Here is a 113,442-nt window from a genome sequence, read left to right as displayed (position 1 = left end):
GGAACGCGGATGCCGCGCCCGCCGTATCGGCGACGGCGTCGGGATCGTCGGCCAGGGTCCCCGAGAGATCGGCGAGCGATCCGACGAGCTGACGCGTCGTCGAGGTGAGTTCGATCGGCCACCCGGTGCGCCCGAGTGCGGCGACCGCCTCGGCGAGACGCGTCACGGCGTTGTCGGGGTGGTGGCGGCTGCCGTGTCCGGCCTGCCCCGTGGCGTGGAGCCGGATCCAGATGAGCGCCTTCTCGCCCACCTGCAGCAGGTAGGCGCGCTCGTCACCCACGGCGATCGAGTAGCCGCCGACCTCGCTGATCGCCTCGGTCGCGCCGGCGAACCATTCGGCGCGGTCGCGGACGACTAGCTGGGAGCCTTCGACGCCGCCGTTCTCCTCATCTGCGAAGAAAGCGAGGACGAGGTCCCGCTCGGGCCTCTCCCCCGCCCTCAGCAGCTCGGCGACCGAGGTGAGGATCATGGCGTCCATGTCCTTCATGTCGACAGCGCCGCGGCCCCACAGCATCCCGTCCTTCACGACACCCTCGAAGGGATCGACGCTCCAGTCGGCCGCGACGGCGGGAACGACGTCGAGGTGTCCGTGCAGGACCAGCGCAGGCTTGTCGGGATCGCGTCCCGGCACCCGTGCGACGACATTCGTGCGCCGCGGGATCGGCTCGTAGTACTCGGGGACCAGCCCCAACGACTCGAGGTACGCGCCGACGTACTCGGCGGCCTCGCGCTCGCCGTTCGCGCGTCCTTCGCCGTAGTTCGTCGTGTCGAAGCGGATCAGATCGCGGGCGACGCGCGCGACCTCGGGCAGATCGTCGGGAGCGGACATGCGCCCCACGCTACCCGCGGCGCACCGCGCGCCGCGTCATGCTCACCGCTCGCGGTCGTCCCAGATGAACAGCCGAGCCGCCAGGATGCCGGCGGCGAGCGGCGTCACGAGCATCAGCCCCCAGTAGAGGAACAGGAGCCCTGCGCTGGTCGTGTCACCCGCGAGGTCGGCTGCGGCGGCGCGCATGTACCAGGTGGTGGGCAGACAGTTGAGCACCCACGTCACCGGCTCGGGTATGAGGTGGGAGGGCAGAACGGACCCCGAAGCGAAGATCGCCATCACCGGCAGCACGGCGGCGAGATTGTTCACCGTCTCCGCGCGCCGCGTCCGAGACGCGAGCAGATAGGCGAGCGCGAAGAACATGGCGACGCCGAGCAGCATCGTGAACAGGAGGCGGAAGAGCTGCCAGAGCTGCGAGTATCCCAGGATCATCGAGGTCGCGTGGATCGTCACGATGACGAACAGCGCGAAGATCAGGCGCGAGGGGGTGAGGGCGGCGATGAAGGTGAACTTGCTGGCGGGCGTGGTTCCGAGGAGACGGAGGGTGCCGTTCTCGCGCATCCTCGTGAGCGGAACGGACGTTCCGATGAAGGTGATGGCCAGCAGCCCGATGCACGACAACGCAGCGAGGTTCGCCCGGAGCAGGTCGATCCACACCTCACCGTCGGTGTCCGTGACCGAGTAGGCAGTCCCGGTGCGCTCCACGGCCGCCGCCACCGCCAGCCATTGCGGGTCCGCCTCGGCGTCCAGGACGATGGCGACACCGGTGCGCGCCGCGGCGATCGTGACGGTGGCCGAGGCTTCCTCCTCTTCGGCCACCATGATGCCGGCCGACTCCAGTTCGCGGGCGATCGGAGCACTCTGCGGCACGGCGCTGTCGATCACGACCACCGGATCCGCTCGGCCGCCGACGTTGACCACGAAGTTGAGCCCGATGATCAGCAGGAAGAAGAAGAAGAAGGTGAACAGGATCGAGAACGCGCCTTTTCGGTCCCGATAGAGGTCCTTGGCGCTCGCCGTCGCCAGCTCCACGAACGCAGAGCGCGGCTCATATCTCGCGGTGTCAGGCATCGCCGTCGCGCCCTTCGTCGATCTCACGGGCATCCCGGACGATCGACAGGTAGAGATCTTCCAGCGTGGGACTCACGACGCGATAGGACCGGCCGCGAATCTGACGATCCCGCGTCAACAACTCCAACGCCCCATCCGGGTCGGCTGTCGCGTGGCTGACGTGGAATCCTCGAGCATCCTGGGACCACGTCACGGTGTCGGCAGGGAGCACCGATCGTGTGCGACTCAGAGCTTCCTCGCTCACGACGTCGAAGGTCAGCGTCGATTTCCCGCCGTCGATGAGTTCTGCGGGCGGCCCATCTGCCCGGATCCGTCCGGCGACGACGATGACGACTCGATCGCAGATCTGGGCGGCCTCGGCCATGTCGTGCGTGGAGAAGATGATGGTGGTGCCGTCCCGGGCGAGCGATCGGATGAGCTCCAGCAGGTGCTTCCTCGCCTCGGGATCGAGCCCGGCGGACGGCTCATCGAGGATGACGATCTCGGGAATGCCGATGATGGCGACCGCGAGCAGCAGGCGTCGCAGCTGACCACCCGAGAGGTCGCGTGCGCGGACATCGACCTGCTCAGAGAGGCCCAGGTCGGCGATCACCTGCGCAACGTCCCGATGGGACGAGTGGAACGAGGCGTACAACCTGACCGTCTCTCGGACGGACAGGTATCCGAACACGCTGGCTGACTGCGGTTGCACCGACACCCGCCGGGTGGTCTGACGTCGCTCCCGTCGAGGATCCACGCCGAGGACGGAGACCTCCCCCGATGTCGATGCCCGCAAGCCGGCGACGGTCTCCAGCAGAGTCGACTTGCCGGCACCATTGGGCCCGAGTATGCCGACGACCGTTCCTCGGGAGATCTCGAGGTCGACGTCGTCGAGCGCCGTGCGTCGTCCGTACCGCTTCGTCAGCCGCCTCACCGACACCACCGACGCACGTTCGCGGTCGATGGTCGTGAGAGCGGGCTGGGCGGGATCGCGGTCCATGTCCACAGTCCAGGGCACGGCGCTCGAGAACGCCTCCCCCACGGGGATGACGCCTCTCCCCCTCACAGGGGAGAGGTGCCTCGTCAGCAACACCGCACCGATCCGAAACGAGAAATGGGCCCCTTTCGGGACCCATTTCTTCCTCTGTGCGCGAGGGGGGACTTGAACCCCCACGCCCTATTCGGGCACTAGCACCTCAAGCTAGCGCGTCTACCTATTCCGCCACCCGCGCAGAGTTTTCTCCCTTTGTTTCCTCCGGGATTTCGGTTTCGCAACCGAGGATCGACAGTAGCACGTTCTCGGCGGTGCGGATAATCGGGCCGACTGTCCGGTCCGCCTACGCCGCGGACACACCGAACAGGAGACCCAGCAGGTACGTGATCGCCGCCGCACCGAAACCGATCGCCAGCTGACGCAGTCCCCGACGAAGGGGCGGTGCACCCGAGAGCAGACCGACCGTCGCCCCGGTCAGGAGCAGCGCCAGGCCCACCAGGCCGAGTGCCAGGGTCACGGCCGCGAGGCCGGAGAGCCCGAAGATCCACGGCAGGACCGGAATGACCGCGCCCGAGGCGAAGAACGCGAAGCTGGAGGCCGCTGCCCCGAAGGCGGAGCCGACGGACTCGAGGTCGGCAGGCGGCTCGGCGGCGCGGCGGTAGGGGACGGCACGGTCGCTCGCCTGTGCCGTGGCGACGACCTGTCGCGCCCGCTCCAGCGCCTGCTCCTCGTCGAGTCCTCGCGTCCGGTAGACGAGAGCGAGTTCGTTCGCGTCGAGGTCGAGATCGGGGAGGACGTGGTCGGTGTCGTTGTTCGGATGCGTCGCCTCGATGAGCTCCCGCTGCGACCGGACCGAGACGAACTCCCCCGCGGCCATCGACAGCGCGCCGGCCAGCAGACCCGCGATGCCGCTGAAGAGGACGAACTGCGGCGCGACGCCCGTCGCCCCGATGCCCATCACGAGGGCGAGGTTGGAGACGAGACCGTCGTTGGCGCCGAAGACGGCGGCGCGGAAGGTGCCCGACAGTCGCATGCGGCCCCGCGCGGCGAGTCCACGGACGACTTCGCCGTGGATCTTCTCATCTGCGCGCATGGCCGGGGTGGCGTGGGGGTCGTCGTCGTACGGCGAGCGGTTCTCGGCGTTCTGGGCGAGCGCCAGGACGAAGATCGACCCGAACCGGCGGGCCATCGTCGCCAGCAGTCGCGTCCGGATGGACGCCCGCGGGAGCCGCTCGGGCTCCCCGCCGAGGAGGCCCAACCAGTGGGCTTCGTGGCGCCCCTCCGCGTCGGCGAGCGCGTCGAGGATCTCGCGCTCCTCCCCCGACTTCCGAGCCGCGAGCTCGCGGTACACGCGCGCTTCGGCACGTTCGTCCGAGAGGTAGGCGGCCCACCGCCGGCGATCTCGCGGGGTGGCGTCGGGCAGGGGCGTCGCGTTCATCGTGCTCATGTCTCTTTCACGGTAGCCACGGCGAACCGCGGGAACCGCCCGAAAGCCGGAACTGCCAGCATTTCGGGGATCCGAAGGGGTCAGGAGTGGACGCGCTTGCGCAGGACCTCGATGCGCGCCTGCAGCTGTGCGACCGTCGCGCGGGCGACCTCGGGGCCGCCGCAGATCCGTCGGAGCTCGGCGTGCACGGCGCCGTGCGGCTCGCCGCTCTGCCGGGCGTAGAGCCCGACGAGACTGTTGAGCAGCTGCCGCTGTTCGCGGAGCGTGCGATGGAGGGCCGGGGGCAGCGTGTTCTCCGGCTCGCCGGTCGCGTCGGCCGTCGTCTTCTCCTGCGCCTCCCGCGCGTGGCGGTGACGGGTCTGCCGCGACTGCCGCTGCATCAGCAGCTCGTGCACGTGCTCGGGCTCGAGGAGCCCGGGGATCCCGAGGAACTCCTCCTCCTCGAGCGTCCCCGGAACAGCCAGCTGACCGAACTCCTTGCCGTCGTAAAGCACCCGATCGAAGTGCGCCGTCGATCCGAGCGCCTGGTAGCTGCCCTCCTCGATGAGAGAGTCTGACGCCTTGTCCTCGCGCTCCGCCTCTTCGAGCAGCGAGTCCTCGAGGCCGTCGTCGTCGCTCTCCTCGCGATCGAGCGCGTGGTCGCGCTCGCGCTCCATCTCGTTCGCGAGGGCGAGCAGCTGAGGGACGTTGGGGAGGAACACGGATGCCGCTTCGCCGCGACGTCGTGCGCGGACGAAGCGCCCGATGGCCTGCGCGAAGAAGAGCGGTGTCGACGCACTGGTCGCGTAGACGCCGACTGCGAGCCGCGGCACGTCGACGCCCTCGGACACCATGCGGACCGCGACCATCCACCGCGTCGTCGACTGCCCGAAGGTCTCGATGCGCCCCGACGCGGCCTTGTCGTCCGAGAGGACGACCGTGGTCGGCTCCCCCGTGATGTCGCGGAGGATCGCGGCGTAGGCGCGCGCGGCCGTCTGATCGGTCGCGATGACCAGGCCCCCGGCATCCGGGACGTCCTGTCTCACCTCGGTGAGGCGGCGGTCGGCCGAACGCAGGACGGCCGAGATCCACTCCCCCTCGGGGTTGAGCGCCGTCCGCCACGCCTGGGAGTTGATGTCCTTCGTGTTGTCCTGGCCGAGGTGGGCTTCGTATTCGTCGCCCGCCTTCGTCCGCCACTTCATCTGCCCGGCGTAGACGTGGAAGAGCACGGGACGCACGACGCCGTCGGCCAGCGCCCGGCCGTAGCCGTAGTTGTAGTCCGTCCGCGACAGACGGATGCCCTTGTCGTTCGGGTGGTACTCGACGAACGGGATGGGCGCGGTGTCGCTGCGGAACGGGGTCCCCGACAGCAGCAGGCGGCGCGTCGCCCTGCCGTACGCCTCGCGGAGCGCGTCGCCCCAGCTGAGCGCGTCGCCGCCGTGGTGGACCTCGTCGAGGATCACCAGGGCGCGGGAGTCGAGGACGAGTCGCTCGTGGACGGATGCCTTCACCGCGACCTGCGCGTAGGTGACGGCGACCCCGTGGTAGTGCCGCGCCGGCGAGAAGTGTTTGTTGCTGAACCGCGGGTCGAGGCGGATGGAAACCCGAGCCGCGGCATCCGCCCACTGGGTCTTCAGGTGTTCGGTCGGGGCGACGACGATGATGCGGTCGATGATCCGCCGCCGCAACAGCTCGCTCGCGAGGCGGAGGGCGAAGGTCGTCTTGCCGGCGCCGGGGGTCGCGGCGGCGAGGAAGTCGCGCGGGCCCCCGCCGATCCCGTCGGGTCCGTCCATCTCGAAGTAACGCTCGAGGGCCTCGGCCTGCCAGGCACGGAGGTTCTGCGCGGTGCCCCACGGCGCGCGCTGCGGGAAGGCGGGAGAGAGGTGCTCGGCGGCGAAACTCCCGAAGTGGGGCTCGTCCGGGGCCGCCCCCTCTTCGCTCGTCATCTCGCTCGTCACGTCGATCCACCCTAATCGCGCCCAGGGACACCGGTCGTCGATCGGGACCGGCGGCATCCGGCGGGTAGCCTCGATGCGGAGGTGCCATGCGCGAGAACGACCAGGCCCCGGATGAGAACCGGTCGCCGTACATACCGAACGCGACCGCCCACCCCTGGCGGCGCATGGTCTCGATCGGAGACTCCTTCACCGAAGGCATCGGCGATCCCTACCCGGATCGCCCCGGTGAGCACCGCGGTTGGGCCGACCGCGTCGCGGCCGTGCTGGCCTCACAGGTCGACGATTTCGCCTACGCGAACCTCGCGATCCGCGGCAAGCTCATCCGCCAGATCGTCGACGCTCAGATCGAGCCCGCCCTCGCGCTGAAGCCCGACCTCATCACCCTCTCGGCCGGCGGCAACGACGTGATCCGTCCGCAGGGCGATCCGGATGCCGTCGCGGAGCTGTTCGAGGATGCCGTCGCCCGCCTCTCATCGCAGGGCGCGACACTGCTGGTCTTCACCGCGATCGACACCGAGTTCACGCCGGTCTTCCGCGGCATCCGCGGTCGCGTCGCGATCTACAACGAGAACATCCGGGCGATCGCCGATCGCTACGACTGCATCGTGGCCGACCAGTGGGCGTTGAAAGAGGTGCAGGACATGCGCTTCTTCGACGACGACCGCCTGCACTACAACTCCCTCGGACATCACGAGGTCGCACGCATGGTGCTCCGCGCGCTCAACGTGCCGAACGACCTGCAGCCGATGTCGCCCGAGGCCCTGCCACCGACCACGTGGCGGGCGGCCCGGGCGAACGATCTCGTGTGGGCGCGGGCGCACTTCGTCCCGTGGGTGCTGCGACGCCTGCGCCACCAGTCTTCGGGAGACAACGTCACGGCCAAGCGCCCCGACGCGCTGCCGTTCTCGTCGACGCACTCCGGCGACTGAGCTCAGCGCAGTGCCCACAGCGCGACCGCAGCCGCCGACGCGACGTTGAGCGAATCGACACCGCCCCCCATCGGGATGGTGACGATCGAATCGGACACCGCGAGCGCTGAGGCGGACAAACCCTCCCCCTCGGACCCCATGAGGATCGCGAGCTTGTCGGGCCGGGCTGCGGCGAACTCGTCGAGCGACAGGGCGTCGTCGGCCAGCGCCATCGCCGCCAGGTGCACTCCCGCGGCCGCGAACAGGGGCGTGGCGGCATCCCACTCGGGAAGGCGCGCCCACGGCACCTGGAAGACCGTTCCCATGCTGACCCGGACGCTACGGCGGTAGAGCGGGTCTCCGCACCGAGGCGAGACGAGGACGGCATCGGCGCCCAGCGCCGCGGCGGCCCGGAAGGCGGCCCCGACGTTGGTGTGGTCGACGATGTCCTCGAGGACGACGACCGTCCGGGAGTGCTCGAGGAGCTGCGCGGGATCGGGCTGCACCGGCCGATGCATGGCGGCGAGCGCTCCTCTGTGGACCGCGAACCCGGTCACCTGCTCCGCAACGGTGTCGGGGACGACGTAGACGGGCGCGTCACCGGCGAGAACCGCGACGTCGTCGATCCATTTCTCCTGCACGAGCACGGACCGTGGCCGGTGCCCGGCACCCACCGCGCGGGAGATCACCTTCGCCGATTCGGCGATGTAGAGGCCGCCCTCGGGCTCGGCGATCCGGCGCAGCGCCGTGTCGGTGAGTCCCCGGTAGTCCGACAGACGCGGATCCGACGGATCGTCGATGCGGATCGTCGTCATGGCCCCATGCTGTCATGGGCGGGCTGTCATGGGCGGGCTGTCACGGATGGTGGTGACCTCCGCGAAACGACGACGGCGTAGGCTCGATCCCCTGAGGAGGGCCATGAGCGTGCTGGACCTGGATGCCGAGACGACGGCTGCCGTGGAACGCGCGGCCGACGCGCTCGCCGGGCACCGCGTCGCCGTTCTCACGGGCGCCGGTGTCTCGACGGATTCGGGCATCCCGGACTACCGCGGCAAGGGCGCTCCTGTCCGGACCCCCATGACTGCTCAGCAGTTCCTCGCCGACGACTCGTCGCGGCGGCGCTACTGGGTCGGCAGCCACCTCGGGTGGCGGACGTTCGCCGCCGCAGCCCCCAACGAGGGACACCGGGCCCTGGCGGCGCTCGAGCACGCCGGCATCGCGTCGGGCGTCATCACGCAGAACGTCGACGGCCTGCACGTGCGCGCCGGCAGCCGGCGCGTGGTCGAACTCCACGGCACGATGCGGCGCGTGTCGTGCCTGCACTGCGGCCAGGTCTTCGACCGCCGCGACCTGGCCGTGCGGATCGAGCGCGACAACCCCTGGATCACGGTGCCCGAGAACGTCGAGCTCGGTCCCGACGGCGACGTCCTGCCCGCTGCGAGCGACGGCTTCGTCGTCCCCGACTGCTCCGTCTGCGGCGGGATGCTGAAGCCCGAGGTCGTCTTCTTCGGCGAGTACATCCCGCTCGAGAAGTTCCGCGAAGCCGAGCAGCTCGTCCGCTCGAGTACCGCGTTGCTGATCGCCGGATCCTCCCTGGTCGTGAACTCCGGCATCCGACTCCTCGACCGCGCCCGCCGCCGGCGGCTGCCCATCGTGATCGTCAACCGCGGCGAGACGCGCGGCGACACCCGCGCCACCGTAAAGATCGACGCCGGGACCTCCGAGGTGCTCACGGTCCTCGGGCGCGAGCTTGCCGGCCGGTGAGGCTGCCGCCTCGTCGTAGGCTCGTCCGGTGACCCTTCTCACCCTCGTGCGCCACGGCGAGACCGACTGGAACCGCGCCCGCCGGATCCAGGGGTCGACCGACATCCCCCTGAACGACACCGGACGGCAGCAGGCCCGCGCCGCGGGGGTCGCCCTCGCTGATGCACTCGACCGGTCCACACCGACCGTCATCGTCTCGAGCGACCTGTCACGGGCGAACGAGACCGCGCGCATCATCGCCGGCATCCTCGACCTGCCCGAGCCGCGCACGTACCCCGCACTTCAGGAGCGCGGCTACGGGGATGCCGAAGGACTCACCGACACCGAGTTCTTCGACCGCTGGGGGCCCTGGGCGACCGCGGAGGTCCCGGGCGCCGAGCCATGGCCGGAGGTCACGACCCGAGCACTGCGCGGGATCCAGGAAGCGGTCGCCGATGCCCGCGCGCTGGTCGAGCCCGACGAGCCGCACGTCATCGCGGTGGCCCACGGCGCGCTCATCCGCACCGTGATCTCCCACGCGACCTCGGGCGAGTACCCCGAGCCGGGCCACAAGCTCGCCAACGGCTCCGCGCACACCTTCCGGGTGGAGGACGACTGGCTGTCGCTCCTGACCTCGTCAGCACTACCCGTCTGACACGTTCGCCGGGCTCAGGCGAGGCCGAGCGATCGGGCGATGAGGAGCAGCTGCACCTCGGTCGTCCCCTCCCCCACCTCCAGGATCTTCGAGTCACGGAAGTGCCGCGCGACGGGGTACTCGTTGATGAACCCGTTGCCGCCGAAGATCTGCGTCGCGTCGCGGGCGTTGTCCATCGCCGCATCGCTCGAGGTGAGCTTCGCGATGGCCGCCTCGGTCTTGAACGGGCGCCCCGCGTCGCGCAGGCGTGCCGCGTGCAGCCAGGCGAGACGTGACACGTGGACGCGCTGCTGCATGCGCGCGAGCATGAACTGGATGCTCTGGCGCGTTCCCAGCGTCTCGCCGAACACGACACGGCTCTTCGCGTAGTCGACGGCGGCCTCGAGGCATCCCTCCGCCGCCCCGGTGGCGAGTGCCGCGATCGCGATGCGGCCCTCGTCGAGGATGTGGAGGAAGTTCGCGAACCCGCGCCCGCGCTGCCCGAGGAGGTTCTCCTCGGGCACCCGCGCGCCCGTGAAGACGAGCGGATGCGTGTCGCTGGCGTGCCAGCCGACCTTGTCGTACGCGGGACCGACGGTGAACCCCGGCGTGCCGTGCGGGACGATGATCGTCGAGATCTCGCGCGCCGCGGCGCCCGGCTCGCTCGTCACGGCGGTGACCGTCACGAAGCGGGTGATGGGGGTGCCCGAGTTGGTGATGAACTGCTTCGCCCCGTCGATCACCCAGTCGCCGCCGTCGAGGCGCGCCGTCGTGCGGGTGGCCCCGGCATCCGATCCCGCCTCCGGCTCGGTCAGCCCGAAGCCGGCGAGCGCGCGCCCGGCCAGCAGGTCGGGCAGGTACTCCTCGCGCTGCGCGTCGGTCCCGAAGCGGAAGATCGGCATGGCGCCGAGACTCACCCCCGCTTCGAGCGTGATCGCGATCGACTGGTCCACGCGGGCGAGCGCCTCGATCGCGAGCCCCAAGGTGACGTAGTCGCCGCCCTGGCCGCCGACCTCGTCGGGGAACGGCAACCCGAACAATCCCATGTCGCCCATCTGCGCGACGACGTCCATCGGCAGCGTCTTGGTGCGGTCGGCCTCGTATGAGACCGGCGCGACCACCTCGTCGGCGAACGAGCGGACGAGCCCGGCCAGCTCGACCTGCTCCTCCGTGAGGTCGTATCCCGTCATCGGCAGACTCATGCGAACACCATCGCCCTTCCCGGCGCATGCAACACGTCGGCCACATCGGTGAGGAACCGGGCCGCTTCGGCCCCGTCCACCAGCCGGTGGTCGAACGACAGACTCAGTGTCATGACGTCGCGCAGGGCGACGCCTCCCTCGTACTCCCACGGGCGGCGCTGCACGGCGCCGAGGCCGAGGATGCCGGCCTCCCCCGGGACGAGAATGGGCGTCCCGGCATCCACGCCGAACACCCCGTAGTTCGTGATCGAGAAGGTCCCGCCCGACAGATCGGCGGGCGTCGCCTTGCCCGCCCGCGCCGTGTCGGCGAGGGTGCGGATCGACTGGGCGAGGTCGACGAGCGACAGCGCACCGGCATCCTTCACCGACGGCACGACGAGCCCGCGGTCGGTCGCTGCGGCGATCCCGAGGTTCACCCGCCCGTATCGGACGATCTCGCCCGCCGCTTCGTCCCAGGTCGCGTTGAGCTCGGGGGTCCGGCGGAGGGCGAGGCACACGGCCTTCGCGGCGACCGCCATGATCCCGATGCGGGCGTCGGCGTAGCGCCGGTCGGCGCGCAGTCCCGCCACGAAATCGACGGATGCCGTCACGTCGACCGTCAGGAACGTCGCCGCGTGCGGGGCCGTGAACGCGGAGCGCACCATCGCGTCGGCGGTGTGCTTGCGGACGCCGCGGATCGGGATCCGCTCATCCACGGGCGAGGTCGCCATCGGCGCGACAGGGGCGGCGGATGCCGGGGCCACCGCCGCAGACTCCGCGGGATTCCGTGCCGCATAGGACTCCACGTCCTCGCGCGTGATGATGCCGTCGACTCCCTGCGCCGCCACGAGATCGAGATCGACCCCGAGGTCGCGGGCGAGTTTGCGCACCGGCGGGGTGGACCGGGGACGCTCGCGCGGCTCGCGCTCGGCAGGGGCGGTCTCGATCGCGTCGTGCGGGGCCGCTTCGCGGACGGCCAGGTCGACGGCCTCTCCGCCGGCCCCTGCCCGCGCCCGCCGCTGCGGACGCGCGTCGCTACGCGGCGCGGCCCCGTAGCCGACGAGGTTCGGCTCGCGCTTCGGCTCAGGTGCATCGACTGCCCCGGCGATGTCGAACGCGATCAGCACCTCGCCGACCGGGACGACATCCCCCTCGGCGTGGTGGAGGGCGGAGACCGTGCCGGCGAACGGCGACGGCAACTCGACGACCGCCTTGGCGGTCTCGACCTCGGCGATCGTCTGATTGAGAGCGACCTCGTCGCCGGGGGCGACGTGCCACTGCACGATCTCTGCTTCGCGCAGTCCCTCGCCGAGGTCGGGAAGACGGAACTCGGTGATCACGCGGTCACCTCCGGAACGCCCGAGGGGCGGCCCAGCACCCGGTCGACGGCATCCAGGATGCGGTCGAGGTCGGGCAGGTGATGCTGCTCGAGCTTCGCCGGCGGATAGGGGATGTCGTGGCCCGTCACCCGCAGCGGCGGCGCTTCGAGGTAGTGGAAGCACTTCTCGGTGATGCTCGCGATCACCTCCGCGCCGACGCCCGCCTCACGGGCCGCCTCGTGCGTGACCACGACCCGCCCGGTCCGCCGGACGGATGCCGCGACCGTGCCGTAGTCCACGGGCGACAGCGACCGGAGGTCGATGACCTCGAGGGAGATCCCCTCGTCCTCGGCGGCGAGCGCGGCATCCAGCGCCGTCGTCACCTGGGCGCCGTAGGTCACGACGGTGACGTCCGTGCCTTCGCGGACCACCCGCGCGAGGCCCATCGGGGCGGCGTCGGCGATGTCGGCGTCGAGGTCGACCTCGCCCTTGGCGTGGTACAGCCGCTTCGGTTCGAAGAAGACGACGGGGTCGTCGCTCGCGATCGCCTGACGGAGCATCGTGTACGCGTCCTGCGGGTTCGACACCGCGACGACACGGAGGCCGGCCGTGTGCACGAAGTACGCCTCGGGCGACTCGGAGTGGTGCTCGGCCGCGCCGACCCCGCCCGCCCACGGGATGCGGATCGTGATCGGCATCTTCACGCGGCCCTGCGTCCGGTAGTGGAGCTTCGCGACCTGACTGACGATCTGGTCGAAAGCGGGGTAGACGAAGCCATCGAACTGGATCTCCACGATCGGGCGGAACCCCCGGAACGCGAGCCCCACGGCGGTCCCGACGATCCCCGACTCGGCGAGCGGGGTGTCGACGACCCGGCGCGGACCGAATTCGGACTGCAGACCGTCCGTGATGCGGAACACACCACCGAGGCGGCCGATGTCCTCCCCCATGACGAGGGTCTTGTCGTCCTCGGCGAGCGCACGGCGCATGGCGGCGGTGAGGGCCTTGCCCATCGTCATCTCGGTCATCGTGCGCCTCCGCCCGAGAAGCCGTCGAGGTACACGGCGAAGCGGGCGCGCTGCTCGTCGAGCCCGCTGTGCGGTTCGGCGTACACCTGGTCGAACACCCGCAGGGGCTCGGGAGCCCCGGCACCCACGACGGCGCTGCGCATCGCCGCGGTGAAACGGTCGGCATCCGCGGTCAACGTCTGGGCGAAGGCGTCGTCGAACGCACCGAGCGAGCGCAGGTACGACTCGACGCGGGCCAGCGGATCGCGGGCCTTCCAGTGCGCTACCTCGTCGGCGTCGCGGTAGCGGGTCGGATCGTCCGAGGTCGTGTGGGGGCCGACGCGGTAGGTGACGGCCTCGAGGTAGGCGGGACCGCGGCCGCTGCGGGCGTGGTCGGCGGCCCAGCGCATCGCGGCGATGCAGGCGAGGACGTCGTTGCCGTCGACACGCAGGCTCGGGATGCCGAAGCCCGGCGCGCGGTGGGAGATCGGCGTCCGCGACTGCAACTGCACGGGCTCGGAGATCGCCCACTGGTTGTTGGAGCAGACGAAGACGACGGGGACGCCGTACGAGGCCGCGAAGATCATCGCCTCGTTGACATCGCCCTGACTCGTCGCCCCGTCCCCGAAGTAGGCCACCGCGACCTGGTCGCCGCCGTCGCGCTGGATGCCCATGGCGTAGCCGACGGCGTGCAGGCTCTGCGCCCCGATGATGATCTGCGGGTTCGCGACGTGCACGTCGAACGGGTTCCAGCTCGCGTGCTGCGCACCGTGCCAGACCATCACGAAGTCCTTCGGCTGCACGCCGCGGACGACCTCGATGCCGATCTCGCGGTAGCTCGGGAAGAGGAAGTCGTCGTCGTGGCACGCCCACGCGGTACCGACCTGGACGGCCTCCTGACCCTGCGCCGGCGCCCACAGGCCCAGATGCCCTTGCCTCTGAAGGGCGACGCCCTCGGCGTCGAGCCGGCGTGAGAGGAACATGTCGCGGTACACCTGGCGGAGCATGGGGGCATCGACGTCGGCGGCCCACGGGTCCAGCCGCTCGTCGCGCACGCGGCACCCCTCGTGGTCGAGCAGGCGGGCCACATCCTCGGTATCGCTCGCCAGTGCGGCGGCGGGGGTCAGAGTGTCGGTCATCATCGTCCCTCTCTGATCGCGGACGCGCGTCTTGTGGACGGGCGACCGGCGCAGAACACCGGCTTCGTCGCCGGATGATGCGACACTAAGCCGACATCGCACCTCGCTCAAGCATCGAGCGGAACATTGAGCAGGATGCGTAAGCAGCCGACGTGGCCCCTGCTATGGTGTGGCACTATGAGCGCCCTCGACCACGTGGATCTCGAGCTGTTGAACGCCCTCGCGGAAGATCACCGGGCCACTGTGGTCGCGCTCGCGGAGCGCTTGGGGCTCTCGCGGAACACCGTTCAGGCGCGCATGGCGAAGCTCGAACGCTCCGGTGTCTTCCTCTCCTACGAACGGGCCATGTCCCCCGCCGCGCTCGGATACGCGATCGACGCGATCCTTCACGTGCAGGTGCGTCAGGCGGATCTGCCGCGCATCACGGCGGAGTTGCAGGAGATTCCCGAGGTCGTGCAGTGCCACGGCATGAGCGGACCGGTCGACCTCCTGGTCCGCGTCGCAGCGCGTGACACGCAGCACCTCTTCGACATCGACGCTCGCATCCTCGCGATCGACGGCGTCGAACGCACCGAGACGTCGCTCGCGATGGGCGAGGTCATCGGATACCGGGTGCGACCTCTCCTGGCAGCGGCTCGGCGGGGGAACTGACATCCGCGGGCGCGCGCTCCTCGAGGCGGACGAGGATCACGCCCGCGAGGATGAGCGCACCGCCCGCGAACTGCACGCCTGCCGGCGCCTCCCCCAGCAGCAGCCAAGCGAAGCTCAGCGCGAACAGCACCTCCGAGAGCCCGACGAACGACGCCAACCGCGACCCGATACGGGGAACGGCCATGATGCCGAGCGCGTACCCGGTCGCGGTGCACAGTCCCACGAGCACGAGCGGGACGAGCGGCGAGACGGTCGCCCCCAGCACGTCCACGGCAGCGGCCGACGCCGAGAGGGGCAGGATGCCGACGGCCGCGAGCAGCAGGATCGTCACCGTGCCGATGAGCAGCCCGCCCGCGGCGAGCGACAGCGGCGGCAGATCGTCGCCGGTCCGCTCGCTCATCACGAAGTAGACGCAGGCGCACACCGCTGCGAGGAGCGCGAACACGGTGCCCAGCAGGTCGAAACGCGCGCCGGCGATGTCCACCACGAGGACGAGGCCGGTCATCGCGACGACGGAACCCACGATCACGACGCGCGAGGGAGCACGGCGGGTCCGCGCCCACACGAAGAGGACGAGCATGACGGGCGCGAGGTACTGGATCAGCAGGGCGATGCCCACCGGCATCCGCTGCAGGGCGGAGAAGTAGAAGATCTGGCAGCCGACCACGGGGATCAGCCCGAAGGCGACGAGCGAGAGCCAGTGCACGCGGAGGAAGTCGCGCCGTCGGACGAGCGTCCGGATGAGCGCGGGCGAGAGCACGAGGCCGGCCACCCCCATCCGGATGGCGAGCACGGCCGCGAGCGACCACCCGCCCTCGAGCAGCGGCTTGGCGATGGGACCGCTGACCGAGAACGTCAGCGCGCTGACGACGGCCAGGACCAGCCCGCTCGGCGGCACCGTGCCGCGCGCCGGAAGCGCGGAAGGCCGGACGGACATCGTGCGAGTCATCTGCTGTCCTCAGGGGCGAGATCGATTCGTCATGACCTAAGTGTCATTACACTGGTGACACTAGCGATGGCACGCGTCAGGAGTCAACACCATGTTCATCCATGACACGGAAAATGCGTTGCGCGCGGCGACCGCGCTCGTGAACTCCCTCCCCGAGATCGACGGCGAGGGGGTCGACAGACTCGCGAACCTCGACGACATGACCGAGTTCCTGCAGGAGTATCCGTACACGGGAGCGATCCGCCGCGACGATGTCGAGCTGGACCAACTCCGCTCCGCTCGGTCGCAACTGCGTCAGCTCTGGACCGGCGACCGCGTCGCCGCGGTGCCGATCGTCAATGCCATGCTCCGTGACGGCCGGGCGCTCCCCCAGCTCGTCATCCACGACGGCTACGACTGGCACATCCACGCCACCGACGACGCCGCACCGCTCGCCACCCGCATCACCGTCGAGGTGGCCATGGCCTTCGTCGACGTCATCCGTTCCGACGAGTTCGACCGCGTGCGCGTCTGCTCAGCCGACGACTGCGAGGCCGTCTACATCGATTACTCGAAGAACGGCTCGAAGCGCTACTGCGACACCGGCAACTGCGGCAACCGCATGAACGTCAACGCGTACCGTCGGCGTAAGGCCGAAGAAAGCGCGTGATGGCGGATGCCGCGGCCCGCGGCGTCTCGTAGTGGATCAGGTGCCCCACCTGGGGGATGACGACGAGGTCGGCATCCCGGAACATCTGCTGCAGCTCGAACTGGGCCGACAGCGGCGTGATGTCGTCGTTCTCGGCCGCGATGAGGAGCGTCGGGACGTCGATGCGCCCGGCGGCTTCGCGCACGTCGTGCGACACCGAGGTGACGAACGCCTCGTGCAGGGTGTCGCGGTCGGCGAACCGCGAGAAGTAGGTGTCGTGCTGGTCGTGGATGAAGGCGCGGAGGCCACGGTCCCGCGTCTTGGCCATCGCGACGCTCGTCACCCGCACGATGACACGGTTGCGCAGCAGCGCGTCGCCGAGCGGCCGGGGCAGCCGCGCGCCGGCCCAGTAGTAGAAGATCGCGAGGCGCGTGAGGATGCCGCGGGGCCCCTCGAGCGCGGGCGCCCCGATGGGGTTCACGAGGATCAGTCGCGGCGTCGCGAGCCCGCGTGCGACGGCCGCCGACGAGACGATCGAGCCGAAGGAGTGGCCGAGGACGACCGCCCCGGGTGCGACCTCGTCGGCGAAGGCGGTCAGCCACGACGCGTAGGCGTCGAGATCGTGCCGGCCCGGGAATGCCGGGGTCTCACCGAAGCCGGGGAGGTCCGGCGAGATCACGCGAATGCCGTCGAGCTGCGCCACGATCGGTTCGAGACCGTGGTGGTCGCCGCGGAAGCCGTGGACCGCGAGGATCGTGGTCTCGGCATCCGCCGGTCCGTAGACCCAGTACGCCGTCGGAGTACCCGCGACGGTCACCTCGTGTCGCTCGACGGGGACGGCCGCGAGGCGCTCGGCGTACGGATTCACGGCAGTCACCCGTTGAGTCTACGAGGGGGCGATCCGCCTCCTGCCCGGCGGCGCGTCGTCCGACCCGATGTCCGCGGTCGACCGTAGCGTCGGAGCATGGGCGCTTGGCACGAACTTCCGCTGTGGGATGACGACACGTGGGACGAGGCCGCTCCTGCTGAGGTCGCCTCCGCGATCGCCCGCCCCGAGCCCGCCACGGTCGAGTCCGTCGTGGTCGCCGAGGTCCCCACCGAATCCGTCTCGCCGGGTCCCTGTGCGGGCCCGCTGGGCGTCTTCGACCTCGAGACGACCGGTATCGACGTCCGCTCCGACCGGATCGTCAGCGCCCACGTCGGCGTGCTCGACGCTTCCGGCGCCGTGATCGACGCGCGCACCTGGCTCGCAGACCCCGGGGTCGAGATCCCCGCAGGGGCGACGGCGGTCCACGGCATCACGACCGAGCGGGCCCGCACCGAGGGCCGCCCTGCCGCGGAGGTCGTCGCCGAGGTGACCGCCACGCTGCGCGACCTGTTCGCCGCCGGCATCCCGGTCGTCGCCTACAACGCGCCCTTCGACTTCTCGCTGCTCAAATACGAGGGCATCCGTCACGGTGTCGCGCCGATCGAGTCACCGTCGCCGGTCATCGACCCGCTCGTCGTCGACAAGACCTACGACCGGTACCGCCGCGGCAAGCGCACGCTCGAGGTCGTCGCCGCGCACTACTCCGTCGCCCTCGAAGGGGCGCACGACGCCGCGGCCGATGCGATCGCCGCGGGCCGCGTCGCGCAGGCGATCGCCGCGCGCTTCGACCTCGATGTCTCGGCTCACGACCTCCACACGCAGCAGGTGGCCTGGGCGCGTGCGCAGGCCGAGAGCCTCACCGAGTACTTCGTCCGCATCGGCCGACTCGACGCCGACGTGGACGGCAGCTGGCCGATCCGCTGACCGGAACGCATCCGGAAACGACGAAGGCCCCGCCGGAGCGAGGCCTTCGAGGACGGCTGCTTACTTGCTGCCGAAGTTCTTGAAGCGCTGGTTGAACTTCTCGACGCGACCGGCCGAGTCCATGATGCGCTGCTTGCCCGTGTAGAACGGGTGCGAAGCGGACGAGATCTCGACGTCGATGACCGGGTAGGTCTCGCCGTCCAGCTCGATCGTCTTGTCGCTCGAGACCGTCGAACGGGTCAGGAAGGTCTCGCCGGAGCCGAGGTCGCGGAAAACGACGGCGCGGTACTCGGGGTGGATGTCAGTCTTCATTGGGTTCCTCACGAAGTGCCCTGGATTTTGCCAGGAGCGGGTGAAAGTCTGCAGCGCGAACGCGCCAACGCAAGATTCTATCAGGATGCCGCGCGCGCGGCGAACCGGCCGTCCTCCGACGTCAGCGTGATCGGCATCCCGAAGGTCGCCGTCAGGTTCTCCGCCGTCAGGGTCTCCGCGATCGGTCCCTGGGCGACCGCGGCGCCGTCGCGCAGCAGGAGGACGTGCGTGAAGCCGACGGGGATCTCCTCGACGTGGTGCGTGACCATGATCATCGCGGGCGTCGACTCCTCCTTCGCATACCCGCTCAGCAGGCTCAGGAGCTCTTCGCGGGCGCCGAGGTCGAGGCTCGCCGTGGGCTCGTCGAGCAGGAGGAGCTCCGGGTCGGTCATGACGGCGCGCGCGATCTGGACGCGCTTCTGCTCCCCGTCCGAGAGGGTGCCGAAGGTGCGGTCGGCCAGGTCGGCGAGCCCCCACTCCCCGAGGACCCGTCGCGCACGACGCTCGTCGATCGCCTCGTAGTCCTCGCGCCAGCGTCCGACCACGGCGTAGGCAGCGGTCAGGACGACGTCGAGGACCGTCTCGTCCTGCGGCACCCGCTTGGCCATGGCCGACGAGGCGAACCCGATCCGGGGGCGGAGGTCGAACACGTCGGTGCGCCCGAGGACCTCGTCGAGGACGGTGACCGTGCCCGAACTCGGGTGGGCGAGGGTCGCGGCGAGCTGGAGCACCGTGGTCTTGCCGGCACCGTTGGGGCCGAGGACGACCCACCGCTGATCCGCGTCGACGGTCCAGTCGATCCCGTCGACGATGTTGCGGGCATTGCGGCGGACGACGACGTCGGCGAGTTCGAGCACCTGAGGCATGCTCCCAGCCTATCGACCGGCTGAGCCCCGGCCGGCAGGCTACCGGCCGGTCGTGGCGACCTCTCGGTACAGTTCCGCCGTGGCATCCGCGATCGCTTCCCAGCTGAAGTCGGATGCCGCCCGCTCGCGACCGGCCCGGCCGTAGGCGCGGGCCTTCTCGGGGTCGGACACGACCTCGGTCAGCGTCGCTGCCAGGTCGGCGACGAAACGATCGGGATCGACCGGTGTTCCCGTGCCGTCCTCGACCTGGTCGATCGGGACGAGGCGCCCCGTGACGCCGTCGATGACGACCTCCGGGATGCCGCCGGTCGCCGTCCCGACGACTGCGGCGCCGCACGCCATCGCCTCGAGGTTGACGATGCCGAGGGGCTCGTAGATCGACGGGCAGACGAACGTGGTGGCCGAGGTCAGGATGGCGCAGAGATCCGGCCGCGGCAGGAACTCCTCGATCCACACGACACCGTCGCGCGTCTCCTGGAGCTTCCGGACCAGACCCTGGACCTCCGCCATGATCTCCGGGGTGTCGGGAGCGCCGGCGCAGAGGACGAGCTGCACATCCGGCGGCAGGAGCTCCGCCGCCCGCAGGAAGTACGGCAGGCCCTTCTGACGCGTGATGCGGCCGACGAACACGACCGACGGCCGCGACGGGTCGATTCCCCAGCGCGACAGGAGCTCCGGATCCTCGCGGGGCTGCCATGCCTCGACGTCGATCCCGTTGTAGATGACCCGCACCTTGGCCGGGTCGAGGGCGGGGTAGCTCCGCAGGATGTCGCGCCGCATCCCGTCGCTCACGGCGACCACGGCGGCGGCGTTCTCGTAGGCGGTGCGCTCCACGAAGCTCGAGACGGCGTACCCGCCGCCGAGCTGCTCGGCCTTCCACGGACGCAGGGGCTCGAGCGAGTGGGCGGTGACGATGTGAGGGATGCCATGCAGCTTCGAGGCCAGGAATCCGGCGAAGTTGGCGTACCAGGTGTGACTGTGCACGACGTCGGCGCCGGCGACGTCGCCGACGATCTCGAGATCGGTGCCGAGCGTCTGCACCGCCGCGTTCGCCTCGGCGAGCCCCTCCGGGACCGCGTACGAGGTGGTGTCCGGCTCGTCGCGCTGAGCGCCGAACGCGCGGACCTGGACCTCCATGCGTGAGCGCAGCGCCGAGACGAGTTCGGTGACGTGGACCCCCGCACCGCCGTAGATCTCCGGCGGGTACTCCTTCGTGACGATGTCGACGCGCATGGACCGAACTCTAGGCCACGCGGAACACGCGCCAAAGTCCTCGCTTGCCCGTTGCAAATCGCCTTAGTGTGAGCACATGCCAGCATCACCCAAGGTCCTCGGTATCGTCCTCGCCGGTGGCGAGGGCAAGCGCCTCATGCCGCTCACCCAGGATCGCGCGAAACCCGCCGTCCCCTTCGGCGGGCAGTACCGTCTCATCGACTTCGCGATCTCCAACCTCATCAACTCGGAGCTTCGTCAGATCGTCGTCCTGACGCAGTACAAGTCGCACAGCCTCGACCGCCACGTCTCGCAGACGTGGCGCATGTCGGCACTCCTCGGGGCTTACGTCACGTCCGTGCCCGCGCAGCAGCGTCTCGGCAAGCGGTGGTTCTCCGGCTCGGCCGACGCGATCCTGCAGTCGTTGAACCTCATCCACGACGAGAAGCCCGACATCGTCGCGGTCATCGGCGCCGACCACGTCTATCGCATGGACTTCCAGCAGATGATCGACGCGCACATCGCGTCGGGCGCACGTGCCTCGGTCGCCGGCATCCGTCAACCGATCGGCCTCGCGAACCAGTTCGGCGTCATCGACGTCGATCCCGCAGACGGCATCACGATCCGCGACTTCCTCGAGAAGCCCCAGAACCCCACCGGTCTTCCCGACAGCCCGGGCGAGGTGCTCGCCTCGATGGGCAACTACGTCTTCGACACCGACGCCCTCATCGAGGCGGTCGAAGCGGACGGCGAACTGCCCACGTCGAACCACGACATGGGCGGCGACATCATCCCCTACTTCGTCTCACGCGGCGAGGCGGCGGTCTACGACTTCAAGCGCAACGACGTGCCGGGGTCCACCGACCGCGACCGCGACTACTGGCGCGACGTGGGCACGATCGATTCCTTCTTCGACGCGCACATGGATCTGATCTCCGCGCTGCCGATCTTCAACCTCTACAACATGGATTGGCCCATCCGCTCGCAGTCGGTCAACTCCCCGCCCGCGAAGTTCGTCCGAGACGGCGTGGGCCGCATCGGGAACGCGATTGACTCGATCGTGTCGCTCGGATGCGTCCTGTCGGGGACGCACCTCGAGCGGAGCGTCCTCGGTCCCTGGACCCTGTCGGGCGGCGGATCGACCATCACCGACTCGGTCCTCTTCGACCACGTGAGTGTCGGCGCCGGCGCCCGCGTGCACCGCGCGATCCTCGACAAGAACGTCGTCCTCGAGCCGGGTGCGACGGTGGGCGTGGACCGGGAGCTCGACCTCTCCCGCGGGTTCACCGTCACCGACAGCGGACTCACCGTCGTCGGCAAGAACATCCGCATCCCGTCCTGACGGACGTCGCGACGGCGTCGGAGCCGATAGCGTGGTCGGGTGCCTGACGCCCGGTTCCTCGTCGTGTTCGACGCCGACTCCACGATCATCCGCAACGAGGTCATCGAGCTCATCGCCGATGAAGCCGGCCGCGGCGCCGAGGTCGCCGCGGCGACCGAAGCGGCGATGCGGGGCGAGGTCGACTTCGCGACGAGCCTGCGCTCGCGCGTGGGCGAACTCGCGGGCGTCCCGATCGCGTCGTTCGAGCGAGTGCTCTCCCGTATCGAGCCCACCCCGGGCGTCCGCGAGCTGATCGCGGCGATCCATGAGCGCGGCGGCGTCGCCGCGGTCGTCTCGGGCGGTTTCCACGAGATCCTCGACACGGTCGCTCCTGACCTCGGTGTCGACGTGTGGCGGGCGAACCGCCTCGCGGTGGGCGACGGCATCCTCACCGGCTCCGTCGACGGCGACATCGTCGACGCCGCGGCGAAGGCCTCGGCGCTGCGCGAATGGGCGGGCGCCTACGGTGTGCACCCGTCCGCGACGATCGCGGTGGGTGACGGGGCGAACGACCTCATGATGATGGATGCCGCCGGCCTCGGCATCGCCTTCAACGCGAAGCCCGCCGTACGGCTGCGCGCCGACCTCGTCGCCGGGCGGGTCGATCTGGCGGAACTCATCCCCCTGCTCCCCTGACCCCGTGCGGGATGTCGGGGGCGCGGCTTACCCTGCCGACATGGACATCATCCTGATCCCCGGCCTCTGGCTGACAGCCTCCTCCTGGGACGACGTCGTCCCCGCCCTCCGCGACGCGGGGCACACGCCGCATCCGCTGACCCTCCCGGGCGTGGGCGCCCCCGAGTCCGACATCGGCCTCGCCGACTGGGTCGACGCGGTCGTCGCCGAGGTCGACAGCATCGACGGACCCTTGGTCCTCGTGGGCCACAGCGGAGGCGGCAACGTCGCGTGGGCCGCCGCCGAGCAGCGCGCCGACCGCATCCGGCGGGTCGTCCTGGTCGACACGACGCCTCCCCCACCCGGAGCCGAGATTTCGGAGTTCCCCGTCGTGGACGGGGTGATCCCCTTTCCGGGGTGGGACTTCTTCGACGCCGAGGACACCGCGGACCTCGACGAGCAGACACGCGCCCGCACGGCGCCGATGGCGGCATCCGTCCCCCGACGCGTGCCGACCGACCCCGTCGTGATGGAGGGCACCGAGCGTCACCGGGTCCCGGTGACGATGCTCATGGGATCCATGGACGACGAGACGTTCCGTCGGGTCGTCACGGCGTGGGGTGACTTCGCCGCAGAGTTCGCCGCGATCGAGGACGCCGAGATCGTCCGGCTCGGCACCGGACACTGGCCGCAGTTCTCGGCGCCGGCCGAACTGTCGCGGCGGATCGTCGACGCGGTGCGCTGACGGGGGTCAGTGCCCCATGCCGAGACCACCGTCGACGGGGATGACGGCGCCGGAGATGTACGCCGCGTCGTCCGACGCGAGCCACACGACCGCCGCAGCGACCTCATCGGCGGCACCGAATCGGCCCGCCGGGATGCTCTTCTTGTAGTCGGCCTGCGTCTCGTCGGGGAGCGCCGCCGTCATGTCCGTCTCGATGAACCCGGGGGCGACGACGTTCGCGGTGATGCCCCGCGAACCCAGCTCGCGGGTGAGCGAACGGGCGAAGCCGACGAGGGCGCTCTTCGAAGACGAGTAGTTGATCTGCCCGGCGGAGCCGTAGAGGCCGACGACCGAGGAGATGAGGATGACGCGACCCCACTTGGCCCGCAGCATGCCCTTCGCGGCACGCTTGACGACGCGGAAGGCGCCGCCCAGGTTGGTCGAGACGACCGAGTCGAAGTCGTCCTCGGTCATGCGGAGCAGCAGGGTGTCCCTCGTGATGCCGGCATTCGCGACGACCACCTCGACAGGCCCCAGCTTCTGCTCGACCTCGGTGTAGGCGGCATCCAGCGAGGCGGCGTCGGTGACGTCCGCACGGACCGTCAGTGTGCCTTCGGGCCCCTCTCCGGAACGCGCGGTGACCGCGACGGCGAACCCCTCCGCGACGAACCGCTCGGCGATCGCGCGGCCGATGCCGCGGTTGCCTCCAGTGACCAGGACGACGCGCTCGCGGGTCATGCTTCTCCTTGCTCCAGACCGGGTGAACCGCACCAGCCTAGCGGCGCGGCCGAGCGGTAGGCTGGGGGCAACTCGCCTGAAGGAGACGGCCGTGACCGACGCCACGAACACCTCGCCGCAGCACCCGGACGTGCCGCCGACCCCGCCCGCACCGGACGCCTCCTCGCCCGCGGCGCCGCCGTACGCACCGCCCGCATATCCGCAGGCGCCCCCCTACGGCCACCCGCAGCCCACGGCCGCCCCGGCCTACGGTCAGCCGCAGTACCAGGGTCAGCAGTACCAGGGACAGCCTTATGGCCAGCCCGCGTACGGGCAGCCGGGTTACGGCTACGCGGTCGCGCCCGCCCGTCCGACGAACGTGCTGGCGATCATCTCGCTCGTGGCATCGATCGTCGGCCTGACGATCATCCCGTTCCTCGCCTCGATCCCCGGCATCATCACCGGCCACATGGCACTCAAGCAACTCAAGACGTCCGGTGAGAACGGGCGCGGCATGGCGCTGTGGGGCACCATCCTGGGCTGGATCGGCGCCGGCTTCTGGCTGCTGCTGCTCGTGATCTGGCTGGTCGTCGTGATCGGGCTCGCTGCGACGGCATCCAGCGTCGGCCAGTATTCCTGAGGAGCCCTCCCACGTCCCGCCGCACCAAGCACGACCACACGCCCTCTGCGACATCGCTCGCCACGGCGCCCGAGGTCGATGCCCGCTCCCGCACCCGTCGCTACGTCATCATGATGACGGTCCGCGTGGCGTGCTTCATCCTGATGGTCACCGTCACGCCCTACGGCTGGCAGACCTGGATCTTCGCCGCTGGCGCCGCTGTCCTTCCGTACCTGGCTGTCGTCGTAGCGAACGTCGGGACGGGCGAGGAGGTCATCATCGCCGAACGCCCCTCTCGCGAGATCGAATCGACGCCCACCCGGCCCGCAACCCCGGAAGAACCGACGGACGGCGTGATCCGCATCCAGGAGAGCCCGCCTCGGGAGGACCGATGACGTCCGCGCAGTGCTCGCGCGCCGGATGCCGGGCGGATGCCGAGTGGCAGGTCATCTGGCGCAATCCCCGCATCCACTCCCCTGATCGCCGCAAGATCTGGGTCGCCTGTCCCGACCACGTGGAGTTCCTGCGCGACTACCTCGCGTCACGGAACTTCCCCGTCGAAGTGGCCTCGCTGACCCCCTCCCCGACGTCGTGAACCGCGAGACTGCGCTCCGCTGGAGCGGATACCTGGCGATGGCGATCGTGTTCGCCGTCGCCTGCGCGTTCCTGTCCAACTGGCAGTTCTCCCGGAACGCCGAGCGCGACGCAGAACTCAGGCTCGTGGCGCAGAACTATTCGCGCGAACCGGTCCCCGTCGGAGAACTGATCCCTGACGGGAGTTCGCTCGCCCCGGACGACGAGTGGCGACCCGTCGAGATGACCGGCCAATACCTCACCGATCAGACTCTCCTCGCCCGCAACCGCCCGCACGGCGGGACGAGCGCCTTCGAGGTCCTGGTGCCGTTCCGCACCGATTCGGGACGCGTCGTCGTGGTCGACCGCGGCTGGGTGCCGCCCGGCGACGACCAGCCTGAGCCCGACAGCATCCCGGCGCCGCCGACGGGTGAGGTGACGGTCGTCGGCCGCCTGCAACCGGGCGAACGTCCCGCTCGCGAGGGACGTTCCGCTCCCGAGGGACAAGTCCCCACGATCGATCTGCAGCTGATCGGTACCGAGACCGGACAGTCCTCCGCCCTCCTCGACTCGGCCTACGTGCTCATGACGACCGAGTCGCCCGCCCCCGCGGACCGCCCGAACCCGCTCGAGGACCCGTCGGCCGATCCGGGACCGTACCTGTCCTATGCGATCCAGTGGATCCTGTTCGCCGTGATGGGGTTCGCCTTCATCGGGTACATCATCCGCACCGAGATCCGTCACCGACGCGAGGACGAGGAGGCCGGACCGGATGCCCCGCCGCGCCGACCGACGCAGCGACGTCGCGACCGCGACATGGAAGCCGAGGACGAACTCCTCGACGCCCGCTGACCCGCGTCGGGCCCGTCGGTAGGCGTCAGGCCAGGGTGATGAGGTCGATGTAGTCGCGGCCCCAGATGTCCTCGACCCCGTCGGGCAGGATGAGCACGCGCTCGGGGTTCAGCGCCTCGACGGCGCCCTCGTCGTGCGAGACGAGCACGACCGCACCCTCGTAGTGCGCGAGCGCCCCGAGGATCTCCTCACGGGATGCCGGATCGAGGTTGTTCGTGGGCTCGTCGAGCAGCAGCATGTTGGCCGACGAGACGACGAGCGTCGCCAGCGACAGTCGCGTCTTCTCGCCGCCGGAGAGGACGCCCGCGGGCTTGAGGACGTCGTCGCCGGTGAACAGGAACGATCCGAGTACCTTGCGAGCCTCGGTCGCGGTGATGTCCGGCGCGGCCGACATCATGTTCTCGAGGACCGACCGCCCGACGTCGAGGTTCTCGTGCTCCTGCGCGTAGTACCCGATCTTCAGGCCGTGGCCGGGTTCGATGATGCCGGTGTCCGCCTTGTCGACGCCCGCGAGGATTCTCAGGAGGGTCGTCTTGCCGGCACCGTTCAGCCCCAGCACGACGACGCGGGACCCGCGGTCGATCGCGAGGTCGACCCCGGCGAAGATCTCCAGCGAGCCGTACGACTTCGACAGGTTCTTGGCCATGAGCGGCGTCTTGCCGCACGGTGCGGGCTTGGGGAACCGCAGCTTGGCGACGCGGTCGTCCTGACGGACGTCGTCGAGGCCGGCCAGGAGCTTCTCGGCGCGGGCGACCATCTGGTGGGCGGCCGCGGCCTTGCTCGCCTTGGCGCCGAACCGGGCGGCCTGCTGCTGGAGAGCAGTGGCCTTCTTCTCGGCGTTGGCGCGCTCTTTGCGACGCCGTTCCTCATCAGCGGCGCGCTGACGGAGGTAGTTCTTCCAGTTCATGTTGTAGACGTCGATGACCTGGCGCATCGCGTCGAGGTAGAACACGCGGTTGACCGTCTCGCCCACGAGTTCGATGTCGTGGCTGATCACGATCAGCCCGCCCTTGTACCCCTTGAGGAACTCGCGGAGCCACACGACACTGTCGGCATCGAGGTGGTTCGTCGGCTCGTCGAGGATCATCGTCTGCGCGTCGGAGAACAGGATGCGGGCGAGTTCGATGCGGCGCCGCTGACCGCCGGATAGCGTCTTGAGGGGCTGGTCGAGGATGCGGTCCGGGAGCGAGAGGTTGTGCGCGATCGACGCCGCCTCGGCTTCCGCCGCGTATCCGCCGAGGGCTTCGAACCGCTCGGTGAGCGAACCGTACTTCCGCATGGCGCGGTCGGCGACAGCGGCATCCGTCGACGCCATGCCTTCGGCGGCCTCGCGCATACCGATCACGAGGGAACCCAGCCCTCGGGCGTCGAGGATGCGGGTGCGGGCGAGCATCTCGGGGTCCCCGGTGCGCGGATCCTGCGGCAGGTAGCCGAGTTCACCGGTGCGGTCCACTCTGCCGTCGGCCGGCATGAGGTCACCCGCGAGCACCTTGGTCAGCGTCGTCTTCCCTGCACCGTTGCGACCGACGAGACCGATCTTGTCGCCGGGCGACACGCGGAACGACACGTCCGACATGAGCGTGCGTGCACCGACGCGGATCTCGAGATCGTGCACGGCGAGCACAGCGGACATCCGTTCTTCGGGGGAAAGCGGCCGAGTGGCCAAACCCCCAGTATACGACCGCCACCCTCCCCCGACGCTCGTCCTCTCGGGACTCCGTTCCTATGGCGCAGCTATGAACTCCCCGCGATGTGCCCGGTCCGTGACGGGTTGGGCGGACGTCAGAACCAGACTGGGCGGGTAAGGAGCTCCATGAACGTTCTGCTGGACGTCGACATCACCGACGGTCCCGTCGTGGTCCTCGTCTACCTCCTGGCGGCTGCCTCCTTCGTCACGTTGGTGGCACGAAGGCCCTCGGCCCGCTGGCGGCGGCGGCCCTGGCTCGCGACGGCAGCCATCTCGGCGCTCCTCGGCGGGATGATCGGGTGGGGTCTCACGTGGCTGCTGTCCGATCGCCTCGATCTCTTCGACGCAGACCTGACGCCGGTCGTCCGCGGGTGGGTCATCGCGTGCTCCGGCGCCCTCGGCGTCGCCCTCGCATCGCTCTGGCGCCCGACCTGGCCGCGGGCGATCTCGAGCGCCGCCGCCGCGGCTCTGTTCGTGGGGACGGCTGCGATGGGTGTGAACATCGACTTCGGCCAGTATCCGACGATCGGCAGCGCCCTCGGTATCACCTCGATCGACGAGGGGTTGCCTCCCCTGGCCACCGCCGGCGAGGACGCACCGTCGATCGCGTCCTGGCAGGAGCCGGAAGGGATGCCGGAGCGCGGCCGGCTCGCCTCCGTCGAGATCCCCGCCACGGTGTCCGGGTTCGTCGCCCGCCCGGCGGTGGTCTACCTGCCCCCCGCGGCACTGGTGCGGCATCCCCCGCGCCTGCCTGTCCTCATCGTGATGTCGGGTCAGCCCGGCTCCCCCTCCGACCCTCTCCTCACCGATCACCTCCGCGACCATCTCGATGCCTACTCGGCTGCCCATCGCGGGCTGGCGCCGATCGTCGTGTCGCCGGACCAGCTCGGCTCGCCGGGCACCAATCCCCTGTGCATCGACTCCGCGCGCGCCGGCAACTCGGCGACCTATCTGACGGTGGACGTGCCCCGCTGGATCCGCGCGCACCTGCCGGTCACGCTCGCCGCCGGCTCGTGGGGCGTGGGCGGTCTCTCGCAGGGCGGGACGTGCGCGAGCCAGCTCGGCGCGGAGCACCCCGAGCTCTTCGACGCGATCCTCGACGCCTCCGGCCAGCTGCATCCGTCCCTCGGACCCGACGAGAAGACCATCGCGGAGGGCTTCGGCGGAGACGCCGGCGCGTTCGCGGCCGCCGCCCCATCGGCCATCATGGCTGCGCACGCTCCCTACGCCGACACGATCGCCGTCTTCGGCGTCGGCGCACAGGACAACCGCTTCCGCCCGGGCATCCGGACCCTGGTCTCGGACGCGCGGGCCGCGGGCATGGAGACCCACTACATCGAGGTGCCGGACACGGCGCACGACTCCCATGCCTGGAGCGCGATCCTCTCGCGCGGTCTGGTCCTGATCGCCGACCACTGGGGACTCGACCGATGACGACGGCAGAGCCCGCGGCATCCGCGTTCACCGACCGGTGCCGCACCGCGGGTCGCAGCGCAGCGCGCCTGGCCCGATCCGTCCCCGTCACCTGGGCGATCGCCGCGGTCGTCACCCTCGCCAGCGTCTACCGCTTCACACGGCCGGCGGGCGACTTCCGCCGCACGCTCGATGCGATCGCGTCGACCGGGTTCGACACCGTCCTGCTCAACCACGACTGGCTCTCGGTGTTCACCGCCGTCTTCTTCGTCCCGAAGCCCGGCGGCCTGTTCCTCACCCTTCTCGCGGTGATCGTCGGGATCGGGTGGAGCGAACGCCGGATGGGGCATGTCCGCACCCTCGCGGTGTTCGCCGCGGTCACGGTGCTCGGGATAGCCCTTGGCCTGTCCGCGCAGGCGCTCGGGCTCGCATCCAACCTGTACGGCGCGCAGGCGACCCGCGGGCATCACGTGTTCGACCCGACCATCGCGGTGGCCGGCACCATGATGGCGGCGAGCGCCTTCGCCCGTCCTCTCCTGCGCCGACGGGTGCGGATCATCGGGTTCGCCGTCCTGTCGGTGCTGGTCCTGTACGCGGGCGCGCCGGCCGACCAGTACCGGCTGGGCGCCGGCGTCGCCGGCGTCCTCGCCGGTCTCCTGCTGACTCACCGTCGCCCCGAGATCAAACGGCCTCGCGCGACCCGCCGCGAGGCGCGCACGCTCCTCTCGGCGGTCGTCTCCGTGACGGCGCTCGGTCCGCTGGTATCGATCCTCGCGCCGCACAGCATCGGCGTCCTGAACCCGCTGGGCTCGCTGTTCCGCGACCCGCTCCGCGATCCAACATTCGTGGCGGCGCGCTGCGAGACGGGCGATGTCACCCGTCAGTGCCTGGATGCCGTCGCGCTGACCCGCCTGGACGGACCGGGTGCTGTGCTCGTCACCCTGCTTCCGTTGGTCGCCCTGCTGCTCGCCGCGCGCGGCATCCATCGCGGCCGCCGCGTCGGGCTGTACCTCGCGATCGGCCTCAACATCCTGATGGCCGTCATCGCGGCGGTCTACTACGGATTCCTCCCTCTCGTCGCGTCCGGCCAGTACACGCGGTTCCAGTCGACGGCCGCCGAGCAGTTCGGCGCCTTCGATCTGGTCGCCACCCTGGTTCCGGCGGGCATCGCGATCATGCTGATGGTCGCTCGGCCGCTCTTCCCCACGAGGGACGCCGGACGCGTGGCCGTGAAGTTCGTCGGGCTGGCATTGCTCGCGTTCGTCGGAACCGCTACCGCCTACCTCGTCGTCGCGTGGATCGTCCGCGATCAGTTCTCCCCGACTGCGTCGGTGAGCGCCCTCATCCTCGATCTTCCGGAGCACTTCATCCCGGTCGGTTTCCTGGCCTTCGAGCCGGTGGACATGGTCGCGACCGGTCCTGTGGCGATCGCCGCGTCGCAGTGGGTCGGTCCGCTCTTCTGGATCGTCCTCATCGTCATCGCGCACCGCGGGATGCAGAGCGGGTCCCCGCTCGACACGGCTCGAGGTCCTGCTCTCGCCCGCATCTCGACGCTGCTGCGAGCGGGGTCGCCGAGCACACTGTCGTGGATGACGACGTGGGCGGGGAACGAGTACTGGTTCGCACCCGGCGGCGGCGCAGTCGCGTACCGCGTGATCAACGACGTGGCCATCACCACCGGCGACCCGATCGCTCCGACGGGCGAGGGCGCCGCCGTCGCGGAAGCCTTCGCACGGCACTGCGCCCACCACGGGTGGACTGTCGCCTTCTATTCGGTCACGGACGAGCTCCGCGCAGGGCTGAGCGGGCGGGGGTACAACTCGATCGCCGTCGCGGAGGAGACGGTCATCCATCCCGCGGGCTGGTCGTTGCAGGGCGGAAAGATGAAGGACATCCGTACCGCCATCAATCGTGCGGAGAAAGAGGGACTGTCTGCGTCGTGGGTGCGCTTCGGCGATCTGGCACCGCGCCAGGCCGCGCAGGTCCGGGATATCTCAGAGATGTGGGTCGCTGAACGGGAACTCCCCGAGATGGGGTTCACGCTCGGCGGCATCGACGAACTGCTGGACGACGCCGTCATGCTCATGGTCGCCGTCGACGCTGAGGGACGCGTCCACGCCGTGACGAGCTGGCTGCCCAGCTTCAGCGACGGGCGGGTGCGCGGGTGGACGCTCGATTTCATGCGCCGGGCACCGGACAGCATGAACGGCGTCATGGAGTTCCTCATCGCGCGGACGATCCTCCGGGCCGGCGACGACGGACTCGACTTCGTCAGCCTGTCGGGAGCTCCCCTCGCGGTGGATGTGGATCCGGACGGCCAGTCGGCCTCCTTGCGCGCCATCCTGGCGGTTCTCAGCCGATCGCTGGAACCTGTCTACGGTTTCCGATCGCTCCTCCGGTTCAAGACGAAGTTCCGGCCGGAGTTCCGCCGACTGCACCTGGTGTACGCGGACTCGCTCGCACTTCCCGCCATCGGACTGGCACTGGCCCGCGCGTACCTGCCCACCCTCACGGCCCGGCAAGCGGTGCGAGCGTTCGGTCGGCGGACGACGCCGAGAGTCGCCTCTGACAGGTGACCTCTGGTTTCCGGAGCCGTCCGGCTCGGGGTAAGGTTAGGCGACCCTAATCATTCCCCTCAGGAGACCTCCGTGCCTCGCATCCGCACTGCCCTCGCCCTCGCCGCAGCATCCGTCCTCGTTCTGACCGGGTGCGCGACCAACGCCGCGCCGGCCGCGGGTGGTGGCTCATCGTCTGCAGCTGCCGGCGACGCATTCCCCGTCACCATCGAGAACGCGTTCGGTAAGACCACCATCGCGAAGAAGCCCGAGCGCGTCGCCACGGTGGCGTGGGGCAACCAGGAAGCAGCCCTCGCTCTGGGCGTCGTTCCGGTGGGAATGCCCAAGGTGACGTGGGGCGATGACGACGGCGACGGTGTGCTGCCCTGGGTGGAGGACAAGCTCACGGAGCTCGGTGCCAAGACGCCCATTCTGTTCGACGAGGCGCAGGGCATCGATTTCGAGGGAGTCGCGGACTCGCGACCCGACGTCATCCTCGCCGCGTACTCGGGGCTGACCCAGGAGGACTACGACAAGCTCAGCAAGATCGCGCCCGTTGTCGCCTACCCGGAGGTCGCGTGGGGCACCACGTGGCAGGACATGACGATCACCAACGGCACCGCGCTGGGGCTGAAGACGCAGGCGGAAGATCTCGTGTCGACGCTGACGAAGACCCTCGACGACGAGGTTGCGAAGTACCCGGAGATCGCCGGCAAGAAGGCGATGTTCAGCTCCTTCGACCCGAGCAACCTCAGCCAGATCGGCTTCTACACGCTGGAAGACCCCCGCGCGAAGTTCTTGAAGGATCTCGGCACCGTGCCCCCGAAGACCGTCGAGGAGCAGTCGAAGACCTCGAAGGAGTTCTGGATCGTCAACAGCACGGAGGACATCGAGCGGTTCAGCGACCTGCAGGTGCTCGTGACGTACGGGGATGACTCGACGCTGGCCGCCATGCAGGCGGACCCGCTGCTGTCCCGCATCCCCGCCGTGAAGAACGGGGCCGTCGTCGTCCTGCCGTCGGTGAACGACCCGCTCGCGGCAGCAGCCAACCCGACCCCGCTCTCGATCACCGACCCCCACACCGCGGAGTTCGTCGAGATGCTCGGTGAGGCGGCGAAGAAGGCTTCCTGAGCCCTTCGGATCGATCCACGTGTCCACTACTCTCGCTCCCGCCGCCACCGCGGTCCCGTCCCTGCGACGGCGACCGCGGCGTCGGCGTGTGATCTGGCTGGTCGCACTCATCGCCTTCGTGGCTGTGGCTGCAGTCCTGTCCGTGACGCTGGGGGCGAGATCCGTGGAAATCAACGACATCTGGGCAGGGTTGTCCGGGGACGTCGACACGGCATCCGCCGCCGCCGTCGCGAAGCGCGTGCCGCGGACGATCCTCGCCCTGCTCATCGGGGCGGCGCTCGCCGTGGCAGGGACCGTCATGCAGGGTGTGACGCGAAACCCCCTCGCGGACCCGCAGATCCTCGGGATCAACGGCGGCGCCTCTCTCGCCGTCGTCGTCGGGCTCGCCTTCTTCGGGATCACGGATGCCTTCGGTTACATCTGGCTCGCCATGCTCGGCGCTGCCGTCGCCGCCGTGTTCGTCTACACGGTGGGTTCGCTCGGCCGGGGCGGCGCCAGCCCGCTGAAACTCGCGCTGGCGGGCGCCGCGACCGCGGTCGCCTTCACCTCGCTGATCAGCGCGATCCTGCTCCCCCGCATCGACGTCATGAGCGTCTTCCGTTTCTGGCAGATCGGCGGAGTCGGCGGAGCATCCCCCGACAAGATCCTCCTCGTCCTCCCGTTCCTCATCGTCGGCGCAGCGATCTGCTTCGCTTCCGCCGGCGGCCTCAACTCCCTGGCACTCGGCGACGACCTCGCCGCGGGCCTCGGCGAGCGGGTGCAGACGGCGCGGCTCCTGGCCGCGCTCGGAGCCGTCATCCTCTGCGGAGCGGCGACCGCCGTCGCCGGCCCCATCGGGTTCGTCGGCCTCATCGTCCCGCACGTCTGCCGGCTTCTCGTCGGCCCCGATCACCGGTGGCTCCTGCCTATCTCGGCGCTCGTCGGTGGCGGCCTCCTCACCGTCGCGGACGTCGTCGGTCGTGTGATCGCCCCGCCGCAGGAAGTCGAGGTCGGTGTGGTCACCGCGCTCATCGGCGCCCCGTTCTTCATCGCCATCGTGCGTCGACAGAAGATGCGTGCACTGTGACCGCGGCATCCGTTCAGCAGTCGACGCTCGACCTCGTCACGCGAGGTCGAGCACGCAGAGCGCGTCGACGTGTGCTCGTCACGAGCATTCTCGTGATCGCCGTCGCGGCCACCTACCTCGTTTCGCTGATGGTGGGTCAGAGCTTCTACTCCCCCGCCGAGGTCTGGGGCGTCATCACCGGGCAGCTCGTTCCCGGCGCCTCGTTCACGGTCGGCGAGCTCCGACTGCCCCGTTCGACGGTCGGCCTGCTCGCGGGAGCCTGCTTCGGCATCGGCGGCGCGGTGTTCCAGACCATGCTCCGCAACCCGCTCGCCAGCCCCGACATCATCGGAATCAACGCGGGGGCCAGCGCCGCGGCCGTCGTCGGAATCGTGTTCCTCTCGCTCGACCAGACCCCGGTCGCGATCCTCGCCACGGTGGGTGCTCTGGTCACCGCCCTATCCATCTACCTCCTGGCGTTCAAGGACGGCGGGGCGGGCGCCAGGTTCATCCTCATCGGGATCGGCGTCGCCGCGATCTTCAACAGCGTCGTGGCGTACGTCCTGTCGCGGGCCGCGGAGTGGGACCTCCAGGCCGCGATGCGCTGGATCACGGGCAACCTCAACGGCGCATCCTGGAACGAGGCCGTCCCTCTCGCCGTCGCCGTGGTGATCGGAGTCCCCGTCATCCTCTGGCTCTCGCGCGACCTCGAGCTGATGCGACTCGGCGACGACACCGCCGCAGCGCTCGGAGTCCCCGTCGAGCGTCGGCGCGTCATGCTCATCATCGCCGCCGTGACCCTGCTGGCGTTCGCGACCGCGGCGGCAGGACCCATCTCGTTCGTCGCCTTCCTGGCAGGCCCCATCGCGGCACGGATGCTGGGACCCGTCGGATCCCCCGTCCTCGTCGCCGGCTTGTTCGGCGCCCTCCTGGTGCTCGTCGCGGACTTCGTCGGACAGTATCTCCTCGGTCTCCGACTGCCCGTCGGCGTGGTCACGGGCGTGCTCGGCGCGCCGTACCTCATCTTCCTTCTCATCCGCAGCAGCCGCTCGGGAGGCACCCTATGACCGCCCACCGCACCCTCACCGCGGCGGGGATCTCGCTCGCCTACGGTGACCGGACGATCGTCGACACGCTGGATCTCACCGTTCCCGCAGGCAAAGTCACAGCGATCGTCGGCGCGAACGCCTGCGGCAAGTCGACCCTGCTCAAGGCGATGGCGCGCCTCCTCCCCCCCAGAGCAGGTCAGGTCCTCCTCGACGGCAAGGACATCCACCGGATGCCGACCAAGCAGGTCGCCCGCGATCTCGGATTGCTGCCGCAGTCGCCGATCGCTCCCGAGGGGATCGCCGTCTCCGACCTCGTCAGTCGCGGACGTACTCCCCACCACGGGCCGCTCGCGCGCTGGACGCCGGCAGACGACAACGCCGTGGCAGAAGCCCTCGAAGCGACCGACATCGTCGCGATCGCGGACCGTCCCGTCGATGAGCTCTCCGGCGGCCAGCGCCAGCGCGTCTGGATCGCGATGGCCCTCGCCCAGCAGACGGATGTCCTCCTGCTCGACGAGCCGACGACGTTCCTCGACGTGAGCCATCAGATCGACGTGCTCGACCTGCTGACCGACCTCAACCGGTCGCGCGGAACCACCATCGTCATGGTGCTCCACGATCTCAACCTGGCCGCACGCTACGCCGACCACCTGGTCGCGATGTCCGCCGGACGGATCTTCGCTTCCGGCGCTCCTGAGCAGGTCCTGACTTCGGAGACGGTCCACGAGGTCTTCGGTCTCGACAGCCGCGTCATCCCCGACCCGCTCACCGGTCGACCGCTGGTTCTTCCCATCGGTCGACACCACGTCCCCGCGCGCCTCGACGGCGCCGTCAGCTGATACCCGGAGTGACCGATGTCCCTCAACACCATGGCCTTCTTCCGTGCACCGGTGGCGTCCGTCGCAGACGTGACCCCCAGTTTCCGCCGCTTCACCTTCAAGGACTCCGCGCTCTCCGCCTACGGCGACCCGGGGTTCGACCAGCGGGTGAAGATCCTCTTCCCCACTCCGACCGCGCCGATCGACTCGATGCCCACCGGTGAGGACTGGTACGACCAGTGGCGCGCACTGCCCGACGACGCCCGTCCCGTGATGCGGACGTACACGACTCGCGCCGTGCGGAACGAGGCCAACGAGGTCGACATCGACATGGTGGCGCACGATGTCATGGGCCCCGCTTCGGCCTGGATCGCCGAGGCGAAGGCGGGCGACGAGGTGCTGATCCTCGCGCCGACGACCTCCCACACGGGCGTCAATTACGGCATCGACTTCGTCCCGCCCGCCAAGACGGAGAACATCCTCCTCGCGGGAGACGAGACCGCGGCGCCCGCGATCGCCCGCATTCTGGAGCAGCTCCCCGCCGACGCTCGCGGCGTCGTCGTCCTCGAGGTGCCGCATGCCGATGACATAGCGTATCTGCCCACTCATCCGGGATTCGAGCTCATCACCGCGGCCCGGGCGGGCGAGAACCGCCGACACGATCACCTCATCGCCGCCGTCAGCGAGGTCGCCCACCGTCTCGCACCCCGCGGTATCGGAGCCGAGGTCGAGGAGATCGACGTCGATCACGACATCCTGTGGGAGGTCCCCCGCACGGCGAAGGGTGGCGCGGCGCTCAAGCGCGCTCCCCTGTACGCATGGCTGGCTGGCGAGGCATCAGCCATCAAGGCACTGCGTCGTCACCTGGTGAGCGAGGTCGGCGTCGACCGCCGTGCCGTCGCCTTCATGGGCTACTGGCGACTCGGCCGGTCGGAGAACTGAAGAAGCGGTGCGGCACAGTCGCACCGCTTCTTCCATCGGCCGGGTGGCCGCGGTCTTCGGGTCAGATCGAGAATCCGAGCGCGCGCATCATGTCGCGACCGTCATCGGTGATCTTCTCCGGTCCCCACGGCGGCATCCAGACCCAGTTGATACGGAATCGGTCCACGACGCCGTCGAGCGCCTGGCCGGTCTGTTCCTCGAGGACGTCCGTCAGGGGGCAGCCGGCCGACGTCAGGGTCATGTGGATGACGAGTGCGTCGTTCTCGTCGTCCCATCCCAGGTCGTAGATCAAGCCGAGGTCGACGATATTGACCCCCAACTCGGGGTCCATGACGTCCTTGAGCGCCTCGGTGACCTCGTCGTACTTCTCGGGTGCGAGCGTCTCGGTCATGCGACGATCCTAGGCCTGCTCGCCGCCGACCGGGGCGAGGAAACGGTCGTAACCCTCGTCCTCCAGCCGCGCTGCGAGCTCCGGGCCGCCTTCCTCAGCGACGCGACCGTTCACGAGGACGTGGACGAAGTCGGGCTGGATGTAGCGGAGGATGCGGGTGTAGTGGGTGATGAGCAGGACGCCCATGTCGCTCTCCTCCTTGGCGCGGTTGACGCCCTCGGAGACGATCTTGAGCGCGTCGACGTCGAGGCCGGAGTCCGTCTCGTCGAGGATGGCGAGCTTGGGCTTCAGGAGCTCGAGCTGCAGAATCTCGTGGCGCTTCTTCTCGCCGCCGGAGAAGCCCTCATTGACGTTGCGGGCGGCGAACTTCGGGTCCATGCGCAGGTTCTGCATGGCGCCCTTCACGTCCTTCGTCCACGAGCGGATCGACGGCGCTTCGCCGTCGATGGCGGTCTTGGCGGTACGCAGGAAGTTCGTGACCGTCACACCGGGGATCTCGACCGGGTACTGCATCGCCAGGAAGAGACCGGCGCGCGCACGCTCGTCGACCGACATCGCGAGGACGTCCTCGCCGTCGAGGGTGATGGTGCCACCCGTGACGGTGTACTTGGGGTGGCCGGCGATCGTGTACGCGAGCGTCGACTTGCCGGAGCCATTCGGGCCCATGATGGCGTGGGTCTCGCCCGTGCGGACGGTGAGGGTGACGCCGTTGAGGATCGGGGTCTCGCCGGCTTCCGTCTCGACGGTCACATGGAGGTCGCGGATCTCGAGGACAGACATGTCAGCTTCTTTCTTCAGTTCACGGCTTTGGTCACGGCGGGATCGATGAGGATGTCGTCCCCGTCGATCGTGACCTCGTAGACGGGCACCGGCTCGTAGGCCGGGAGATTCAGGGGGCGGCCGGTGCGGAGCGAGAACGCGGACCCGTGCGCCCAGCATTCGAGCGTCTCGCCCTCGACGAAGCCGTCCGCCAGCGAGATGTCACCGTGCGTGCAGGTGTCGCCGATCGCGTGGACCTCGCCCTGACCGTCGAGCACCACGGAGATGGCGACACCGCCCACCTCGACGCGCACAGCGGTGTCCTGCTCGAGCTCGCTCAGCTGGAGCACCTTCTCGGCGGTCATCGCGTGCCCTCCCCGACGAGCTCCGCCTCGATGGCGGCGATGAACTCGTCCTCGAGGGACGGGATGCCGATCTTCTGGACGATCTCGGCGAGGAAGCCGAGGACGACCAGACGTCGTGCCTGCTCCTCGTCGATCCCGCGGGCCTGCAGGTAGAAGAGTTGCTCGTCGTCGAACCGGCCCGTCGCGCTCGCGTGCCCGGCACCGACGATGTCGCCGGTCTCGATCTCGAGGTTCGGGATGGAGTCTGCGCGAGCTCCGTCGGTGAGGACGAGGTTGCGGTTCGCTTCGTAGGAGTCGGTGCCGACGGCATCCGGTCCGATGAGGACGTCGCCGATCCAGACGGTCCGCGCCGAGGCACCCTGCAGCGCACTCTTGTACAGGACGTCGCCGTTCGTGTGGTCGCCCTTGTGGTGGAGGTAGACCTGGCTCTCGAGATGCTGGCCCGCGTCGGCGAACGAGAGGCCGTACAGGCGTCCCTGCGCGCCGGAACCGGCGAGCTCTACCGACGGGTTCACCCGCACGAGGCCGCCGCCGAGGCTGACGACGATGTGGGTGAGGGTCGCATCGCGGTCCACACGGGCCTGGTGCGCCGCGAGGTGCACGGCGTCGTCGTCCCATCGCTGGACCGACACGACCGTGAGGGCGGCGCCGTCACGGACGATGATCTCGACGTTCTGCGCCTGAGCGGCGGTTCCCTCGTGGCGCAGCACGACGGTACCGCGCGAATTCGCCTGCGCCTCGATGACGACGTGCGCATGAGCGACGCCCCCGCGACCGGTGAGGGTCACGACGACGGGCTCGTCGATCTCGGTGTTCGCGGGGATCCGGATGAGCGGCGCCTCGGGCTCCTGAGCCCAGGCGATCGCGCTGACGACATCCTCGGGGCGGAAGACCTCGCCACGGGGCGCCTCGTCCTTCTGCAGACGGCGGTGCTCGACGGCATCCGGTCCGGTCACCTCGACGCCGATGACGTCGTGCGGAGCGGGCTCGTCGGCCAGCAGCGCGGCGACGCGGTCGAGCGGCGTGTGCTTCCAGTTGACCTCGCGGCCGGTCGGCGTGCCGAAGTCGGCCGGGTCGAACGACCACGGACGCTCCGAGCGGGTCTGCACGGGAACGTTCCGGTCGGTCACTTTCGCCGCAGGGTCGATGTGGCCCTTCGCATCGGATGCGGGGGCCTGAGTCGCTGTCGTCATCAGCCGACGGATCCTTCCATGCCCATCTCGATGAGCTTGTTCAGCTCGAGGGCGTACTCCATGGGCAGTTCGCGGGCGATCGGCTCGATGAAGCCGCGCACGATCATCGCCATCGCCTCGTCCTCGGGCATGCCGCGGCTCATGAGGTAGAACAGCTGCTCCTCGCTGACCTTCGAGACGGTCGCCTCGTGGCCGAGCTGGACGTCGTCGACGCGGATGTCGATCGCCGGGTACGTGTCGGAGCGCGAGATCGTGTCGACCAGCAGCGCGTCGCAGCGGACCGTGTTGGCCGAGTGGTGCGCGTTGGCGTCCACCCGCACCTCCCCGCGGTAGCCGGCGCGGCCGCCGCCGCGCGCGATCGACTTCGAGACGATCGACGACTGGGTGTACGGCGCCATGTGGATCATCTTCGCGCCGGCGTCCTGGTGCTGGCCGGGACCGGCGAAGGCGACGGACAGGGTCTCGCCCTTGGCGTGCTCGCCCATCAGGTAGATCGACGGGTACTTCATCGTCACCTTGGAGCCGATGTTGCCGTCGACCCATTCCATGGTCGCGCCCTCATGGGCGACGGCGCGCTTGGTGACGAGGTTGTAGACGTTGTTCGACCAGTTCTGGATCGTCGTGTACCGAACGCGGGCGTTCTTCTTCACGATGATCTCGACGACGGCCGAGTGCAGCGAGTCGCTCTTGTAGATGGGAGCGGTGCAACCCTCGATGTAGTGGACGTAGCTGTCCTCGTCGGCGATGATCAGCGTCCGCTCGAACTGGCCCATGTTCTCGGTGTTGATGCGGAAGTAGGCCTGGAGCGGGATCTCGACGTGCACGCCCTTGGGGACGTAGACGAACGAGCCACCCGACCACACAGCGGTGTTCAGCGCGGCGAACTTGTTGTCGCCCGCGGGGATGACCGTGCCGAAGTACTCCTCGAAGAACTCGGGGTGCTCGCGCAGTGCCGTGTCGGTGTCCATGAAGATGACACCCTGCTGCTCCAGGTCCTCGCGGATCTGGTGGTAGACGACCTCGGACTCGTACTGAGCGGCGACGCCGGCGACGAGGCGCTGACGCTCCGCCTCGGGGATGCCGAGCTTCTCGTACGTGTTGCGGATCTCCTCGGGGAGGTCCTCCCACGTCTGCGCCTGCTTCTCGGTCGAGCGCACGAAGTACTTGATGTTGTCGAAGTCGATGCCCGAGAGGTCGGCGCCCCACGTCGGCATGGGCTTGCGCCCGAAGAGCTGGTACCCCTTGAGGCGGGTCTTCAGCATCCATTCGGGTTCGCTCTTGAGAGCCGAGATCCCGCGGACCACGTCCTCGTTGATACCTCGCTGGGCGATGGCACCGGCGGCATCCGCGTCGTGCCAGCCGAACTCGTACACCCCCAGGCCTTCGAGTTCGGGACGGTCGATGAGCACATCCGACATGAATTTCCTCCTCACGGGCGGCAACGGTGTCATCCGTTCCGGCATTCCCTCCCGTGAGAGGAGTGCACGAGGGGGATGCCGCTGCTGGCCGCTCTGACGACGCGATACCGCGCCTAGAATCGTTGTGCGGGCTGCGATGGGGATCGCGCTCGCCGACTGCTTCATTCTACAGGCACGGCCGTCCCCCGCGGCGTGCCGGCCCTCGCCCGGAGGCGACCCCATGCTCATCACCGCGTCGACACCGACCGCCCCGCCCGTCACGCGGATGCCGCGTCTGCTGCCCCTCGTGGCCTGGCTCTCGTTCATCGCCGAGACGCTCATCATCGGCACCGGCGGCGCCGTCCGGCTCACCGGCTCCGGCCTCGGCTGCCCTACGTGGCCCACCTGCACGCCGGAATCGCTCGTGGCGACTCCCGAGATGGGCATCCACGGCGTCATCGAGTTCGGCAACCGGACGCTGACGGGGCTCGTCGGCATCCTCGCGCTGATCGTCGTCATCCTCGTGTGGCGGATGCGGCGTGCCCGCCGGGACCTGTTCGTCATGGCGCTCATCGTCCTCGCCGGCGTCGTCGCGCAGGCCATCGTCGGCGGCATCACGGTCCTGACGGGCCTGAACCCGTTCATCGTCGGCTTCCACTACGTCGTGTCGCTGGTCCTCGTCTGCGTCTGCGCCGCATTCCTCGTGCGCATGAAGGAGCCGGCCGCCCCCCGCCTCCGCGTGGTACCGACGTGGTACGCCGGGCTCGCGCACGCCACGACCGCCGTCCTCGCGGTGACGATCGCTTTCGGAGTCCTCACCACCGGCGCTGGCCCCCACTCGGGCGACGCGGCGGCCGGCCGGAACGGCTTCAACGCCGAGATCCTCGAGCACGTCCACGCCTGGCCGGGATACACGCTTCTCGCACTGACACTCGTGCTGGTCGGCGTCGCCTGGGCGAAGCGCCTGCGGCCCCGCACGTGGATCTCCGTCCTCCTGCTCGCCGAAGCGGTCCAGATCGCGGTGGGTCTCTACCAGGCGCGCAACGGTCTCCCCGAGATCGCGGTCGGCGTCCACATGGTGCTCGCTGCACTGACGGCGGCCACCATGACCGTGGTCATCCTGCGCCTCAAGGCGCCCGTACCGGCTGAAGACGTCGCCACCTCTCACTGAAAGTTCATAGGTTCCGCATCACCTCCCGCAGGGTCCATCGACCACAGTGGCCCGGGCCGTTCGAATCCGGACGGCTTCGACCCGGAGGAGATTCGATGAACACCCGCCCCCGCCTGACCCGCAGCATCCCGTTCTGGCTGCTCGTGGCAGGCTCCCTCGCATCCAGCGCCGCCGGCGCCGTCGTCCTGATCGACAAGCTCGGGACGATGGAGACCGCGCTGACCGCCGGTACCGCGACCGGCGTGGAGGTCTATGTCGGGCAGATCTGGGCCGTCCTGGGCGCGATCCTGATCGGCGTCGGCGCGATCGGCCTCCTGTTGGCCTTCACGCTGGGCGCCCTGCGCGCCTTCGCCGTCACCCCTCAGGCGCAGACCGCACCCGAGGCGGACGACGCCATCGAGCCCGTCGACCAGCCGGAAGACCACGACACGACCGAGCCCGTCCTCGACGGCGCGGCACGCTGACCGAGTGATCGGCCCGCTGCGGTCAGAACGGCAGCAGCGGGTCGATCGCGATGGCGACGAACAGCAGCGTCAAGTACGTGATGGAGGCGTGGAACACGCGCATCGGCTGGATCTTGTCGCCGCGCACAGCACGTGCGTACAGGACATGGGACTCGTAGATGAACCAGCCGCCGAACACGAGCGCGGACACGGTGTAGACGATGCCCATGCCGGCGACCGGGATCAGCAGGAGTGAACTCGCGATGGTCGCCCACGCGTAGAGGATGACCTGCAGGCCGACCTGTGCACCGTCGCGGGTCGCGCCGAGCATCGGCACATCGACCTCCGCGTAGTCCCCCTTGTACTTCATGGACAGCGGCCAGTAGTGCGGCGGCGTCCAGAGGAACACGAGCAGGAACAGGATGAAGGGCGTCCAGGTGAGAGAACCCGTGACGGCCGACCACCCGATGATGACCGGGAAGCACCCGGCGATCCCGCCCCACACGATGTTCTGCTCGGTGCGGCGCTTGAGAAGGATCGTGTAGATCACGACGTAGAAGAAGATGGCTGCGGCGCTGAGGGCTGCGGCGACCCAGTTCGTGAACACCCAGAGCCACACCGTGGACACGATGGCGAGCGTCCACGAGAAGACGAGCGCGCCGCGGGGTGAGACCTCACCCGTGACGAGCGGTCGGTTCTCGGTGCGCTTCATGTGCGCATCGATGTCGCGATCGAGGTACATGTTGAAGGATGCCGCCGAGCCCGCGCTCATGGCGCCGCCCAGAACCGTCGCGAGGATCAGCCAGAGATCAGGGAGACCGTTCGCGGCCAGGAACATGACCGGGATCGTCGTGACGAGCAGCAGTTCGAGAACCCGCGGCTTCGTCAGCTGAACGTACGCGCGGAGGGTTCGGCCGAACGACTGTCGAGCGGGCGCGGATACGCGCGCGCCGGTGTCCGTGAGTGCCATCGCCCCTGCCGTGTAGATCGTCCCCCGAGTCTACGGCATCCTCCGCGGGCGGTACTTCTCGACCGGATCGGACGCTTCGCTGACAGCGCACGTCACAGAGCGCCGCCCCGGCCTCGGCGGGTGCCCCGGGTCGATATGCTGAAAATCCCGACGCGGGACGTCCCTCTTCTTTCATGATCAGCAGTCGTCCGCGCCGACTCACCGACGAAAGGCTTCCAGGTGTCAGAGCTGGTTTGGGACGAGATCGATCGACGCGCGGTGGACACCGCGCGGGTGCTGGCGGCGGATGCCGTCGAGAAGGTCGGCAACGGCCACCCGGGGACCGCGATGAGCCTCGCGCCCGCGGCGTACCTGCTCTACCAGCGCGTGCTGCGCCACGATCCCGCCGACACCCACTGGCTCGGTCGCGACAGGTTCATCCTGTCCGCCGGTCACTCGTCGCTGACGCAGTACGTGCAGCTCTACCTGGGCGGCTTCGGTCTCGAGCTCGATGACCTGAAGGCGCTCCGCACCTGGGGCTCGCTGACCCCCGGCCACCCCGAGTACGGCCACACGAAGGGTGTGGAGATCACGACGGGTCCGCTCGGCCAGGGGCTCGCCTCGGCCGTCGGCTTCGCCTACGCCGCACGATACGAGCGCGGTCTCTTCGACCCCGAGGCCGAAGCTGGCACCTCGCCGTTCGACCACCACATCTTCGTCATCGCCGGTGACGGCGACCTCCAGGAGGGTGTCACCTCCGAGGCCGGTTCGCTCGCGGGCCACCAGCAGCTCGGCAACCTGATCGCGATCTACGACTCGAACCAGATCTCGATCGAGGACGACACCAACGTCGCCTTCACCGAGGACGTGCAGGCCCGATACGAGGCCTACGGCTGGCAGGTGCAGACGGTCGACTGGAAGAAGACCGGCGAGTACGTCGAGGATGTCGCTGCCCTCCACGCCGCGATCGAGGCCGCCAAGGCCGAGACGTCCAAGCCCTCCCTCATCGTCCTCAAGACGATCATCGGCTGGCCCTCGCCCGGCAAGCAGAACTCGGGCAAGATCCACGGTTCCGCCCTCGGCGCCGACGAACTCGCTGCCACGAAGAAGGTCCTCGGCTTCGACCCCGAAGAGAATTTCGCCGTCGCGGACGAGGTCCTCGCCCACACCCGTTCGCTCGCCCAGCGCGCAGCGACCGACCGCGCCGCCTGGCAGGAGTCCTTCGACGCCTGGGCCGCCGCGAACCCCGAGCGGAAGGCGCTGCTCGACCGCCTCGAGGCGGCAGCCCTGCCCGACGGAATCGCCGACGCCCTCCCCTCCTTCGAGGCCGGCAAGGACGTCTCGACCCGTGCCGCTTCGGGCCTCGTCCTCAACGCCCTCGCCGCCGAGCTCCCCGAGCTCTGGGGCGGTTCGGCCGACCTCGCCGAGTCGAACCTGACGACGATCAAGGACGCGAAGAGCTTCATCCCGGCCGAGTGGTCCACGCACGAGTGGTCGGGCGACCCCTATGGACGCGTGCTGCACTTCGGCATCCGCGAACACGCCATGGGCGCGATCGTCAACGGCATCAAGCTGCACGGTCCGACCCGTCCGTTCGGCGGGACGTTCCTGATCTTCAGCGACTACATGCGCCCGGCGGTGCGACTGGCCGCCCTCATGAACATCCCCTCGGTGTTCGTGTGGACCCACGACTCCGTTGCCCTCGGCGAGGACGGCCCGACGCACCAGCCGATCGAGCAGCTCGCGACGCTGCGGCTCATCCCGAACTTCACGGTCGTCCGTCCCGCCGATGCGAACGAGACGGCCGCGGCCTGGCTCGAGATCCTCCGCCGCCAGGACGGCCCGACGGGTATCGCTCTCACCCGCCAGAACATCGCCGTGTTCCCGCGCGGAGAGAACGGCTACGCCACGACCGATGGTGTCGCTAAGGGTGCGTACACGCTCCTCGACGCTCCCGAGGGAGAGCCCGACGTGATCCTCATCGCCACCGGCTCCGAGGTCCAGCTGGCCGTGGCGGCACGCGAGACGCTCGCCGCCGAGGGCATCGGCGCACGCGTCGTGTCCGCACCCAGCCTCGAATGGTTCGCCGAACAGGATGCGGACTACCGCGAGTCGGTCCTGCCCGCCGCGGTCACGGCGCGCGTCTCGGTCGAGGCGGGAGCCACGGGCCTGTGGCGCGCGGTCGTCGGCGACAGCGGACGCACCGTCGGCATCGACCACTTCGGCGCCTCCGCCGATTACAAGACCCTGTTCGAGAAGTTCGGCGTCACCGCCGATGCGGTCGTCGAAGCGGCCCGCGCAACCGTCAAGGAGAACGCATGAGCACCCCCACCGAGGACCTGTCCGCCGCCGGCGTCAGCATCTGGCTCGACGACCTCTCGCGATCGCGGATCGACACCGGCAACCTCGCCCAGCTGATCGAGACGCGCGACGTCGTCGGCGTCACCACCAACCCGTCGATCTTCCAGGCCGCAATCGGCAACAAGGACGACGACTCGTACGACGCTCCGTTGCAGGCTCTTGCGGCCCAGGGCGCGGATGTCGACACGGCGATCTTCGAGATCACGACCACCGACGTGCGTGACGCGGCCGACATCTTCCGTCCCGTGTTCGACCGCACGGACGGCGTCGACGGACGCGTGTCGATCGAGGTCTCCCCCGACCTCGCACACGACACCGACGCGACCGTCGCCCAGGCGAAGGAACTGTGGGCGAAGGTCGACCGCCCGAACACGCTGATCAAGATCCCCGCGACCCTCGCGGGCCTTCCGGCCATCAGCGCCGTCCTCGCCGAAGGCATCTCGGTGAACGTGACCCTCATCTTCAGCCTCGAGCGCTACGCGGCGGTCATCGACGCGTACCTCGAGGGTGTGCGCCGGGCGAAGGAGAACGGTCACGACATCGCGACGATCCACTCGGTTGCCTCGTTCTTCGTTTCGCGCGTGGACACCGAGGTCGACAAGCGCCTCGAGGCGATCGACACGAGCGAAGCCGCAACGCTGAAGGGCAAGGCGGGCGTCGCCAACGCGCGCCTGGCGTACGAGCTGTTCGAGAAGCGATTCGCTCAGTCGGATGCCGCCGAGCTGATCGCCGCGGGCGCGACGGTGCAGCGTCCCCTCTGGGCCTCGACCGGCGTCAAGGACCCTGCCCTTCCCGACACCCTCTACGTGACCGAGCTCGTCGCGCCGGGCACCGTGAACACGATGCCCGAGAAGACGCTCGAGGCCACGTTCGACCACGCGAAGGTCACCGGGGACACCGTCACCGGCGCCTACGAGGACGCTCACCGCGTCTTCGACCAGCTGGCGGAGGCCGGGGTCGACCTCGTCGACGTCACCCAGGTGCTCGAGGATGAGGGCGTCGAGAAGTTCATCGTCTCGTGGCACGATCTGCAGGGCACGGTGCGCCAGGCCCTCGACGGCGCGAACTGACCGATGGTTGCTGAGATCTCGCGGGGGATCAACCCCCTCCGCGATCCCGACGATCGTCGCCTCAACCGCATCGCGGGGCCGAGCGCGCTCGTGATCTTCGGCGTGACGGGCGATCTGTCGCGCAAGAAGCTCATGCCTGCCGTGTACGACCTCGCCAACCGCGGACTTCTGCCCCCCGGGTTCGCCCTCGTAGGGTTCGCGCGTCGCGACTGGGAGGACCAGGACTTCGCGAAAGTCGTGTACGAGGCCGTGCGACAGCATGCCCGCACCCCCTTCCGTGAGGAGACCTGGAACCAGCTCCTCCAGGGGATCCGTTTCGTCCAGGGCGAGTTCGACGACCCGTCATCCTTCGCTCGTCTCCGAGAGACGGTCGAGAAGCTCGACACCGAGCGCGGCACCATGGGCAATCACGCCTACTACCTGTCGATCCCGCCCAAGGACTTCCCGGTCGTGGCACGGCAGCTGCGCGACTCCGGACTGGTCGATGAGTCCGCGAGCGGCGACACCTGGCGCCGCGTCGTGATCGAGAAGCCGTTCGGCAGCGACCTGCAGACGGCCCGCGAGCTGAACGAGGCTCTCGAAGTCGCCTTCCCCGCCGACGCGATCTTCCGCATCGACCACTACCTCGGCAAGGAGACGGTCCAGAACATCCTGGCGCTCCGGTTCGCCAACGAGCTGTACGAGCCGCTGTGGAACGCGAACTACGTGGACCACGTCCAGATCACCATGGCCGAGGACATCGGCGTGGGCGGTCGAGCCGGGTACTACGACGGCATCGGCGCGGCACGCGACGTCATCCAGAACCACCTCCTCCAGCTCCTCGCTCTCACCGCGATGGAGGAGCCCATCTCCCTCGACGCGGAGCACCTGCGCGCCGAGAAGGAGAAGGTCCTCGCGGCGGTCACGCTGCCCGAGGATCTCGCGACCGCCACCGCGCGCGGTCAGTACGCCGGCGGATGGCAGGGCGGCGAGCACGTCACCGGGTTCCTCGACGAGGACGGCATGGATCCGCAGTCGAAGACGGAGACGTACGCCGCCATCAAGCTCGAGATCGCGACGCGCCGGTGGAACGGCGTCCCGTTCTACCTGCGCACCGGAAAGCGGCTCGGACGCCGCGTCACGGAGATCGCCGTCGTGTTCAAGCACACGCCCCCGCTTCTGTTCCTGCGCTCGCAGGCACTGCAGCTCGGCCAGAACGCGCTCGTCATCCGCATCCAGCCCGACGAGGGCGTGACGCTCCGCTTCGGGTCGAAGGTCCCCGGCGCCGGCAACGAGGTGCGCGACGTCACGATGGACTTCGGCTACGGCCACGCGTTCACCGAGTCGAGCCCCGAGGCCTACGAACGACTCATCCTCGACGTCCTCCTGGGCGATCCTCCCCTGTTCCCCCGGCACGAAGAGGTGGAGCTCTCGTGGCGCATCCTGGACCCGGTCGAACGCTTCTGGGCCGAGCAGGACGAGCCGCTCGAGCAGTACTCCCCCGGTTCCTGGGGTCCCCCGTCCGCCGATGAACTCTTGGCCCGTGACGGCCGCGTCTGGAGGCGTCCATGATCGTCGATCTGCCCGACACCACGGTGTCCACGATCGCGAAGAAGCTCGTCAGCGTCCGCGAAGAGGGCGGCGCCGTCGCCCTCGGACGCGTCCTGACCCTCGTGATCGTCTCGACCGGAGGGTTCGACGAGGAAGCCATCGACGCCGCCAACGCGGCATCGCGTGAGCACCCGATGCGCGTCATCGTCCTCGTCGTCGAGCCGGACGCTCCGACCGGCCTCGACGCGCAGATCCGCGTCGGCGGCGACGCCGGTGCGAGCGAGGTCGTCGTCCTCCGGGCACGCGGCGAGGCCGCCGACAACCAGGAGAGCCTCGTCAACGGCCTCCTCCTCCCCGACGCGCCGGTCGTGGCCTGGTGGCCCGATGACCCGCCCACCGACCCGGCTCAGTCGCCGATCGGCCACATGGCTCAGCGACGCATCACGGATGCCTCGACCGAGCCGTTCGCACCGGACCGTCTCGCGCAGCTCGGCTCCGCGTACGCCCCCGGCGACACGGATCTCGCGTGGACCCGCCTGACGCACTGGCGGGAACAGCTCGCCGCTGTCCTGGACCAGCCGCCGTTCGAGCAGGTCTCCGCTGTCACGGTTGTGGGCGCGGGGAGTTCGCCGTCCACGGGGCTCCTCGCCGCATGGCTGCGCCTCAAGCTGGACGTCGCCGTCGAGTGGCACTACACCGACGAGGAGGAGTGGACGCACGGCATCCGATCGGTCACGCTCTCCCGCGAGTCGGGCGACATCGTCCTGGAGCGCACCAGCGCGACGGATGCGACGCTCACCCAGCCCGGTCAGCCCACGCACGACATCGTCCTGCCGCGCCGGTCGCTGCGGGAGTGCCTCGCGGAGGAGCTGCGCCGTCTCGATCCCGACCTCTTGTATGGTCGAGTCATCACCGAAGGGTGGGAGCTCCTCGACCCTCCCACGAGGTAGGAGTCGCATGTCGGAGTTCCGCGCGGAGAAGCGCGTCGTCGTCAGTCCGGATGCCCGGACCCTGGCCGAAGGTGTCGCGAAGCGCTTCTTCCAACGGATCTCGTCACGCGCAAACGAGGGAAAGACGACGCACGTCCTGCTGACCGGCGGCACGGCGGGTACGTCCGTCCTCCAGGCAGCCGGCGAAAGCTCAGCGCGTCACGACGTGGACTGGTCGAAGGTTCACTTCTGGTGGGGTGACGAGCGCTTCGTCGCGGCCGACGATCCTGCCCGCAACGAGGTGGCGGCCCGTCTCGCGTTCCTGTCGCAGATCGACGTCCCCGAGCAGAACATCCACCCGATCTCGTCAGCGGATGCGGGTCGGAGCCATGACGAGGCCGCGACCGATTACGCTGCCGAGCTCGCGGAGTACGGTGCGGCCGGGCAGGCTTGGCCCCGATTCACCATCGCCTTCCTGGGTGTGGGACCGGACGGGCACATCGCCTCGCTGTTCCCCGACCGGAGCGAGATCGGCGACACCGACCACTCGGTCCTCGCCGTGCGGGACTCCCCCGTGCCACCGTCCGACCGGATCACCCTGACGCGACCGGTCATCAACTCGTCCCGGCGGGTGTGGCTCGTCCTGCCCGGTACGGACAAGGCATCGGCGCTGGGGCTGGCCCTCGCCGGCGCGAGCTACCACTCGGTCCCGGCGGCCGGCGCGAAGGGGCGGAAGCAGACCGTGTTCTTCGTGGATGAGGCTGCCGCGAAGAACGTCCCGGAGGAACTGATAGACCCCGAGTTCTGAACGAACCCGGGGTCTGTCGTGGTGCGTCGAGCGCCGCTCAGTCCTGACCGCGCCGCTCGCGCAGCTGCTGCAGAGCGTCGCCGAGGATCGACTCCGCTTCTTCGTCGGAGCGCCGCTCCTTCACGTACGCGAGGTGCGTCTTGTACGGCTCGGTCTTGGCCAGCGCCGGCGGATTGGCCTTGTCGCGACCTGCCGGAAGACCGGAGTGCGGCGAGTCGATCGTCTCGGGGATCTCGTCCTCGGCGATGCCGGCTGCGAAATAGCGCACCGTCTCGTTTCCGAGGGCATCCCAATACGAGACCGCCACACGGTCGGCGTGGTGACCGTGGTCCTGCTCCCCCATCGGGCCCGCACCCACGCGGGTGCCCCGAATCGCGTTCCCCCCGGTCGCCATCAGATGCTCTGGAACTTCGTGATCAGGCCGAGGGCCACGATCGAGACGAACCACACGAGCGCCAGGACGACCGTGAAGCGGTTGAGGTTGCGCTCAGCGAGGCCCGAAGAGCCCATCGCCGAGCTCATACCGCCGCCGAACATGTCGGAGAGGCCGCCGCCGCGGCCCTTGTGCAGAAGGATCAGGAGCGTGAGCAGGAGGCTGGTGAGTCCCAGCAGCACCTGCAGCACAAGCTGGAGGATGTCCACAGTCGTTGAAAGCCTTTCGGGTCGCCGAATAACTCGGCGTTCGCACGAGTATACCGGCTGAGCGGTGCGACGCCGTGAGACGCCGCACCGCTCGAGGTCATACGCCGACGTGCTTCTGGTATCGGATGATCGCGGCGAACTCGTCCGCCAGCAGGCTCGCACCGCCGACGAGGGCTCCATCGACGTCGGGCTGGCGCATGAAGCTGGCGATGTTGCCCGACTTGACCGATCCGCCGTAGAGGATGCGGGTGCGCTCGGCTGCGGCATCCCCCAGGGAATCCGCGACCACCGATCGCAGCGCCGCGCAGACTTCCTGAGCCTGCTCGGGCGATGCGACCTGACCGGTGCCGATCGCCCAGACGGGCTCGTACGCCACGACGATGTCCGCGTCCGACGCGACACCCTCGAGGGCGGCGCGCAGCTGCGCGACGGACACGGCCGTGGGGCCGGACTCCTCGCGCTGCTCGAGCGTCTCACCGACGCAGATCACGGGCACGAGACCGTGCCGGAGCGCGGCCTGCACCTTTCCGGCGACGATCTCGTCGGACTCCGCGTGGTACTCGCGACGCTCCGAGTGACCGATGATCACGTAGTGCACGTCGAGCTTCTTCAGGAACGCGCCCGAGACCTCGCCCGTGTACGCTCCAGAATCCTTCGCCGACACGTCCTGCGCGCCGAGGGCGAACGGGATCTTGTCGGCGTCCATGAGCGTCTGCACGGTGCGGATGTCGGTGAACGGCGGGAAGACCGCCACCTCGACCGAGTCGGTCTCGTGCGCCGCATCCTTCAGCGTCCAATGCAGCTTCTGGACGAACGCGACCGCCTGCAGGTGGTCGAGGTTCATCTTCCAGTTGCCGGCGATGAGCGGCTTACGGGTCACGCTTCCCATCCGAGGATCTCCAATCCGGGCAGCTTCTTACCCTCGAGGAACTCGAGGCTGGCTCCACCACCGGTGGAGATGTGGCCGAAATCGTCGTCGGCGAAGCCGAGCTGCCGGACGGCAGCGGCCGAATCGCCGCCGCCGACGACCGACAGACCGTCGACCTCGGTGAGCGCCTGTGCGACCGTCTTCGTCCCGGCGGCGAAGGCCTCCATCTCGAAAACGCCCATCGGGCCGTTCCAGAAGACCGTCTTCGCGCCGCGGATCGCCTCGGCGAACTGCTCCGCCGTCTTCGGGCCGATGTCCAGTCCCATGCCGTCGGCACCGAAGTCGGTGTCCTCGAGGGCGTCGGCGGATGCCACGACGTGGTCCGCGTCCGCCGCGAAGCCCGACGCCATCACGGCGTCGACCGGCAGGATCAGCTCGACGCCGCGCTCGCGCGCCGTCTCCATGTAGCCGCGGACGGTGTCGAGCTGGTCGACTTCGAGGAGGCTCTTGCCGACCTTGTGGCCCTGGGCGGCGAGGAAGGTGAAGAGCATGCCGCCGCCGACGAGGATCTTGTCCACGCGCGGCAGGAGGTGCTCGATGACGCCGAGCTTGTCGCTGACCTTGGAACCGCCCAGAACGACCGCGTAGGGACGCTCAGGGCGTTCGGTGAGGCGGTCGAGGACGTCGACCTCCTTCTCGATCAGAAGGCCGGCAGCGGACGGCAGGAGCTCGGCGAGGTCGTAGACCGACGCCTGCTTGCGGTGCACGACACCGAACCCGTCCGAGACGAGCGCGTCGCCGTGGGCGGCGAGCTGCTCGGCGAAGGCGCGGCGGGTCGAGTCATCCTTGGCCGTCTCCCCCGCGTTGAAGCGGAGGTTCTCGAGGACGGCGACCTGACCGTCCGCGAGGGCGGCGACGACGTCACGAGCCGAGTCGCCGACGGTGTCGGTCGCGAACGCGACCTCCTGGCCGAGCAGCTCGGACAGACGCGACGCGACCGGAGCGAGGCTGTACGTCGCGTCCGGTGCGCCGTCGGGGCGGCCGAGGTGGGAGACCGCGATGACGCGCGCCCCCTGCTCGACCAACGCGCGGAGCGTGGGGATGGCCGCACGCACGCGGCCATCGTCCGTGATGACGCCGTCCTTCAGGGGGACGTTGAAGTCGACACGGACGATGACGCGCTTGCCTGCGAGCGAACCCAGCGAATCGAGGGTGCGCAGAGCCATCGTCAGAGCTTGCTGGCGACGAGCTCGGTGAGGTCGACGAGGCGGTTCGAGTAGCCCCACTCGTTGTCGTACCAGGACGAGATCTTGACCAGGTTGCCCGACACGTTGGTCTGGCCGGCGTCGAACACCGACGAGTGCGGGTCGAGCTGGATGTCGCTGGAGACGATCGCGTCGGTGTTGTACTTCATGTACCCGACGAGGTCGCCCTCGGCAGCGGCCTTCTCGAACGCGGCGTTGATGACCTCGGCAGTCAGGCCCTCGGTCGGGGTGACGACCGTGAGGTCGACGATCGAGCCGGTGGGCACGGGCACGCGGTACGACGAGCCGCTGAGCTTGCCGTTCAGCTCGGGCAGAACGAGGCCGATGGCCTTCGCGGCACCGGTCGCGGCGGGGACGATGTTGATCGCCGCGGCGCGGGCGCGGTGCAGGTCGCCGTGAGGGCCGTCCTGGAGGTTCTGGTCGGCGGTGTAGGCGTGGGCCGTCATCATGAAGCCGCGCTCGATGCCGAAGTTGTCGTTGAAGACCTTGGCGATGGGCGCGAGGCAGTTCGTGGTGCAGGACGCGTTCGAGATGACGTGCATCGTCTCGGAGTCGTACGTGCCGTCGTTGACGCCCATGACGAACGTGCCGTCGACGTCGGTGCCGGGAGCCGAGATGATGACCTTCTTGGCGCCGCCGGCGATGTGCTTCTTGGCGTCTGCGGCCTTGGTGAAACGACCGGTCGACTCGATGACGATGTCGACGCCCAGGTCGCCCCAGGGGAGGTTGGCGGGGTCGCGCTCTTCGAAGACCTTGATGGTCTTGCCATTGACCGTGATCGAGTCCTCGGTGTACGAGACCTCGGCGTCGAGGCGACCGCCGACGGAGTCGTACTTGAGGAGGTGAGCGAGGCTCTTGTTGTCGGTGAGGTCGTTCACCGCCACGATCTCCAGGTCAGCTCCCTGCGCGAGCGCCGCGCGAAGGAAGTTGCGTCCGATACGGCCGAAGCCGTTGATGCCGATCTTGACAGACACGTTGTCTCCCGTTTTTCTTCGCGCACGCCCCATGAACGGGGTCGACCCGCGATGTGCTGGAAATGAGAGAGGATGCCGGGGCTCAGCCCCCGTTGCCGGGAGGAGCCCGGCATCCTCACCTGTGAACGACCCTACTACTAGAGCAGGCCCGCCGTCTTCTCACGCGCGGCGTCGAGACGCTGTGCGACGTTCTGCCAGTTCGCGATGTTCCACGCCGCCTTGACGTAGTCCGCCTTGACGTTGAGGTAGTCGAGGTAGAAGGCGTGCTCCCACATGTCGAGCTGGAAGATCGGGACGGTGCCCTGCGCCGTGTTCGACTGCTGGTCGAAGAGCTGCTGGATGATGAGCTGCTCACCGATCGGATCCCAGCTGAGCACGGCCCAGCCCGATCCCTGGATGCCGGTGGCTGCCGCCGTGAAGTGCGCCTGGAACTTGTCGAAACCGCCGAAGAACTCGTCGATCGCCGAACGGAGCTCGCCCTCGGGCTCGCCGCCGCCACCCTGCGACGCAGGAGCGAGGTTGGTCCAGAAGATCGAGTGGTTGACGTGTCCGCCGAGGTTGAACGCGAGGTCCTTCTCGAGCTTGTTGACGTTCGCAAGGTTGCCGGTCTCGCGCGCCTCGGCGAGCTGTTCGAGGGCGGTGTTCGCGCCCGTCACGTAGGCCTGGTGGTGCTTCGAGTGGTGAAGCTCCATGATCTTGCCACTGATGCTCGGCTCGAGAGCGGAGTAGTCGTACGGGAGCTCAGGCAGGGTGTACTTCGCCATGTCCTCTTCCTTCTGTCGGTGCTGCGCACACGGCGCAGCCGGTCGGATTCATCCTATTGAGGGCCAACCCACCGGGCACCCGGTTGCTTCCCGGGAAGAGGGGATGTATCCCGTCAGTCTTCGAGGCCGGCGGGAACGGCGGACTCGGTATCCGGGATGCCGTCCTGCGCGGCCTTCTTGTCGGCCATGGCGAGGAGGCGCCGGATGCGGCCCGCCACGGCATCCTTCGTCATCGGCGGATCGGCGTGGTGGCCGAGCTCGTCGAGACTCGCGTCCCGATGGGCGAGGCGCAGATCTCCGGCCTGCTTCAGGTGGTCCGGCACGGTGTCGCCGAGGATCTCGAGCGCGCGCTCGACGCGGGCGCAGGCGGCGACGGCTGCCTGCGCGGAGCGACGGAGGTTCGCGTCGTCGAAGTTGACGAGGCGGTTCACGCCGGCACGCACCTCCCTGCGCTGGCGCATCTCCTCCCACGCGGCGGCGGTCTTCTGCGCGCCCATCATGAGCAGGGTGGCGCGGATCGCCTCGCCGTCGCGGACGACGACACGGGGCACGCCGCGCACCTCGCGGGCCTTCGCGGCGATCCCGAGGCGGTGAGCGGCGCCCACGAGCGCCATGGCGGCCTCCCCCGAGGGGCAGGCGACTTCGAGGGCGGCGGAGCGCCCGGGGTCCGAGAGGCTGCCCGCTGCGAGGAACGCCCCGCGCCACACGGCGGCCAGGTCGGGACGGGCGCCGGTGGTGAGCTTGTTGGGGAGACCGCGGACCGGGCGTCGTCGGTTGTCGAGCAGTCCGGTCTGCCGCGCGAGGGTCTCGCCGCCCTCGATGACGCGGACGGCGACGAGGTTGGCTGAGCGCCCGCCCGACGACTGCACGTGGGCGAGTTCAGGGCGGACGCCGTAGATCTCGACGAGGTCGCGGGCCACCCGGCGGGCGAGCACGTCCGTCTCGACCTCGGCCTCGACGGCGACGCGGCCGGCGATCGAGTGGAGGCCGCCGGAGAAGCGCAGGATCGTGGTGAGTTCTGCGACGCGTGCGGTGGGCCGCGGGTCTCGCACCGAGGTGAGTTCCGTCTTCACGTCAGCAGTCAGCGGCACGGGGATCCTTCGGTGGGGGCGATCGGGGACAAAGGATCAGCTTACTCGCGCACTGCTCACTCGCGACCCAGGTCACGGTGCGTGACCCTCACCGCGACACCCTGCTCCACGGCCAATCGTTCGGCGAGCTCGATTGACGTGACGACCGAGCGGTGCTTGCCTCCGGTGCATCCGATGGCGATGACGGAGTGGCGCTTGTTCTCCCGCTGATAGCCCTGCAGGACCGGGTGGAGGGCGGCGGCATAGGCGTCGATGAACTCCCTCGCACCGTCCTGGCCGAGGACGAAGTCCCGCACGTCCTCGTCCTCGCCCGTCAGGGCCCGCAGCGAGGGCTCCCAGTACGGGTTGGGCAGGAAGCGCATGTCCGCCACGAGGTCGACGTCGGGCGGGAGCCCGTACTTGAAGCCGAAGCTCATGACCGTGACCGTGTGACGGGCATCCCCGTCGGCGCTGAAGAGATCGACGATCCGATTCGCCAGCTGGTGGATGTTCAGCCCGCTCGTGTCGACGATGACATCCGCCGCTTCGCGGATGGCGGCGACGCGTTCGCGCTCCCGCCGGATGCCGTCGAGGATCGTCCCCTCGCCCTGGAGCGGGTGCGGCCGTCGCACCGCCTCGAACCGGCGGACGAGGACGTCGTCGGAGGCATCCAGGAACAGAACGCGCAGCTGGCGTCCGTCGCGGAGCGATCGGGTCACCGACGGCAGCTCGCCGAACAGCTGGCGACCGCGAACGTCCACGACCGCTGCGACCTTGGGCAGGGCATCCGCCGCGAGAGCGGTGAGATCGAGCAGGTGGGACAGCATCTGCGGCGGCAGGTTGTCCACGACGTACCAGTCGAGGTCCTCGAGGGCGTTCGCCGCTGTGGTGCGTCCTGCTCCGGACATGCCGGTGACGATCAGGACCTCGCCCGCCGTCTGGCCGTTCATGCCTGTCCCGCCTTCCACGCGTGTGATCCCAGCCTAACCACCGGATCCGGCAGTGACCGACCCAACCGCCAGATGCGAGTGGATGCTGGAGGCCAGACGCGGACCGATACCGGGAAGCTCCTGGATCTCCTCCGGGGTCGCCTGCTTCAACTTGCTGACCGATCCGAAGTGCCGGAGCAGCGCCTTGATGCGCGCCTCCCCGAGGCCCGGGACCTCGGCCAGGACCGTGGTGATGTCGCGTCCGCGCTTCTTGCGCTGATGCGTGATCGCGAAGCGGTGAGCCTCGTCGCGCAGGCGTTGCAGCAGGTACAGGGCCTCGGAGGACCTCGGGAGGATGACCGGGAAGTCGTCGTCCGGCAACCAGACCTCCTCGAGGCGCTTCGCGATCCCGCAGAGCGCGATCTCTTCGTGACCTGCGTCGCGCAGGGCCCGAGCGGCGGCCGCCACCTGCGGCTGGCCGCCGTCGACGAGGAGCAGCTGAGGACGGTAGGCGAAGCGGGGCCGCTTGCGCGTGGTGTCCACCTCACCGTCAGCCATCGGATCGATGGCCTCCTGTTCGGCCTCATCGCGGTCGATGTGGGCCAGACGCCGCATGAGCACCTGGTACATCGAGTCGGTGTCGTCGGTGGTCTCGCTGACCGAGAAGGAACGGTACTGATCCTTGCGGGGCAGGCCGTCCTCGAACACCACCATCGAGGCGACCACACCCGTCCCCCCGAGGTGCGAGACGTCGAAGCACTCGATCCGCAGCGGCGCCTCGGACATCCCCAGCGCCTCCTGCAGATCGGTGAGCGCCTTGGTGCGGGACGTGTAATCGCTCGTCCTGCGGGTCTTGTGGAGCATGAGCGCCTGCTGCGCGTTGAGGGTCGCTGTGCGCATGAGGTCCGCCTTCTGACCGCGCTGCGCGATCTGGACGGCGACCTTCTTGCCGCGCCGGGACTGCAGCCACTCCTCGAGCTCCGCGGTGTCGTCGGGCAGAGTCGGGACGAGCACCTGACGCGGAATGTCCTCGGCCCCGGCGGCTCCGTACGCGCGCTGGAGGATCTGGTCGACCAGCTCCGGGCCGGAGATGTCGAGCTCCTTGTCGATCGTCGTCGCGCGCACGCCGCGCACCCGCCCGCCGCGGACGATGAAGTGCTGCACCGCCGCGGACAGCTCGTCCTCGGCGACACCGAAGAGATCGGCATCCGTGTCCTCACTGAGGACGAGCGCGCTGCGGTTGAGGACGGCGTCGAGGGCCTGCAGCTTGTCGCGGTACGAGGCCGCGGTCTCGTAGTCCATCGCGGCCGCCGCTTCGCGCATGCGCGCTTCCATCCGCTTCGTGTAGCGCTTGTCGCTGCCCGACATGAAGGCGATGAAGTCGTCGACGATCGCGCGATGCTCCTCGATGGTGACCTTCATCGAGCACGGGCCGCCGCATCGGCCGATCTGGCCGGGGAAGCACGGCCGCCCCGTCGCCATCGCCTTCTTGTACGACGAGTCACTGCACGTGCGGATCGGGAACACCTTGATCAGCTGATCGATCGTGTCGTGGACCGCCCACACCTTGGGGTACGGGCCGAAGTACTTCGCACCACGGATGCGGCGGTTCCGTGTCACGATCACCCGCGGCGCCTCGTCGCCGAGAGTCACCGCCATGTACGGGTAGGACTTGTCGTCCTTGTACCGGACGTTGAACGGCGGCGAGTACTCCTGGATCCACGTGTACTCGAGTTGCAGCGAATCGATGTCGGTCGCCACGACCGTCCACTCGACCTTCGCGGCCGTCGTGACCATGCGCCGCGTGCGCTCGTGCAGCGTGTGCAGCGGGGCGAAGTAGTTCGACAGCCGCGCCCGCAGGTTCTTCGCCTTGCCGACGTACAGGATCCGGCCATCCGCGTCGAGGAACCGATAGACGCCGGGGTCGGTGGGGATCTCCCCCGGCTTCGGCTTGTACGGCAGGACGGACGCCACCTCAGCCCGCCTTGCGCGCGGGCGCCACGTCCAAGAGCTCGGCGAGGAACTGACCCGTGTGGCTCTCGGGAACCGCCGCGACCTGCTCCGGCGTGCCCGTCGCGACGATCGTGCCGCCGCCGGACCCGCCCTCGGGGCCGAGGTCGATGACCCAGTCCGACGACTTGATGACGTCGAGGTTGTGCTCGATGACGAGGACCGAGTTGCCCTTGTCGACGAGGCTGTTCAGGACCTCGAGCAGGCGCTGGACGTCCTCGAAGTGGAGACCCGTGGTCGGCTCGTCGAGCACGTAGATCGTCCTGCCGTTCGACCGACGCTGGAGTTCGGTGGCGAGCTTGACACGCTGAGCCTCGCCGCCCGAGAGCGTCGTCGCGGACTGCCCGAGCCGGACGTAGCCCAGGCCGACGTCGACGAGCGTCTTGAGGTACCGGTGGATCGCCTGGATCGGTTCGAAGAACTCGGCCGCCTCGAAGATCGGCATGTTGAGGACCTCGGCGATGTTCTTGCCCTTGTAGTGGACTGTCAGGGTGTCGCGGTTGTAGCGCTGGCCGTGGCACACCTCGCAGTCGACGTAGACGTCGGGCAGGAAGTTCATCTCGATCTTGATCGTGCCGTCGCCCGAGCACGCCTCGCAGCGTCCACCCTTGACGTTGAAGCTGAAGCGCCCGGGCTGGTAGCCGCGCGTCTTGGCCTCGGTCGTCTCGGCGAACAGCGACCTGATCCGGTCGAAGACGCCGGTGTACGTGGCCGGGTTCGAGCGGGGCGTCCGTCCGATGGGTGCCTGATCGACGTGGACGACCTTGTCGAGGTGCTCGAGGCCGGTCACGCGGGTGTGCTTGCCGGCGACGCGACGTGCCCCGTTGAGCTTGGTCGCGAGGACTTCGTAGAGGATGCCGTTCACGAGAGACGACTTGCCCGACCCGCTCACCCCCGTCACGGCGGTCAGGACGCCCAGCGGGAAGTCCACCGTGACGTTCTGGAGGTTGTTCGCGCGCGCACCGACGACACGCAGCTGCCGGCCCTTGTCGATCTTCCGACGCTTCTTCGGCATGGCGATCGCACGGCGTCCGCTGAGGTAGGCGCCCGTGATCGATTCCTCGTCGGTCAGGAGCTGGTCGACGGGACCGGAGTGGACCACGTTGCCGCCTTCGACACCCGCGCGCGGGCCGATGTCGACGATCCAGTCGGCCGCGTGGATGGTCTCTTCGTCGTGCTCGACGACGACGAGCGTGTTCCCAAGGCTCTTGAGTCGCACGAGCGTCTCGATGAGTCGACGGTTGTCGCGCTGGTGGAGCCCGATCGAGGGCTCGTCGAGGACGTAGAGCACCCCCGTCAGGCCGGAGCCGATCTGGGTAGCCAGACGGATGCGCTGCGCCTCGCCACCCGAGAGCGAACCGGCGGCGCGACTGAGGCTCAAGTAGTTCAGTCCCACCTGGATGAGGAAGTCGAGACGGGCGCGGATCTCGCGGAGCACCGCGGCCGCGATCGTCGCCTCGCGATCGGTGAGGGCCATGTCGGCGAAGAAGGCCTGCGCCTCGCCGAGGCTCAGGCGCGAGGCATCCGCGATCGAGTGCCCGTGGACGAGGACCGAGAGGACCTCGGGCTTGAGACGGTCGCCGTTGCAGACGGGGCACGGCACTTCGCGCAGGAACTCGGACCACCGCTGTCGCTGCGTGTCGGTCTCGGCCTGAGTGAACTGACGCTCGATGTAGGGGATCACGCCCTCGAACCCGGACGCGTACCGCATCTCACGTCCGTAGCGGTTCTTCCACTTGACCGTGACCTTGTAGTTCTCGCCCGAGAGGACCGCGTCCTGGATGTCGGCGGGCAGGTCCTTCCAGGGGGTGTCGAGGGAGAAGCCGAGGTCGTCGGCGAGCCCGACGAGCAGACGCTCGTAGTACTGGAACAGGCCCTTGCCCTGCGTCGTCCACGGGACGATGACTCCCTCGGCGATGGAGAGCTCCTCGTCGCCGAGGAGCAGCTCGGTGTCGACGGACATACGCGTGCCCAGCCCGGAGCACGCCGGGCAGGCACCGAACGGTGCGTTGAACGAGAACGTCCGAGGCTCGATCTCGGTCAGCTGGAGCGGGTGGCCGTTCGGACAGGCCAGCTTCTCGCTGTAGCTCTGCCAGGCGTCGTCACCCTCTTCGTCGACGAAGTTGACCTGCAGGATGCCGCCGGCCAGGCCGAGCGCCGTCTCCACCGAGTCGGTGACACGGGTCAGGATGTCGGGGCTCGCGACGAGGCGGTCGACGACGACGGCGATGTCGTGCTTGTAGCTCTTCTTCAGCGTCGGGGGCTCGGCCAGCTGCACGGCCTCGCCGTCGACGATCGCGCGGGCGTAGCCCTTCGCCGACAGCTCCTTGAAGAGGTCGACGAATTCGCCCTTCTTCTGCGAGACGACGGGAGCGACGATCTGATACCTCGTCCGCTCGGGCAGCTCCATGAGCTGGTCGGCGATCTGCTGGACCGTCTGGCGCTGGATGCGCTCTCCGCACTCGGGGCAGTGGGGCACGCCGACCCGCGCCCACAGCAGTCGCATGTAGTCGTTGATCTCGGTGATCGTGCCCACCGTCGACCGCGGGTTCCGGTTGGTCGACTTCTGGTCGATCGAGACGGCAGGGCTGAGTCCTTCGATGAAGTCGACGTCCGGACGGTCCACCTGCCCCAGGAACTGCCGCGCGTAGGAGCTGAGCGACTCGATGTACCGGCGCTGGCCCTCGGCGAAGATCGTGTCGAAGGCGAGGCTCGACTTGCCCGACCCGGACAGGCCGGTGAACACGACGAGCGAGTCGCGCGGGATCTCGAGGTCGACGTTCTTCAGATTGTGGACGCGAGCGCCGCGGACACTGAGTTTGGAGGCGTGGGGAACGGGGACGATGGGCACCGGTCAATCCTAGGTTGGGCCACCGACACGGGCTCCGGTCTTCGCTCCGGGCGATCAGTCCGCTACCGTCGCCCGCCCTCCGGCGAAGGGCTGCAGGCCGTCACGGAGACGCGCCACGTCGTCGATGCCGAGCCCGACCCGCTCCATGATCTGTCGGGGCACGTCGAGGGCGCGTTCGCGCAGCGCACGTCCGTCCTCGGTCAGCTCGATGTCGAGGACGCGCTCATCGCTCGTGCGGCGTCGACGGGCGACACGCCCCTGCGATTCGAGGCGCTTGATCGTCGGTGAGAGACTCGCCGGCTCGACGGCGAGGGTCGAGGCCAACTCCCCCAGCGACTGGGGCGCCTTCTCCCACAACGCGAGCATCACGAGGTACTGCGGATGGGTGAGGCCGAGCGGTTCGAGAACCGGCCGGTAGATCGACACGACGTTCCGCGCCGCCGTCACGATCGCGAAGCAGAGCTGGCTCTCCAGCTTCAGCACGTCCTCGTCCATCATGGTCCTCACTCCCCTAATAGTTAGTACACTAATCATTATGAACGAGGAACGGGAATCACGGCCGCCGCTGCGTCAGCGGATCCGGGCCGCCGGCGGGTTCTACTCGTGGTGGAACAGCCGCCTCATCCGTTACGCCGGTCCCGCGTCGGTGGGTCCGTACGAGAGCGAGCCGGAGCCGGTCCGCACGGAGCGCGCCTGCCCCCTGTGCGGACAACCGATGTCGCAGCACACGTTCGACCGCTCCGGCGAGCGCCCGCTCATGCACTGCCCCTGATCGGCGTGGGAGCCGGTCAGGCGTGACCGGCCCGCTCCATCGCCCGCAGCTCCTTCTTGAGGTCTTGGACCTCGTCGCGGAGCCGGCCTGCGAGTTCGAACTTGAGCTCGTCCGCCGCCGCGAGCATCTGGCGCGTGAGATCCTCGATGGTCGCCTCCAACTGATTCGCCCCCTCGGCGGCGATGCCTTCGCGCCGCAGCTGCGGGGTCGGGCTCTTGCCCTTGCCCGACTTGGTCTTGCTCTTGCCGCGGCTGTCCATCATGTCGCGCGTGTCACTCGCCTCTCGCGCGAGGGCGTCGGTGATGTCGGCGATCTTCTTGCGCAGCGGCTGCGGATCGATGCCGTGCTCGAGGTTGTAGGCGATCTGCTTCTCGCGGCGTCGTTCCGTCTCATCGATGGCCGCGGCCATCGAATCGGTGATCCTGTCGGCGTACATGTGCACTTCACCCGACACGTTTCGCGCCGCGCGACCGATCGTCTGGATGAGGGAGGTGCCGGATCGGAGGAAGCCCTCCTTGTCGGCATCCAGGATCGCCACGAGGGACACCTCGGGGAGGTCGAGACCTTCACGCAGGAGGTTGATGCCGACGAGCACGTCGTAGACGCCCTGGCGGAGCTCGGTCAACAGCTCGACGCGACGGAGCGTGTCGACGTCGGAGTGGAGATAGCGCACGCGCACCCCGTGCTCGCCGAGGAAGTCGGTGAGCTCCTCGGCCATCTTCTTCGTGAGCGTCGTCACGAGGATGCGCTCGTCCTTTCCGACGCGGATGCGGATCTCCTCGAGCAGGTCGTCGATCTGTCCCTTCGACGGCTTGACGATGATCTCCGGGTCGATGAGACCCGTCGGCCGGATGATCTGCTCGACCACGCCGTCGGCGATCCCCATCTCGTACTTCCCCGGAGTCGCGGAGAGGTAGACCGTCTGTCCGATGCGCTGCTTGAACTCGTCGAAGCGCAACGGACGGTTGTCCATCGCGCTCGGCAGCCGGAAGCCGTGGTCGACGAGGGTGCGCTTGCGGGAGGCATCCCCCTCGTACATGGCGCCGATCTGCGGCACGGTGACGTGGGACTCGTCGATCACCAGCAAGAAGTCGTCGGGGAAGAAGTCGAGGAGCGTGTGCGGAGCCTCCCCCGGCATCCGGCCGTCGATGTGCCGCGAGTAGTTCTCGATGCCCGAGCAGAAGCCGAGCTGCTGCAGCATCTCGAGATCGAACGTCGTGCGCATCCGCAGACGCTGCGCCTCGAGGAGCTTGCCCTGCGATTCGAACTCCTTGAGACGCTCCTCGAGTTCGTGCTCGATCGTCCCGATCGCCCGCTGCACGGTGTCGGTACCCGCAACGTAGTGGGACGCGGGGAAGATCGGCACGCTGTCGAGCTTCTGCACGACGTCGCCGGTGAGCGGATGCAGCATGTACAGGGCTTCGATCTCGTCACCGAACAGCTCGATCCGCACCGCGAACTCCTCGTACACGGGGATGATCTCGATGGTGTCGCCGCGCACGCGGAAGTTGCCTCGCGAGAAGTCGACGTCGTTGCGGTTGTACTGCATCGCGATGAATTTGCGGATGAGGGCGTCGCGGTCGTACCGCTCCCCCACCTGCAGCGCCACCATCGCGCGGAGGTACTCCTCCGGCGCGCCGAGGCCGTAGATGCACGAGACGGTCGACACCACGACCACGTCGCGACGACTCAGCAGCGAGTTCGTCGTCGAGTGGCGCAGGCGCTCGACCTCGGCGTTGATCGAGGAGTCCTTCTCGATGAAGGTGTCCGTCTGCGGGACGTAGGCCTCGGGCTGGTAGTAGTCGTAGTAGCTGACGAAGTACTCGACGGCGTTGTTCGGCAGGAGGTCGCGGAACTCGTTCGCGAGCTGCGCCGCCAGCGTCTTGTTGTGCGCCATCACGAGGGTCGGCCGCTGCACCTGCTCGATGAGCCACGCTGTCGTGGCGGACTTTCCGGTACCGGTGGCTCCGAGCAGGACGACGTCGGTCTCGCCCGCGTTGATGCGCGCGGCGAGGTCGGCGATCGCCTGCGGCTGGTCGCCGCTCGGGACGTACTCGCTGATGACCTCGAACGGCCGGACGGATCGCGTGGTCTGCATGGATCCAGCGTAGGCCGGGGTCCCGACACCGGCTCCGGCGTTCGCCGTCGGCGTGGGCGGGTCAGGCCGTGAGGCGAGCCCAGAGGTCATCGGTCTGCGCGAGCGTCTCGTCGATCGAGCCCGCCGTGTCGATGACGACGTCCGCGATCGCCAGACGCCGCGCGTCGTCGACTTGCGCCGCCAGCCTCGCGTCCGCCTCCGCCTCTGTCATCCCACGAAGGGAGATCAGCCGTTCCCGGCGGAGCGCGACGGGTGCGTGGGCGACGACGATCAGCTCCCAGGGGTCCTCCGCGCGAGCCTCGAGCAGGAGCGGCACGTCGTAGACCACGACGGCTCGCGGGTCGGCGTCGACCGCAGCGCGGAAGCGCCGTGCCGACTCCTCGCGCACGGCGGGGTGAACGATCGCGTTGAGTCGAGCCACGGCATCCGGATCACCGAAGACCCGAGAGGCGAGGCCTGCACGGTCGAGCTCGCCCGCCGCTGTCAGCACGTCCGGCCCGAACTCCGCCGCGATCGCGTCAAGGACCGGAGAGCCGGGCTGTTGAACGTCCCGGACGATCGCATCCGCGTCGACGACGACCGCCCCGCGCTCGGCCAGCCGGCGATCGATGGTGGACTTCCCCGATGCGATTCCGCCGGTCAACGCGATGAGTGGCACCCCTCGAGGATGCCACGGACCGCCTACGTCAGGTGAGAGCGCGCCTCATCCAGTCCGCCGAAGAGGACGGATGCCTCGAGGCTCCGCGACGCGCGCACCGCGGCGCCGCGCGCCGACTCCATCAGCACGTCCGTGTCGTAGCCGACGGTCTCGGTCAGTCCGATGCCGACACCGACGACGGGCAGGAGTCCGGTCGGGTTGCCGGCGAGGTCGTCGATGCAGCCGCGGTAGATCACCGCGCCCTGACGACGCGCATCGGCCGCGGTGCTGGCGACACCGCAGACCGCGAGTGTGGAATCGCCGTCCTCGCCCACGAACGCCGAGGCCGGCGCGTGTCGACGCACGGACCGGCGCCACTGGGCGGCGAGCTCGTCGGCGGCATCCGACCCGAATGCGGCCGCCATCTCGTCGAGTCCGTCGACGTGGACGACGATCACGCTGACGAGTTCCTGACGCCACCCGGCGCGCTCCGCCATGTCGCGAAGCGCGTCGCGGTAGGTCCGCCCGAGCAGGATGCCGTCGGAGGCCACGCCGTTCTCGCTGAGCCACTCGTATCGCTGCGTCGCGCTCTTGGTCGCCCGCAGGATCGAGGTGACGACGACCGCGACCATGGTCAGGACGACCGTCGCGATGTTCGCCGAGATGGAACCGAACCAGGTCTGGAAGAACGCGCCCTCCGGCCCGTCGATGACGAAGCAGAGGAGCCGCGCGGCGTAGTACGCGGCTGCGGCGAAGAGGACACCTGTGAGCAGCTTCGCATTGCCGATGCGTCCCATGGGCCTTCGCAGCGCCTCCCAGCCACCGGCGAGGAAGAACAGCACGATGTGGGCGGCCATGACGGTCCAGCCGCCCCATGCTCCATCGACCGGAACGCGGATGACGGCCGCCAGGAACGTCGTCACCGCGAGGACGCCGACGACCACCGACGGCCAGGTGATGGGGCGGTCGTTGAAGCGTCGATTGCCGAGCCACATGAACGCCGGAGTGAGGACGAATGCGGAGTTCCCGATCGCGATGGCGATCTCGCCCCCGATGCCGGCAGCCCAGGAGATGTACGCGAAGGCGGTCGCCGTGCCGCACAGGTACGCGACCGCCCACAGTCGGCCCGCGCCAGCGTCGCGCCGCCGCAGGGTCTCGATGACGAAGATGCCCGTCGCCACGAACGCGACCAGGGCCGTCATGACGGTCACCGAGAAGAGGTCGAGCTTCATGCGGCCCCCTCCTGAGCGGCAACGGGCGTACTGGTCGCATGCGCGGGGAGCCTGACCATGAAGGTCGTCCCGACTCCCTTCGTCGAGGTGACCGTGATGTCGCCGCCGTGCGCGCGCGCGATCTCGCGGCTGATCGCGAGCCCCAGACCCGTCCCGGCGACCCCGGACTCGGCTCGGAAGAACCGCTCGAACAGCCTGTCCTGATCCTCCGGCGAGAGCCCGATCCCGGTGTCGCGCACGAGGAACCAGGAGACATCGCCGTCCGTCGCGCTGTTCAGCGTGATCGAGCCGCCGTCGCGGTTGAACTTGATCGCGTTGCTGATGAGGTTGTCGACGACCTGACGCACACGCGCGGGGTCGATGAACGCCGGGGTGTCGCCGACCTCGTCCACATCGATGCGGATGGCTCGCTCGCGGGCGATCGGGGTGAGGTCGGATGCCGCCGCCCGCACGACCGCGCCGAGGTCGTGGAGGACGGGGGATATCGTCACCTCGGCCGACATCCTCGAGGCGGTCGACGCGGCGAGGATCCCCGAGACGATGCCGAGAAGCCTCTCGCTGTTGCGATAGGCGACATCGACCTGTCGGTGCACGGTCTCGGGCAGGTTTTCGGTGTCGAGCACCAGTTCGAGGTAGCCGATGATCGAGGTCAGCGGTGTGCGCAGCTCGTGCGACACCGACGCGACGAGACTGTCGCGCGCCTTCAGAGCAGTCCGCTCGTCAGTCACGTCGCGCGCGACGAGGACGACGCCCGCAGGGTTGCCGTCGGCATCCCGCATCCGTCGCGCAGTGAGGCTGAGGGCCGCGCGACGCGACTCGGACACGGAATACCAGACCACGACGTCATCGAACGTCTCGCCTCGGACGATGCGGGCCAGCGGCCGATCCTCGGAGGAGAGCGGCGTCTCGCCGTCCGCCGCGAAGATCGTCTCGCTGCCATCGGGTCTGCCGAACCCCGGGATGCGTCGCTGGAACCGTCCGAGGGCATCGTTGACGAAGGTGATCTCGCCGTCTGCCCCGATCCGGAGCACGCCGAAGTCGACGGTGTCGAGCACCTCGGTCAGCAGCTGTTCCTGGCGACTGGCATGCCGGAGTGCGGCTGTCAGGCGTTCCGCCTGCCGGTCGAGCAGCGTGCGCTGCGCAAGGAAGCGTCGAGTGGCGTTGTACGTCGACGCGCCGATCGCGATGACGACGGCCGGGAGGACGATGACGGCCCAGGTGAGCTCGAAGTCCGGAACGAACAGGAGTGCGGCCCAATAGGACCCGATGGATCCGACGCATGCGACGACGAACCACAACCGCCCCATCGACGACAGCCACATCGTGGGGAAGGCCCACAGGAGACCGATACCCGGGACATCCGAGGTCCGCATGAGCCCGATCGCGACGATGTCGCACAGTGGGATGACCGCGACCCACGAAGGGTGCAGTCGCGACCAGGGGACGGCGAGACTGGCGATGGCCGCGACGATGACGAGCACCGCACCGGGAGCGAACTGGGGCGCGTCGGGCAGCCATCCGGCGGGGATGCCGGAGAGGAAGATGACTGCGACGATCACCGTGAGGAGCAACTGGTTGTTCGCCGCGACTCGATCGCGGAGCTCGGTCAGCGGGAGCGGACGGGACGGCGCATCGAAGAATCGGCGCATCCGCGTGCCCGCCCTGTCGGACGGAGATCGATCTGCGGTCGATCCTTCGTTCTCCTGCGCCACACCTGCACGTTACCGGGCTACCGGCGGCGCGGCATCCGCCCGGGAACGACCGAGGGGCCGGAGCACATGGCTCCGACCCCTCGATTCAGATGGTGTCGATCAGCGACCGGACAGCTTCTCGCGGAGAGCAGCCAGCGCCTCGTCGTCGGCGAGGGTGCCTGCACCGCTCGAGACCTCGGACGAGAAGGACGACGAACCCGAGTCGGCGGGAGCGGCAGCCTCGGCCTCGAGGGCCTTGGCGACGGCAGCCTTGTGGGCTTCCCAGCGACCCTGAGCAGCGGCGTACTCGGCCTCCCAGGCGAGGCGGGCCTCGTCGAAGCCTTCCTTCCACTGGTTGGTCTCGGGGTCGAAGCCCTCGGGGTACTTGTACTCGCCGTTCTCGTCGTACTCGGTGACCATGCCGTACAGCGCCGGGTCGAACTCGGTACCGTTGGGGTCGACCGACTCGTTCGCCTGCTTGAGCGAGAGCGAGATGCGGCGACGCTCGAGGTCGATGTCGATGATCTTGACGAAGACCTCTTCACCGACGGAGACGACCTGCTCGGCGAGCTCGACGTGCTTGCCCGAGAGCTCGGAGATGTGCACGAGGCCCTCGATGCCGTCGGCGACGCGGACGAACGCACCGAACGGGACGAGCTTGGTGACCTTGCCCGGAGCGACCTGACCGATCGCGTGGGTACGGGCGAAGACCTGCCACGGGTCCTCCTGCGTCGCCTTCAGCGACAGCGAGACGCGCTCGCGGTCCAGGTCGACCTCGAGGATCTCGACGGTGACTTCCTGACCGACCTCGACGACCTCGGATGCGTGCTCGATGTGCTTCCACGAGAGCTCCGAGACGTGGACGAGACCGTCGACGCCACCGAGGTCGACGAACGCACCGAAGTTGACGATCGACGAGACGGTGCCCTTGCGGACCTGACCCTTGTGGAGGTTGTTGAGGAAGTTCGAGCGCGACTCGGACTGCGTCTGCTCGAGCAGGGCGCGGCGCGACAGGACGACGTTGTTGCGGTTCTTGTCGAGCTCGAGGATCTTGGCCTCGATCTCCTGGCCGAGGTACGGCGTGAGGTCGCGGACACGGCGGAGCTCGATGAGCGACGCGGGGAGGAAGCCGCGGAGGCCGATGTCGACGATGAGACCACCCTTGACGACCTCGATGACCGAACCGGTGACGACGCCGTCGTTCTCCTTGATCTTCTCGACGTCTCCCCAGGCACGCTCGTACTGTGCGCGCTTCTTGGAGAGGATCAGGCGGCCTTCCTTGTCCTCCTTCTGGAGGACGAGGGCCTCGACCTGGTCGCCGACATTGACGACCTCGTTGGGGTCGACGTCGTGCTTGATCGACAGCTCGCGCGAGGGGATGACGCCCTCGGTCTTGTAGCCGACGTCGAGGAGGACCTCGTCGCGGTCGATCTTGACGACGGTGCCTTCGATGAGGTCTCCGTCGTTGAAGAACTTCAGGGTCTTCTCGACCGCGGCCAGGAAGTCCTCAGCAGATCCGATGTCGTTGATGGCGACCTGCTTGGTGGCCGGGGCGGTCGTTGCGTTAGTCATGTAGGGGGTTGTCCTTGGATGGTGTTGTATTCGGGCCCCGGAGCTCATCCGCACGAGGACGCGCGGAAGCCGATCGGGGCAAGGTGGTTGGTGTTGCGATGCTGCGCGGGCGCGGCACAGGTGCCACGCGTGCGACGCTCCAGGGTATCAGACAGCGCTGACGTAATACCAGACGCCCGAGCGCCGCACGAAGCGGCTGTCCTCCTCCATGACATGCGGATCGCCTGCGTCACCGTCGACCCAATGGGCGCGGAAGCGCACCCTCCCGGAGCGACCGTCCTCCGACGTGTTCGCGCTGAGGATGTCGAGCCGCATCCAGGTGACCGCGTCATCGAGCGAGAGGCCGTCGGGCCTGGTCCCGGGGAACCACGTGTCGATCAGGTGGCGCGCATCGCCGAGCGCGAAGGCGGTGTACCTCGAACGCATCAGGTCTTCGGGCGTCCCGGCGGCGTGACCGTCGAGAACGGGTCCGCAGCACGACCCGAACGGGCGCCGACCGCAAGGACATGGTGCGTCGAGCGCGACCCGACGTCCCCGACGAGCGGATGCCGCAGCCCCGAACGACATGGTCCCTCCCCATATTCGCGAATGACGTCAGCGAGCCTACGCGCTGTGGAGAATCGTTCGCCGGGCGGCCCGCTTTCATTACCGTGGACGGCATGATCGCTCGACGTTCCGCAGCGCTGCTCGCCACGGTCGCGCTCGTCACCGCCCTCGCGGCCTGCGCACCGGCTGCTGCTCCGAAACCCTCCCCCACGCCGACAGGGTTCGCATCGAAGGAAGAGGCGTTCGCCGCCGCCGAGAAGACGTACCGGGCGTACATCGACGCGCTGAACGAGGTGGACCTGTCAGACCCGGCAACGTTCGAGCCACTGTTTGCACTTACGGCCGGGGATCTGAACAAGATGGACAGAGAGTCGTTTTCCCAGCTTCACGCCGACCAGACCGTAGTCGCTGGTCGCACAGAAATCGTGAGCATCGCTCCGATAAGCGCATCCTCCACGGAGGCACAGCTATCCGTATGTCTGGACGTCTCAGGAGTGGTCTTAACGGACGCCAGTGGGAAGAGCCTTGTCGAGAAGGACAGACCAGATCGCCGCGCTGAGACAGCGACGATCAAGCGGACGTCTTCGGGAGACATGAAACTCGTCAAGATTGGGGACGGCCCGGAAGGCAAGGAATGCGCCGGTTAGCGGTCACCTTTCTCGCTGCCGTCTTTATTCTCCTTGCCTCCGCCGCTCCCGCCGCTGCGGCAGGCGGTTGCGGGAGTGCGGACCGGTGGTCAGGTGGCGGAAGCTGCGAGGCTTCAAACAACGGCTCCTCCGTCTCGATCGGCGCGACGCGTCAATCCGCTTCAGCACCCGCCGTCCCAGATCGCGGCTCGAACCGCGGCGGAGGCGGCGGCGGCTCGGTGAACGTCGCTCCCCCGCCCCCGGACCCCGACGCCTACTACCCCGGCGCACGAACCCGCGACGAGTGGCTCGCGCAGTGCGCGTTCGACCAAGCGTGCGCGGGCGCGGTCGTGGCCCCGGGAGGAGCGCCGCTACCGGGAACCGAACAGGCCGACCAGCAGCCCGCCGACCCGGCTCCCGCGCCGGCGGCGCCCGACCCGACCACCGCGACGATCGAGGACGTCGCTCAGTTCGCGCCCCAGCCGCCGAAGGTCATCGGTGAACCGGACGGCGTGGGTGTGGTCGGGATGCCCACGAACTTCGTCGTCGACGCCACGGAGCACACCGTCACCGGCCAGATCTTCGACATCCCCGTGACCGTCCGCTTCACGCCCGTCGCGTACGTCTTCGACTACGGCGACGGGACCACCCGCGAGACGACCTCACCGGGAACGTCGTGGGACGACCTCGACGTCCCGCAGTTCACCGCGACGGGCACCAGCCACAGCTACGGCACAGCCGGGGCGTACGAGGCGAGCGTGACGATCCGCTACGCGGCAGAAGCGGATGCCGGCGGCGGCTGGTTCCCGATCGCCGGACTCCTGGAGCTGAACACGCCGACCACCGTCATCCGCGTCGTCGAGGTGGACACGGCACTCGTGGAACGCACCTGCGACGAGGACCCGAGCGGCCCCGGCTGCTGAGTGCGAGGATGAGCGCGTGACCGACCGCCTCATGCTGCTCGACTCCGCCAGCCTCTACTTCCGCGCGTTCTACGGCGTGCCCGACACGGTGAAGGCGGCAGACGGTCGTCCTGTGAACGCCGTCCGCGGCTTCCTCGACATGATCGCGAAGCTCGTCGACACGTATGAGCCGACCCACCTCGTCGCCTGCTGGGACGACGATTGGCGGCCGCAGTGGCGCGTCGATCTCATCCCGTCCTACAAGACGCACCGCGTCGCCGAGGCGGTCGCGTCGGCCCCCGACGTCGAGGAGATCCCCGACCCTCTCGAGAGCCAGGTCCCGGTGATCCGTGACGCGCTCGGCACACTCGGCATCCCGATCATGGGCGCTCCGGAGCACGAGGCCGATGACGTCATCGGGACGCTCGCGTCGACGAACACCATCCCCGTCGACGTGGTGACCGGCGACCGCGACCTGTTCCAGCTCGTCGACGACGACCGTGGCGTCCGCGTCATCTACACGGGCCGCGGGATGAGCAAGCTCGAAGTACTCACCGACGCCGTCGTCGTCACGAAATACGGCGTCCTCCCATCGCAGTACGCCGACTTCGCCGCGATGCGAGGCGACGCGTCCGACGGACTCCCGGGTGTCGCCGGCATCGGCGAGAAGACCGCGGCGACGCTGCTGGCCGCGCACGGCGATCTCACCGGCATCCGGAGCGCTGCCGAGGCCGGCGAAGGGATGAGCGCGGGCGTCAGGGCGAAGATCCTCGCTGCCTCCGACTACCTCGACGTCGCGCCGCGCGTGGTCGAGGTCGTGCGGACGCTCGATCTACCGCCCGTGGATGCCCGCATCACCGCGCCGGACGAGGAGGCGGTGGCGCAGTTGGCGGGCACCTGGTCACTAGGATCCTCGGCGACCCGCGCACGGGCAGCGCTCACCGCCCGGGCCTGACCTCTCAGCTCGTCGACGCCCATTCACGGAGTCGCTCGAGCGGCCACGTGGTGATGACGCGGTCAGCGGGCACACCGGCGCGCTCCGCGCGCGCCGCGCCATGGTCCAGCAACGACAGCTGCCCCGGGGCGTGCGCGTCCGAGTCGATCGAGAAGAGGCATCCGATCTCGATCGCGAGGGCGAGCAGATCGTCCGGCGGATCCTCCCGCTCCGGGCGGGAGTTGATCTCGAGCGCGGTGCCGTGTTCTGCGCACGCTTCGAAGACGGCTCTCGCATCGAACACCGACGGCGGACGGGTCCCCCGCGCCCCCGACACGAGGCGGCCGGTGACATGGCCCAGCACGTCGACGCGGGGATCGGATGCCGCAGCCACCAGGCGGCGCGTCATCGGCGCCTGCTCCATCCGCAGGGCGGAATGCGCGGACGCGACGACGATGTCGAGGGATTCGAGGAGATCGTCCTCCTGGTCGAGGGAGCCGTCGTCGAGGATGTCGACCTCGATCCCGCTCAGCAGGGTGAACGTCTCGTCGCAGAAATCAGGGATGAGTGCGAGCTGCTCGCGGAGCCGCTCCGCAGACAGTCCGCGCGCCACCCTGAGCCTCGGCGAATGGTCGGTCAGAGCGAGGTAGTCATGGCCGAGCGAACGCGCGGCGTCGACCATCGATTCGATCGATGTCAACCCGTCGGACCACTCCGAGTGGGCGTGCAGATCGCCCCGCAGGAGCGGACGCAATGCCGACACCTCGGTGGGCGCGACTCGTTCCCGCAGGTCCGCAAGGTAGGTCGGCACGCGCCCGGAAAGCGCCTCCGAGATCACGGCGAAGGTGGAGGCGCCGATGCCTTTCCGGGCGCGCAGACGGGAGACGTCAGCCCGCTCAGCAGGGCTCAGACCCGCGAGGGACTCTGCGGCTGCTCGGAAGGCCTTCGACTTGTACCGGGACGCGCGATCGCGCTCGAGGAGCTCCGCGATCTCCGTGAGGGCTTCGATCGGGTCCACGGTGCGCGCTCAGCGTCCGGACGCGGCGACCCACGCATCGAGCTTGGCCCGCGCGGCGCCCGCGTCGACGGCGGCTGCCGCTTCGGCATAGGCGTTCGCGAGTCGCTCGACGAACGGACGCTGGAGCTCGGCGGCATCCTGAAACAGCCGATACGACACGATGCCGGCGGCGGCGTTCAACAGGACGATGTCGCGGACCGGACCGGATTCGCCGTCGAGCACGCGACGCACGATCGCCGCGTTGTGCTCGGCATCGCCGCCGAGCAGGTCAGCGATCTCCGCCCGTGGAATGCCGAGGTCGCGAGGATCGAGGTCGTGCTCGCGCACGTCTCCCCGGCTGACCTCCCAGACGCGGCTGTGGCCTGTCGTGGTGAGTTCGTCCATCCCGTCGTCGCCACGGAACACGAGTGCCGTCGCACCGCGCGTCTGGAAGACACCGGTGATGAGCGGCACACGGTCCAGGTGAGCGACACCGACGGCGTTGGCTTCGGCGCGCGCCGGATTGCACAGCGGCCCGAGGAAGTTGAAGACGGTCGGGATGCCGAGTTCCGCCCGCGTCGGTCCGGCGTGCCGGAAGCCAGGGTGGAAGGCGGAGGCGAAAGCGAAGGTGATCCCGACCTCGTCGAGGACCTCCGCAACACGCTCCGGAGTCTGCGTCAGATCGACACCTAGTGCAGCGAGCACGTCCGATGACCCTGACTTCGAACTCGACGCGCGGTTGCCGTGCTTCACGACCGGGATGCCGGTGGCCGCCACGACGACCGAGGCGGTGGTCGAGACGTTCACGGTCCCGTAACGATCGCCTCCCGTGCCGACGATGTCGAGCACGTCTGCCGGCACGGGGAGCGGCACCGCAGCCTCGAGGATGGCGTCGCGGAATCCCACGATCTCATCGACGGTCTCGCCCTTGGCCCGCAGCGCGACGAGGAACCCGGCGAGCTGCGCAGAGGTCGCGTCACCGTTCATCACCTGGCGCATCGCCCAGGTCGATTCGGACACGCTGAGGTTCTTGCCGTCCAGCACCGTGGAGAGAATCTCGGGCCAGGAGTACATGTCCGCCATGACCCCCGATCCTACTCAGCACTCTGGCAGGCGACTCCCGGCGGGCCCATCGACGGCGCCGACCCGGCGGAAAGAGACAAGTACCTTCAGGAATGCGAAACCCTCCCCCAACATCGGCCATAATGGGGAGCGTGACGACCACTCCCGCGACATACAACCAGGCACTGCGTTCGGTGAAACGACCGGACCCCGTGGCTGTCGGCACGATCGTGTGGCTGGGCAGCGAGGTCATGTTCTTCGCCGGCCTCTTCGCCATCTACTTCACGATCCGCAACACCTCGCCGGAGCTGTGGGCAAGTCGCACCGAGCTGCTGAACGTGCCGTTCGCCGCGGTGAACACGCTCATCCTTGTGCTGTCGTCGTTCACCGCTCAGGCCGGTGTGTTCGCCGCCGAGCGCTTCCAGCCCTACCGTCGCGGATCCTTCTGGAACTTCCGCCAGTGGGGAATGGTCGAGTGGTTCTACCTGACGTTCATCATGGGCGCCGTCTTCGTCTCGGGCCAGGTGTGGGAGTACGCCACCCTGGTCGCCGAGGGCCTGCCGATCAGCGAGGATTCCTACGCGTCGGCCTTCTACATCACGACCGGTTTCCACGCTCTTCACGTGACGGGTGGCCTCATCGCCTTCCTGCTCATCATCGGGCGCGCATTCGCGGTCAAGAACTTCGGTCGAAAGGAGATGACCTCCGCGATCGTCGTGTCCTACTACTGGCACTTCGTCGACGTCGTGTGGATCATCCTGTTCGCCGTCATCTACTTCATCCGGTAATACAGAGCGGAGCTGAGTTCCTCAATGGCATCCAAGACCCCGCGTCGGCACACGGGCCGTCGCAGCAAGTGGGCGGCAGCCGCTCTCATCGGCGTCGGCCTGCTGCTCACGGGTGGCATCTACGCCGGCGCATCCGCTGCCATGGCGTCGACCACGTCCACCGACACGGCATCCGCGCTCACCGTCGAAGACGGCAAGAAGCTGTTCCAGGCGAACTGCGCGACGTGCCACGGTCTCGACCTCGAGGGCACCGCTGACGGCCCCTCCCTGTACGGAGTCGGCGAGCTGTCGGTCGAGTTCCAGGTCTCGACGGGCCGCATGCCGCTCCAGGCTCAGGGACCGCAGGCTCCCCAGAAGGCGCCGCAGTTCACCGAGGACCAGATCAAGGCGATGGCGGCCTGGGTGCAGTCCGTCGCCCCCGGACCGACCTACCCCGACGAGAAGATCCTCGACGGCGGTGGCAACCTGACGGAGGGCGCCGAGCTCTTCCGCATCAACTGCGCGATGTGCCACAACGTCGCCGCGGCTGGTGGCGCGCTGACCGAGGGCAAGTACGCCCCCGCGCTCACCAAGACCAGCCCACTGCACATCTACGCCGCGATGGTGACCGGGCCGCAGAACATGCCGGTCTTCAACAACATGACCATCACGCCGGACGAGAAGCGCGACATCATCTCGTCCCTCATGTACCTGCAGAAGAGCGAGCCCGTAGGCGGGTTCACGCTCGGGTCGCTGGGTCCCGTGTCCGAGGGTCTCTTCATCTGGATCTTCGGCATCGGCACTCTCATCGGCATCTCGGTGTGGATCACCGCGAAGTCCAACTGACCCACCACTGACGTAAAGAATTTCAAGGCGAGGAGCACAATGTCACACGAGGAAGAGCCGCAGGCGCTCGAGAAGGCTCCTCAGCCTTCGTCGGGGCTCGTCGTCGCGGTCGCCGACCCCGTGCAGAACCCCGGTCTGCCGCCCCACCGTGAGCGGATGACCGACAAGGACCCGGCGGCGATGAATCGCGCGGTCCGTACCGTCTACACGCTGTTCTACATCTCTCTCGCCGCCAGCCTCTGGGCCGTCGCCGCGTACATGCTGTTCCCGATCGAGAGCGGCGACTTCGGTGACATCCGGAGCAACAACCTCTTCATCGGTCTCGGCATCGGGTTCGCTCTGCTGACCATCGGCATCGCTGCGATCCACTGGTCGAAGGCGATCATGCCCGACAAGGAGCACATCGAGGCTCGTCACTCGACCCGCGGCAAGGAGTCGACCCGCGAAGCAGCGGTCGACGTCTTCCGCGAGGCGAACGAGGAGTCCGGGTTCGGACGCCGAACCGCGATCCGCGGCGGACTCATCGCCGCTGTCGTCGCGTCCATCGTCCCCGGCGTGACGCTCTTCCGCGGGCTCGCTCCGCACTCCTCCGAGGAGAAGCCGCTCGCCGGCGACCCGGTCGCGCTTCTGAAGCACACCATGTGGAAGGAGGGTGAGCGCCTCGCGCACGACCCCTCCGGCCTCCCCATCCGCGCTGCGGACATCGCCCTCGGCTCCGCCGTCCACGTGATGCCCGAATCGCTCAAGGATGTCGACCACCTCGACGGCTACCTCGAAGAGAAGGCCAAGGCGATCGTCCTGCTCATGCGGCTGCTCCCCGAGCAGCTGCCCGCCGAGTACAACCGCCTCGACTGGTCCTACGACGGGATCGTGGCGTACTCGAAGGTCTGCACCCACGTCGGATGCCCCGTGGCACTCTACGAGCAGCAGACCCACCACCTTCTCTGCCCGTGCCACCAGTCGCAGTTCGACGTGTCCCGCGGCGCCGAGGTCATCTTCGGCCCGGCCGCCCGACCGCTCCCCCAGCTGCCCATCACGGTGGACGCAGACGGTTACCTGATCGCTAAGAGCGACTTCGAAGAGCCCGTCGGGCCAAGCTTCTGGGAGCGTCATTGAGCACCGCGACTGAATCCGCACCGGCCACCACGGTGGCCCGACCGGCTGACAAGCCCCTCGGCGGCCGCTTCATCGGCGCCACCGCGAACTACCTCGACGAGCGAACGAGCATCTCGGGCCTCGTCAAGGAGATCGGGCGCAAGATCTTCCCCGACCACTGGTCGTTCATGCTCGGTGAGATCGCGCTGTGGAGCTTCGTCGTCGTCTTCCTGTCGGGGTCGTTCCTGACGTTCTTCTTTGAAGCGTCGATGGCTCCCACGCACTACAACGGCGCATACGCACCATTGCGCGGCATCGAGATGTCCGCGGCCCTCGAGTCCACGCTGAACATCTCGTTCGACCTCCGCGGCGGCCTGCTCGTCCGTCAGCTGCACCACTGGGCAGCCCTGCTGTTCATCGCCGCCATCGGCGTGCACATGCTGCGTGTCTTCTTCACGGGTGCATTCCGCAAGCCGCGTGAGCTGAACTGGGTGATCGGCTTCGTGCTGTTCATCCTGGCGATGGCGCTCGGATTCACCGGGTACTCGCTTCCGGATGACCTGCTCTCGGGCAACGGTCTCCGCATCATCGACGGAATGATCAAGGGCCTCCCCCTGATCGGCACGTGGACCTCGTACCTCCTGTTCGGAGGCGAGTTCCCGGGTACCGCGATCGTGAACCGTCTGTACACGCTGCACATCCTGCTGCTCCCGCTCATCCTCATCGCGCTCATCGCGGCGCACCTGATGCTGATGATCATCAACAAGCACACGCAGTTCGCCGGCCCCGGCCGCACGAACGACAATGTCGTGGGCTACCCGATGGTGCCGATCTACATGTCGAAGATGGGCGGCTTCCTGTTCATCACGTTCGGTGTGCTCGTGCTGATCGCCTCGATGTTCACCATCAACCCGATCTGGAACTACGGTCCTTACGACCCGTCGCCCGTGTCCGCGGGTACCCAGCCGGACTGGTACATCGGGTTCGCCGATGGTGCGCTCCGTCTGGCACCGTCGCACCTGGACGTCGTGCTGTTCGACCGCACCTGGTCCTTCGGCATCCTGCTGCCGGTCGCCGTCCTCGGCGTGTTCATCGTCCTCGTCGCGATCTACCCGTTCATCGAGGCGTGGGTCACCGGCGACAAGCGGGAGCACCACATCGCTCAGCGTCCCCGTCACGCACCGACGCGCACCGCGATCGGTGTGGCCGGCGTGATCTTCTACGCCGTGCTCTGGGCCGCCGCTTCCTCGGACATCATCGCGACGCACTTCCATCTGACGATGGAGGGCGTGATCCACTCGCTCCAGGCGCTCCTGTTCATCGGGCCGATCGTCGGGTACTTCGTGACGAAGCGCATCGCGATCGCCCTGCAGAAGAAGGACCGCGAGATCGCGTTGCACGGCTACGAATCCGGTCGCATCGTGCGCCTCCCGGGTGGCGAGTACATCGAGGTCCACCAGCCTGTCGACGCTTACGAGCGCGTCAAGCTCATCGACTTCGAGATCCACGAGCCCCTGGTCGTGCGGCCCAACGACAACGGTCGCATCGCGTGGCACCAGAACGTCCGCGCATCGCTGTCGCGGTGGTTCTTCGAGGATCGCCTCTCCCCCGTCACGCAGGCTGAGGTGGATGCCGCGATCGCCCACCAGCACCACGCGCTCGAGCACATCGAGCACGAGGAGCAGGAGGAGATCCGTGGTGCCCACGAGCGCGCCGGAGCTCCGGACGCACCCCTGCGCCCGATCGACGACGGCCACAACCCTGAGACGGCCAACCGCCCGTCGAACATCATCGTGGTGGACGACGCACCCGCCAAGAAGGACGACCGCTCGAACGATTGAGCTCGTCTGGCAGAAAAGCGGCGGGGTCTGACCGAATGGTCGGACCCCGCCGCTAACGTGTGCCCGTAGCGTCGATCACATGATCCCCTCCCCCGCATCCGTCCTCTCCTACTTCGAGACGAAGCTCCTCGTCGAGACCGATCCGAGCGACGTCTATGCTTCGCAGCGCGCGGGCGATGCTTTCGTGCTCGTCGATGTGCGCGACACCGATGCCTGGGATCAGGGTCACGCCTCGGGAGCGATCCACATCCCCCACGGTCAGATCGCGTCGCGCGCCGCAAGCGAGATCGCGCAGCACATCCCGGTGGTCGTCTACTGCTGGAGCCCGGGATGCAACGGCGGAGCCCGCGGTGCTGTCGAGTTCGCACGACTCGGCTACGCGGTGCGGGAGATGATCGGCGGGTTCGAGTACTGGGCGCGAGAGGGGCTGCCCGTCGAGGGCCTAGAAGGGCCGCTCCCCCGACGTTTCGACCCCTTGGTGATGCCCTGGCCCCGCGCGATGACACCCGCCTGAGACCGGCGCTGAGTCTGTGTCCGAAGCCCATGGCCGATCAGTGTCCACGAATGTGGCCCAGTTAGGGGTGTTTGGAGCCCCGGAGCACTGTCGGGCATCTTGCTCGCGGCCACCCGCTGCATCTATTGGAGCGGTGCGGGCTCCTGAGCTCGCCGGTACGGCGGTGCGACTCGGCCTGCAGGCCTCCGATGCCACGAACAACGCCGTCCGCCACGGTGGTGTGGCGGACGGCGTTGTGGATGCGCGGCTCAGCGGGCGAAGTAGCCCCGGTAGTACTCGTAGACCCAGCCGACGATGGCGACGACGAAGATGCCGACACCGATCGGGATCATGAACTCGCCGACGGCAAGGCCGATGAAGGCGATCGCCGCGGAGCCGGCGAGCACCAGCGGCCACCACGACCAGGGCGAGAACTCGCCCATCTCGGGGTCGCCGTCATCGATGTCGGCCGTCAGGGAGTCCTCGGGGAGAGTGCCGCCCTGGGCCTTCTCGACGCGGCTCGAGTAGAAGGCGATCATGGCGGCCATCATCGTCACGAAGACGAGGCCGACAGAACCAACCCATTCGATGCGGTTGAAAACCGGCAGCTGCGGGTGGGCCAGGATGTTCCAGCCCACGTAGACCACAGCGACGAGGGCGAAGAAGGCGGAGAGCACCCACCACAGGTTGACGTTGGTCTTCACTTACTTGACCTCACCATTCGTCAGATCGACCACGGGCGCGTCGGGTGCATCCTTCGCAGGACCGACGCCCACCGGGATCCCGGCCTCGGGGTGGTTCAGGTCGAAGGCGGGCCGCTCGCTGCGGATGCGCGGGATCGACGTGAAGTTGTGGCGCGGCGGCGGGCAGCTGGTCGCCCACTCGAGCGACCCGCCGTAGCCCCACGGGTCGTTGACGGTCACACGCGGCGCCTTGCGGGCCGTGATCCAGACGTTGAGCAGGAACGGAACCATCGATGCCGCGAGGATCATCGAGCCGACGGTCGACACCTGGTTCTGCCACGTCCAGCCGTCCTGGCTCGCGTAGTCCGCGTACCGGCGGGGCATGCCGTCCGCACCCAGCCAGTGCTGGATGAGGAACGTCATGTGGAAGCCGATGAACAGCAGCCAGAAGTGCACGAGGCCGAGGCGCTCGTTCAGCATCTTTCCGGTCCACTTGGGCCACCAGAAGTAGAAGCCGGCGAACATCGCGAAGACGACGGTGCCGAAGACGACGTAGTGGAAGTGGGCCACGACGAAGTACGAGTCGGAGACGTGGAAGTCGAGCGGCGGCGACGACAGGATGATGCCCGTCAGACCACCGAACACGAACGACACGAGGAATCCGAGCGCGAAGACCATCGGCGTCTCGAAGGTGATCGACCCTCGCCACATCGTGCCGATCCAGTTGAAGATCTTCACACCCGTCGGAACGGCGATGAGCATCGTCATGAGAGCGAAGAACGGCAGCAGCACCGCGCCGGTCACGTACATGTGGTGCGCCCACACGGAGACGGACAGAGCCGCGATGGCGATCGTGGCGTAGACCAGCGTCTTGTATCCGAAGATCGGCTTGCGGCTGAACACCGGGAAGATCTCCGACACGATGCCGAAGAACGGCAGCGCGATGATGTACACCTCGGGGTGACCGAAGAACCAGAAGAGGTGCTGCCAGAGGAGGACGCCACCGTTGGCCGGGTCGTAGATGTGGGCACCGAGGATGCGGTCGGCCGCAGCGGCGAAGATCGCCGCTGCGAGGACCGGGAAGGCCATCAGGATCAGGATGCTGGTGACCAGGGTGTTCCAGCTGAAGATCGGCATGCGCCACATCGTCATACCCGGAGCGCGCATGGTCATGATCGTCGTGATGAAGTTCACACCACCGAGGATCGTGCCGAAACCACTCATGCCGAGACCCAGCATCCAGAGGTCGCCACCGGCGCCGGGACTGAAGCTCTCACTCGCCAAGGGCTGGTAGGCGAACCATCCGAACGCGGCCGCACCCTGAGGGGTGAGGAAGCCTGCGACGGCGATAGTGGAACCGAAGGTGAACAGCCAGAACGCGAAGGCGTTCAGACGCGGGAACGCGACGTCCGGAGCACCGATCTGCAGCGGAAGGAGTGCGTTGGCGAAGCCCGCGAACAGCGGCGTCGCGAACATCAGCAGCATGATCGTGCCGTGCATCGTGAACAGCTGGTTGTACTGCTCCTTGGTCGGCACGACCTGCATGCCGGGCTCGAAAAGCTCGGCACGGATGATCAGGGCCATGACGCCACCGAGCATGAAGAACAGCACGGAGGCGATCAGGTACATGTACCCGATGGTCTTGTGATCCGTGGACGTGATCCACTTCACGACGATGTTGCCCTTGTGCTCGACGCGCGAGCTGGTGAGCAGCGCGGCCTGGCGAGGGGGAAGCGTGGGTGCGGGGGGTGCGATGGTGGCCATCAGTTGTTGTGCTCTCCCTCAGCGGCGGGCGCGCCGGTGCCGGGCGCGTTCTGTTGCCGATCCAGTGCGTCGTCGATGTCGCCGGTCTGCCCCTTGGCCTTGAGCGACGCGATGTAGCTCTGGTACTCCGAATCCGAGACGACCTTCACGTTGAAGAGCATCATCGAGTGGTACTGGCCGCAGAGCTCGGCGCACTTGCCGACGAACGTGCCTTCCTTGGTGGGCGTGAAGGACCAGTAGTTCTCACGACCGGGATACATGTCCTTCTTGTAAAGGAAGTCCACGATCCAGAACGAGTGAATGACGTCGCGCGACTCGAGCTGCAGCGTCACTTCTTTGTTGACGGGCAGGACGAGCTCGGGGACCTCGTTGGTGATGTTGCCCTGTGCGTCGGTCTGCGCCTGCACACCGATGGTCCACACCGGGTCCTGGGGGTCGTCGCAGTTGTCGCCGTTGTACTGGAAGTCCCACGCCCACTGCTTGCCGATGGCCGTGATGCAGACATCCGGCTTCTCGTACTGGGTCTCGAGGATCGCCTGGTCGCGCGCCGTGAAGGCGAAGAAGCCGAGCACGAGGATGACGGGGGCGATCGTGAAGAACATCTCGATCGGCATGTTGTAGCGGAGCTGGACCGGCAGGCCCGACTGCCCCTTGCGACGCCGGTACGCGATCGCAGCCCAGCCCATGAGGGCCCAGGTGATCACACCGACGGCGAGGACGACGATCCACGACGTGGTCCAGAGGCCGGCGATCATCGACGTGTGGTTCGTCGCCTGCCCGCCCCCCTCATCGAAGCCGGGGAGGAAGCCGTTCGCTGTCGTGGGGCTGCATCCCGCAAGCGCGACCGCGGAGGCGATCGTGAGCGGGAGGGCTACCCAACGGAGTCGGCGGTTGACGCGCACGGTGCACCTTTCGGGGACATGAAGGTCAGACTCATGCCAGTCTAGGGCAACCTCTTACGGGATTCCGGCCATCCGCTCAGGATGCCGGAACCGGTTGAGGTGCCCGGGGATGGATCAGTGGAAGCTGTCGCCGCAGGCGCAGCTGCCCGCAGCATTCGGGTTATCGATCGTGAAGCCCTGCTCCGAGATCGTGTCCTTGAAATCGATCTTCGCGCCGTCGAGGTAGGGCACCGACATGTCGTCGACGATCACCTCGACACCGTCGAAGTCCACGGTCTTGTCTCCGTCGAGGTAACGCTCGTCGAAGTAGAGCTGGTAGATCAGACCCGAGCATCCGCCGGGCTGAACGGCGACGCGGAGCCGGAGGTCATCACGGTTCTCCTGCGACAGAAGGCTCTTCACCTTGTCGGCCGCAGCCTCGGTGAGGGCGACGCCGTGGGCGGGAACGGTCTCGGTGGACTGCGTGGCGATGTCGGTCATGACTCTCCCCATGGTCGGGCCGCCAGTGCTCTTGAGGAACGGGGGCGGCGTGCTGACACGATTCTACGTCGCCTCTCGGGCTCTGGCCCGGCGGCGCGAGTATCGGCAGGCGGGTTCACTCGGATGCGTCGAGGGACTCGAGCAGGAGCGCCTCGGACACCAGCGCGTGTCGGAACGTGTCCACGTGCAGGGATTCGTTCGGGCTGTGAGCCCGCGCATGAGGATCCTCCACCCCGGTCACGAGGATCTCCGCGCCCGGGAACTCGCGTACGAGGTCGGCGATGAAGGGAATCGATCCGCCCACGCCGATGTCGACGGGCGCGCGTCCGTAGCCGCTCTCGAGGGCGGAACGCGCCTTCTCGACGGCAGGGCCGGACGTGTCGACGAGGAACGGGTTGCCGAAGTCGACGTCGCGGAACGTGAGGCGTGCACCGAACGGCGCGTGGGCGTGCAGGTGCGCCTCGACGGCGGCGAAGGCCTCGGCGGCGGGCTGGCCGGGCGCGACGCGCGTGCTGATGACGACCGTCACCTTCGGCGACAGCGTGTTCGACGCGTTGCGGACACTCGGAGCGTCGATGCCGGTGATCGTGATCGAGGGCTTGTTCCAGATGCGGCTCAGGATCGCGTCGCGTCCGATCGGCGACACACCGTCGGGAAGCCCCGCCTCGCTGCGGAGGGTCTCCTCGGTGTAGGGCGGGGTCGCGGCATCCCGGATCGCGAGACCGTCGACGGCCACTGCGCCGTCCTCATCCCACAGCGTGGCCAGCAGCGTGACGGCTGCCATCATGGCGTCGGGCACCGCTCCGCCGAACATCCCGGAGTGGGATGCGTGATCGAGCGTCTCGATGTCGAGGGTGAACCGTGCGTTGCCGCGGAGCGAGACCGTCAGAGCGGGGGTCTCGGAGTCCCAGTTCCCCGAGTCTGCGACGACGATGACATCAGCGCGAAGGGCGTCGGCGTTGTCGCTCAGGAACGGCGCGAACGATGCGGAACCCGCCTCCTCCTCGCCCTCGAAGAAGAGGTTCACGCCGAGGTCGAAGTCGTCGCCGAGCGCCTCCTTCATCGCCCGGAGAGCGCCGATGTGGGCCATGATGCCCGCTTTGTCATCGGCTGCGCCACGCCCGTAGATCCGGCCGTCGCGGAGCGTCGGCTCGAAGGGCGGGGACTCCCACAGGGACTCGTCGCCGACGGGCTGAACGTCGTGGTGCGCGTACAGCAGGATCGTCGGCCGGCCGTTGCGGGGTGCACGGGTGGCGAGGACGGCGGGCATCCCCTCCTCCCCCGTTTCGGGGATGACGGCCGTCTTGACCTCGACGCGTTCGAAGATGCCGAGGTCGTCGACGAGGGCCTTCACCGCGTCGGCGCTTCGCTGCACCTCGGCGCGGTCGAACCCCGGGAAGGCGACGGACGGGATACGGACGAGGGAGCCGAGATCGGCGAGGGCGGCGGGGACCTGGGTGAGGGCCGCCTCCCGCACCGCGGCGGACCGAGAGGTGTCGGAAGTCATGCGGGTAATCTTATGTGGCACGCCTTTTCCGCCGATTCCGAGGAAGCGCCCCGTGGCACAGACACCTCCCCCTGCCGACACCGCCCCCGACGCCCCCACGGGTGCGGGGAAGAACCGCCCGACGCCGACGCGCGCCGAGCAGGAAGCGGCACGGAAGCGGCCCCTCGTCGCCAACACGAAAGAGGCCCGCGCCCGCGCGAAGGCTGAGCTCGCTGCCCAGCGCGAGAAGGCCCGTGTCGGCATGGCCAACGGCGACGAGCGATACCTGACGCCCCGCGACCGCGGTCCCCAGCGCCGGTTCGCCCGCGATTACACGGACGCCGGCTGGCACTTCGGCGAGCTCATCATGCCGTTGTTGGTGATCGTGATCCTCTTCGCGCTCGTTCCGAACACCGCGATCGTGTTCTACGCGTACGTAGGGCTCTGGGCTTATCTGCTTTTCGTCGTCGCGGACATGGCCATCCTCTCCCGCAAGGTGAAGAAGCTCGCCGCCGCGAAATGGGGTGACCGCCGCGAGAAGGGTCTCGGCTGGTACGCCGCGATGCGCTCCGTCCAGATGCGCTTCATGCGCCTCCCCAAGCCGCAGGTCAAGCGCGGCGAGTACCCGCACTGATCCCTCACGACGAGAGGCCCGCACACGATCGTGCGGGCCTTCTGTCGTTCGTGGGGATGCCGCCTGTCAGCGCGCGAGGCCCCGGTTCAGCTGCCTTGCCCACAGGGGTCCGCGGTATACGAACGCGCTGTAGCCCTGAACGAGGTCGGCACCGGCTGCGAGACGCTCGCGGACGTCGTCGGCCGACTCCACTCCCCCGGCGGCGATGACGCAGAACTCGGCCGGGACCGCGGCTCGGACGCGACGGAGAACCTCGAGCGAACGCTCGCGCAACGGTGCGCCGGAGAGGCCGCCCGCCCCCATCGCGTCGACGCGGGCAGCATCCGTCGTCAGCCCGGAACGAGCGATCGTCGTGTTGGTCGCGACGATCCCGGCGAGGCCGGCGTCCACCGCCATCCTCGAGATCCCGTCGATCTCGTCGTCGGAGAGGTCGGGAGCGATCTTGACGAGCAGGGGCGTGTCTCCTGCGGCATCCTTCACCGCCGTCAGCAATGGCCGCAGCGTCTCGACCGCCTGCAGGCCGCGGAGCCCGGGCGTGTTCGGCGACGACACGTTGACGACGAGGTAGTCCGCGACCGGGGCGACCAGGCGGGTGCTGGCGACGTAGTCCGCTGTCGCATCCGCGACGTCGACCACGCGGGACTTGCCGATGTTGGCGCCCAGGACCGGTCGCCGTCGGCGACGGCGCATACGAGCGAGCCGCTGCGCGACGACGGCGGCGCCCTCGTTGTTGAACCCCATCCGGTTGATGAGGGCGCGGTCCGCCGGCAGGCGGAACAGGCGCGGGCGGGGATTGCCATCCTGCGGGATCGCCGTCACGGTACCGACCTCGATGTGACCGAACCCGAGGGCATGCAAGCCGAGGGCGCCGATGGCGTTCTTGTCGAAGCCTGCGGCGATCCCGAACGGCGAGTCGAAGACGAGACCGAGCGCCTCGGTCCGAAGCTCCGGGGCCGGACGGGTCAGCGCCCGGGCCACAGCCGAGAAGGGCGGCACGGCGGCGACGCGGATGACAACCATCCCGAGATGGTGGGCGGTCTCGGGATCGAGGCGACGGAGGACGAGGTCGAAGAGGAGTCGGTACATCGGCTCCCAGCCTAGAGGTGAGCGCTCAGGCGTCCTGTCGCGGAACGCGCTGTGCCTGGTCCGCGCGCAGCAGAGCGATCGCGGCGTCGAAGTCATCGAGCGTCTCGAACGCCTGGTACACACTCGCGAACCGGAGGTACGCGATCTCGTCGAGTTCGCGCAGGGGGCCGAGGATCGCGAGCCCGATCTCGTTCGTGTCGATCTGCGAGACGCCCGTCTGACGCACCGCCTCCTCGACGGCCTGAGCGAGCATGGCGAGATCCGCTTCGGTGACCGGGCGACCCTGGCACGCCTTGCGGACGCCGGACATGACCTTCTCGCGGCTGAACGACTCGATCACGCCGGAGCGCTTGATCACGTTCAGGCTCGCGGTCTCGATCGTCGAGAACCGGCCCCCGCACTCGGGGCACTGGCGACGACGACGGATGCTGAGTCCGTCGTCGCTCGTGCGGGAGTCGATGACGCGGGAGTCGGAGTGACGACAGAACGGGCAGTGCATGGCGGCATCCAGCCTACGCGTCGAAGCGCGCCGTGACGGCCTCGCCGTGGGCGGGGAGCACCTCGGCCGTCGCGAGGGTCACGATGTCGTCGTGGACGGCCCGCAATGCGTCGCGGTCGTACGTGATGACCTGCTGAGGACGCAGGAAGGTGGATGCCGACAGCCCGGAGGCGTACCTGGCCTGACCGCCCGTGGGGAGCACGTGATTGCTGCCCGCGAGGTAGTCACCGAGGCTCACGGGGGTCCACGAGCCGACGAAGACGGCACCCGCGTTGACGAAGTCCTCCGGACGAGGATCGCGCAGGTGCAGCTCGAGGTGCTCGGGCGCGTACGCGTTGCTGAAAGCGGTCGCCGTCGCGAGGTCGTCGACGAGGACCACGGCGGACTGCACGCCGGCGAGGGCTTGGGCGACCCGCGCGGCGTGGTGAGTCGCCGCTGCGCGGCGCTCGACCTCTTCGACGACGGCTTCGGCGAGGCCGGCCGCATCCGTGACGAGGACCGCTGCGGCCTGCTCGTCGTGCTCGGCCTGGCTGACGAGGTCGGCGGCGACGAGGCGCGCGTCGGCGGAGTCGTCGGCGACGATGAGGATCTCGGTGGCGCCTGCCTCGGAGTCCGTGCCGACCATGCCCGCGACGACCCGCTTGGCGAGCGCGACGAAGTTGTTGCCGGGACCCGAGATGACATCGACGGGTGCGAGGTCCAGCTCGGCCACTCCGTGCGCGTACGCCGCGACGGCGCCCGCGCCACCCATGGCATAGACCTCGGTGATGCCGAGGAGCTTGGCCGCAGCCAGGATGACGGGGTGCACCCGTCCGCCGTGGTCGCGCTGCGGGGGCGAGGCCAGCGCCACCTCGGCGACGCCCGCCACCTGCGCCGGGACGACGTTCATGACGACGCTCGACGGGTACACCGCCTTGCCACCGGGGACATAGACACCCGCACGGCGCACGGGACGCCAGTACTGCTCCACCCGCGCGCCCGGACCGATATCGGTCACCACCGGCGAGGGCACCTGAGCGGCCGACGCGAGGCGGACCCGTGAGATCGCGTTCTCGAGCGCGCCCCGGATGGATGGATCGAGGGAGGCGAGCGCCTCGCCGAGGTGCGCGGCGGGAACGCGGATGGCGTGATCGCTGACGCCGTCGAACCGTGCCGCCTGCTCGCGGAGCGAGACCTCGCCCCTTTCCGCCACATCTGCGACGACGGCGGCAGCCGTGGCCAATGCCTCATCCCGCGCTGCGGTGGCTCGGGGAACGGCGGCGAGCAGGTCGGCCGGTGTGACGGCGCGACCCCGGAGGTCGATCGTGCGGAGCATCCCTCCAGGGTAACGGCGGGTCAGCCCCGGGTGACGCCGGAGACGTCCGTGAGGTAACCGATGCGGCCGTCCTCGTGGCGGACCACGAAGGAATCGCCACGGTCCTCGATCACGAGCGCCCAGGCCGTCGGGCCGATGCGGAAGACCGGCGCGCCGCTCTCGTCGACGACGTCGCGCTCGACAGGAGCCAACGCCCAGAACGCCTGCTGGGCGGAAGCCGCAGCCGGAGCCGGCTCGTCGTCGTCGATGGGGTCTCCGTACGGGGCCGGGTCGGGATCGACCGACGGCGCCGCCATCGTGTAACGCGCGTCCGAGATCGGCCGCGCCACGACCGGGCGCGCGCGACGGGCGACGCGGTGCGACAGGGTCTCGGTACGGTGCAGGAAGTCCTCGTGGAACGGCGGGATGAACGGAGCGAGGACGGTCAGCACGACGCCCGCAGCCATCAGCAGCACCTCGACCCAGACGACCCAGCTGCTGAGCCACACGCCGACCGCGACGCCGCGCGCGATGTTCGTCCACAACCAGCTCAACCACACGACCGCCGAAACGGCGAAGGCGACGGAGGCGAACTGGTCGATCCCCAGGGATCCGACCCGTCGGATGCCGTCGGGCGAGAACCGGCGGAGCGTGATCAGGAACACCGCGACCGTGGGCGCGCCGATGGCGAGGACCCAGTCGATTCCCGAGGTCCAGACGCTCGTTCCGCCGAGGAGGCTCGTGTACTGGTTGTCGGCATAGAGGGGGAAGAACGAGAACAGGAAGGCGAGCACCCACACACCGAGCAACGAGATCTCGCGGAGCGAGAACGGGCCGATGCCGTACTGCGGCGGGATGTGGCCTTCAGAGGCTTCGACCGTCGCCGGCTCGTCCGGAGACGGCGACGGCTCGACGGGCGCGACCTGCGGCTCGACGTCAGCGACCGTATCGGCGGCGTCGTGATCGACCGATGCGGGCACGGCCTCCGCGGGGGAACCAGGGGCATCCGCGGCATCCGTGGAGAAGTCGTAGGCCTGGGTCTCCATGTCGAGAGTGGACGTCTCGTGCGGCGCGGCCTCGGGCGCGCGGACCACCGTGACGTCGAGGTCTTCGACGGGGCTCCCGGCGTCCTCCGGCGATTCGGGGTTCGTCTTCTGGTCGGTCACGATGCTCCTTCCGAACAGCGCTGATCAGCGCCGCCTGCGATCCTACCCGCGTCGTCTCAGCGAATCAGCCGAGGCACTGCGGCCCGAGCAAGCCCTTCAACTCGCCGTACAGGTCGACCGTCACCCCGACCTGGGCCGGGACCTCGAACACCTTCGCGACACCGCCGCGGTGCAACTTGAGGGTCACCTCGGTGTCGCCGGGATGGCGGTCGAGGACGGCGGCGAGCTGTCCGATCGTCGTCTCGGTCGCGCGGTGTTCGGGCAGCAGCAAGACGAGCGGGCCCGCGGCATCCACCGATCCGAGATCGGGGACGAACGCCGATTGACCGTGGAGGTTGCGGCCGTCGTCGCGCTGCGAGACGCGACCTCGGACGACGAGGATCGAGTCCGCCACGAGCATCGACTGGAACTCCGTGTACGTCTTGCCCATGAACATGACGGTCACCTCACCGTCGAAATCCTCGACGGTGATCATGCCGTACGGGTTGCCGCTCTGCTTGGCGACGCGGTGCTGGACGCTCGTGACGAGCCCGGCGATGGTCACCGTGTCGCCGTCGGAGATGTCCTCCGACACCAGCAGGTCATGGATCGAGGTCGACGCGTGCTTGGCGAGCGGGATCTCGAGACCCGCGAGCGGGTGATCCGAGACGTAGAGACCGAGCATCTCGCGCTCGAAGGCGAGCTTGTCCTTCTTCGTCCATTCGGGCCGCTCCGGCACGCGCGCGACCTGCTGCGGCTCGTCGTCGCCCCACAGGCTGTCGAAGTCGAAGCCGACCTCGCCGTTCGCTTCGCGGCGCTTGTCGAGGACGGCCTGTTCGACGGCGTCCTCGTGGATCTCCATGAGGGCACGCCGGGTCGATCCGAGCGAGTCGAAGGCGCCGGCCTTGATGAGCGATTCGACGGTGCGCTTGTTGGCGACGTGGACCGGGACCTTGCCGAGGAAGTCGTGGAAGCTCGCGTACGGACCGTCCGAGCGGGCCGACACGATCCCGTCGACGACGTTCGTGCCGACGTTGCGGACGGCGCCGAGGCCGAAACGGATGTCCTCGCCGACGGCGGCGAAGAACCGGATGGACTCCCCCACGTCGGGCGGCAGCACCCGGATGCCCATGCGGCGGCACTCGTTGAGGTAGACCGCCATCTTGTCCTTCGAGTCGCCGACGCTCGTGAGGAGGGCGGCCATGTACTCGGCGGGATAGTGCGCCTTCAGGTAGGCCGTCCAGTAGGAGACGAGGCCGTACGCGGCGGAGTGGGCTTTGTTGAACGCGTAGTCCGAGAACGGCAGGAGGATGTCCCACAGGGACTTGATCGCCGCTTCGCCGAAGCCGCGCTCCTTCATACCGCCCGAGAAGCCCTCGTACTGCTTGTCGAGCTCGGACTTCTTCTTCTTGCCCATCGCCCGGCGGAGGATGTCGGCCTGACCGAGGGAGAACCCGGCCACCTTCTGCGCGATGGCCATGACCTGCTCCTGATAGATGATCAGGCCGTAGGTCGTGTCGAGGATGTCCCGCAGCGGTTCTTCGAGCTCGGGGTGGATCGGGGTGATCGGCTGGACGCCGTTCTTGCGGAGCGCGTAGTTGGTGTGCGAGTTCGCACCCATGGGCCCGGGTCGGTACAGCGCGATGACGGCCGAGATGTCCTCGAAGTTGTCGGGCTTCATGAGGCGCAGGAGCGACCGCATCGGCCCGCCGTCGAGCTGGAACACGCCCAGCGTGTCACCACGGCTCAGGAGGTCGTACGCGGCACGGTCCTCGAGTTCGAGGTGTTCGAGGTCGAGCTCCTCGCCTCGGTTCGTCCGGATGTTGTCGAGCGCGTCCGAGATGATCGTGAGGTTTCGCAGCCCCAGGAAGTCCATCTTGATGAGCCCGAGCGTCTCGCACGACGGGTAGTCGAACTGCGTGACGATCTGGCCGTCCTGCTCGCGGCGCATGATCGGGATGATGTCGATCAGCGGTTCGCTCGACATGATGACGCCGGCCGCGTGCACGCCCCACTGACGCTTCAGGCCCTCGAGTCCGAGCGCGCGGTCGAAGACCGTCTTGGCGTCGGGGTCAGTGTCGACGAGGGAGCGGAACTCGCTGGCTTCCTTGTAGCGCGGGTGCTTGGCGTCGAACATGCCGCCGAGCTCCATGTCCTTGCCCATGACGGGCGGCGGCATGGCCTTCGTGAGGCGCTCGCCCATCGAGAACGGGAAGCCGAGGACACGACCGGCATCCTTCAACGCCTGCTTCGATTTGATCGTGCCGTAGGTGACGATCTGCGCGACGCGCTCGGACCCGTACTTCTCGGTCACGTAGTCGATGACCTCGCCGCGGCGCCGGTCGTCGAAGTCGACGTCGAAGTCGGGCATCGAGACGCGGTCGGGGTTCAGGAAGCGCTCGAAGATGAGGCCGTGCTCGAGCGGGTCGAGGTCGGTGATGCGCATCGCGTACGCGACCATCGAACCGGCGCCGGAACCGCGGCCGGGACCGACGCGGATGCCGTTGTCCTTGGCCCAGTTGATGAAGTCGGCGACGACGAGGAAGTACCCCGGGAACCCCATCTGGAGGATGATCCCGGTCTCGTACTCGGCCTGCTTGCGGACGCGATCGGGGATGCCGCCCGGGTAGCGGTAGTGCAGGCCCGCTTCGACCTCCTTGATGAGCCAGCTGTCCTCGGTCTCCCCCTCGGGCACGGGGAAGCGCGGCATGTAGTTGGCGGAGGTGTTGAACTCCACCTCGCACCGCTCGGCGATCAGCAGGGTGTTGTCGCACGCCTCGGGGTGGTCACGGAAGAGCTGACGCATCTCCTGCGCCGTCTTGATGTAGTAGCCGTCGCCGTCGAATTTGAAGCGATTCGGGTCGTCGAGGGTCGAGCCGGACTGGACGCACAGCAGCGCCTCGTGCGCGTCGGCCTCGTGCTGGTGCGTGTAGTGCGAGTCGTTCGTCGCGACGAGCGGGATGTCGAGATCCTTCGACAGTCGGATGAGGTCGGTCATCACCCGGCGCTCGATCGAGAGGCCGTGGTCCATGATCTCGGCGAAGTAGTTCTCCTTGCCGAAGATGTCCTGGAACTCGGCCGCGGCCGCGCGGGCGGCCTCGTACTGGCCGAGCCGCAGGCGGGTCTGCACCTCGCCGGAGGGGCACCCGGTCGTCGCGATGAGGCCTTTGCCGTAGGTCTGCAGGAGCTCGCGGTCCATGCGGGGCTTGAAGTAGTAGCCCTCGATGCTCGACAACGAGCTGAGTCGGAAGAGGTTGTGCATGCCCTCCGTGCTCTGGCTCCACATCGTCATGTGGGTGTAGGCGCCCGAACCGGAGACGTCGTCGCTCTTCTGGTCGGGCGATCCCCACGCCACGCGCGACTTGTCGCTGCGGTGCGTGCCGGGGGTGACGTAGGCCTCGAGGCCGACGATCGGCTTGACGCCGGCGGCCTGGGCGGCTCGGTAGAACTCGAAGGCCGCGAACGTGTTGCCATGGTCGGTGACGGCGATGGCCGGCATCCCGTAATCGGCTGCCGCCTGCGTCATCGCGCCGATCTTCGCGGCCCCGTCGAGCATCGAATATTCGCTGTGGACGTGCAGGTGAACGAAGGAGTCGGATGCCACCCATCGAGTCTACGTTCCGGTTCTGACACGGCGCCTAGGCTGGTCCACATGACCACCCCCGAGTTCGTCCTCGCGCTGCGCGAGAAGATCGGCACCGCCCCGCTCCCCCTCGTCGGGGTGACAGCGATCGTCTTCCGCGACGAGAAGGTCCTGCTCGGCAAACGCGCCGACAACGGCGAATGGCAGGCTGTCTCGGGGATCGTCGAACCCGGCGAGGAGCCCGCCGACACCGCCGTCCGCGAATGCCTCGAAGAGGCGGGAGTGGTCGTCCGGGCGACGCGGCTGGCGGCTGTGCAGCAGATCCCCCGCATCGTCTACGCGAACGGCGACGAGGTCGACTACCTCGATCTCGTCTTCCGGTGCGACTGGGTCTCGGGCGATCCGCATCCCGCCGACGGCGAGCTGACCGAGGTCGGCTGGTACGGGCTCGGTGAACTCGTCGAGGTCGATCAGACCCACGTGCGCAAGATCGCGCTCGCAATCGCCGAGGACGACCCTGCGTCGTTCACCGGCGGCCTCTGAGCCCTCATCACTCGCGGGGCGTTCACTCGCAGGCCCTCACTGGTCGCGGAGGAGCTCCAGCGCCCCGGCCAGATCGGCCGGGTAGTCCGAGCGGAAGGTCGCCCAGTCCCCCGTCGCCGGGTGGGCGAACGCGAGCTCGTGGGCGTGGAGCCACTGACGGGTGAGTCCCAGACGCTGGGCCAGAGTCGGGTCACCGCCGTAGAGCGGATCGCCGACGCAGGGATGCCGGTGCGCGGCCATGTGCACGCGGATCTGGTGCGTGCGGCCGGTCTCGAGATGCACCTCGAGCAGCGAGGCCCGCGGGAACGCCTCGAGCGTCTCGTAGTGGGTCACCGAGTCCTTGCCGTCGGGGACGACCGCGAACTTCCACGAGTGGTTCGGATGCCGGCCGATCGGAGCGTCGATCGTGCCGACGAGGGGGTCGGGATGCCCCTGCACCACCGTGTGGTAGATCTTGTCGACCTCCCGCTCTTTGAAGGCGCGCTTGAGCGCCGTGTAGGCGCGCTCGGTCTTCGCCACCACCATCAAGCCGCTCGTCCCCACGTCCAGCCGATGGACCACGCCCTGGCGCTCGGAAGCCCCGGAGGTGGCGATGCGGAAACCGGATGCGGCGAGGGCGCCGACGACCGTCGGACCCTCCCAGCCGAGCGACGGGTGGGCAGCGACACCGGCGGGCTTGTCGACGACGACGATCTCGTCGTCGTCGTGGACGATGCCGAGGTCGGGGACCGCGATCGGGACGATCTCGGGTCCGCGCTTGTCCTCCCAGTCGACCTGCAGCCAGGCGCCGGCGACGAGCTTGTCGGACTTGCCGACGGGACGCATGTCCTGCTGGACACCGCCGCCCTCGGCGACCTCGGCCGCGAAGGTCCGCGAGAATCCGAGGAGCTTGGCGAGGGCGGCATCCACCCGCGTGCCGTCGAGCCCGTCGGGGACGGGGAGACTACGGCTGGGCATGAGGGTCCGCGGGTGCCGGGACGTCCGCGTCGCTGGCGGCGTCCGCGGTCGCGGCATCCTTCTCACGGGTGCCGTCGAAGCGACGGCCGAGCAGCACCAGGACGGCGACCGCGATCATCATCGTGACGATGAACATGTCGGCGATGTTGTAGATGGCCGACGGGAACCACAGCCACAGCCAGGGGGTGTGGATGAAGTCCACGACGTGCCCGACGAGGAAACCCGGTGCACGCAGCAGCCGATCGGTGAGGTTGCCGAGGATGCCGCCGAGGAGAAGGCCGAGCACGATGGCCCAGGCGCGGGAGCGCACACGGGTCACCGCGAGAGCGACGATCGTCAGGGCCGCGGCGGCCAGGACGAGGGTGAACACCCAGGTCACGCCCTCCCCCAGGGAGAACGCCGCTCCGGGATTGAACGTCAGATAGAGCTGGAGGAAGTCCCCGAGGACCGGCACGGCCTGCCGCTCGGGCAGGTTCTGGAGGGCGAGGTACTTGGTGAACTGATCAGCGGCCAGCACCAGCACCGCGAGGATCGCGATGGTGGTGCCGGCCGCTGCGGCGCGCAGTGTCGTCCGCTTCGCGGACGTTCGGCTCGACAACGTGCGAGTGGTCAGGACGCGGAGATGGGCGTCGAACCCGAGGTGCCGGCGACGTCGAGGTCGCGCAGCTTCTCTTCGATGAACCCGCGCAGCTGGACGCGGTAGTCGCGCTCGAACTGACGAAGCTCGCTGATACGGCTCTCGAGGGTGCCGCGCTCGCTCTCGAGGCGGGTGATCTCGTCGCGCGCCTTCGAGCGTGCGTCGTTGAGGATGGCGTCGGCTTCGGCCTGCGCCTCGGAGATGAGCTTCTCCTTCTGCGCCTTGCCCTCGGCGACGTGCTCGTCGTGCAGGCGCTGGGCCAGCTCGATGATGCCGGCCGACGCGGCGACGGGAGCGGAGCCGGACGAGGCGGGAGCCTCCGCGGCGGGCTCGACAGCGGGAACCTCTTCGAGGAGTTCGGTCTGCGGTGCGGCCTCGGCCTGCGGTGCGGACTCGGTCTGCGCGGCGGACGTCTCACCGGACTCGAACGCGGCGAGCTTCGCCTTCAGTTCTTCGTTCTCAGCGATCGTCTTGCGCCACTCGACGACGATCTCGTCGAGGAAGTCGTCGACCTCATCGGGGTCGAAACCCTCTTTGAAGCGAACATGCTGGAACTGCTTGGTGACGACGTCTTCGGGAGTCAAAGGCATGTGTCTTTCCTCTTTCGGGGCTCAGGAAGCGGGCCGGTCAACGAAGACCCGCGAGGCGCGAGCCGTACCCCGACAGCATAGTCCGCGGCTGTCACGGGTGCGACGACAGCTCGGTCAGACGCGGCTCAGGACCTGCGTGATGGACAGCAGCACGAAGCAGCAGAGCATCGTGAGGGGGAACGCGAGATCCAGTGCGATCGGACCGATGCGCAGTGGGGGGATGAAGCGGCGGAAGAACTTGATGGGCGGGTCCGTCACAGTGAACACGACTTCCGCAACGACGAGCCAGCCGCCGCGCGGACGCCACTCCCGATTGAACATCGGGATGTACTCCAGAACCAGACGTGCCAGGAGGAACAGCACGTAGATGAGCAGGAGCGCGTTGAGGATCCCGGCGATGAGGCCGATGACCGACACGGCGTTAGTGCGTGAAGGGGGCGGAGTCCGCGTCGCCCTGAGCGATCGCGCCTTCGCCGGACACTGCGACGTTCTCGGGCGACAGCAGGAAGACCTTGCTCGTCACGCGCTCGATACGTCCGTACAGACCCAGCGAAAGACCGCTCGCGAAGTCGATCAGGCGTCGCGCGTCGGCGTCGCTCATCTGCGAGAGGTTGATGATGATCGGGATGCCGTCGCGGAAGTTCTCGGCGATCGCCTGCGCGTCGCGGTACTGCTTGGGGTGGACCGTGACGATCTCGCTCACCGTCGCCGGAGCGGGCTGACGGACGACCGCGGGGCGGTGGATGGGCGTCACCGGCGCCGTCTTGTTCTCGACCTGCTTCTCCCGACTCTCGCGGCGGGGAGCCGGCTCCTCGTAGACCTCTTCCTCGTCGGCGAGGCCCAGGTACACCATGGTCTTCTTGAGCGGGTTCGACATCGCATCCTCCGTATTGCTCGTCTGTGACGAGGCTATCCGTGCACGGGCCTCGGGCCCGTGATTGCCGAACCGATCCGCAGGTGTGTCGCACCCGCTGCGATCGCCTCGGCGAAATCGCCGGTCATGCCGGCGGAAATCCAGTCGGCATCCGGCACCACGGTGCGGATGCGGTCGGCATAGGTGGCCAGCCGCGCGAAGGCCGGAGCCGGCTCTTCGTCCAGCGGCGCGACGGCCATGATGCCGCGGAGGCGCAGCGACGGACACGTCGCGGCGATGTGCTCGGCGAGTTCCGTGACGCCCGAGGGCGCGACTCCCCCTCGGGCGGGATCCTCGGTCAGATTGATCTGGATGAGGACGTCGAGCCTGTCGCCGTCGTCGTCGGGGCGTGCCGCGTGCAGCGCGTCGGCGAGGCGGGCCCGATCGAGCGAGTGCACGGCGTCGGCATCCCTCCGGACGGCCTTCGCCTTGTTGGTCTGCGCCTGCCCGATGAAGTGCCAGCGGAGCGGCACGCCGTCGTAGGTCTCGCGCTTCGCGCTGAGCTCCTGCTGGCGGTTCTCCCCGACGTCGGTCACGCCGAGCCCGGCGAGCTCTTGGACGAGCTCGACGGGGTGGAACTTCGTGACGACGATCCGGGTGATCCCCGATGGATCGCGGCCCGCCGACCGAGCGGCATCCGAGATGCGCGCGTCGATGTCGGCGAGCCGCGAACGCAGATCCACGATCCGGTTACTTCAGGAAGTCGGGGATGTCGAGGTCGTCGTCGCCGAACGCCGAGTCGTAGTCACTCGACGAGGACGGCGCGGAGACCGACATCGACTCACGCGAACCGGCGTTCTCGGCGGCTGCGAGGTCGCGAGCCACCGTGTCGGCCGGCAGCGGCGGCAGGACCGGGGCGGATGCCGGGCGGCTGGCCGTGATCGGCTCGACCTTCACCTGGGGCTCGCCACCGTCGAAGCCGGCGGCGATGACGGTCACCCGCACCTCGTCGCCGAGGGTGTCGTCGATGACCGTACCGAAGATGATGTTGGCCTCGGGGTGCGCGGCCTCCTTCACCAACTGGGCTGCGTCGTTGATCTCGAAGATGCCGAGGTTCGAGCCGCCCTGGATCGAGAGGAGCACACCGTGGGCGCCCTCGATCGACGCCTCGAGGAGAGGGGATTCGACCGCGAGCTCGGCGGCCTTGATCGCACGGTCGGCGCCGCGCGCCGAGCCGATGCCCATGAGCGCGGAGCCCGCGCCCTGCATGACCGACTTGACGTCGGCGAAGTCGAGGTTGATGAGACCCGGGGTGGTGATCAGGTCGGTGATGCCCTGCACACCGGCGAGGAGCACCTGGTCGGCCGTGGCGAACGCCTCGATCATCGAGATGCCGCGGTCGCTGATCTCGAGGAGGCGGTCGTTCGGGACGACGATGAGGGTGTCGACCTCTTCCTTCAGCTTCGAGACGCCGGACTCGGCCTGGGTCTGACGGCGACGACCCTCGAACGAGAAGGGCTTCGTGACGACACCGATCGTGAGGGCGCCGATCGACTTCGCGATCCGTGCGACGACGGGTGCGCCACCGGTACCGGTGCCACCGCCCTCGCCCGCGGTCACGAAGACCATGTCGGCGCCGGCGAGGGCCTCTTCGATCTCCTCGGCGTGATCCTCGGCGGCGCGACGGCCCACCTCGGGGTCGGCGCCGGCGCCGAGACCGCGGGTGAGCTCACGTCCCACGTCGAGCTTGATGTCGGCGTCGCTCATGAGCAGCGCCTGTGCGTCCGTGTTGACGGCGATGAACTCGACGCCGCGAAGGCCGAGCTCGATCATGCGGTTGACGGCGTTGACACCGCCACCACCCACGCCAACGACCTTGATCACAGCAAGGTAGTTCTGGTTCTGGCTCACGCCGGCCTCCGTATCGTCCTGAACCTCGAGTGCAAACCTTCAACCTCAACCAGAGGTTTAAAGAATTGCCGAGTATGCAATTCCTGATTCCGAAGGTATGCGGCGACGGGGCGGCCGCCCGCACCGTGGCGGCGTGTCGTCGGATCGGATTCTCGAGTCAGCGGATGACGACCGCATCGGGCGAGGAGATGTCGTACTCCTCGACCTTCGACGGCGGCCGAGCCGCCATCGCCGCCTTCAGCACGCGCGCCTTTTCGACGGCATCCTCGACGCTCCCCCAGACGACGTCCGCGCCGTCGATCGTGAGTGTGACGTCATCCGGAGTGGTCGCCGACATTGCCGTGACCGCGGCCTTCAGATCCGCCGGCAGGGACCGGTAGACGGCTCCGACGGCACGGAAGGTGCGCGACCCGGCGCCGCCTGCGGCATCGATGACGGGATACCCCTCGGGTGCGTCCTTCGTGGTGCCCAGCACGACTCCGGCCGCGTCGACGAGAGAGGCACCCGCTTTCGTCTTCACGACACCGACAGGCGTCCGCTCGACGATGCGGACGACGAGTTCCTGGGGCGGCCTCGCCTCGATGGAGTAACTCTCCACGAGAGGGAACGCGACGAGCGCCGCCTTCACGGCGCTCGAGTCGACGAGGGCGAGCGGAGTCCCCATCTCCCCCGAGAGCGCCTGCTCGACGGCGGCGGGGGCCAGGCGATCCGTGCCCAGCACCGTGATCTTCGACACCGCGAAAAGCGGACTGTAGGCCGTCGCGACAGCGCCGAGCCCGACCAGGACGACGGCAGCGAGCGCTCCGAGCCAGGCGTACCGTCGGCGGCGCTGGCGCACCGTGAAGCGCCGGACCTCGCGGCGCAGCGCGCGGCGGCGAGCCCGAGCCGCAGCCCAGACGTCGCGGACGCCGAGCGGACGCTCCGTCTCGGCATCCGCTTCTGCCTGCGCGTCGTCGGCGGGGGTCGGGGAGGCGTCGAACGGGACGACGGGAGCCAGACGCCCCGTCGCGACGGGCGGTTCGGCGACAGCGGGCTCGGATGGCGTCGGCTCGGCGGCGGGAGCCTCGACCGCGGGCGGCTCAGGGATGGCCTCACGCCGCCGCGGCCGCTCCGGGAGCGCCTCGCGTCGCTGACCTGCCGGCGGCGTCGACGGGAGCGGGGACGGCCGCCGCATCGTCAGTCCTGCCCTTGCCCGAGGGCGTCGAGCACCTGCGGGATGATGCGGTACACGTCGCCGCATCCGAGGGTGATGACGTAATCCCCCGGCTGGGCGACGGATGCGGTGTACTCGGCCGCTTGCTGCCAGTCGGTGACGAAGTGCACCCGATCCTGATCGGCGAACGCGCCGCTCACCAGTTCGCCGGTGACGCCCGGCACGGGGTCCTCGCGCGCGCCGTAGACGTCGAGGACGACCGTGTGGTCGGCGCGGGATTCGAGTACCTCGGCGAACTCGCGGTACATCGCCTGCGTGCGGGAGTAGGTGTGGGGCTGGTGGAGCGCGATGATGCGCCCCTCGCCGACGACCGTGCGAGCCGCGGACAATGCCGCGTCGACCTCGGTCGGGTGGTGCGCGTAGTCGTCGTAGACCGACACGCCCGCGCGGATGCCGTGGAGCTCGAACCGCCGGACCGTGCCGCCGAACTCCTGGACCGCGCGGAGCGCCGATCCGAGGTCGTACCCCAGCGTGAGCAGGACGGCGACGGCGCCGGCGGCGTTGATGGCGTTGTGCGCACCGGGAACAGCGAGGGCACCGGATGCCGCCTGTCCCCCGTGATGGACGGTGAAGGACACCGGCCCCTCGGTGACGATGTCGGTCACACGGACGTCGGCGTCGGCGGACGTTCCGAACGACACGACGTTCGGGTGCGAGAGCGAGGCCGCGACCTCGCGGGCACCGGGGTCGTCGGAGGAGATGACGACGGCCTGGGAGGCGGCATCCGCGAACCGGACGAAACCCTCGTAGAACGCCTCGCGCGACCCCCAGTGGTCGAGGTGGTCGGGGTCGACGTTCGTGATGAGCGCGACGGCGGTGTCGTAGAGCAGGAAGGATCCGTCGGATTCATCCGCCTCGATGACGAAGAGGTCGTCGGACCCGGTGCCGCTCGAGACGCCGATCGAAGAGATGACGCCGCCGTTCACGAAGGTCGGATCGGCTCCGATCGCCCGGAGCGCCGTCACGATCATGCCCGTCGACGTCGTCTTGCCGTGCGCCCCGGCGACGCTCACCAGCCGGCGGCCGCCGACGAGCCAGTGGAGCGCCTGCGAACGGTGGATGACGGCGACGCCGCGCTCCTTGGCCCGGAGGTACTCAGGGTTCTCGGGCCAGATCGCGCCCGTGAAGACCACCGCGTCGACGTCGTCGGGCAGGTTCGCCGCGTCGTGACCGACGTGGACGACGGCGCCGCGGGACGCGAGAGCGCGCATCGCGTCGCTGTCGGAACGGTCGGACCCCGACACGCGGATGCCGCGGTCGAGGAACATCCCGGCGAGTCCCGACATCCCGGAACCGCCGATCCCGATGAAGTGCGCGGCGGTGATGTCCGTGGGGATGGGGAGCGAGAGATCGGGGCGAATCATGGCCCGTCAAGTCTAGGTCGGGCCCGCCGGGAGGATGCTGCGGCGCGCTGGAGCCGGCGCCGCGTCAGCGGGCCAGGGCGCGATCGATGAGCGCGACGACGTTCTCGCTGCCGGTGCGCGTTCCGACCGCGGTCGCGGCCGCGCGCATCCGGTCGAGCGCTGCGGCATCCGTGAGGAGCGGCACCACCGACGAACGGATGCGATCCCCGCTCAGCTCCGCGTCGGGGACGAGGACGGCCGCCCCGGCCGCGACGGCGGACGCGGCGTTGAGGGCCTGTTCGCCGTTACCGACCGCGTACGGGACGTAGACGGCCGGGATGCCGAGGGCGCTGATCTCGCTCACGGTCGCCGCTCCGGATCGCGACACGATCGCATCTGCCAGGGCGAAGGCGAGGTCCATCCGGTCGATGTACGGGACGACGCGGTAGGCCGGATCGCCCGGGTCGGCGATGTCGTTGCGCTCCCCCGCCGCGTGGAGGATCTGCCATCCCGCGGCGACGACGTCCTGCCAGGAATCGGCGAGGGCACGGTTGATGCGGACGGCGCCCAGCGACCCGCCGAAGACGAGGAGGACCGGCCGGTCCGCGTCGAGTCCGAAGGCGGTTGCCGCCTCATCCCGCAGGGCGGCTCGGTCGAGATGCACGATTTCGGGCCGCAGCGGCATCCCGACGACTTCCGCTCCCCGCAGGGGCGTCCCCTCGAAGGCGACCCCGGATGCCGCGGCTCGCCGCGCGCCCAGCACGTTGGCGAGCCCCGGCTTGGCGTTGGCCTCGTGCACGACGACGGGAACGCCGGCGCGCCCCGCGGCGATGTAGGCGGGGGCCGAGGCGTACCCGCCGAAGCCGACGACCACGTCCACCCCGCGCTCGCGGATGTGCGATCGGACCTGGCGCACCGCGCGCGCGAAACGCGCCGGGAAGCGGAGGGCCGCGGCATCCGGTCGACGCGGGAACGGCACCTTGTCGACGAAGAGCAGCTCGTAACCGCGCTGCGGCACCAGCCGCGCCTCGAGTCCCTCGCGCGTCCCGAGGACGAGGACGGTCGCGCCGGGCTCGCGCGCGGTCAGAGCGTCGGCGACGGCGAGCAGCGGATTGACGTGGCCCGCGGTCCCGCCGCCGGCCAGAAGGTACGTGGTCACCGGATCGAGCCTACCGGCGGGGTGCCGGCGCCACCGGCGGGGCCGCCGGCAGCGTGCGCGCGAACGCCAGCAGTGCGCCGCAGGCCATGAGCACGGACACGAGCGACGTGCCGCCCTGCGACATGAACGGCAGCGGGACGCCGAGCACCGGGAACACCCGGAGCACGACGCCGATGTTGATGAGGGCCTGTCCGACGACCCATACGGTGATCCCGCCCGCGGCGATGCGGATGAACGGGTCGTTCGTCTTGCGGATGACGTGGAACGCGCCGACGGCGAACAGGGTGAACAGGGCGAGCACGACGATGCAGCCGATGAGACCGAGTTCCTCACCGACGATCGCGAAGATGTAGTCGTGGGATGCCGCGGGCAACCACGCGTACTTCTCACGCGAGTTCCCGAGGCCGAGGCCGAAGACGCCGCCGCTGGCGAGCCCCCAGATGCCGTGGAGCGGTTGATAGCAGCCGTTGTAATAGTCGTCGAGGCAGTTCGGGTTGAGGAAGCTCGTGATGCGCGCCATGCGGTTGGCGCTCGTCAGCGCCAGGAATCCGACGATCACGACGGCGGCGACCACGGGGATGACAAACACCCGGAGCTTGACGCCCGAGAAGAAGAGCGCGCCGAGCAGGATCAGCACGAGGATCATGGCCGTACCGAGGTCCTTGCCGGCCAGGACCGAGCCGATCACCATGATCGAGACCGGAACGACCGGGATGAAGACGTGGCGCCAGAGGCCGAGAAGCGTGTGCTTCCGGTAGAGGACGTAGCCGAGCCAGAGGGCGAAGGCGAGCTTCAGGAACTCGGACGGCTGCGCCTGGACCCCGGCGATCGAGATCCAGTTGCGGTTGCCGTCGAAGTCGTAGCCGAGGCCCGTGAACACCAGCAGCTGGAAAGCCTGCGCGACGCCCAGGGCGATCCAGGAGATCCGCTTCCAGAACAGCACCGGCAGCCGGCTGAACACGAACATGAGCGGGACGCCGAGGACCGCGAACATCGCCTGTCGGAGCACCGTCTGGAACGGCCCGCCCTCGGCCCCTGTCGCCATGGTCGCCGACAGCACCATCACGAGTCCGAAGATCGTCAGGATCAGCGCCGTCGAGGCGATGAGCAGGAACTCGCTCGGGACCGGTGCGAAGACCTTGCCGAGGGCGACGCGCGCCGTGAAGGCGGACGAGCCGCGGTCAGCCGGATCCGACGGGGCCGGACGGTCGGTCGTGGTTGTCACCGGCGTCCTTTCCGATCCGTGCGTTCACCGCGGCGGCGAAGCGCCGGCCGCGATCCGAGTACGAGGCGAACTGGTCGAAGGATGCCGCTGCCGGAGCGAGGAGGACCACGTCTCCGTCGTGCGCGACGTCCGCCGCACGGGCGACGACCTCGGTCATGACGTCCTCAGTCTGAGCGTGGTCGACCTCGAACAGCGGCACCGTCGGGGCGTGTCGCCCGAAAGCCGCGACGATCTCGGACCGTTCGACTCCGATGACGATCGCGGCTTTCACCGAGGGGCCGCGAAAGGCGACCAGTTCGTCGATGTCGACGCCCTTCAGCAGACCGCCGATGATCCAGACGGCACCGGGGTACGCCTGGAGCGAGGATGCCGCGGCGTGCGGGTTCGTGGCCTTCGAGTCGTCGATCCACGTGACACCGCCCGCGACCGCGACGACCTCGATCCGGTGCGGGTCGAGGCGGAAGCCGCGGAGCGCGTCGCGGATGGCGGCCGGCGGTACGTCGAACGAGCGGGCGATCGCCGCGGCGGCCAGGATGTTCGCGACGACGTGCGGTGCGGCGAGCCCCGCCTCCGCCAGCTCGTCGACCGTCGTGAGCTCCAGGGCGTTCGTGCGCCGCTCCTCGAGGAACGCCCGGTCGACGAGGATGCCGTCGACGACACCGAGGTCGCTCGGCCCCGGGACGCCGAGATCGAAGCCGATGGCGCGGCATCCCTCGACGACCTCCGCATCCTCGACCATCTCGCGCGTCGCGACGTCGCTCTTGTTGTAGACGCAGGCCACGCGGGTGCGCTGGTAGACGACGGCCTTCGCATCCCGATAGGCGTCGAAGGAGCCGTGCCACTCGAGGTGGTCGGCTGCCAGGTTCAGACAGACGCTCGCGTGCGGGGACACCCGGTCGTCGCCGTCCTGCAGACCGAGGTACCAGAGCTGATGGCTCGACACCTCGACCACGAGGACGTCGAACCCGGCCGGGTCACGCACCGCGTCGAGGACGGGGACCCCGATGTTGCCGCAGGGCGCAGCGCGGAGGCCGCCGGCCACGAGCATCGTGGCGGTGAGCTGGGTGGTCGTGGTCTTGCCGTTCGTGCCCGTGATGAGCACCCAGTCTGCGGGGGTTCCGTCGGGCCGCAGGACCTTGTCGCGGACGCGCCAGGCGAGCTCGATGTCGCCCCAGACGGCGACGCCCGCGTTCTGCGCCCACGCCACCACAGGGTGGTGCGGCGGGAATCCCGGCGAGGCGATGACGACATCGGGACGGTGAGCGACGAGTTCGTCGGGGACGGAGTCGAGGGGACCCTCCCACAGCCGTGCGCCGATCACCGGGAGGAGACGGGAGTACTCCTCGCCGGCGTCCTCCGTGACCACGAGGACGTCCGATCCCAGCTCCGCCAGGGTGTCGGCGACCGAGAAGCCCGTCATCGACAGGCCGAGGACGGCGACGCGCAGGCCCGACCAGTCGGCGTGCCAACTGGTGAGGCGGGCGAGATCCGCGGTCACAGTGCAGCCAGCCAGCCCGCGTAGAACAGGGCGACGCCGAAGATCGCCAGTATGCCGGCGATGACCCACATCCGTACGACGATCGTGATCTCGGGCCAGCCACGCATCTCGAGATGGTGGTGGAACGGGCTCATGAGGAAGAGACGCTTGCCGCCGGTCGCCTTGAAGTAGTACCGCTGCAGGATGACCGATGCGGGGGCGATGATGAAGACGCCGGCGAGGATGATGGAGAGGATCTCGGTGCGGCTGAGGACGGCCATCGCGACGATGACGCCGCCGATCGCCATCGACCCGACATCACCCATGAACATCTTCGCCTTCGGAGCGTTCCACCAGAGGAAGCCGACGAGGGCGCCGACGAACGAGGCGGCGACGATCGTGAGCCCCATGGGATCGCGCGTGTCGTAGCAGGCTGCGGTGTATTCCGTCACGAGGGCGGCCGAATGGCAGCGCTGCTGCAGCTGCCAGAACGTCACGAGGCTGTAGGCGGACACCGTGAAGATGCCGGCACCCGTCGCCAGGCCGTCGAGCCCGTCCGTGAGGTTCGTCGCATTCGACCAGGCGACCGACATGAACGAGATCCACAGGAGGTAGAGGATCCAGCCCGCCACCGCGCCGAGAGCCATGAACGAGAGCGTCGGGATGTCGCGGAAGAACGAGATGTACGCGGATCCGGGCGTCTCGCCGTACTGGTTCTTGAAGTTGAGCGCCATGATGGCGAACGGCACGGCGACGGCGATCTGACCGACGATCTTCCGCCACCCCGACAGACCGAGGCTCCGCTGCGAACGGACCTTCATGTAGTCGTCGATGAAGCCGATGATGCCGAGGCCGACCATCATCCAGAGGACGAGCAGGCCCGAGATCGTGGGTTCGGTGCCGCCGGTGTAGCTGCCGACGAAGAAACCGACGATCGTGCCCAGGATGAAGACGATGCCGCCCATCGTCGGCGTCCCGCGCTTCGTGTGGTGGCTCGGGTTGTGGGCGTCCTCGGGGGTGCGGATGACCTGCCCCCAGCCGATCTTCCGGAAGAGCCGGATGAACAGCGGGGTCAGGAACAGGGTGAAGGCCAACGAGATCGTCGCGGCGGCCAGCAGGGATCTCACGAGAAGAATTCTCCCAGACGGTCGCCGAGGAACCTGAGCCCGGCGGAGTTGGAAGACTTCACCAGCACGCGATCACCGTCGCGCAGCTCGGCCGTCAGGTAGTCGTAGGCGTCGTCGGCGGTCTCGAAGAAGACGGCTTCGCCGTCCCACGAGCCTTCGCTGATCGCTGCCAGGAAGAGGCGTCGCGCGGCGGTGCCGATCACGACGATGCGCTCGTAGCGCAGGCGCACGGCCTGGAGGCCGATGCGATCGTGCTCCTCGCCCGCCTGCTCGCCGAGCTCGGACATGGCCCCCAGCACCGCGACCTTCCGCTGGCCGGGCGCGGTGATCTGTGCGACCGTCCGCAGCGCCGCGGCCATCGAGTCGGGGCTCGCGTTGTAGGCGTCGTTGATGATGCGGACGCTGTCCGTGCCGAGCGGCTGCATCCGCCAACGCTCCGCGATCTCGACCGTCCCGATGCGGGCGATCGCGTCGGCGGGGTCGACTCCGAGCAGCTGGGCGACCGTGATGGCGGCCAGCGCGTTCATCACGTGGTGCTCGCCGAGGACGCGCAGGTGGAGCGGGATGCTGCGGCCGTCGACGTGGACGGTGGCAGTGGTCCCGGATGCCGTGACCTCGACGTCCTCGGCGCGGACGTCGGCGGCGGGCCCGCGGCCGAACCAGCGAACCGCGGCGCCGCGCTCGTCGGCCGCCGTCGCCATCGCGGCGACGCGGGCGTCATCGGCGTTGAGGACGGCGGTGCCGCCGGGTCGCAAGGCCTGGACCAGTTCGGTCTTCGCCTTCTGCGTGGCCTCGACACCGCCGAACCCGCCTGCGTGCGCGAGGCCCACCATCAGGACGGCGCCGATGTCGGGGGTGATGAGTCCGGCGAGCTCGGCGATGCGACCCGGACGGGAGGCGCCCAGCTCGCTCACGAGGAAGCGGGTGTCGTCGGTGACGCGGAGCATCGTGACGGGGGCGCCCACCTCGTTGTTGAACGACGCGCGGGGCGCGACGGTGGGACCTTCGTCCTCGAGGATGCGGGCGAGGAGGTTCTTCGTCGTCGTCTTGCCGTTGGAGCCTGTGATGCCCACGACGCGCAGGTCTCCCCCGGCGCGCACGCGCGCCACCACCTCGCGCGCCAACGAGCCGAGGGCGGCTACGGCGTCACCGACGACGATCTGCGAGACGGCGGCCGTCACGGGGCGTTCGACGATGGCGAGGGTCGCACCGGAGGCGACGGCTGCGTCGACGAACAGGTGGCCGTCAGTGACGTCACCCGGCTTGGCGACGAAGACGGAGCCCGGCCCCATCTCGCGCGAGTCGGTGTCGACGGTGCCTGAGACGACCGTCTCGGGAGTGTCGGTGCCGTGGACGTGCAGTGTGCCGCCGACGGCGTGCGTCACCTCGGCGAGCGTCATGCGGATCATGCTGGGGTGTTCTCCTCGTGCGCTCGGGTTCAGCCTGTGACGGGCAGGAGGGGGGTCTCCGAGCCCGACGGCATGACGCGGTAGTGCGTGAGCACCTGCGCCATCGCCTTCTTGAACACCGAGCGGTTGGCCGACGACATGCGCTGCTTCTTGGGCTCGTCGAAGACCGTCAGGACAACATACTTCGGATCCTCCGCCGGGGCGAAGCCGACGAGAGACGTGAAGTAGAGGTTCTTCTTGTAGCCGCCGTGGCCGTCGGAGATCTGGGCGGTGCCGGTCTTGCCGCCCATCCGGTAGCCGGGGAGGGCGACGTCGTCGGCCAGCGTTCCCTGCGCGAACACGTTCTCGAGCATGAGAGACACCTCCTTCGCCGTCTCCTCCTTGATGACCCGTTCGGGCTTCGCCAGCTTCGGCGTCACGACGTGGCCGTCCGGCTTCGTGCACGACTCGACGAGGGATGCCGGCATCCGGACACCGCCGTTGGCGAAGGTCTGGTAGGCGTTGGCGACCTGGACGGCCGTGACGGTGAACGCCTGGCCGAAGGTGGTCGCATACTTCGTCTGGTTGTCCCACGTGTCGGCGGGGTTGAGGATGCGTTCGGGTTCACCGGACCAGCCCAGACCGTCCTGCTGACCGGCACCGAACTTCTTCAGGTAGTCGTACCGGGTCTGCGGGTCGACCATCGCGCCGAACTGCGACATGGCGACGTTGGACGAGGTGACCAGGCCACCGTTGAGGGTGAGGTTCTGGGTGGCGTGGTTCTCGGAGTCGTTGACGACGGCGCCGTTGTCGAAGACCATCCGGTCGGGGACGGTGACCGTCGTCTCCGGGGTCACGCCGGCCTGTTCGATCGCGGTCGCCGCGGTCACGGGCTTGAAGGTAGAGCCCGGCTCGAACGAGAACCGGAGGAGGCGCGAACCGCGGTCGGCGGAGTCGCTGGCACCGGGATCGTTGGGGTCCACGGTGTCGGTCTCGGCCAGCGCACGGATCTTGCCCGTGGCGACCTCCATCACGAGGATGCCGCCCCAGTTGGCCTGGTACCGCTGGGTCTCCTCGGCGATGAGCTGCTGCATGTACCACTGCAGATCGGAGTCGATCGTCAGCTTCAGGGTGCCGCCGTCGACCGCGGGCTTCTCGACCGCTGTGCCGGGGATGGTGACCCCGTTGGCGCCCAGCTGGTACTTGATGCTGCCGCTCGTGGGTTCGAGGCACGAGTCCTGGAGCTTCTCCACGCCCTCGAGGGGCTGTCCGTCCGAGCCGACGAAGCCGATGATGTTCCCGCCGACCGCCCCGTCCGGGTAGGACCGGGAGGCGACGGGCTCGAAGGAGAGGAAGGGGATCTGCAGATCTGCGAGCTTGCGGAACTCCGCCGTCGAGACGAGCCGCTTGACCACCTGATACCGGTTCTTGGGGTCTTTCGCGTAGGCGTCGTCGACGATCGCCCGCACGTCGTCGACGTCCTGACCCGTGACGTCGGCGATCCGGGCCGCGATCTCGGGCCAGGTGACGGTCTCGGCTTCGCCGGCATCGTTCTTGACGACGGCACCGTTCTCGTCGCGGAGCGACATGCCCTTGGCTGCGAGCATCGGGTCGATCGCCACGTTGTAACGCAGCATGCTCGTCGCGAGCGGCTTACCGTTCGTGTCGACGATCGAGCCGCGCGCACCTTCCAGCTCGGAGGTCTTCTGCATCCCCTTGCTGAACGCGTCCGCAACGTGCTGGCTGGCGTTGACGATCTGGATGTCCACCAGGCGGACGACGAACGCGACGAGGACGACGAGGACGACGGCGAGGGCGACGACGGTGCGACGGCGCGGGCTTCGGGTTGCTCGGGTCGTCATGTTCTCAGTGTGTGTCGGGGGTCGGCAGTCCGTCGGTGATCGACGGGGGTGTCGGCGTATTGGCCAGCAACTCCTTGTCGAGGGATGCGCCGGAGTCGAGGCTCGCCTCCGGATCGGTGACGAGCGGGACCCCCGCGACGAGGGCGTTCGAGACGGCGGCGCGGGACAGCGCCTGGACCGACGAGGTGTCCGAGGCACCCTTCGTCGGGCCGAGGGTCTTGCCGTCGCTCAGGCGGATGTAGCTCGGCTCGCCGCCGGCGACGAGGCCGAGCGCGGACGCATTGGCGGCGAGGTACTGCGGCGAGCTGAGTCCGGCGACCTCGTCCTCGAGGATCTGCTTCTGGTAGTTGGCGTCGCGCTGCTGCGAGGTGAGGTCCTTCACCTCGAACGCGCCCTGGGTCGTCACGATCGAGAGCCCCATCTGCACGCCGGCGATCGCGAGAGCACCGACGACGGCGATCACGCCGAACGCCCGACGGGGACGACGGCGAGGCTGGGGAGCGATGCCGACGCCCGACCGACCGACCGGTCGGAGGGACGGCGCCGCCGACCCGAGGAGGACCTCGTCGGGTGCGGTCTCGATGGCGGTGGTGGCCAGGGCAGAAGCGCTCATGACGCCTCCCTCACTCTCTCGGCCGCACGCAGCCGCACCGGGGTGGCACGCGGGTTGCGGATCTTCTCTTCGTCGGACGCCAGCTCTGCACCCTTGGTGAGGAGCCGGAAACGGGGGGCATGCTCGGGGGGTTCGATCGGCAGCCCGGCAGGAGCGGTGGAGCGGGTCGACTCGGCGAACACGCGCTTGACGAGTCGGTCTTCGAGGGACTGGTACGACATGACGACGATCCGACCTGAGACGGGCAGGATGCCGAGGGCCGCCGGCAGGGCGCGCTCGAGCACCGCCAGCTCGCCGTTGACCTCGATGCGCAGCGCCTGGAAGACGCGCTTGGCGGGGTGACCGCTGCGCTCGCGCTGGACAGCCATCGGGGTTGCCGCAATGAGGATGTCGACGAGGTGCGCGGAGCGCTCGATCGGAGCCTCCTGCCGAGCGGCGATGATCGCCCTGGCGTAGCGACCGGCGAGCTTCTCGTCGCCGTAGCGTTCGAAGATCCGTCGCAGGTCGCCCTCGCCGTAGGTCGCGACGATGTCCGCCGCCGTCGTGCCGGCAGTCTGGTCCATCCGCATGTCGAGCGGTGCGTCCTTCGAGTACGCGAATCCGCGGTCTGCCTCGTCCAGCTGCAGTGAGGAGACGCCGAGGTCGAAGAGGATGCCGTCCGCATGCGAGAAACCGGCACCGCGAACCGCGTCGGCGATGCCGTCGTAGACCGTGTGCACGAGGGTGACGCGGTCGACGAAGCGGGCGAGCCTCTCCCCCGCGATGCGGAGAGCGTCCGTGTCGCGGTCCAGACCGATGAGGTGAACGGCGGGGAAGCGCTCGAGGAGCGCCTCGGAGTGTCCGCCCATGCCGAGGGTCGCGTCGACGACGACGGCGCCGTCGCGCTGGAGGGCGGGAGCGAGCAGCTCGACGCAGCGGTCGAGCAGGACGGGGGTGTGGATGTCGTCGTGTGCCATGGTGCTTTCGGTTTCCGAGAGGTCCTCGACCCCGATCCCCATCCGCTCCGACCTGGCGCCGGGGAAGTGCGTCAGGGCGTGCGGCTGGGAGTCGCAGTCGAGGATCAGAAGAGTCCCGGGATCACCTCCTGCTCCATGTCCGAGTACGTGTCTTCGTTGCTGTCGGCGTAGGCATTCCACGCGTCCGAGTTCCAGATCTCGGCGTGCGCGCCGACACCCGTCACGATCAGTTCCCGCTCGAGCCCCGCGTAGGTGCGGAGGTGGGGCGGGATGGTGATGCGGTTCTGCGAGTCGGGCTTCTCGGCGCTCGCGCCCGAGAGGAACATGCGCTGGAAGTCGCGCGCCTGCTTGTTCGTCAGCGGAGCTTCGCGGATGCGCTCGTAGACGCGCTCGAACTCGACCGAGCTGAACACGTAGAGGCACCGCTCCTGGCCACGGGTGATCACGACGCCGGGGCCGAGGTCGTCGCGGAACTTCGCCGGAAGGATGACCCGACCTTTGTCGTCCAGCTTGGGGGTGTGGGTGCCCAACAACATCGCTCGGTCACCCCCTTCGTCCGGCCCGCTCCAGGATGACACCACTTTACTCCACTTCCCTCCACTCTGCGACTGCTTTCCGCCGCAGCGCCAGGAAATCCGCCACGGCGGGGCCGAGTGGCTCCCCGGCATCCGTCGCGCGAACACAAAAAAAGCACCGACCCGGAGGTCGGTGCTTCTGAAGTGGAGGGAGGTGGAGTGCCTCAGCTCATCGGTGGCTGATGCTCATCGGTCGTCGTTCCGGCGATCCCATCGATCGTTCATCCGATCCATGAACGACGCGGAAGCGGGGGCACGCGCGGCGCGCGGCTTCCGCGTCCCCGTGGCGGCGCGCGACGCCGCGGCGCCCTTCGCGGGGGTGAAGGCCAGGACCACGCCGATGACCATGACGACGAAAGCCAGGACGCCGATCACGATGAGCGAGGTGGCGACTCCGACGACCAGACCGGCGATGCCGAGGAGCACGAGAACGGAGCCGTAGACGATGTTCCGGTAGCTGAGGGGACCCGTACCCCGGTCCGCGCTGACTACGTCGGCATCGTTGCGCATGAGATGGCGTTCCATCTCGTCCAGCAGACGCTGCTCCTGCTCTGACAGTGGCATGCATCCCCCTCGGGTCGGTCAGTCAAGTGTACGCGTGCGCGCGATCACTAGGCTAGGCCCGTGCCACACTTCCCCGACCCGATCGTCGTCGTTTCCCAGCGAGTCGAGAGGTTCCTGCAGGCACAGCGCGACGCCGCCGCCGACTTCGGCGCAGAGGCCAGCGCCTTCGTGGAGTCCGGCGCGTCCGCCGCCACCGGCGGCAAAGGGTTCCGCGCCAAGTTCTGCCTCGCCGGCTGGCGGGCCGTCGCGACGGCCGGGACGAGCGGCACGCCCGACATCCCCGAGGTCGTGACCGCGGCATCCGCTGCCCTCGAGATCTTCCACGCGGCCGCCCTCGTCCACGACGACGTCATCGACCGCTCCGACACCCGCCGCGGGCGACCCGCGTCGCACCGCGCGTGGGAGGCGGCGCACCGATCGGAGGCGTGGGCCGGCGACGGCGAGGAGTTCGGGCGGTCGGCCGCGATCCTCCTGGGCGATCTGCTCGTGGCGTGGAGCGACGACCTGCTCGAGGAGGGTCTGGTCGAAGCCGATCCCGACCGGGCCCACCGCGCCCGCGGCGAGTTCGCCCGCATGCGCCGCGAAGTGACGATCGGACAGTTCCTCGACGTCGCCGAGGAATCGGCGTACGTCACCGCCCCCGTCGAGACCCACGCCGATCGCGCGCTCCGGGTCGCCTCGTTGAAGTCGGCGCGGTACAGCGTCCAGCATCCGCTGCAGCTCGGCGCCACGCTCGCTGGAGCGGATGCCGAGCAGTACCGCGCGCTCGGCGACTTCGGGCATCCCATCGGGCTCGCCTTCCAACTGCGCGACGACGTCCTCGGCGTGTTCGGGGACAGCGCGGTGACGGGCAAGCCGGTCGGCGACGACCTCCGCGAGGGGAAGCGGACGCTCCTCATCGCGTACGCGCGGGCCTCGCTCGCGCCGGGCGCTCTCCGGGTGTTCGACGAGCTCATCGGCGATCGCGAACTGTCACCCGAACAGGTCGGCCATCTGCAGCAGACCATCATCGACACCGGAGCGCTCGCCCTCGTCGAGGAACGGATCTCCGCGTGGGCGGCCGAGGCCGATCGCGCCCTCCGCGGCGCACGCCTCGGCAACGGCGCGGTCAGCGAACTGCGCGACCTCGCACGGGCCGCGACGGTGCGCGCGGCCTGAGCCGCGGCATCCGCTCGTCAGGCGAGCGACTGCGCGACGCGCCGGACCTCGCTCTTACGGCCCTGACGGAGTGCCTCGATCGGCGGGAAGCCGATGGACTCCTCGGGGGCGAGCAGCCAGTCGATCGCCTCGTCGTCCGAGAAACCGGCGTCGTGCAGCACGATGA

Annotated in this window: 111 protein-coding genes and 1 tRNA gene (2 of these 112 only partly in view); 39 read left to right on the top strand and 73 right to left on the bottom strand. The window is 68.8% G+C overall.

Annotated features, from left to right (window positions below; all coding sequences use genetic code 11):
• The 6 genes from AC4NN1_RS00820 to AC4NN1_RS00795 all read right to left on the bottom strand — a co-directional run.
• A protein-coding gene (locus AC4NN1_RS00820) for a M20/M25/M40 family metallo-hydrolase (protein WP_311856418.1) crosses the window boundary here: on the bottom strand, positions 1–829 show its 5' portion. 470 nt of this gene lie to the left of the window's left edge; only the first 829 of its 1,299 coding nucleotides appear in the window; it begins with the start codon at positions 827–829; its stop codon lies beyond the left edge, outside the window.
• 42 nt (positions 830–871) lie between these two features.
• Complete coding sequence (locus AC4NN1_RS00815; RefSeq protein ID WP_491954306.1) at positions 872–1,933, bottom strand: ABC transporter permease; 1,062 nt, start codon at positions 1,931–1,933, stop codon at positions 872–874.
• Positions 1,893–2,879 (bottom strand): ABC transporter ATP-binding protein, encoded by a 987-nt coding sequence (locus AC4NN1_RS00810; protein ID WP_491954305.1) that lies wholly within the window; start codon positions 2,877–2,879, stop codon positions 1,893–1,895. Before AC4NN1_RS00810 ends, AC4NN1_RS00815 begins: the two co-directional genes overlap by 41 nt.
• A gap of 147 nt (positions 2,880–3,026) precedes the next feature.
• Positions 3,027–3,111 (bottom strand) — tRNA-Leu (locus AC4NN1_RS00805).
• Positions 3,112–3,216: 105 nt separating this feature from the next.
• On the bottom strand, positions 3,217–4,320 hold the full coding sequence (locus tag AC4NN1_RS00800; protein WP_491954304.1) for a VIT1/CCC1 transporter family protein: 1,104 nt from the start codon (positions 4,318–4,320) through the stop codon (positions 3,217–3,219).
• A gap of 80 nt (positions 4,321–4,400) precedes the next feature.
• Positions 4,401–6,245: a DEAD/DEAH box helicase gene (locus AC4NN1_RS00795; protein WP_026302836.1), complete on the bottom strand. Its 1,845-nt coding sequence runs from the start codon at positions 6,243–6,245 to the stop codon at positions 4,401–4,403.
• A 98-nt stretch (positions 6,246–6,343) separates the two neighbouring features.
• On the opposite strand from AC4NN1_RS00795, the gene AC4NN1_RS00790 reads away from it, so the two are divergent.
• Positions 6,344–7,186 (top strand): SGNH/GDSL hydrolase family protein, encoded by an 843-nt coding sequence (locus AC4NN1_RS00790; protein WP_018186552.1) that lies wholly within the window; start codon positions 6,344–6,346, stop codon positions 7,184–7,186.
• 2 nt (positions 7,187–7,188) lie between these two features.
• Here AC4NN1_RS00790 and AC4NN1_RS00785 read toward each other — a convergent pair whose 3' ends face one another.
• Entirely contained in the window at positions 7,189–7,980 is a 792-nt protein-coding gene (locus AC4NN1_RS00785) for a TrmH family RNA methyltransferase (RefSeq protein WP_336123515.1), read from the bottom strand.
• A gap of 103 nt (positions 7,981–8,083) precedes the next feature.
• Between AC4NN1_RS00785 and AC4NN1_RS00780 the strand changes: the two genes are divergently transcribed.
• Together AC4NN1_RS00780 and AC4NN1_RS00775 are read left to right on the top strand one after the other, a co-directional pair.
• Positions 8,084–8,929, top strand: a complete 846-nt coding sequence (locus AC4NN1_RS00780; RefSeq protein WP_020097480.1) for a Sir2 family NAD-dependent protein deacetylase — start codon at positions 8,084–8,086, stop codon at positions 8,927–8,929.
• Between the two features lie 28 nt (positions 8,930–8,957).
• Positions 8,958–9,563 carry a histidine phosphatase family protein gene (locus tag AC4NN1_RS00775; RefSeq protein ID WP_491954303.1) on the top strand — a complete coding sequence of 202 codons (606 nt, stop codon included), beginning with the start codon at positions 8,958–8,960 and terminating at the stop codon, positions 9,561–9,563.
• Between the two features lie 14 nt (positions 9,564–9,577).
• Here AC4NN1_RS00775 and AC4NN1_RS00770 read toward each other — a convergent pair whose 3' ends face one another.
• From AC4NN1_RS00770 to pdhA, 4 genes are read right to left on the bottom strand one after another with little or no spacing between them, the layout of a single operon-like run.
• Entirely contained in the window at positions 9,578–10,732 is a 1,155-nt protein-coding gene (locus AC4NN1_RS00770) for an acyl-CoA dehydrogenase family protein (RefSeq protein WP_336126358.1), read from the bottom strand.
• An 8-nt stretch (positions 10,733–10,740) separates the two neighbouring features.
• Entirely contained in the window at positions 10,741–12,063 is a 1,323-nt protein-coding gene (locus AC4NN1_RS00765) for a dihydrolipoamide acetyltransferase family protein (protein ID WP_491954302.1), read from the bottom strand.
• Entirely contained in the window at positions 12,060–13,070 is a 1,011-nt protein-coding gene (locus tag AC4NN1_RS00760) for an alpha-ketoacid dehydrogenase subunit beta (RefSeq protein ID WP_018186546.1), read from the bottom strand. The genes AC4NN1_RS00765 and AC4NN1_RS00760 overlap by 4 nt, the downstream gene beginning before the upstream one ends.
• Positions 13,067–14,188, bottom strand: coding sequence for a pyruvate dehydrogenase (acetyl-transferring) E1 component subunit alpha (gene pdhA, locus AC4NN1_RS00755; protein WP_018186545.1), 1,122 nt, complete (start codon positions 14,186–14,188; stop codon positions 13,067–13,069). Before pdhA ends, AC4NN1_RS00760 begins: the two co-directional genes overlap by 4 nt.
• 177 nt (positions 14,189–14,365) lie before the next feature.
• Between pdhA and AC4NN1_RS00750 the strand changes: the two genes are divergently transcribed.
• Positions 14,366–14,839, top strand: coding sequence for an Lrp/AsnC family transcriptional regulator (locus AC4NN1_RS00750; protein WP_018186544.1), 474 nt, complete (start codon positions 14,366–14,368; stop codon positions 14,837–14,839).
• On the opposite strand, the gene AC4NN1_RS00745 is transcribed toward AC4NN1_RS00750, so the two are convergent.
• On the bottom strand, positions 14,787–15,776 hold the full coding sequence (locus AC4NN1_RS00745) for an EamA family transporter (protein ID WP_336123510.1): 990 nt from the start codon (positions 15,774–15,776) through the stop codon (positions 14,787–14,789). The genes AC4NN1_RS00750 and AC4NN1_RS00745 overlap by 53 nt on opposite strands.
• Before the next feature lie 103 nt (positions 15,777–15,879).
• Here AC4NN1_RS00745 and AC4NN1_RS00740 point away from each other — a divergent pair, with 103 nt between their 5' ends.
• Positions 15,880–16,437, top strand: a complete 558-nt coding sequence (locus AC4NN1_RS00740; RefSeq protein ID WP_018186542.1) for a CGNR zinc finger domain-containing protein — start codon at positions 15,880–15,882, stop codon at positions 16,435–16,437.
• Here the strand turns inward: AC4NN1_RS00740 and AC4NN1_RS00735 are convergent.
• Positions 16,397–17,293: an alpha/beta fold hydrolase gene (locus AC4NN1_RS00735; RefSeq protein ID WP_363459249.1), complete on the bottom strand. Its 897-nt coding sequence runs from the start codon at positions 17,291–17,293 to the stop codon at positions 16,397–16,399. The two genes, AC4NN1_RS00740 and AC4NN1_RS00735, sit on opposite strands and share 41 nt — an antisense overlap.
• An 87-nt stretch (positions 17,294–17,380) precedes the next feature.
• On the opposite strand from AC4NN1_RS00735, the gene AC4NN1_RS00730 reads away from it, so the two are divergent.
• Positions 17,381–18,208 (top strand): exonuclease domain-containing protein, encoded by an 828-nt coding sequence (locus tag AC4NN1_RS00730; protein WP_020097487.1) that lies wholly within the window; start codon positions 17,381–17,383, stop codon positions 18,206–18,208.
• A gap of 60 nt (positions 18,209–18,268) precedes the next feature.
• On the opposite strand, the gene AC4NN1_RS00725 is transcribed toward AC4NN1_RS00730, so the two are convergent.
• The 3 genes from AC4NN1_RS00725 to glgA form a co-directional block, all read right to left on the bottom strand.
• Positions 18,269–18,520 carry a type B 50S ribosomal protein L31 gene (locus AC4NN1_RS00725; protein WP_018186539.1) on the bottom strand — a complete coding sequence of 84 codons (252 nt, stop codon included), beginning with the start codon at positions 18,518–18,520 and terminating at the stop codon, positions 18,269–18,271.
• Between the two features lie 80 nt (positions 18,521–18,600).
• Positions 18,601–19,386: an ABC transporter ATP-binding protein gene (locus AC4NN1_RS00720; protein ID WP_018186538.1), complete on the bottom strand. Its 786-nt coding sequence runs from the start codon at positions 19,384–19,386 to the stop codon at positions 18,601–18,603.
• A gap of 39 nt (positions 19,387–19,425) precedes the next feature.
• The gene (gene glgA / locus AC4NN1_RS00715; RefSeq protein ID WP_491954301.1) at positions 19,426–20,619 is read right to left on the bottom strand and encodes a glycogen synthase; all 1,194 of its coding nucleotides are present in this window, start codon (positions 20,617–20,619) and stop codon (positions 19,426–19,428) included.
• A 76-nt stretch (positions 20,620–20,695) separates the two neighbouring features.
• Between glgA and glgC the strand changes: the two genes are divergently transcribed.
• From glgC to AC4NN1_RS00700, 3 genes are read left to right on the top strand one after another with little or no spacing between them, the layout of a single operon-like run.
• A complete protein-coding gene (glgC, locus tag AC4NN1_RS00710; RefSeq protein ID WP_336123502.1) occupies positions 20,696–21,940 on the top strand; it encodes a glucose-1-phosphate adenylyltransferase in 1,245 nt (414 codons plus the stop codon).
• A gap of 39 nt (positions 21,941–21,979) precedes the next feature.
• The gene (gene serB, locus AC4NN1_RS00705; protein WP_336123501.1) at positions 21,980–22,615 is read left to right on the top strand and encodes a phosphoserine phosphatase SerB; all 636 of its coding nucleotides are present in this window, start codon (positions 21,980–21,982) and stop codon (positions 22,613–22,615) included.
• 40 nt (positions 22,616–22,655) lie between these two features.
• Positions 22,656–23,339 carry an alpha/beta fold hydrolase gene (locus AC4NN1_RS00700; protein WP_018186534.1) on the top strand — a complete coding sequence of 228 codons (684 nt, stop codon included), beginning with the start codon at positions 22,656–22,658 and terminating at the stop codon, positions 23,337–23,339.
• Between the two features lie 6 nt (positions 23,340–23,345).
• Here the strand turns inward: AC4NN1_RS00700 and fabG are convergent, their stop codons facing one another.
• The gene (fabG, locus tag AC4NN1_RS00695; protein WP_491954300.1) at positions 23,346–24,056 is read right to left on the bottom strand and encodes a 3-oxoacyl-ACP reductase FabG; all 711 of its coding nucleotides are present in this window, start codon (positions 24,054–24,056) and stop codon (positions 23,346–23,348) included.
• Positions 24,057–24,147: 91 nt separating this feature from the next.
• Between fabG and AC4NN1_RS00690 the strand changes: the two genes are divergently transcribed.
• Genes AC4NN1_RS00690 through AC4NN1_RS00675 form a run of 4 tightly spaced genes read left to right on the top strand, consistent with a single transcriptional unit; the run spans position 24,148 to position 26,079 of the window.
• Positions 24,148–24,675 carry a DUF4190 domain-containing protein gene (locus AC4NN1_RS00690; protein ID WP_020097492.1) on the top strand — a complete coding sequence of 176 codons (528 nt, stop codon included), beginning with the start codon at positions 24,148–24,150 and terminating at the stop codon, positions 24,673–24,675.
• A complete protein-coding gene (locus AC4NN1_RS00685; RefSeq protein ID WP_336123497.1) occupies positions 24,558–25,049 on the top strand; it encodes a DUF3099 domain-containing protein in 492 nt (163 codons plus the stop codon). Before AC4NN1_RS00690 ends, AC4NN1_RS00685 begins: the two co-directional genes overlap by 118 nt.
• Complete coding sequence (locus tag AC4NN1_RS00680; protein WP_018186530.1) at positions 25,046–25,249, top strand: hypothetical protein; 204 nt, start codon at positions 25,046–25,048, stop codon at positions 25,247–25,249. Before AC4NN1_RS00685 ends, AC4NN1_RS00680 begins: the two co-directional genes overlap by 4 nt.
• Positions 25,246–26,079, top strand: coding sequence for an SURF1 family cytochrome oxidase biogenesis protein (locus tag AC4NN1_RS00675; RefSeq protein WP_018186529.1), 834 nt, complete (start codon positions 25,246–25,248; stop codon positions 26,077–26,079). Before AC4NN1_RS00680 ends, AC4NN1_RS00675 begins: the two co-directional genes overlap by 4 nt.
• Before the next feature lie 25 nt (positions 26,080–26,104).
• Here AC4NN1_RS00675 and AC4NN1_RS00670 read toward each other — a convergent pair whose 3' ends face one another.
• Positions 26,105–27,703 carry an ABC-F family ATP-binding cassette domain-containing protein gene (locus AC4NN1_RS00670; protein ID WP_026302832.1) on the bottom strand — a complete coding sequence of 533 codons (1,599 nt, stop codon included), beginning with the start codon at positions 27,701–27,703 and terminating at the stop codon, positions 26,105–26,107.
• 189 nt (positions 27,704–27,892) lie between these two features.
• Between AC4NN1_RS00670 and AC4NN1_RS00665 the strand changes: the two genes are divergently transcribed.
• The 7 genes from AC4NN1_RS00665 to AC4NN1_RS00635 all read left to right on the top strand — a co-directional run bounded on the left by AC4NN1_RS00665 (position 27,893) and on the right by AC4NN1_RS00635 (position 36,719).
• Positions 27,893–29,200 (top strand): alpha/beta hydrolase, encoded by a 1,308-nt coding sequence (locus tag AC4NN1_RS00665; RefSeq protein WP_491954299.1) that lies wholly within the window; start codon positions 27,893–27,895, stop codon positions 29,198–29,200.
• A complete protein-coding gene (locus AC4NN1_RS00660; protein ID WP_491954298.1) occupies positions 29,197–31,755 on the top strand; it encodes a bifunctional lysylphosphatidylglycerol flippase/synthetase MprF in 2,559 nt (852 codons plus the stop codon). The genes AC4NN1_RS00665 and AC4NN1_RS00660 overlap by 4 nt, the downstream gene beginning before the upstream one ends.
• Positions 31,756–31,827: 72 nt before the next feature.
• Positions 31,828–32,865 carry an iron-siderophore ABC transporter substrate-binding protein gene (locus tag AC4NN1_RS00655; RefSeq protein ID WP_491954297.1) on the top strand — a complete coding sequence of 346 codons (1,038 nt, stop codon included), beginning with the start codon at positions 31,828–31,830 and terminating at the stop codon, positions 32,863–32,865.
• A 19-nt stretch (positions 32,866–32,884) separates the two neighbouring features.
• On the top strand, positions 32,885–33,931 hold the full coding sequence (locus AC4NN1_RS00650; RefSeq protein ID WP_414685626.1) for a FecCD family ABC transporter permease: 1,047 nt from the start codon (positions 32,885–32,887) through the stop codon (positions 33,929–33,931).
• On the top strand, positions 33,928–34,977 hold the full coding sequence (locus AC4NN1_RS00645) for a FecCD family ABC transporter permease (RefSeq protein WP_020097498.1): 1,050 nt from the start codon (positions 33,928–33,930) through the stop codon (positions 34,975–34,977). Before AC4NN1_RS00650 ends, AC4NN1_RS00645 begins: the two co-directional genes overlap by 4 nt.
• Complete coding sequence (locus AC4NN1_RS00640) at positions 34,974–35,798, top strand: ABC transporter ATP-binding protein (RefSeq protein WP_491954296.1); 825 nt, start codon at positions 34,974–34,976, stop codon at positions 35,796–35,798. The genes AC4NN1_RS00645 and AC4NN1_RS00640 overlap by 4 nt, the downstream gene beginning before the upstream one ends.
• 15 nt (positions 35,799–35,813) lie before the next feature.
• Entirely contained in the window at positions 35,814–36,719 is a 906-nt protein-coding gene (locus AC4NN1_RS00635; RefSeq protein ID WP_491954295.1) for a siderophore-interacting protein, read from the top strand.
• A 61-nt stretch (positions 36,720–36,780) separates the two neighbouring features.
• On the opposite strand, the gene AC4NN1_RS00630 is transcribed toward AC4NN1_RS00635, so the two are convergent.
• From AC4NN1_RS00630 to sufB, 5 genes are read right to left on the bottom strand one after another with little or no spacing between them, the layout of a single operon-like run.
• Positions 36,781–37,110: a metal-sulfur cluster assembly factor gene (locus AC4NN1_RS00630; RefSeq protein ID WP_018186520.1), complete on the bottom strand. Its 330-nt coding sequence runs from the start codon at positions 37,108–37,110 to the stop codon at positions 36,781–36,783.
• 9 nt (positions 37,111–37,119) lie between these two features.
• On the bottom strand, positions 37,120–37,890 hold the full coding sequence (gene sufC / locus AC4NN1_RS00625) for a Fe-S cluster assembly ATPase SufC (protein ID WP_116229242.1): 771 nt from the start codon (positions 37,888–37,890) through the stop codon (positions 37,120–37,122).
• 14 nt (positions 37,891–37,904) lie between these two features.
• Entirely contained in the window at positions 37,905–38,234 is a 330-nt protein-coding gene (locus tag AC4NN1_RS00620) for a non-heme iron oxygenase ferredoxin subunit (RefSeq protein ID WP_020097502.1), read from the bottom strand.
• Positions 38,231–39,427 carry a Fe-S cluster assembly protein SufD gene (gene sufD, locus AC4NN1_RS00615; RefSeq protein ID WP_491954294.1) on the bottom strand — a complete coding sequence of 399 codons (1,197 nt, stop codon included), beginning with the start codon at positions 39,425–39,427 and terminating at the stop codon, positions 38,231–38,233. Before sufD ends, AC4NN1_RS00620 begins: the two co-directional genes overlap by 4 nt.
• Positions 39,427–40,845, bottom strand: coding sequence for a Fe-S cluster assembly protein SufB (sufB, locus tag AC4NN1_RS00610; protein WP_036308589.1), 1,419 nt, complete (start codon positions 40,843–40,845; stop codon positions 39,427–39,429). The genes sufD and sufB overlap by 1 nt, the downstream gene beginning before the upstream one ends.
• Before the next feature lie 220 nt (positions 40,846–41,065).
• Here sufB and AC4NN1_RS00605 point away from each other — a divergent pair, with 220 nt between their 5' ends.
• A complete protein-coding gene (locus AC4NN1_RS00605; protein ID WP_311856356.1) occupies positions 41,066–41,995 on the top strand; it encodes a COX15/CtaA family protein in 930 nt (309 codons plus the stop codon).
• 95 nt (positions 41,996–42,090) lie between these two features.
• Positions 42,091–42,459, top strand: coding sequence for a hypothetical protein (locus AC4NN1_RS00600; RefSeq protein WP_018186514.1), 369 nt, complete (start codon positions 42,091–42,093; stop codon positions 42,457–42,459).
• A gap of 22 nt (positions 42,460–42,481) precedes the next feature.
• On the opposite strand, the gene AC4NN1_RS00595 is transcribed toward AC4NN1_RS00600, so the two are convergent.
• Positions 42,482–43,408 (bottom strand): heme o synthase, encoded by a 927-nt coding sequence (locus tag AC4NN1_RS00595; RefSeq protein WP_018186513.1) that lies wholly within the window; start codon positions 43,406–43,408, stop codon positions 42,482–42,484.
• A 219-nt stretch (positions 43,409–43,627) separates the two neighbouring features.
• Here AC4NN1_RS00595 and tkt point away from each other — a divergent pair, with 219 nt between their 5' ends.
• The 5 genes from tkt to pgl are packed head-to-tail and all read left to right on the top strand — an operon-like array spanning position 43,628 to position 50,085.
• Positions 43,628–45,709, top strand: coding sequence for a transketolase (gene tkt, locus AC4NN1_RS00590; RefSeq protein WP_311870578.1), 2,082 nt, complete (start codon positions 43,628–43,630; stop codon positions 45,707–45,709).
• Positions 45,706–46,818 (top strand): transaldolase, encoded by a 1,113-nt coding sequence (gene tal / locus AC4NN1_RS00585; RefSeq protein WP_491954293.1) that lies wholly within the window; start codon positions 45,706–45,708, stop codon positions 46,816–46,818. Before tkt ends, tal begins: the two co-directional genes overlap by 4 nt.
• A gap of 3 nt (positions 46,819–46,821) precedes the next feature.
• Complete coding sequence (gene zwf, locus AC4NN1_RS00580) at positions 46,822–48,369, top strand: glucose-6-phosphate dehydrogenase (protein ID WP_491954292.1); 1,548 nt, start codon at positions 46,822–46,824, stop codon at positions 48,367–48,369.
• Complete coding sequence (locus tag AC4NN1_RS00575; RefSeq protein WP_018186509.1) at positions 48,366–49,298, top strand: glucose-6-phosphate dehydrogenase assembly protein OpcA; 933 nt, start codon at positions 48,366–48,368, stop codon at positions 49,296–49,298. Before zwf ends, AC4NN1_RS00575 begins: the two co-directional genes overlap by 4 nt.
• A gap of 7 nt (positions 49,299–49,305) precedes the next feature.
• Positions 49,306–50,085, top strand: a complete 780-nt coding sequence (gene pgl, locus AC4NN1_RS00570; RefSeq protein WP_491954291.1) for a 6-phosphogluconolactonase — start codon at positions 49,306–49,308, stop codon at positions 50,083–50,085.
• Between the two features lie 37 nt (positions 50,086–50,122).
• On the opposite strand, the gene AC4NN1_RS00565 is transcribed toward pgl, so the two are convergent.
• The 11 genes from AC4NN1_RS00565 to AC4NN1_RS00515 form a co-directional block, all read right to left on the bottom strand.
• The gene (locus AC4NN1_RS00565) at positions 50,123–50,479 is read right to left on the bottom strand and encodes an RNA polymerase-binding protein RbpA (protein ID WP_018186507.1); all 357 of its coding nucleotides are present in this window, start codon (positions 50,477–50,479) and stop codon (positions 50,123–50,125) included.
• Positions 50,479–50,727, bottom strand: a complete 249-nt coding sequence (gene secG, locus AC4NN1_RS00560; RefSeq protein ID WP_018186506.1) for a preprotein translocase subunit SecG — start codon at positions 50,725–50,727, stop codon at positions 50,479–50,481. Before secG ends, AC4NN1_RS00565 begins: the two co-directional genes overlap by 1 nt.
• A gap of 97 nt (positions 50,728–50,824) precedes the next feature.
• The gene (tpiA, locus tag AC4NN1_RS00555; RefSeq protein WP_491954290.1) at positions 50,825–51,616 is read right to left on the bottom strand and encodes a triose-phosphate isomerase; all 792 of its coding nucleotides are present in this window, start codon (positions 51,614–51,616) and stop codon (positions 50,825–50,827) included.
• Positions 51,604–52,821, bottom strand: a complete 1,218-nt coding sequence (locus AC4NN1_RS00550) for a phosphoglycerate kinase (protein WP_491954289.1) — start codon at positions 52,819–52,821, stop codon at positions 51,604–51,606. Before AC4NN1_RS00550 ends, tpiA begins: the two co-directional genes overlap by 13 nt.
• A 2-nt stretch (positions 52,822–52,823) precedes the next feature.
• Positions 52,824–53,834 carry a type I glyceraldehyde-3-phosphate dehydrogenase gene (gap, locus tag AC4NN1_RS00545; RefSeq protein ID WP_018186503.1) on the bottom strand — a complete coding sequence of 337 codons (1,011 nt, stop codon included), beginning with the start codon at positions 53,832–53,834 and terminating at the stop codon, positions 52,824–52,826.
• A 137-nt stretch (positions 53,835–53,971) separates the two neighbouring features.
• Positions 53,972–54,598 carry a superoxide dismutase gene (locus AC4NN1_RS00540; protein WP_020097512.1) on the bottom strand — a complete coding sequence of 209 codons (627 nt, stop codon included), beginning with the start codon at positions 54,596–54,598 and terminating at the stop codon, positions 53,972–53,974.
• 113 nt (positions 54,599–54,711) lie between these two features.
• Positions 54,712–55,689, bottom strand: coding sequence for a DNA-binding protein WhiA (gene whiA, locus AC4NN1_RS00535; protein ID WP_018186501.1), 978 nt, complete (start codon positions 55,687–55,689; stop codon positions 54,712–54,714).
• 56 nt (positions 55,690–55,745) lie between these two features.
• Positions 55,746–56,618 (bottom strand): RNase adapter RapZ, encoded by an 873-nt coding sequence (gene rapZ, locus AC4NN1_RS00530; protein WP_018186500.1) that lies wholly within the window; start codon positions 56,616–56,618, stop codon positions 55,746–55,748.
• Between the two features lie 33 nt (positions 56,619–56,651).
• Positions 56,652–58,571 carry an excinuclease ABC subunit UvrC gene (gene uvrC, locus AC4NN1_RS00525; protein WP_018186499.1) on the bottom strand — a complete coding sequence of 640 codons (1,920 nt, stop codon included), beginning with the start codon at positions 58,569–58,571 and terminating at the stop codon, positions 56,652–56,654.
• A gap of 1 nt (position 58,572) precedes the next feature.
• Positions 58,573–61,458, bottom strand: coding sequence for an excinuclease ABC subunit UvrA (gene uvrA / locus AC4NN1_RS00520; protein WP_491954288.1), 2,886 nt, complete (start codon positions 61,456–61,458; stop codon positions 58,573–58,575).
• A gap of 54 nt (positions 61,459–61,512) precedes the next feature.
• The gene (locus AC4NN1_RS00515) at positions 61,513–61,953 is read right to left on the bottom strand and encodes a MarR family winged helix-turn-helix transcriptional regulator (RefSeq protein WP_020097516.1); all 441 of its coding nucleotides are present in this window, start codon (positions 61,951–61,953) and stop codon (positions 61,513–61,515) included.
• A 40-nt stretch (positions 61,954–61,993) separates the two neighbouring features.
• Here AC4NN1_RS00515 and AC4NN1_RS00510 point away from each other — a divergent pair, with 40 nt between their 5' ends.
• Positions 61,994–62,230: a hypothetical protein gene (locus AC4NN1_RS00510; protein WP_018186496.1), complete on the top strand. Its 237-nt coding sequence runs from the start codon at positions 61,994–61,996 to the stop codon at positions 62,228–62,230.
• A gap of 16 nt (positions 62,231–62,246) precedes the next feature.
• Here the strand turns inward: AC4NN1_RS00510 and uvrB are convergent, their stop codons facing one another.
• The 6 genes from uvrB to AC4NN1_RS00480 all read right to left on the bottom strand — a co-directional run bounded on the left by uvrB (position 62,247) and on the right by AC4NN1_RS00480 (position 69,889).
• The gene (uvrB, locus tag AC4NN1_RS00505; protein WP_018186495.1) at positions 62,247–64,328 is read right to left on the bottom strand and encodes an excinuclease ABC subunit UvrB; all 2,082 of its coding nucleotides are present in this window, start codon (positions 64,326–64,328) and stop codon (positions 62,247–62,249) included.
• A gap of 61 nt (positions 64,329–64,389) precedes the next feature.
• Positions 64,390–64,986, bottom strand: coding sequence for a dephospho-CoA kinase (coaE, locus tag AC4NN1_RS00500; RefSeq protein ID WP_491954287.1), 597 nt, complete (start codon positions 64,984–64,986; stop codon positions 64,390–64,392).
• A gap of 23 nt (positions 64,987–65,009) precedes the next feature.
• Positions 65,010–66,197: a hypothetical protein gene (locus AC4NN1_RS00495; RefSeq protein WP_018186493.1), complete on the bottom strand. Its 1,188-nt coding sequence runs from the start codon at positions 66,195–66,197 to the stop codon at positions 65,010–65,012.
• Positions 66,194–67,846, bottom strand: a complete 1,653-nt coding sequence (locus tag AC4NN1_RS00490) for a sensor histidine kinase (protein WP_491954286.1) — start codon at positions 67,844–67,846, stop codon at positions 66,194–66,196. Before AC4NN1_RS00490 ends, AC4NN1_RS00495 begins: the two co-directional genes overlap by 4 nt.
• Before the next feature lie 162 nt (positions 67,847–68,008).
• Positions 68,009–69,460: a 30S ribosomal protein S1 gene (rpsA, locus tag AC4NN1_RS00485; protein WP_064002307.1), complete on the bottom strand. Its 1,452-nt coding sequence runs from the start codon at positions 69,458–69,460 to the stop codon at positions 68,009–68,011.
• 147 nt (positions 69,461–69,607) lie between these two features.
• Positions 69,608–69,889 carry a YchJ family protein gene (locus AC4NN1_RS00480; protein ID WP_311857879.1) on the bottom strand — a complete coding sequence of 94 codons (282 nt, stop codon included), beginning with the start codon at positions 69,887–69,889 and terminating at the stop codon, positions 69,608–69,610.
• 230 nt (positions 69,890–70,119) lie between these two features.
• On the opposite strand from AC4NN1_RS00480, the gene AC4NN1_RS00475 reads away from it, so the two are divergent.
• The 3 genes from AC4NN1_RS00475 (at position 70,120) to AC4NN1_RS00465 (ending at position 72,489) form a co-directional block, all read left to right on the top strand.
• Positions 70,120–70,653 carry a hypothetical protein gene (locus AC4NN1_RS00475; protein ID WP_491954285.1) on the top strand — a complete coding sequence of 178 codons (534 nt, stop codon included), beginning with the start codon at positions 70,120–70,122 and terminating at the stop codon, positions 70,651–70,653.
• A 218-nt stretch (positions 70,654–70,871) separates the two neighbouring features.
• Positions 70,872–71,555 (top strand): hypothetical protein, encoded by a 684-nt coding sequence (locus AC4NN1_RS00470; protein WP_491954284.1) that lies wholly within the window; start codon positions 70,872–70,874, stop codon positions 71,553–71,555.
• Positions 71,556–71,571: 16 nt separating this feature from the next.
• Positions 71,572–72,489, top strand: coding sequence for a 5'-3' exonuclease (locus AC4NN1_RS00465; protein WP_491954283.1), 918 nt, complete (start codon positions 71,572–71,574; stop codon positions 72,487–72,489).
• A 4-nt stretch (positions 72,490–72,493) separates the two neighbouring features.
• Here AC4NN1_RS00465 and AC4NN1_RS00460 read toward each other — a convergent pair whose 3' ends face one another.
• Entirely contained in the window at positions 72,494–73,486 is a 993-nt protein-coding gene (locus AC4NN1_RS00460; RefSeq protein ID WP_311870598.1) for a PHP domain-containing protein, read from the bottom strand.
• A gap of 9 nt (positions 73,487–73,495) precedes the next feature.
• Positions 73,496–74,548 carry an anthranilate phosphoribosyltransferase gene (trpD, locus tag AC4NN1_RS00455; RefSeq protein ID WP_363459293.1) on the bottom strand — a complete coding sequence of 351 codons (1,053 nt, stop codon included), beginning with the start codon at positions 74,546–74,548 and terminating at the stop codon, positions 73,496–73,498.
• Positions 74,549–74,670: 122 nt separating this feature from the next.
• On the opposite strand from trpD, the gene ctaE reads away from it, so the two are divergent.
• From ctaE to AC4NN1_RS00430, 5 genes are all read left to right on the top strand, one after another.
• Entirely contained in the window at positions 74,671–75,315 is a 645-nt protein-coding gene (gene ctaE, locus AC4NN1_RS00450) for an aa3-type cytochrome oxidase subunit III (RefSeq protein WP_018186484.1), read from the top strand.
• 24 nt (positions 75,316–75,339) lie between these two features.
• Positions 75,340–76,140, top strand: a complete 801-nt coding sequence (gene qcrC, locus AC4NN1_RS00445) for a cytochrome bc1 complex diheme cytochrome c subunit (protein ID WP_018186483.1) — start codon at positions 75,340–75,342, stop codon at positions 76,138–76,140.
• A gap of 39 nt (positions 76,141–76,179) precedes the next feature.
• Positions 76,180–77,256 carry a cytochrome bc1 complex Rieske iron-sulfur subunit gene (qcrA, locus tag AC4NN1_RS00440; protein ID WP_018186482.1) on the top strand — a complete coding sequence of 359 codons (1,077 nt, stop codon included), beginning with the start codon at positions 76,180–76,182 and terminating at the stop codon, positions 77,254–77,256.
• The gene (gene qcrB / locus AC4NN1_RS00435; protein WP_442928094.1) at positions 77,253–79,076 is read left to right on the top strand and encodes a cytochrome bc1 complex cytochrome b subunit; all 1,824 of its coding nucleotides are present in this window, start codon (positions 77,253–77,255) and stop codon (positions 79,074–79,076) included. Before qcrA ends, qcrB begins: the two co-directional genes overlap by 4 nt.
• Before the next feature lie 79 nt (positions 79,077–79,155).
• Positions 79,156–79,590: a rhodanese-like domain-containing protein gene (locus AC4NN1_RS00430; RefSeq protein WP_491954282.1), complete on the top strand. Its 435-nt coding sequence runs from the start codon at positions 79,156–79,158 to the stop codon at positions 79,588–79,590.
• 248 nt (positions 79,591–79,838) lie between these two features.
• Here AC4NN1_RS00430 and AC4NN1_RS00425 read toward each other — a convergent pair whose 3' ends face one another.
• From AC4NN1_RS00425 to AC4NN1_RS00405, 5 genes are all read right to left on the bottom strand, one after another.
• The gene (locus AC4NN1_RS00425) at positions 79,839–80,273 is read right to left on the bottom strand and encodes a cytochrome c oxidase subunit 4 (protein WP_018186479.1); all 435 of its coding nucleotides are present in this window, start codon (positions 80,271–80,273) and stop codon (positions 79,839–79,841) included.
• Complete coding sequence (gene ctaD / locus AC4NN1_RS00420) at positions 80,274–82,016, bottom strand: aa3-type cytochrome oxidase subunit I (protein ID WP_018186478.1); 1,743 nt, start codon at positions 82,014–82,016, stop codon at positions 80,274–80,276. It abuts the gene before it with no gap.
• A complete protein-coding gene (gene ctaC, locus AC4NN1_RS00415; protein WP_018186477.1) occupies positions 82,016–82,918 on the bottom strand; it encodes an aa3-type cytochrome oxidase subunit II in 903 nt (300 codons plus the stop codon). The genes ctaD and ctaC overlap by 1 nt, the downstream gene beginning before the upstream one ends.
• Positions 82,919–83,032: 114 nt before the next feature.
• A complete protein-coding gene (erpA, locus tag AC4NN1_RS00410; RefSeq protein ID WP_018186476.1) occupies positions 83,033–83,398 on the bottom strand; it encodes an iron-sulfur cluster insertion protein ErpA in 366 nt (121 codons plus the stop codon).
• 115 nt (positions 83,399–83,513) lie between these two features.
• The gene (locus AC4NN1_RS00405) at positions 83,514–84,905 is read right to left on the bottom strand and encodes a dipeptidase (RefSeq protein ID WP_491954281.1); all 1,392 of its coding nucleotides are present in this window, start codon (positions 84,903–84,905) and stop codon (positions 83,514–83,516) included.
• A gap of 52 nt (positions 84,906–84,957) precedes the next feature.
• Here AC4NN1_RS00405 and AC4NN1_RS00400 point away from each other — a divergent pair, with 52 nt between their 5' ends.
• The gene (locus AC4NN1_RS00400) at positions 84,958–85,518 is read left to right on the top strand and encodes a DUF3043 domain-containing protein (protein ID WP_018186474.1); all 561 of its coding nucleotides are present in this window, start codon (positions 84,958–84,960) and stop codon (positions 85,516–85,518) included.
• Between the two features lie 66 nt (positions 85,519–85,584).
• On the opposite strand, the gene AC4NN1_RS00395 is transcribed toward AC4NN1_RS00400, so the two are convergent.
• The 5 genes from AC4NN1_RS00395 to dnaE all read right to left on the bottom strand — a co-directional run bounded on the left by AC4NN1_RS00395 (position 85,585) and on the right by dnaE (position 93,146).
• Positions 85,585–86,604, bottom strand: a complete 1,020-nt coding sequence (locus AC4NN1_RS00395) for a quinone-dependent dihydroorotate dehydrogenase (RefSeq protein WP_018186473.1) — start codon at positions 86,602–86,604, stop codon at positions 85,585–85,587.
• A gap of 25 nt (positions 86,605–86,629) precedes the next feature.
• A complete protein-coding gene (gene nrdR, locus AC4NN1_RS00390) occupies positions 86,630–87,103 on the bottom strand; it encodes a transcriptional regulator NrdR (protein ID WP_018186472.1) in 474 nt (157 codons plus the stop codon).
• 13 nt (positions 87,104–87,116) lie between these two features.
• The gene (gene hisD / locus AC4NN1_RS00385) at positions 87,117–88,418 is read right to left on the bottom strand and encodes a histidinol dehydrogenase (protein ID WP_491954280.1); all 1,302 of its coding nucleotides are present in this window, start codon (positions 88,416–88,418) and stop codon (positions 87,117–87,119) included.
• 20 nt (positions 88,419–88,438) lie between these two features.
• Positions 88,439–89,563 carry a hypothetical protein gene (locus AC4NN1_RS00380; protein WP_491954279.1) on the bottom strand — a complete coding sequence of 375 codons (1,125 nt, stop codon included), beginning with the start codon at positions 89,561–89,563 and terminating at the stop codon, positions 88,439–88,441.
• 64 nt (positions 89,564–89,627) lie between these two features.
• The gene (gene dnaE, locus AC4NN1_RS00375; protein ID WP_018186469.1) at positions 89,628–93,146 is read right to left on the bottom strand and encodes a DNA polymerase III subunit alpha; all 3,519 of its coding nucleotides are present in this window, start codon (positions 93,144–93,146) and stop codon (positions 89,628–89,630) included.
• Positions 93,147–93,194: 48 nt separating this feature from the next.
• Here dnaE and AC4NN1_RS00370 point away from each other — a divergent pair, with 48 nt between their 5' ends.
• Positions 93,195–93,668 (top strand): NUDIX hydrolase, encoded by a 474-nt coding sequence (locus AC4NN1_RS00370; RefSeq protein ID WP_491954278.1) that lies wholly within the window; start codon positions 93,195–93,197, stop codon positions 93,666–93,668.
• A gap of 36 nt (positions 93,669–93,704) precedes the next feature.
• On the opposite strand, the gene AC4NN1_RS00365 is transcribed toward AC4NN1_RS00370, so the two are convergent.
• The 19 genes from AC4NN1_RS00365 to AC4NN1_RS00275 all read right to left on the bottom strand — a co-directional run bounded on the left by AC4NN1_RS00365 (position 93,705) and on the right by AC4NN1_RS00275 (position 112,118).
• On the bottom strand, positions 93,705–94,625 hold the full coding sequence (locus tag AC4NN1_RS00365; RefSeq protein ID WP_363459308.1) for an RluA family pseudouridine synthase: 921 nt from the start codon (positions 94,623–94,625) through the stop codon (positions 93,705–93,707).
• Positions 94,612–95,223, bottom strand: a complete 612-nt coding sequence (gene lspA, locus AC4NN1_RS00360) for a signal peptidase II (RefSeq protein ID WP_116229267.1) — start codon at positions 95,221–95,223, stop codon at positions 94,612–94,614. Before lspA ends, AC4NN1_RS00365 begins: the two co-directional genes overlap by 14 nt.
• An 11-nt stretch (positions 95,224–95,234) precedes the next feature.
• Positions 95,235–95,852 carry a DivIVA domain-containing protein gene (locus tag AC4NN1_RS00355; RefSeq protein WP_491954277.1) on the bottom strand — a complete coding sequence of 206 codons (618 nt, stop codon included), beginning with the start codon at positions 95,850–95,852 and terminating at the stop codon, positions 95,235–95,237.
• Positions 95,853–95,966: 114 nt separating this feature from the next.
• Positions 95,967–96,269, bottom strand: coding sequence for a YggT family protein (locus AC4NN1_RS00350; RefSeq protein WP_018186464.1), 303 nt, complete (start codon positions 96,267–96,269; stop codon positions 95,967–95,969).
• A 4-nt stretch (positions 96,270–96,273) separates the two neighbouring features.
• Positions 96,274–96,729: a cell division protein SepF gene (locus tag AC4NN1_RS00345; protein WP_018186463.1), complete on the bottom strand. Its 456-nt coding sequence runs from the start codon at positions 96,727–96,729 to the stop codon at positions 96,274–96,276.
• A 32-nt stretch (positions 96,730–96,761) separates the two neighbouring features.
• Entirely contained in the window at positions 96,762–97,448 is a 687-nt protein-coding gene (locus AC4NN1_RS00340) for a YggS family pyridoxal phosphate-dependent enzyme (protein WP_491954276.1), read from the bottom strand.
• A gap of 7 nt (positions 97,449–97,455) precedes the next feature.
• Positions 97,456–98,616 (bottom strand): cell division protein FtsZ, encoded by a 1,161-nt coding sequence (gene ftsZ / locus AC4NN1_RS00335; RefSeq protein ID WP_491954275.1) that lies wholly within the window; start codon positions 98,614–98,616, stop codon positions 97,456–97,458.
• 157 nt (positions 98,617–98,773) lie between these two features.
• The gene (locus tag AC4NN1_RS00330) at positions 98,774–99,790 is read right to left on the bottom strand and encodes a cell division protein FtsQ/DivIB (RefSeq protein ID WP_020097537.1); all 1,017 of its coding nucleotides are present in this window, start codon (positions 99,788–99,790) and stop codon (positions 98,774–98,776) included.
• 2 nt (positions 99,791–99,792) lie between these two features.
• Positions 99,793–101,193 (bottom strand): UDP-N-acetylmuramate--L-alanine ligase, encoded by a 1,401-nt coding sequence (murC, locus tag AC4NN1_RS00325; RefSeq protein ID WP_491954274.1) that lies wholly within the window; start codon positions 101,191–101,193, stop codon positions 99,793–99,795.
• 64 nt (positions 101,194–101,257) lie between these two features.
• A complete protein-coding gene (locus AC4NN1_RS00320) occupies positions 101,258–102,331 on the bottom strand; it encodes a UDP-N-acetylglucosamine--N-acetylmuramyl-(pentapeptide) pyrophosphoryl-undecaprenol N-acetylglucosamine transferase (protein WP_018186458.1) in 1,074 nt (357 codons plus the stop codon).
• Positions 102,332–102,341: 10 nt separating this feature from the next.
• Positions 102,342–103,556 (bottom strand): putative lipid II flippase FtsW, encoded by a 1,215-nt coding sequence (gene ftsW / locus AC4NN1_RS00315; RefSeq protein WP_018186457.1) that lies wholly within the window; start codon positions 103,554–103,556, stop codon positions 102,342–102,344.
• Complete coding sequence (murD, locus tag AC4NN1_RS00310) at positions 103,513–105,054, bottom strand: UDP-N-acetylmuramoyl-L-alanine--D-glutamate ligase (protein WP_491954273.1); 1,542 nt, start codon at positions 105,052–105,054, stop codon at positions 103,513–103,515. Before murD ends, ftsW begins: the two co-directional genes overlap by 44 nt.
• Positions 105,051–106,160, bottom strand: a complete 1,110-nt coding sequence (gene mraY, locus AC4NN1_RS00305; protein WP_018186455.1) for a phospho-N-acetylmuramoyl-pentapeptide-transferase — start codon at positions 106,158–106,160, stop codon at positions 105,051–105,053. The genes murD and mraY overlap by 4 nt, the downstream gene beginning before the upstream one ends.
• Complete coding sequence (locus tag AC4NN1_RS00300; protein ID WP_311856295.1) at positions 106,157–107,569, bottom strand: UDP-N-acetylmuramoyl-tripeptide--D-alanyl-D-alanine ligase; 1,413 nt, start codon at positions 107,567–107,569, stop codon at positions 106,157–106,159. Before AC4NN1_RS00300 ends, mraY begins: the two co-directional genes overlap by 4 nt.
• Positions 107,570–107,598: 29 nt before the next feature.
• The gene (locus tag AC4NN1_RS00295) at positions 107,599–109,410 is read right to left on the bottom strand and encodes a peptidoglycan D,D-transpeptidase FtsI family protein (RefSeq protein ID WP_311856294.1); all 1,812 of its coding nucleotides are present in this window, start codon (positions 109,408–109,410) and stop codon (positions 107,599–107,601) included.
• A gap of 4 nt (positions 109,411–109,414) precedes the next feature.
• Positions 109,415–110,023 carry a cell division protein FtsL gene (ftsL, locus tag AC4NN1_RS00290; protein WP_018186452.1) on the bottom strand — a complete coding sequence of 203 codons (609 nt, stop codon included), beginning with the start codon at positions 110,021–110,023 and terminating at the stop codon, positions 109,415–109,417.
• A complete protein-coding gene (gene rsmH, locus AC4NN1_RS00285) occupies positions 110,020–111,021 on the bottom strand; it encodes a 16S rRNA (cytosine(1402)-N(4))-methyltransferase RsmH (protein ID WP_491954272.1) in 1,002 nt (333 codons plus the stop codon). Before rsmH ends, ftsL begins: the two co-directional genes overlap by 4 nt.
• A gap of 62 nt (positions 111,022–111,083) precedes the next feature.
• A complete protein-coding gene (gene mraZ, locus AC4NN1_RS00280) occupies positions 111,084–111,515 on the bottom strand; it encodes a division/cell wall cluster transcriptional repressor MraZ (protein WP_018186450.1) in 432 nt (143 codons plus the stop codon).
• A gap of 225 nt (positions 111,516–111,740) precedes the next feature.
• Positions 111,741–112,118: an SCO2097 family morphological protein gene (locus AC4NN1_RS00275; protein WP_491954271.1), complete on the bottom strand. Its 378-nt coding sequence runs from the start codon at positions 112,116–112,118 to the stop codon at positions 111,741–111,743.
• Between the two features lie 60 nt (positions 112,119–112,178).
• Between AC4NN1_RS00275 and AC4NN1_RS00270 the strand changes: the two genes are divergently transcribed.
• Positions 112,179–113,276: a polyprenyl synthetase family protein gene (locus AC4NN1_RS00270; RefSeq protein ID WP_018186448.1), complete on the top strand. Its 1,098-nt coding sequence runs from the start codon at positions 112,179–112,181 to the stop codon at positions 113,274–113,276.
• 17 nt (positions 113,277–113,293) lie between these two features.
• Here the strand turns inward: AC4NN1_RS00270 and AC4NN1_RS00265 are convergent, their stop codons facing one another.
• On the bottom strand, positions 113,294–113,442 hold the end of the coding sequence (locus AC4NN1_RS00265; protein ID WP_018186447.1) for an Rv2175c family DNA-binding protein. Its footprint extends 178 nt past the window's final position; 149 of the gene's 327 nt are visible here — the last part of the coding sequence; its start codon lies beyond the right edge, outside the window; its stop codon occupies positions 113,294–113,296.

This window comes from Microbacterium sp. MDV22-iso44 (genome assembly GCF_058629135.1).
This window is presented reverse-complemented; position numbering and strand designations above follow the sequence as displayed.

Excerpts from the sequence above, each read along its gene's own strand:
- AC4NN1_RS00815 (WP_491954306.1), bottom strand. The coding sequence starts at position 1,933 with ATGCCCGTGAGATCGACGAAGGGCGCGACGGCGATGCCTGACACCGCG.
- AC4NN1_RS00810 (WP_491954305.1), bottom strand. The coding sequence starts at position 2,879 with ATGGACCGCGATCCCGCCCAGCCCGCTCTCACGACCATCGACCGCGAA.
- AC4NN1_RS00800 (WP_491954304.1), bottom strand. The coding sequence starts at position 4,320 with ATGAGCACGATGAACGCGACGCCCCTGCCCGACGCCACCCCGCGAGAT.
- AC4NN1_RS00795 (WP_026302836.1), bottom strand. The coding sequence starts at position 6,245 with ATGACGAGCGAAGAGGGGGCGGCCCCGGACGAGCCCCACTTCGGGAGT.
- AC4NN1_RS00790 (WP_018186552.1), top strand. The coding sequence starts at position 6,344 with ATGCGCGAGAACGACCAGGCCCCGGATGAGAACCGGTCGCCGTACATA.
- AC4NN1_RS00785 (WP_336123515.1), bottom strand. The coding sequence starts at position 7,980 with ATGACGACGATCCGCATCGACGATCCGTCGGATCCGCGTCTGTCGGAC.
- AC4NN1_RS00780 (WP_020097480.1), top strand. The coding sequence starts at position 8,084 with ATGAGCGTGCTGGACCTGGATGCCGAGACGACGGCTGCCGTGGAACGC.
- AC4NN1_RS00770 (WP_336126358.1), bottom strand. The coding sequence starts at position 10,732 with ATGACGGGATACGACCTCACGGAGGAGCAGGTCGAGCTGGCCGGGCTC.
- AC4NN1_RS00760 (WP_018186546.1), bottom strand. The coding sequence starts at position 13,070 with ATGACCGAGATGACGATGGGCAAGGCCCTCACCGCCGCCATGCGCCGT.
- pdhA (WP_018186545.1), bottom strand. The coding sequence starts at position 14,188 with ATGACCGACACTCTGACCCCCGCCGCCGCACTGGCGAGCGATACCGAG.
- AC4NN1_RS00750 (WP_018186544.1), top strand. The coding sequence starts at position 14,366 with ATGAGCGCCCTCGACCACGTGGATCTCGAGCTGTTGAACGCCCTCGCG.
- AC4NN1_RS00745 (WP_336123510.1), bottom strand. The coding sequence starts at position 15,776 with ATGTCCGTCCGGCCTTCCGCGCTTCCGGCGCGCGGCACGGTGCCGCCG.
- AC4NN1_RS00740 (WP_018186542.1), top strand. The coding sequence starts at position 15,880 with ATGTTCATCCATGACACGGAAAATGCGTTGCGCGCGGCGACCGCGCTC.
- AC4NN1_RS00730 (WP_020097487.1), top strand. The coding sequence starts at position 17,381 with ATGGGCGCTTGGCACGAACTTCCGCTGTGGGATGACGACACGTGGGAC.
- AC4NN1_RS00725 (WP_018186539.1), bottom strand. The coding sequence starts at position 18,520 with ATGAAGACTGACATCCACCCCGAGTACCGCGCCGTCGTTTTCCGCGAC.
- AC4NN1_RS00720 (WP_018186538.1), bottom strand. The coding sequence starts at position 19,386 with ATGCCTCAGGTGCTCGAACTCGCCGACGTCGTCGTCCGCCGCAATGCC.
- glgA (WP_491954301.1), bottom strand. The coding sequence starts at position 20,619 with ATGCGCGTCGACATCGTCACGAAGGAGTACCCGCCGGAGATCTACGGC.
- glgC (WP_336123502.1), top strand. The coding sequence starts at position 20,696 with ATGCCAGCATCACCCAAGGTCCTCGGTATCGTCCTCGCCGGTGGCGAG.
- AC4NN1_RS00700 (WP_018186534.1), top strand. The coding sequence starts at position 22,656 with ATGGACATCATCCTGATCCCCGGCCTCTGGCTGACAGCCTCCTCCTGG.
- fabG (WP_491954300.1), bottom strand. The coding sequence starts at position 24,056 with ATGACCCGCGAGCGCGTCGTCCTGGTCACTGGAGGCAACCGCGGCATC.
- AC4NN1_RS00680 (WP_018186530.1), top strand. The coding sequence starts at position 25,046 with ATGACGTCCGCGCAGTGCTCGCGCGCCGGATGCCGGGCGGATGCCGAG.
- AC4NN1_RS00665 (WP_491954299.1), top strand. The coding sequence starts at position 27,893 with ATGAACGTTCTGCTGGACGTCGACATCACCGACGGTCCCGTCGTGGTC.
- AC4NN1_RS00660 (WP_491954298.1), top strand. The coding sequence starts at position 29,197 with ATGACGACGGCAGAGCCCGCGGCATCCGCGTTCACCGACCGGTGCCGC.
- AC4NN1_RS00640 (WP_491954296.1), top strand. The coding sequence starts at position 34,974 with ATGACCGCCCACCGCACCCTCACCGCGGCGGGGATCTCGCTCGCCTAC.
- AC4NN1_RS00635 (WP_491954295.1), top strand. The coding sequence starts at position 35,814 with ATGTCCCTCAACACCATGGCCTTCTTCCGTGCACCGGTGGCGTCCGTC.
- AC4NN1_RS00630 (WP_018186520.1), bottom strand. The coding sequence starts at position 37,110 with ATGACCGAGACGCTCGCACCCGAGAAGTACGACGAGGTCACCGAGGCG.
- sufC (WP_116229242.1), bottom strand. The coding sequence starts at position 37,890 with ATGTCTGTCCTCGAGATCCGCGACCTCCATGTGACCGTCGAGACGGAA.
- AC4NN1_RS00620 (WP_020097502.1), bottom strand. The coding sequence starts at position 38,234 with ATGACCGCCGAGAAGGTGCTCCAGCTGAGCGAGCTCGAGCAGGACACC.
- sufD (WP_491954294.1), bottom strand. The coding sequence starts at position 39,427 with ATGACGACAGCGACTCAGGCCCCCGCATCCGATGCGAAGGGCCACATC.
- sufB (WP_036308589.1), bottom strand. The coding sequence starts at position 40,845 with ATGTCGGATGTGCTCATCGACCGTCCCGAACTCGAAGGCCTGGGGGTG.
- AC4NN1_RS00605 (WP_311856356.1), top strand. The coding sequence starts at position 41,066 with ATGCTCATCACCGCGTCGACACCGACCGCCCCGCCCGTCACGCGGATG.
- AC4NN1_RS00600 (WP_018186514.1), top strand. The coding sequence starts at position 42,091 with ATGAACACCCGCCCCCGCCTGACCCGCAGCATCCCGTTCTGGCTGCTC.
- AC4NN1_RS00595 (WP_018186513.1), bottom strand. The coding sequence starts at position 43,408 with ATGGCACTCACGGACACCGGCGCGCGCGTATCCGCGCCCGCTCGACAG.
- tal (WP_491954293.1), top strand. The coding sequence starts at position 45,706 with ATGAGCACCCCCACCGAGGACCTGTCCGCCGCCGGCGTCAGCATCTGG.
- zwf (WP_491954292.1), top strand. The coding sequence starts at position 46,822 with ATGGTTGCTGAGATCTCGCGGGGGATCAACCCCCTCCGCGATCCCGAC.
- AC4NN1_RS00575 (WP_018186509.1), top strand. The coding sequence starts at position 48,366 with ATGATCGTCGATCTGCCCGACACCACGGTGTCCACGATCGCGAAGAAG.
- pgl (WP_491954291.1), top strand. The coding sequence starts at position 49,306 with ATGTCGGAGTTCCGCGCGGAGAAGCGCGTCGTCGTCAGTCCGGATGCC.
- AC4NN1_RS00565 (WP_018186507.1), bottom strand. The coding sequence starts at position 50,479 with ATGGCGACCGGGGGGAACGCGATTCGGGGCACCCGCGTGGGTGCGGGC.
- tpiA (WP_491954290.1), bottom strand. The coding sequence starts at position 51,616 with ATGGGAAGCGTGACCCGTAAGCCGCTCATCGCCGGCAACTGGAAGATG.
- AC4NN1_RS00550 (WP_491954289.1), bottom strand. The coding sequence starts at position 52,821 with ATGGCTCTGCGCACCCTCGATTCGCTGGGTTCGCTCGCAGGCAAGCGC.
- AC4NN1_RS00540 (WP_020097512.1), bottom strand. The coding sequence starts at position 54,598 with ATGGCGAAGTACACCCTGCCTGAGCTCCCGTACGACTACTCCGCTCTC.
- rapZ (WP_018186500.1), bottom strand. The coding sequence starts at position 56,618 with ATGAACGGCCAGACGGCGGGCGAGGTCCTGATCGTCACCGGCATGTCC.
- AC4NN1_RS00515 (WP_020097516.1), bottom strand. The coding sequence starts at position 61,953 with ATGGACGAGGACGTGCTGAAGCTGGAGAGCCAGCTCTGCTTCGCGATC.
- AC4NN1_RS00510 (WP_018186496.1), top strand. The coding sequence starts at position 61,994 with ATGAACGAGGAACGGGAATCACGGCCGCCGCTGCGTCAGCGGATCCGG.
- uvrB (WP_018186495.1), bottom strand. The coding sequence starts at position 64,328 with ATGCAGACCACGCGATCCGTCCGGCCGTTCGAGGTCATCAGCGAGTAC.
- AC4NN1_RS00495 (WP_018186493.1), bottom strand. The coding sequence starts at position 66,197 with ATGAAGCTCGACCTCTTCTCGGTGACCGTCATGACGGCCCTGGTCGCG.
- AC4NN1_RS00490 (WP_491954286.1), bottom strand. The coding sequence starts at position 67,846 with ATGCGCCGATTCTTCGATGCGCCGTCCCGTCCGCTCCCGCTGACCGAG.
- rpsA (WP_064002307.1), bottom strand. The coding sequence starts at position 69,460 with ATGACTAACGCAACGACCGCCCCGGCCACCAAGCAGGTCGCCATCAAC.
- AC4NN1_RS00475 (WP_491954285.1), top strand. The coding sequence starts at position 70,120 with ATGATCGCTCGACGTTCCGCAGCGCTGCTCGCCACGGTCGCGCTCGTC.
- trpD (WP_363459293.1), bottom strand. The coding sequence starts at position 74,548 with ATGGCGGACATGTACTCCTGGCCCGAGATTCTCTCCACGGTGCTGGAC.
- ctaE (WP_018186484.1), top strand. The coding sequence starts at position 74,671 with ATGGGGAGCGTGACGACCACTCCCGCGACATACAACCAGGCACTGCGT.
- qcrC (WP_018186483.1), top strand. The coding sequence starts at position 75,340 with ATGGCATCCAAGACCCCGCGTCGGCACACGGGCCGTCGCAGCAAGTGG.
- qcrA (WP_018186482.1), top strand. The coding sequence starts at position 76,180 with ATGTCACACGAGGAAGAGCCGCAGGCGCTCGAGAAGGCTCCTCAGCCT.
- AC4NN1_RS00430 (WP_491954282.1), top strand. The coding sequence starts at position 79,156 with ATGATCCCCTCCCCCGCATCCGTCCTCTCCTACTTCGAGACGAAGCTC.
- ctaD (WP_018186478.1), bottom strand. The coding sequence starts at position 82,016 with ATGGCCACCATCGCACCCCCCGCACCCACGCTTCCCCCTCGCCAGGCC.
- erpA (WP_018186476.1), bottom strand. The coding sequence starts at position 83,398 with ATGACCGACATCGCCACGCAGTCCACCGAGACCGTTCCCGCCCACGGC.
- AC4NN1_RS00405 (WP_491954281.1), bottom strand. The coding sequence starts at position 84,905 with ATGACTTCCGACACCTCTCGGTCCGCCGCGGTGCGGGAGGCGGCCCTC.
- AC4NN1_RS00395 (WP_018186473.1), bottom strand. The coding sequence starts at position 86,604 with ATGTACCGACTCCTCTTCGACCTCGTCCTCCGTCGCCTCGATCCCGAG.
- nrdR (WP_018186472.1), bottom strand. The coding sequence starts at position 87,103 with ATGCACTGCCCGTTCTGTCGTCACTCCGACTCCCGCGTCATCGACTCC.
- hisD (WP_491954280.1), bottom strand. The coding sequence starts at position 88,418 with ATGCTCCGCACGATCGACCTCCGGGGTCGCGCCGTCACACCGGCCGAC.
- AC4NN1_RS00370 (WP_491954278.1), top strand. The coding sequence starts at position 93,195 with ATGACCACCCCCGAGTTCGTCCTCGCGCTGCGCGAGAAGATCGGCACC.
- AC4NN1_RS00365 (WP_363459308.1), bottom strand. The coding sequence starts at position 94,625 with ATGCCCAGCCGTAGTCTCCCCGTCCCCGACGGGCTCGACGGCACGCGG.
- AC4NN1_RS00355 (WP_491954277.1), bottom strand. The coding sequence starts at position 95,852 with ATGCCTTTGACTCCCGAAGACGTCGTCACCAAGCAGTTCCAGCATGTT.
- AC4NN1_RS00345 (WP_018186463.1), bottom strand. The coding sequence starts at position 96,729 with ATGTCGAACCCGCTCAAGAAGACCATGGTGTACCTGGGCCTCGCCGAC.
- AC4NN1_RS00330 (WP_020097537.1), bottom strand. The coding sequence starts at position 99,790 with ATGCGGCGGCCGTCCCCGCTCCCGTCGACGCCGCCGGCAGGTCAGCGA.
- murC (WP_491954274.1), bottom strand. The coding sequence starts at position 101,193 with ATGATTCGCCCCGATCTCTCGCTCCCCATCCCCACGGACATCACCGCC.
- AC4NN1_RS00300 (WP_311856295.1), bottom strand. The coding sequence starts at position 107,569 with ATGATCCGCATGACGCTCGCCGAGGTGACGCACGCCGTCGGCGGCACA.
- AC4NN1_RS00295 (WP_311856294.1), bottom strand. The coding sequence starts at position 109,410 with ATGACGACCCGAGCAACCCGAAGCCCGCGCCGTCGCACCGTCGTCGCC.
- ftsL (WP_018186452.1), bottom strand. The coding sequence starts at position 110,023 with ATGAGCGCTTCTGCCCTGGCCACCACCGCCATCGAGACCGCACCCGAC.
- rsmH (WP_491954272.1), bottom strand. The coding sequence starts at position 111,021 with ATGGGGATCGGGGTCGAGGACCTCTCGGAAACCGAAAGCACCATGGCA.
- mraZ (WP_018186450.1), bottom strand. The coding sequence starts at position 111,515 with ATGTTGTTGGGCACCCACACCCCCAAGCTGGACGACAAAGGTCGGGTC.
- AC4NN1_RS00275 (WP_491954271.1), bottom strand. The coding sequence starts at position 112,118 with ATGCCACTGTCAGAGCAGGAGCAGCGTCTGCTGGACGAGATGGAACGC.